The sequence below is a fragment of the Paenibacillus sp. J22R160 genome (assembly GCF_059692135.1).
In genome coordinates, this window is sequence record NZ_JCAUAU010000008.1 from 115343 (window position 1) to 213050 (window position 97708).

Consider the following 97708-nt stretch of genomic DNA (forward strand, 5'->3'; position numbering starts at 1 on the left):
ACAGCTTTCGTTCAAAGTGCACAGGGAACAGTAGATTTCTATGCGGGTATTCTGGGATTACGTTTGGTCAAAAAAACAATCAACTTCGACGCACCGGAAGTGTACCATCTGTACTTCGGCGATGAGCACGGAAGTCCTGGAACAATCATCACCTTCTTCCCATGGGCCGGTTCCCGCAAAGGACGTATCGGCGGCGGCCAAGTCGGTATCACTACGTATGCAGTGCCTACAGGCAGTCTTGCCTTCTGGGAAGCGCGTCTGACTAAATTCGGTGTATCCTTTGAGAAAACAGAAAGATTCCATGAGACTTATCTGCAATTTGATGATCACGATGGCTTGAAACTGGAAATCGTTGAGCGTGAGCAAGGAGCTCTTAGCACATGGTCATTTGGCGGCATCCCTGCCGATAAAGCAATCAAAGGCTTCGGTGGTGCGATTCTCTACAGCACGGCTCCGGACAAAACATCCCAGCTGCTTGAGCAGGTGATGGGACTTCAAAAAGTTGGGCAAGAAGGAGCTTTCGCCAGGTTCAAATCCTTTGGCGATATTGGGAACATCATCGACATTAACATGACGCCGATGGCGTATGGGGCAGGCGGAGCGGGTACGGTTCACCACATCGCATGGCGGGCCAAAGATGATGCTGAGCATGAGGTATGGAGAAATCATGTGCAGAACAGCGGGTACCATCCAACGCCAATTGTGGACCGTCAATATTTTAACGCGATCTACTTCCGAGAAGAAGGCGGCATTCTGTTCGAAATCGCGACTGATCCTCCAGGTTTCGCTAGAGACGAGGCTCCAGAGGCGCTTGGTGAGAAAATCATGCTGCCAGATTGGTTCGAAGCGAACCGTGCTCAAATCGAGCGTAATCTGCCACCGATCGCGGTGCGTGAATTGGAGGGAGAAGGACAATGAAACACATCTTCCAACAAGGAACGGACGTAACGGCCCCGGTGCTCGTGCTCTTGCACGGGACCGGCGGCACCGAGCGCGATCTTCTGCCGCTAGCTCAAGCGATCTCCCCAGCGTCATCCGTATTAAGCATCAGAGGCAATGTGCTTGAAAATGGGATGCCGCGGTTCTTCCGCCGACTCGCGGAAGGTATCTTCGATGAGGAGGATCTCATCTTCCGCACCAAAGAGCTGAACGACTTCTTGGATGAAGCTGCCGTAGAGCATGGCTTTGACCGCCAGAACGTGGTGGCCGTCGGCTACTCCAATGGCGCCAATATTGCGGGCAGCCTGTTGTTCCACTACCCTAGCGCGCTCCGCGGTGCGATCCTGCATCATCCGATGGTGCCGCGGCGCGGCATCCAGCTTCCGGACTTAACCGATACCCCGATATTTATTGGGGCGGGACGCAATGATCCGATCTGCTCGCCGGAAGAGACCGAAGAGCTGCAGAAGCTGTTAGGCGAAGCGGGGGCTGAGATCGAAGTCCATTGGGAGAATGCTGGTCACCAATTGACACGCTCAGAAGTTGACGCAGCGGCGACTTGGTTCCAGGCAAATTTAGCTTAAAATAACAAGTAAAGGGGTGATGTCTGTGATTGCCATCGACCCTTCGAATCAAACCGAACGGGAGAATTATAAGCTGCTGATCGGCAGCATTATTCCTAGACCTATCGCGTTTGTAACGACCCTCTCGGCAGAGGACGTGCTTAATGCTGCACCGTTCAGCTACTTCACGATTGTAACGGCGGATCCGCCGATGATTGCAGTGTCGGTACAGCGGCGACAAGGCGAACGTAAAGATACATCGCGTAATGCCATCGCAAAAGGGGAGTTCGTTGTTCATATCTCTGACGAATCCTATATCGACCAAATTAATCAAACGGCTGCTGCACTGCCGGCTGAAGAAAGTGAAGTGGTATTAGCCGGCCTGACGCCTGTCCCAAGTGTGAAGATAGCTGTACCAGGGATCGCGGAGGCAAACATTCGGATGGAATGTGTTCTTGAACAAGCTATACCGCTCGGGGGGACGGAAGGCGTTCCTTCTGCAGATTTGTTAATCGGCAGAGTGGTACATTTTCATATCGCTGATGATTTGTACGATAAGGGACATATTGATGCGCAGAAACTCAGACCGGTTAGCCGGCTGGCGGGCAACTCCTATGCGAAATTGGGAGATCAGTTTGAGATCGAGCGTCCTATCTGACTCTTAGGAAGAGATAAGCCGTTTGTACCTGCTATTGGCAGGGTGCAAATGGCTTTTTCTATTCATTTTATACACCTGAGACCCGATAAATTTAGTATACTTACTAGAGTTACGCAGGGCGGAGGAATGATGGTGAAACGGAAAAATGGGAATAAGCTGCGAAGGATTGGCGCAGTTCTATTGGTTGCGCTGTTGGTTAACTTGTACCAGCCTGCAGCATATGCACTTACGACAGTAGGACAAGTGATAACAGGCCCGTCTTCGTCCAATTATGGCGATTCGGTGCAATTTACTTCGGTTGTGTCAGATCATGCAGCGGACGGTGCGACACCAACAGGGAGCGTTACGTTTTACGATGGGAGCACGCTGATCGGAGGACCGCAGGAGCTCATTGCTGCAGAACCGAAGGTTATTTATAAGAGCTCGGGACTTGCTCCAGCACAAAGCGGCAAAAAATTCACATGCGCGAACTGTCCTGTTATTGAGTGGGGCGGGCTGAGTTATTGGGCGTACAGCGATACGGATAATAATTTCTATGTTTATTTGTATGGATTTGACGCGAATAACAATTTGGTAAAGTCTTGGCGGCTTTCGGGGAATCGTTACGTTACAGATATCACAGTAGATAATAGTAATAAAACAGTTACACTAGTCGGACAAGACAATGCACTTACAACACGAACTTGGGGCCAGCTTGAAAATTTCAACGCCAACACTTCCATGTCCTTTTCCGGCCTAGGAGTCGGCGCACATACGATAACGGCTAGTTATTCAAGCAGCGACGGTATACATAATTCACAGACGTCTACCTTTGTACATACGGTTGATAAAATTCAAACCAATACCAACCTAACCTCGAATGCGGGATTCATTTACGTTGGCGAGCCGATCACCTTCACGGCGACAGTCGCCAACACGAATAGCAGTCCAGTCATGCCGGGGGGAACGGTCACCTTCCGAGAAGGCAGCAATGTACTGGGAACCATGAGCGTCAACGGAAGTGGCGTCGCTAGCCTCACGACGACGTCGCTGCCGGTAAGCGGTTATTCGGTCACTGCGACTTATGAGGGCGATGGTCAGCATCACGCCAGTACATCAAGCAGTTTGTCGCAATCTGTGCTAGGCATACCGACCGTAGTGGCGGTTAGTGCTAGCCCCGGAAGCACGACATACGGGAATTCTGTGACGTTGACGGCAACCGTAACGAATGGCACGGCAAGCATTTTTGGACCGACCGGTACCGTGACATTCAAGGAGGGCTCGACCGTACTTGGCACAGGGACGTTGAGTTCGGGAACAGCAACATGGACAGCTCCCGCTTTAGACGTGGGAACCCATTCGATTACTGCACATTACGGCGGAAGTCTTACACATACGGCTAATAGTTCAAGCTCCATTCCAGTGATAATTAATCTGATCCCTACGTCTTCAACTTTGACGGTTACAGGGGCGACGGGTGCAGCTTCCCCCTACGGGACTTCATTGACGTTAACAGCATCCGTAGCGAATACCAATGGCAGCTCGATTACACCAGGTGGTACCGTTACTTTCAAAGATGGTTTAACCACATTGGGCACGTCCACATTAAATTCTGGGTTAGCCGAATGGACGGTGCCGGAAAGTTTAGCAGCAGGGTCACACTCATTTAAAGCAGAATACGGCGGAGACGTTAACCATGCGGTTAGCCCATCAGCTGCTGCCTTGCATACCGTCGATAAAGCAAGTACGTCAACAACCTTAGCGTCATCGGGCGGGATTTCTGTCGGTGAAACGACGACTTTAACGGCGCAGGTAACAAATACATCGAATTCTAGCATCAAACCTACAGGTACAGTTACTTTTAAAAATAACGGTGTCGACTTGCAAACGCCAGTTCCACTAGATAGCAATGGCACTTCGGTGCTTACCACTCATGATCTGCCGGTTGGCGATCTCGTCATTACAGCGGAATATAGCGGCGATGGCAACCATATCACGAGTGCATCACAGCCAATCACCCAGCCGGTATCCAAAGCGCTGGTAACGGTTCATCTGTCTGTGGCACCGCAATCAGGAGAAAGCATCTACGGACACACGGTGAGCGTAACCGTGCAGGTAGTTAATGCAGGCAGCGGTGGGTCCGTTCCAACAGGGACGGTAACACTTTCGGGTACGGGCGGCTTCAGTAGTTGGCCGGGTGCTTTAACGCTGACGAATGGGACTGCGACTTGGGAGACCGAGCAGCTCGCTGTTGGCGCGCATACCATCGTCGCCAGCTACTTAGGGGATAACGAGCACCTCGAAGGGGTGTCAACCAGCAGCAGTCTGCAGATTAAACCGATCCCAGTTACCGTTGTGGTTACCGCTTCAGTAACGGAGGCTGTTTATTATGGAACTCCCATTACATTTACCGCACATGTGAGCAATACGAATGGAGAGCCGCAGATCCCTGCTGGCCATATTCTTTTTAGTGGCGGCAATTTACTGGACTTTCCAATAAATCTTGACTCGGCAGGAATTGCTTCTATCACGTCAGCAGCGCTGCTGCCTGGAACGCACTCCATTCAGGCCGCATACGCTCCTGACCTGGTGCACGAGGAGCGGATTTCAACCCCGATCACCCAAGTCGTTAAACCGAATACTCAGGGAACCGTGCTCATTTTGAATCATCCGACTGGCACTTTTCAGCTTGGAGAGCCTATTCAATTCTCCGTATCCGTAGGAAACTTAATCGGTGACCTGACTCAGCCGGGGTACATTTCGTTGAGAGAAAACGGCACGGAGCGAGCGAGGGTGACGACCGATGTATACGGGAAAGCGGAAATTACCCTAACAGATGTCAGCTCCGGCTCGCACCGATTCACTGCGCTGTACGAAAGAAGTGGCATCACTGACGGCACGGAGTCCCAAGCAGTGACAGTTGTTGTGCAGCCTGCCTTGGCGCAGCTTGTGCTCATGGGTGATGACCATGGCAAAATATTGCTAACGTCTACACCGTGGATCGCAGCTGTTGTTCATGGCGCTAGCCCTGCATTTATTTTTCATGCAGCTTCTTTGGAAGCGGCTGCTCACACCGAACTGAAGCGGGTGGATCCGCAGACAGGCGAGTTAGGCGCAGCCATCGAAATGATAAACGGACAGAGTGAACCAGTTTCATTCGTGGAAGGCCTGAACCGATTCCAAGTAAAAGTAATCAGCTTGGACGGTACAGCTTCGACCGAACATATCGTGTCCCTTTTTTATCAAAAAGGGGAGAAACTGTGGGATATCACCAATGTTCTTGCTGTGTCACCATTGAGTTATGATATGGACGGTAATAGAACGTTCGATAAAGCCGACGTCATCGAGCTATTGAAGCTGATTGAGCCGGTTTCGGCGGAAACGCAGCGGCCTTAATACAGTGCTAGCATGCGAACAAGGCATACCCTTAGTAGTAAACTACTTGTGGGTATGCCTTGTTTGTTGTTTGCCTATCGTCGGAGGAACTGGAGTCCGCTATTCTAGTAAAAGCGGCATAAACCGTTGTGTTGGCGGAACTACAGTGCCTTATTTGCCTGCTAGAGCCAGCAACTCAGCGAAAAACAGCGAAATAGCGTATCGTAGTTCTTTTTGCCGAGCTAATTAGCTGTATTTGGGCCAAATAGCGTACCGTAGTTCCCTTTGCTTGTTCGCCTATAGCCAATGGGAATTGGAGTCCGCTATTTGAGGGTCAAGCTTGTCCTATGAGTTATCCCGCCAACTTCTGCACGCCTTGGTTAACGCTGGCGCGCTTCTCCTTCCGCTCCAGCCCATAGCTGACGAAACCAATCAGCAGCCCCAGAACAGGCAGCAAAGCCCCCGCCCAGGGCAGATAGGTCAACCCCATATGGGTGATGACCCACCCGCCGATAAAGGCGCCGCTGGCATTGCCCAGATTATTCGCCGAGTGGTTCGAGGTGGAAGCCAGCATGGGCGCGTCCTTCGCCATCGTCATGATGCGAAGCTGCAATCCCGGCAGGATGCCGAACGCAGCCGCTCCCCAGACGAAAATGGTGATCACCGCGGTAACCGGTAGATGAACAGTGAAATTAAAGATGACAAGAATGAGGGCCAAAGCCGCATAATTACCAAGCAAAGCCGGCATGAGCTTCCAATCGGCAAGCTTGCCGCCAACGATATTGCCGAAGGTGACGCCGAAGCCGAAAAGAACGAGAATCCACGCAACGCGATGCTCCGAGAAGCCCGTCACTTGTTCCAGCAGCGGTGTGATATACGTGAAAACCGTGAACAAGCTTCCGCTCCCCAGCGCGCCCATGAGCAGCATCAACAGCAGCCTTGGCTGGGTTAAAGCGCGAAACTGCTGAACAATGCCGGCGCTTTTCTCCTGCTGCACGCGCGGGATTAAGAACAAAATACCAATGAGCGAGACGATGCCCATTAGAACAATAGCGCCAAAGGAGGCACGCCAGCCGAGCTGCTGCCCGATGAAGGTGCCGAATGGGACCCCCATAATATTAGCGATCGTAAGCCCAGCCATCATAATGGAGATGGCCGCAGCCCTTCGATCCGGCCGAACAAGATGCACGGCGATAACGCCGCCAACGCCGAAGAACGTCCCGTGGGCTAGCGCTGTCACAATGCGAGCACCCATCAGGATGGCGTAGTTGGGGGCGATGACACTGATGGCGTTGCCCAAGATGAACACGCCCATTAACAGGCATAACAGCAGCTTTTGCGGCAGTTTATTTGTGAATAAAGCAAGAATCGGAGCCCCGATCGCTACACCCATGGCATAGCTCGTGATGAGCTGACCGGCTTGTGAGATTGTGACATGCAAGTCTTGTGCAACATTGGGAAGAAGACCCATGATCACAAACTCCGTCATGCCTATGGCAAAGGCGCCAGCGGTTAATGAAAGCAGGGAAATCGGAAACCGACCTTTGGGGGCATCGTTTCCTAGTACGGTTTGATGACTCATTTTTCTGTCCAACCTCTCCGGTAAAGTCTAGTTCTCTATATCTATCTCTCTACCATGTTGCGCCATAGTGCTAAACAGGTCAAGATAATAGTCAAAAAAGTCAAAATAACAGGATAACGATGGACCTCTCTTTCTTTATAATGAAAGATATATAGCTTGTAAATGGTAAGATCCAGGAAGTCTGCTTGGACGGAAGGCCAGCCGCCTTCACATGACATGGGAAAGTGGGTCGAATTACGGTGAATGTATCTGTAGACAACTTGAACTTGGAAAAGGTAAAAGCAGCACTGCTAGCTGCACCAAATCATCTTTCTCAGCTGCTGTTTCCAGCAGAAACGCCCTTGCAAGTGAAGACGCGCTTGCTGCAAGGCAGCGAGAGCAAACAGCTGATCAAGGAGGTTCGAGAAGAAGGGGACAAGCTTCTGCAGGAGTCGATGCCGGAGCTGACGTATTCCTTGTTCCGTCTATTTTCCACAACAGGCTCTCGTAGGGAATATGAGCTCGTATACTTCCGACGTCGTAATCGATTGACGACATTTGGTTTGCTAGCTTGGTTAGACGGGGCAGACAGCCCTTATTTGGATGCGCTTTCTGATACAATTGCATCCATTTTGGATGAGTATACATGGTGTTTGCCTGCGCACATATTGCATGGCCCAGAGATGAGGTCCGCCGCTGAGGAGCAATACGCGGCGGAGGGGCTCGTGAACCGCTCCGCGGAGTCGTTCACGATTGATCTCTTCGCGGCGGAGACAGCCTTCGCGCTCAGCGAAATCAGCGCGTTGCTCGGCGCCGCGCTGCCGCAGCTTCTCCGCGTACGCATCCGCGAAGAAGTGCTGCGCCGCATTCTGCGGCCCTTTGTGACGCAGGCTCCCAGCCACTGGGAGACCGCGACGCACAACTGGGCCTCCGTCTGCGGAGGCTCCATTGCCGCTGCAGCGATCTACACGCTGCAGGACGAGAACGAGCTCGCCGCGGTGCTGGTCCGAGCTTTCCCCGCGCTCGCTTCGTACCTAAGCGGCTTCGAAGAAGACGGGGCATGTACCGAAGGGTACATGTATTGGCAGTACGGCTTCGGCTACTTCACGTATGCCGCAGATCTGATCTTGCGGCGTACGGGCGGCGCCGTCAATTGGTTCCAAGCGGACAAGGTGCGGCAGGTGGCCTTGTTCCAGCAGAAGAGCTTCCTCCACGGGAGGAAGGTTGTGAATTTCTCCGACTCGCAAGGGGAGGCGGGTATTTTTATGGGATTAAGCGGCTATTTGAAGCGGCTTTATCCTGAGATTGAGCATCCCGAGGTATCGCTTCGCGCAGGTTTCCGTGATGACCACTGCAGCAGATGGGCTCCTGCGTTAAGGAATTTGCTCTGGTCGGTAGAGGACATCGAGGGAAGCGCTTGGCAAACAGCGGCTTATTATTTGCCGGATGCGCAGTGGCTGGTGTCCAGACAGCTTCAAGAGCAGGGAGCTTATGTTTTTGCGGCCAAAGGCGGGCACAATAATGAACCGCATAATCATAATGACGTCGGACATTTCATCCTGTACGCGCAAGGCGAAACGCTGCTTCCGGATCTAGGGAGCGGGCAATATTCGCGGAAATATTTTGGACCGGAGCGCTATGACATTTTGTGCAACGGCTCGCAAAGTCACTCAGTTCCGATCATTGACGGCTTGTATCAGCAAGCTGGAGCGGAGCATCGGGCGGATGTGTTGAGGTATACCAGCAATGATGAGCAGGATGATTTCGCATTAGAAATATCCAGCGCCTATGGCACTGATAAGCTTAATGAGCTTGTACGGCGATTCACTTGGCGCAAAACGGAGCCGCCGACACTTGAAGTGACGGACAGCTACGAGTTCGCACAAGCACCAACGGCACTTGTGGAGCGGTTCATGGCATGGCATCATCCGTTGGAAGCGGAGGATGGGCGGATTTTAATAGCGGCAACACCGGAAGCGAAGGTCTTCCTTTCTTATGATCATGAACTGTTTGATTGGGAAGTAGAGGCGCTTGATCATGTGAATCATTCGGACCAACCGCAAACGTGTTATGCGTTAGATTTTAAATTGAAGCCTGGTGTGCTATCTGAATCGAACCTGAAAGTACATGCCGCGTTTAGATTTGCGTTCCAATAAAATGAACTAAGGATGTGAACATATGAGTACTTCATTAGATTGGGCTCAGGAAGCTTGGGACAAGACGGTTTACAAAGTAGCGAGAACTAGCCAAAGAATCGGAGACCGCTTCCCGCATGCCAGCGTGAAGGGTGAGTACCAGCTGGAACCTGTCTCTTGGTGGACGGCTGGCTTCTGGCCGGGACTGCTGTGGCTGCTGTACCGCGACACACAAGACGAGCAGCTGAAGCTGCTGGCGGAGTCCTGTGAGGGGCAGCTCGATCAAGTCATCGCGGATTATTACCGCTTAGATCATGATATCGGCTTCATGTGGACACTGACGAGCGTTGCGCGCTATAAGCTGCTGGGCGCAGAGGACTCCAAACGCCGCGGCTTGCTGGCGGCGAACTTGCTCGCTGCACGCTTCAACGTGCAGGGCAACTATATTCGCGCCTGGAACCCGTGGCGCGAAGGGGAAGACAATGCCGGCTGGGCCATCATCGATTGCATGATGAACCTGCCGCTGCTGCACTGGGCCTCCCGGACGACCGGAGATCCGCGGTACTCGCATATCGCCATCCGGCATGCCGATATGGCGCTAGAGCACTTCATACGCCCGGATGGTTCAGTGAACCATATCGTGATCTTCGATCCGCACACGGGCGAGAAGCTCGAAGTGAAAGGCGGACAGGGCTTCGCACCTGACTCCGGCTGGTCGCGCGGCACGGCGTGGGCGATATACGGCATGGCGCTCAGTCATCTCCATACGGGAGATGCGCGGTATCTGGATGCCGCCAAGCGCGCAGCGCACTTTTTCATGGCCAACCTGCCGGAGGATCATGTGCCGCACTGGGACTTCCGTTTGCCGGAGGGGATCACGGCTTATCGCGATACATCGGCAGGTGCTTGTGCGGCCTGCGGCTTGCTTTTGATCGCAGAGCAGGTTAACGGTCAAGAAAGCAGCCTGTACCGTCAAGCGGGTGAGCGTATCCTGCATTCGCTCTACACGAACTATGGCGATTGGGATTCCGATACGGAGGAAGGACTCGTCCTTCATGGGACGAGCCATTATCCGGAGGGCAAGAACGTGGATGTGCCGCTGATTTACGGCGATTATTACTTTGTGGAAGGCTTGTCCCGGCTGTTAGGGCATGGGGAATTGTTCTGGTAGGAAGTCGAATATGCTGTCTGAGGTCAGAAATGACTTTGGACAGTTTTTTGTTTTTCATATGTAGACACTGTATATATAGGAGTTTTATATATAGACACGACATATATCAGTATGATATATTAACAATCGAAATATAAAATTAAAGCATTAGTGGAGGAGAGCTCACCTTGAACAGTCAGGACGTCATTTTAGGCACATTAATGGATCGTTCATTAACTGGCTATGAAATTAAACGACTATTCGAAACTTTATATTCCTATTTCTATAGCTCAAGTTACGGAACGATTTATCCCATGCTTCACCGAATGGAGAAGGAGGAGCTGCTGACGAAGGAAAGCATCCTTCAGGAAGGGAAGCCGAATAAGAATGTTTACACCATCACAGAGAAAGGGAGAAAACAGTTCAACGAATACTTATACAGCCCGGTAGAAGCGGAGAATGTGAAATCAGATTTCCTGATGAGACTATTTTTTGGCGAGCATGTAGGTACTAACAAGGTCATCGAGTGGCTGGAGAAGGCGCAGACTGACACCATGGAACGGTTATATCAATTGAAAGACATGTGTTCGTTGTACAAAGATGAGATGCAGCCTTCGCAAGTCATCTGTATTGAAATTGGTATGAAGAATTATGAGTCTAAGTTGGAGAGGATTACGGAGGCTCTGGTTCAACTTAGAAATTCAGCGCAAGGAGAGAGGGATTAACATGAATGGTTCTGGTTCAAATAAGAAGCTGATTATTTTGGCCATGGCGTTAGGCCTATTGATGTCATCGTTGGATAACACGATCGTGGCTTCCTGCATTACTAAGCTAAGCGAGGATTTCAACGTGTTTGATAAAATTAGCTGGGTGTTTACCGCGTATATGCTGGCGGCGACGAGTACCATGCTAGTGTTTGGAAAAATGTCGGATTTATTCGGCAGAAAAATGTTTTATCTGATCGGGATCGGCCTGTTTCTGATTGGTTCAGCCTTATGCGGGATGGCACAGAGCGTTGATCAGCTGATTTTATTCCGGGTCATTCAAGGAATCGGCTCTGGCGCGCTGTTACCAATTAGTTTCACGATCATCTATACGATCTTTAACGATCCTAAGGATGCTGCGAAAATGTCTGGGGTTTTCGGGGCGATTTTCGGACTTTCTTCTGTAGCCGGTCCACAACTGGGAAGTTTTATTGCCGAGCATCTGGGTTGGAGATGGAATTTCTACATTAATGTTCCTATTGGCTTGGCCTCTATGCTTGTTCTGATCATTGCGTTGAAAGAGACACGTTCGGAACACAAACCGAAAATTGATTATCTCGGCACCGTATTTCTCATTATCACAACCGTTTCGCTCATGCTGGCACTGGAATGGGGCGGTAAAAATTACGCTTGGAGCTCCTGGCAAGAAATTGGCTTGTTCGCTGTATCGGTGATTTTCGCCGTCTTATTTATCTTGGTTGAAAAGCGGGCTGCCGAGCCGGTTCTTCCACTCAGCATTTTTAAGAATAAAATGGTGCTCGGAACCAGCATCATCGTCTTCTGCCAAGGTGTGCTGATGTTCTCTGCGATCACGTATCTGCCTATTTTCTCCGTCGCGGTGCTGGGTCACACCAACTCTAATGGCGTGTTGACGCCGATGATGGCCTCCCTCATTTGCGGTGCAGTTCTTTTCGGCTTTTTACAATCCAAATTCGCCTTCCGTCCGCTGCTGCTGGTCAGTATGTCAATGACGATTGTTGTTGCGTTACTGCTGACCAAGGTAGGCCCGACCGCTTCTAGCGGGTATATGATTGCTCTTATGATTCTGCTTGGATTTGGAGCCGTCGGACCGTTGATGAGCGTTGCGCAAAGTGCGATCGCCGCAAATGTCGACCCCAAATACATGGGAGTCAGCTCCTCGGTCGTTGGCTTCTGGCGCAGCATTGGGGGAATCATGGGCGCGTCGATTATGTCCACAATTGTCAATAATAATTTGAGTCACCTCATTGCAGACGGCGCGGCTAAAGCAGGCATTCCCTCTGATAAAATCAGCACCCTGGCGAATCCAGAGCTGCTTATGCATGCAGGCGGAACGATTCCGCCGGAAATCCGTCAGTTCCTGCAAGGCGCGTTGGCAACCGCAATTAATCACGGGTTCATCCTCAGCATTTGCGTAGGTATTATTGGCTTCATTACCGCGATGTTCGTGGGTTCAAGCAGACTTGAAGCTGCGAAGAGGCAGGAAACCAGCCCTGTTCATGTGTAAAAGACCTTCCTCACCCGCAAGATTCTTTATCGGTGGGTGATAAGTCCAAAAGCTGTCAGCTTGAAGCAGAGATTCTGCTTGGGCTGGCAGCTTTATTTATTGTTCGACGGCGTCGTTAGCGCCCGAGGCGGCCTTGTTTGACTTATATTGCATTTTACAAAAAGCGGTTTCAACCGTATGATGAGAGAGCGGTGTAATATTTCTTTCCGTATAAGGGAACTTTATTTGATCTGCAACGTACTACAACAGTGACAACAAATCAGATCCGACACGATGTGGAGAGAAGGAGTTCTAAACTGAATGAAGCATGATGATAAAAACGGATGGCGTTCTGACATCGCACCCTACGAAAGGCCGCATATGAGGCACAGCGTTTGGCAAATTATTAATACGGTACTTCCCTTTTTTGCACTATGGTATTTCGCATATTTAAGCCTTTCCGTCTCGATCTGGCTTACGCTCGTGATCGACATTATCGCCTCTGGGTTTTTGGTGCGCATCTTTATCATCTTCCACGATTGCTGTCATAAATCATTTTTCAAAAATAAGTGGGCTAATGAAATTGTCGGTACATTGACAGGTATTCTGACATTCGTCCCTTACCATCAGTGGCGTTACACGCACTCCATTCATCACGCATCCAGCGGTAATTTGGACCGTAGAGGTGTTGGTGACATTTGGACGCTTACCGTTGATGAATATCAAAAATCCTCCTGGAAAAAAAGACTCACATACCGACTTTACCGCAATCCGCTGATCATGTTCATCGTTGGACCGGTCTTCATTTTTCTTATAGATTATCGTTTTAACCGCAAGCGTGCGGGCATGAAAGAACGTATGAATACGTATATCACGAATGTTGGCATCGTGGGAAGTTTAGCTTTACTGTGCTGGGCAATTGGTTGGCAGTCTGTTCTTCTTATTCAAGGTCCGATGTTTTTTGTCTCGGGAATGATGGGGATTTGGCTGTTTTATGTGCAGCATAACTACGAAGAGACTTATTTTGAAAATGAACCCGAATGGGATTATGTCAAAGCGGCGATGCATGGCAGTTCTTTTTACAAGTTGCCTAAAGTGCTGCATTGGATCACGGGTAATATCGGCTTTCACCATATTCATCACCTGAGCCCGCGAGTTCCGAACTATTATTTGGAAAAGGTTCATAACAAAAGCGCTGTGCTCCGCAACGTTCAGACCATTACGCTGATCACGAGCTTAGAATCCCTGAAGTTCCGTATTTGGTGTGAGGATACGAAAAAGTTCATCCGATTCAAGGATTTGAAGCCTATAAAATTGAAAAGAAGCCTCGTCAAAACGTTGGAAATCGACTAGGTTATAAGGCCAGAGCTGGCAGTTAAAGTAGAAATTCTACTTTGGCTGTTGGCTTTTTTATTTGTTTTTGGGGCTGGTGTGGTGGGTGAGTGGGGGCAAGCGAGTCCATCGTAAGTGAGTGGGTGGATCCTCATTGGATGGAATCCAATATAGGAGCAATTAGGGGCGCTTTTGCTCGCGGTTCGTTGGACTAAATCCAACGGGGTGCTTGATTTGGCGCCATTATGAGGCGATTCTGCTGCGACTGGTTGGAATTCATCCAATGAAACTGAGGATTTATGTCGATAAAACGTATTTTCATTGGAACTCATCCAATGAAACGTCGAAGCGATGAGGGAGTAGATGTGGAAGAGGGTGTGTTTACCTCGAGCCCCTCCACTTCACCACTAGTCTACGTTGCATTTTCTACAACATAGAAGCGGCATACGCAGCACAAACCTTACTCTCATTGCACAAAGTACAATCATTTTAGCTAAATCGCCGCTAGAGTAGTCCTTTATTAGCAAAATCGTTGCACAAAGTGCAACATAGGGTGGTGTAGGTGCCCGCAATTAGCTTTTTTGTTGCACAAAGTGCAACATAGAGTGGTGTGGGTGCTCGTGATCAGTTTTTTAGGGAGGGTTATCTCGAGCCCCTCCACTTCACCACTAGTCTACGTTGCATTTTCTGCAGCATAGAAGCGGCATACGCAGCACAAACCTTACTCTCCTTGCACAAAGTACAATCATTTTAGCTAAATAGCCGCTGGAGTAGTCCTTTTTAGCAAAATCGTTGTACAAAGTGCAACATAGGGTGGTGTAGGTGCCCGCAATTAGCTTTTTTGTTGCACAAAGTGCAACATAGGGTGGTGTAGGTGACCGGAATCAGCTTTTTGTTGTGCAAAGTGCAACATAGAGTGGTGTGGGTGTATTTAGTTTTTGGGGTGTTGGTGTGGGGGTAAGTGGGTGCTGCGTCCCTGAGCTCATATGTGAGCGAATCCCTATTGGATGAAATCCAATGAAGGGGCGATTTGGCGTGCTTCTGAGCACGGTTCGTTGGACTAAATCCAACGAGGTTCTCGAATTCGCGCCATTATAAGGCGATTTCACTGCGACTGGTTGGAATTCATCCAATGAAACCGAGGATTTGTGTCGAGAAAGCGTAGTTTCATTGGAGTTCATCCAACGAAACGTCGAGCGACGGGGAGTAGATGTGGAAGAGGGTCTGTTTACCGCGAGCCCCTCCACTCCACGACTAGTCTACGTTGCACTTTCTACAACATAGAAGCGGCATATACAGCACAAACCTTACTCTCATTGCACAAAGTACAATCATTTTAGCAAAATCGCCCCAGGAGTAGTCCTTTTTTAGCAAAATCGTTGCACAAAGTGCAACATAGCGCGGTGTAGGTGGTGTAGGTGCGCATAATCCGCTTTTTTGTTGCACAAAGTGCAACATAGAGTGGTGTAGGTGCCCGCCAGCCCTTCTATTACACAAAGTGCAGCTACAGCAAATCCTGTCGCCTGAGCTGTCGATCAGCACATTTTCAGCCAAAATGTGCTTAATTCCCACCTTTTCCGACCAAAAAGATACCGCAAAGTCCTCCCACACGCGGCGGCCCTCTTCCCCAAACCTAAAAAAAACACAAGTCGGTGAAAAGACATTCCATTGTTGCAAGCGCTTTAGCAGGGTACCATAGGGGTATAACATCGACGAAGAAATAGTGAGGGGGGCTAGATGATGGCGGTAGGCGCGCAAGCAGTAGAACAGATGAATAAGCGTGTGCAGACGAAAAAGGGCAAGTCCTTTCTGCGAACGTTTTGGAAATATAGGGCGCTGTATCTGATATCATTACCGGGGATTTTATATTTTATTATTTTCAAATATGTACCGCTGCTGGGTTCAGTCATTGCTTTTCAGGATTACAACATTTTTGACGGCTTCACCGGCAGCAAATGGGTAGGTTTCGAGCATTTTGCACGGATGTTTGCCCATTATGACTTTATCAAAATTCTGAAAAATACAGTTCTAATCGGTATCTACGATTTAGTGCTAGCATTCCCTGCGCCAATCATCCTCGCTCTCTTGCTTAACGAACTGCGCGTTGTGTTGTACAAGCGGGTTTTGCAAACGGTCGTTTACATGCCTCACTTCCTGTCATGGGTTATCGTGAGCGGGATTGCTATCGGCATTCTTTCTCCCTCGACTGGTGCAGTGAACCATTTTATTACTTGGCTTGGTTTCGAACCGATCTATTTCTTGGGTGAGGAATCCTGGATCCGCACGGTTTTGATCTCGTCAGGGATTTGGCGGGATTCGGGTTACGGCACGATTATTTATTTGGCCGCGCTTGCGGGAATTAACCCAGATCTATATGAAGCTTCGGAAGTGGACGGGGCAAACCGCTGGAGACAGACAATTTCGATAACGCTTCCATCGCTGCTGCCAACCATTATGATTTTGTTCCTGCTGCACATTGGTAAATTCTTAGATTTCGGCTTCGAGCGCGTGTATGTGTTCTTGAATCCGCTGAATAAAGAAAATGGTGAAATTCTGGATACCTACATTTACACCGCAGGATTGTTAGGCCAACAATTCAGCTATACGACAGCAATCGGCCTTTTCAAAGCCTTAGTAGGTGTCATCTTTATTGTAACGGGTAACGTTTTAAGCAAAAAAACAACGGGTGAAAGCTTGTATTAAGACGGAGGTGACCGCTATATGAATCGTAAGCCGACAGCCGGCTGGCAAGTTTTTAACATTTTTAACGTCGTATTTCTAACGCTCCTATCATTGGCGATGCTCCTGCCGTTCTTAAACGTGCTGGCACAATCGTTCAGTTCATCTCAAGCTATCGTGAATGGCAAGGTTTTGTTCCTCCCTGTGCAGTTCACGGCAATCAACTATCAGTACGTATTTAGCGACGCGGCCATCTGGCGTTCATTCGGAGTAACCGTGTATATTACGATAGTGGGCACACTCATCAACTTGATTGCGACAGCTTCACTGGCTTATCCTGTGTCACGCCCTGAGTATGCCGGACGAAACGCAGTCGTCATTATGGTTCTGATTACGATGGTATTTACAGCTCCGCTGATTCCTAACTTTATTTTGATGAAAAACTTGCATCTGACGAACTCGCTATGGGCACTTATGATTCCAGGTGCGATCAGCGCCTTTAACTTTTTCGTGATGAGGTCATTCTTCCTGCAAATTCCGAGCGAATTGATTGATTCCGGCCGCATCGACGGCTGTTCGGAGCTAAGAATGATCTGGAACATTGTGCTTCCTCTATCCAAGCCGGTAATGGCTTCCCTTGGGATTTTCTACGCCGTTGGGCATTGGAATACGTACCAAAGCGCGCTCTACTATATTAATAAACCAGCGTTATGGCCGCTTCAAGTGAAGCTGCGTCAGCTCATTGTATCCGAAGATATCAGCATCGATCCGAACTCATCACAATTTAGCGGACTGGCTCATATGGATCCAGAGGGCATCAAAATGGCGACGATTATTATCGCGACGATCCCGATTATCCTGATTTACCCGTTCTTGCAGCGCCATTTCGTCAAAGGGATGATGGTAGGCTCCGTCAAATCATAAATGATCATTTGTGAAATCATGTATGAGATGTCGAGTTTTGACAACATTCTAAAAAAAAGACAATTCGAACTAAAGGCAGCCCATATCGACAAATTGTAAACGCTTTTACAATGAGTGTGTAAAAGGTCATATTTTAGCGAATGAAAAGAGGGGTATGAAATGAAAAAATGGATTCCCACGACAATGGCTGCAGTTCTCTTGGCCAGTACGTTGGCAGCTTGTTCTTCTAAGCCAGCAGAACAACCGACATCCAGCTCAGCAGCTAACGGGGCTAGTGCAAAGCCGGCAGAAAAGACGAAGTTCTCCATCTCCTTGCGTACACTGGCATTTGGGCATGTGGAGAAGTCGCCTGATATCAATCAAGATAAATGGGTGAAGAAACTAGAAGAATTAACGAATTCCGATATGAATATCGTGCTTGTTCCGCACAAAGAATATGAGCAAAAAATGATTCAAATGTTTGCGACCAACGACATTCCTGATGTTGTCCAAGGCAGCGGCGGTGTGAACGGGAAAGAGATGGCAGGTTCCGTCAAAGCAGGCGTATTCATGCCGCTGGACGACTTGCTGAAACAATACGGTCCGAACTTGCTGAAAAAAGTGCCGAAAGACGCTTGGGATAACGTAACGTACAACGGTAAAATCTATGCGATCCCAGAGTACTTGTCCAACCCGTCCCGCCGTGCGATCTTCGTTCGTAAGGATTTGCTGGATAAAGCCGGTCTAGGCGTGCCGAAAACGGTTGATGAGTACATGGCTGTACTTCGCAAGTTCAAAGAAATGGGCGTTGAGAACCCTTACATGGGTCGTGAGAACTTCAAATATGCGGATTCATTCTTCGGAGCCTATGACGTATATCCATACCTCTCCATGTTTGAGAAATCCGGCGATCAAATTTTGCCGAAATTTTTCGACACAGAGAATATGACCAAAGCCCTGCAAACGTACAAAACGATGTTTGACGAAGGTTTGATCAACAAGGAATTCGCAACCATCAACGCAACGGTATTCAAAAACACGATCCTTGCTGGTAAAGCAGGTATGTGGTCCATGAATGCCAATGAAATGCTGCAATGGGAAACACAACTGAAAACGACGGTGCCTACAGGCGATATCGAAATCATCGCATCCCCGACAGGACCAGATGGCAAAGGCGGTCACTACTTGTACGGACCTGCGCCGCGTGCCTACTTCATTAACAAGAATGTGAAAAATGCGGCACAGATCATCAAATTCTACGATTGGATGATGTCTGACGAAGCTGAGAAATTCTTCACATTCGGTATCGAAGGCGACACGTACAAAACGGTAGACGGCAAAGTCGACTACAAAGCGCCAACAGATACGGCTGGTGTTGATGAGGAACGTTACCGTCAATCCTTCTTGTGGTTAGTTCAAGATACAACTTATAATAAAGGCACACTTAGTATGACAGAAGATGGCAAGAAATTGATGAATGTGTATGATACGACTTTGAAAAATGAAGGACGCGATGGCATTAACTTTGAGCCGCGCTTGGAGTCCTTAATGAAAAACCCTGACATTTCACCGCTGTCCGACCAAGCACCTCCTGTTATTCTTTCGCACATGGTCAAAATGGTGTACGGCAAAGAGCCGATCTCCGATTGGCCGAAGGTTCTGGAGGAGTGGAAGTCCAAAGGCGGCAACGATGTGATCAAGGAAGCCACAGAGAAATTCAATAGTAAAGATTCCGGTACGACTGTGTCGATGCCGCGTAAATAAGCTCAAGCATTTGAGCACGACCGACTCCTCACGAGCACACCAGCGCGTGGGGAGCGGGCATTTCAGAAGGGTAAGAAGGGAGCTGCCGCCTCATGTACCGCATCCTCATTGTCGATGACGAACCGATGATACGTAAAGGATTACAAAAACTAGTCGAACAATCGGAGCTGCCGATCGAAAGCCTGCGAACGGCTGAGAATGGTGTTGTCGCGCTGCAGCGGATTCAAGAGGATCGACCGGACTTCCTGTTTACCGATATTCGTATGCCCAAAATGGACGGCTTGGAGCTGTGTGCCCGCGTTGCCGAAATGGATGCGGACATCCAAGTTGTCGTCATTTCTGGCTATAGCGATTTTGAATATGCGCAGAAATGTGTTTCTTATGGTGTCAAAGAGTATTTGCTGAAGCCTGTGAATATCAAAGGTTTTCAGAATGTATTAGAGAAGCTGATCCGTACCAAGTCCAAAGTAAGCTCCGAGTCTTTCGTTGCTGTAACGAAGCTGGAACAATGGGCCAGCCGCATGGAGCATGCGGTCTGGATGCTGCATCAAGCGGAATTAGACAGTTTGCTTGAAGAAGTTTACACAGAGCTTAAAGATTATAAGCTGAAGCTTAACCGGCTTCTCGATATTTTGCAGGAAATTCATACGCTGCTGCACCAGCGTTTGAACGTGCGCGATGTTTATCTCATGCAGGGTGAGCTTGCCTTAACCGGCGCTGCCAGTGAAGAGGAAGCTTGGCTCCGATTCACCCATGCGGTTTTCGGCCATTTGGATGAGCTGAGGCATAAGCGGAAAGGGAAGCTGAAAGACCCTGTGGAGGTAGCAAAGCAATACATTGAGACGCACCTCGCAGAGGAGGTTTCCTTAGAGGAAGTGGCAGAATTCATCGGACTCAACCCGTCGTATTTTAGCCAATTGTTCAAGCAAAACACATCGGAGACGTTCGTACAATACCGCACACGCAGACGCATGGAAAAGGCCAAGAAGCTGCTGGAGCAGCCGCAATGGCGCATCACGGATATTTCGGGAGAGGTCGGATACGCTGACCACCCGCATTTTACGAAAACGTTCAAGAAGTATGAAGGTTGCCTGCCATCCGAGTATCGTCAGCAGATGGGGATTCGTACATGAGAGGCAAGACGCTGTCACGGCAAATTTTTTCCAACTTTCTGATCGTCATTGTGCTCTCCCTCGTATCTGTCGGAGCGTTCTCCTATGTACAGTCTTCCAAGGCGCTGGATGGCCAGGTGAAGCAGTATATGGAGCAAATGATCGATAGCGCCAACTATCAGACGGATAGCTATTTGCAGGCCTATGAGCTTTTGAGCAACGCGTTTTCCTCCAATTCGGATGTGCGGGCATTTATGGAAATCAAACCGGATGATTCGTACGAGTACTATGCATACAGCGAAAAAATCAAGGAATTTGCACGGATTTCGGTAGTTTCCGTTGTTACGTTGTATAAACAATTGAATATGATCTATGCGGTTGGTCAGCATGGGCGCTCGGTTATCTATGAAAATCAGAATTTGCTGAACTTCGATCCCGTGCTGGTGAAAGAAAAGTATGATTATTTGATGAAAATGACGCCGGTTGACGGCAAAATCTCATTACTCAATATGAGCATTCGCGAAGTTGATCAGGGCTCCGTTGTGACGATGGCACGTAAAGTAAGAGGGCCTTCTTACGGGGATGCGAACCGTGGGGTCGTCGCGATCGAGATCAAGCTGGATGAGCTGGCGAAGACATGGGATCGCGTGAGCCTGGGGAAAAAAGGTTTCTTCTTCATCATAGACGATGCTGGAAACTACATCTACCCTCGTTCCATGAGCGAGCGCAAGCCTCAGGACGATTTGGCCTCTCACGTGCTGGCAAGCGGCAACCAGACCTTCCTCTACAAGTATAACGGTGAGGAGCGCATGTTTGTATCGCGCAAATCTGGTTATTCCGACTGGAATCTGGTTGCTTCTATGCCCGTTGATGAGCTCCGGCGTCCTGCTGATACGATTCGTACAACAACGATCAGCGTGGGATTGATTACACTGGCCATTGCGTTATGGCTGGCATCCCGTTTTGGGCGTTCAATTATTGCGCCAATCCGTTGGCTAAAGGATAGTATGAGAGAAACGGAAAAAGGAAACTGGCAGTACATCGATGAATCCGGCCGTACGGACGAGATCGGCGGACTTATTCACAGTTACAACCTCATGGTGACGCGCCTTTCCGATATGATTGAGCGGGTCTATGAGGCGGAGCTGGAGCAACAGAAGAACGCATTGGAGCTAGGGGAGACGAAGCTGGAGCGTCAGCGGGCTGAATACCAGTCGCTGCAGCTGCAAATTAACCCTCACTTTTTATATAACACGCTCGAAACGATTAACTGTTATGCCATTGTTCAGGACTCGACGGAAATAACCGAAATGGTAGAAGCCATGGCGTTCATGCTCCGTTACTCGGTTCAGACCAATTTGGAAGAAATCACAGTAGCCAATGAGTTGAACCATGTTCGCAACTACATGATTGTTTTGCAGCATCGAACGGGTAAAGAGTTTGAAATTGATGTGGCGATCCCGCCATTCCTGCTGCTGGAGAAAATGGTTCGGCTAACGTTGCAACCGCTGATTGAAAATATTTTTCAGCATGCTTTTCCGGATGGCGTCGAGCCGCATCACTTTATTCGTATCAATGCCAAGAAGGAAAACGGCTTATTCCAAGTTTTTGTAGAGGACAATGGCATCGGTATGAAGCCGGATCGACTTGATGAACTGCGGAAGAAACTGGAGCAGAACCGTCTTGCGGAGCCAGAAGAGAACGGCTCGCCTCGGCGTGGCGGCATTGGGCTCATGAACGTGCATCGGCGGATTCAGATGGTGTTCGGCGAGGCTTACGGGCTGTCGATCGACAGCGAGTGGGGGAGCGGAACGTGCCTGACGATGACGATGCCGGAGACGGCTCGGCCGAGGATGCGGAGCTGAGTGAGGGGGCGCGGGCATGGCGGAGCACAGGAGGAGAACGGGCACGAGGACGTTTACGGAGACAAGGCATAAGTGACCGCGCGGACAACCGCGAGCGCCTCGTGAACGCCTTGCGAACGCTAAGGGAAACGACAAAGGTCTGTGGGAACCTCGGCCTTCTGGAAATCGCGACCCGAACCCCGGGGAACGCCGGAACTTGCGGCTCCTGGAACCTCAGAACCCGGAGCCCTTCATTTGGCGAAATAGGAGTCTATAACGTCTCTTATTACGCCATAAATAGCGGGTCGGGTGAGAATAGAAGTCTTTAAAGACTCTTATTCTCCCGAAAACACGCTGAAATCGCTATGCTGATGAGAATAGCAGACTCTAAAGACTCTTATTTCATGCAACTAATTGGTAAAAGGGGGAATAGAAGCCTCCAAAGGCTCTTATTCTCCCATTCAAATATATCTTAAACAACACATGGGAGGAATTCATATGAACATCAATTTAACGGGGAAAATTGCACTGGTAACAGGATCAAACGCGGGGATTGGACGCGCAATCGCACTGGCTTTGGCTAGCAATGGAGCAAAAGTTGGCGTGAACTGCCTGAACAACGTGGCACAAGGGCAAGAAGTTGTCGCAGCGATTCAAGCGGCAGGCGGCGAAGCTGTGTTAGTGCAAGCCGATGTGACTAATTTAGAGCAGATCGACAGACTCGTTAGTGAAGTGGAGCAGGCGCTTGGTGGCACAATTGATATCTTAGTCAACAATGCCGGCCATCTGGTGCAGCGCGTACCGAATTCCGAAATGTTCGAAGAGATGTACGACCGCATCATGGATGTTAACTTGAAAAGCACAGTGTTCATGTGCAAAAGAGTGCTTGCCGGCATGAAAGCCAAAGGCTACGGCCGCATCATCAACATGACATCTGTTGCTGCGCATAACGGCGGCGGACCAGGGTCTAGCGTGTATGCGGCAAGCAAAGCCGCTGTACTTACGTATTCCAAAGGCTTGGCTAAAGAAGTTGCGGCAAGCGGAATTACCGTGAACAACGTATCTCCTGGCTTTATCGGGAACACAATGTTCCACGCGACATTTACAACTGACGCAGCTCGTACTGCGACCATTAACGGCATTCCGCTTCAGCGTGAAGGAACACCTGATGATGTAGCTGGCGCCGTGCTGTACCTTGCTTCCGATTTGGCTGCCTATGTAACAGGTGAAACGATTGAAATCAACGGCGGGATGATGATGCGATGAGTACCGCGCTGAGAACGGACCGAATAGCACATTTATTAAAAGAGGAAATAGACAGGCTGCAGCAAGCAGGCAGCCTGTCTATTCCTAAAGAACCTGGTGGCTGGTGGCACCAGTATGTATGTCCACACCATCACGCCGAACTGGTGTTCGATGATAAGCAAGTAGATGCATCCGAGTTCGCGTGCCCGCACGGCTGCAACATCGAAGGCGAAGCCTATCGCGGCGCTTGGCTCGTATTTAAACATCAATCGCTGGCGCGCGTCGCCTTGCAGGCAGCGGCTGTCTACGCAGCACTGGGAGAGGTTTCCTACGCCCAGCTTAGCAAAAGACTTCTCGTCGAATACGCCGAGCAGTTCCCGCTCTACCCCGTGCATCCAGAAGCGCAAAGCTGGATGCTGAAAGGGCGCGCTTTCCATCAAGCGCTCACGGAGGCAATCTGGTCCACAACCCTGATTCGCGCTTACTTGTTATTGCGCGATAAAGGCGTTGTGTTCGAGGCGAAGGAGCAGGCGGCTATCGACGTCTTCCTAGGCTTGCTTGCCGGGAGTATGGAAGAGTACCGGCACATTCTCATCCATGAGCGGAACAATGCGGAGAACAATTACACCGCTTGGCTGAACGCGTCATTATCTTGCGTCTACGCCGCGCGCGGCGAACAAGCGGCGCTGGAAGCGCTAATTGAAGGCCAAGGCGGCTTCAAGCATCATCTGTCGATCGGCGTGAAACCCGATCAGTTTGAATTCGAAGGAAGCACGTATTACCACGTATTCGTGCTTCGGGCGTATTTGATCGCTGCAGAGATGGCGCAGCGCTTCGGTATTGACCTCTACGCCGTCACAGTCGCAGACGGCCAATCCATGCGCGGCATGCTGGAGGCGCTCGCCGAGCTGGCCGACGACCAGGGCGCGCTGCCTGCCCTGCATGACGGGCCGCTCGCGCGGGCCCCTTATGCCCGCGAGATCGCTGAGATTGCGGAGCAGGGGCTCGCGATCTACGGCATTGCCGGCCTCGCGCCGGTATTGCGCGAAGCCTACCGGCAGCTGGGCGCTGCCGGCGGCGAGCAGCTCGAGGCGCTGCTCTACGGCACTGATGCCCGCACGCTAGCTCTAGCGGCTCCGCGTGCTTCAAGACTGTGGCCGGATGCCGGCTTCGTCATCGGCCGTGTGGCGGGGAACCCGCTGTCGTTCCTCGCCGATTTCGGCGAGCATGGTGGTTCCCACGGCCACTACGACAAGCTGCATCTGACTTTGATGCACCCTGCGCAAACGCTTACTCCCGATTTTGGCATGGTGCCTTACGGCTCGCATATGCGGAAATCGTGGTTTGCCGAAACCGCCAGCCACAACACAGTATCGCTGGACGGCATGTCGCAAGCGCCGCATGAAGGGCGCTGTGTGAGCTATGAGGCATCGAATGAGGGGAAGTCCGTCTACGCCTGGCTGCAATCCACGGGAGCCTATGAAGGCTGTACGATGAATCGTCATCTGCTGCTAACAGCTGAGTGGCTGCTGGATTGGTTCCAGGTTGAGCTAGCCACTGAAGAGCATCGAAGCATCGAGTGGTGGATGCATCCTGCCGTTCAGCCTCTAACAGGAACGCTTGAAGAACGGAATGAGGTCTACACTCTTCGTATTCAAGAGAAGGATGCCTCCGCGATATCTGAGCAGAAGCTGCCGATTATTGGCGGACTGGCGCCGGATGCAGGTCAGCTGCAGTTGTCTTATGCGCTCGGGGATGACTCATTCGTGTACCATGCAGCATTAGCTGAGCAAGGCGATGAAGTACTGGCTGTACATACACCAGGAGACTCTGTCGACCCAAGTCAGCCACTTACGGCAGTCTTGCACCGTCGCAATGATCGCAGAGCTGATTTCATCCATGTGTACCGAGCTGGCGGCAGAGCCGAGCTTACCCGCATTTCCGCACAGGTAATCGAGGTTTCGGTGCCTGGTCAAGCGGGAAGCGCAGTACGTGTCCAATTAACGCAAGATAAAGGCTTAATTTTGATATAGATGAAGGGAGAATCGTTATGACAACTCTGTCGCCATTATACGAACCGCAGAGCGGTGTATTAACCGTACAATACGAACCGAATGAGCAAACTAAACTGTTGGAAAACCCGCCGCGGTTCACGTGGATTCCAGCCCAACTGGAGAATGACCGTTATGTGCTGCAGATTTCGCAGTCGGACGTATTTTCCGAGGCAGACACGCAAACGATCAAGCCGATTCCCTATAATTTATATACACCGGACGATGCATTCCAAGTAGGAACTTACTTCTGGCGCTACGCGCTGATCCAAGAGAATGGCGAACAAACGGCTTGGAGTAAGGTGAGAAGCTTTGAGGTAGGAACGGACCTGCCGGAAACTCCGCTGCCTAGCCGGGAACGCCGTTATGCAGAAGCCTCTCTGCAGCACCCTCGTTTGTGGCTCCAGTCCGCTGAGGTTGAAGCTTTCCGAAGCGAATTGGAAGCGGATCCGACTTATTGCGGCTTTGATGTATTTTACGAGAAGTCTGTGAAGCCGTGGATGGATCGCGAACTCATCGCTGAGCCGCTGCCGTATCCGGGCAACAAACGCGTCGCCAAGCTGTGGCGTCAAATGTACATGGACACCCAAGAAGTCCTATATGCGATCCGTCATTTGGCGGTGGCTGGAACGATTTTGGCCGACGAAGAACTGCTGAACCGCGCCAAAACTTGGCTGCTGCATGTCTGCAACTGGGATGTCAACGGCACAACAAGCCGCGATTACAACGATGAGGCCTCCTTCCGGATGACGGGAGCTATCGCATGGGGCTATGACTGGCTGTATGGACAGTTAACGGAGCTTGAGCGGAAGCTTGTACGAGAGATTTTGCTTGCTCGCGCACGGCAAATTGCTACGCATGTTATTGATCACTCCAAAATTCATCATGTGCCATTTGACAGTCACGCGGTACGTTCACTTTCCAGTGTGCTGGTACCGAGCTGCATTGCCTTATTAGAAGAAGAGCCGGAAGCGCGCGAATGGCTGGATTATACCCTTGAATATTATGCATGCATCTATTCCCCATGGGGCGGGCCGGATGGAGGCTGGGCGGAAGGTCCGATGTATTGGACGACCGGGATGGCCTTTGTTACCGAAGCGATGAACTTGCTGAAAAAATATACAGGCATTAACTTCTATAAAAGGCCGTTTTTTACGAAAACGGGTGATTTCCCGCTGTACGCATTCAGCCCGGATACGCTTCGCGCAAGCTTTGGCGACCAATCCACGCTGGGAGATCCCGTTAGCTTGAAAACAGGCTTCAACATCCGCCAGTTCGCTGGTGTGACTGGGAATGGCTTGTATCAGTGGTATTTTGAGCGTGTGCGTGAGACAGATACCGATTCCGAAATGAAGTTTTACAACTACGGCTGGTGGGATTTCCGCTTTGACGAAATGGTATTCCGTCACGACTATCCGCAGGTGGAAGCTGTCGTTCCAACGGATGCGAATATCGAGCAGGTCAAATGGTTCCGCGACATCGGTTGGGTCGCCTTCCACTCCAATATGGCCGATCCGGAGCGCCACATCATGCTGCTCACCAAGAGCAGCAAATATGGCTCTGTCAGCCATAGCCATGGCGACCAAAACGGTTTCCTGCTGCACGCCTATGGCGAGCCGCTGGCTATTGAGAGCGGCTACTACGTGGCGTTTAGCTCCACGATGCACATGAACTGGCGCAGGCAGACGCGGTCGACGAACAACATTTTGATCGACGGCCTTGGTCAATACGCGGAGAAGAACAAAGTGCTGAATATGGCGGCGAGCGGGGTCGTTGAAGTGGCTGAGCAGCGCAAAGGCTATGGATACTCTCGCAGCAATGCCACAGCAGCGTATAAGGAGTACGTTCCTTATCTGGACCGCTACGTACGCGAGTTGTACTTCTTTGGGACGTATGTCGTCGTTGTGGATCACATTGATTTGGCGCAGACGGGCTCCGTAGATTGGCTGTTCCAGACCTTGTACGAAATGAAGCTGAACGGACAAACCTTCAAAGTCCAAGGCCGCAAAGCCGATATGGACGGCCGCTTCGTCTATTGCTCCTCTGGCGAGCTAGAGCTTACACAGCATGAAGGCTTCACGGATGTAGATTTGAGCGAGATCGAAGGCTTGCCGCTGCACTGGCATCTCAAGGCAACGACGAAGCCGGCGCGCAGCCACCGGATTGCCACGCTCCTTGTGCCGATTAAGCATGGCGAGCCGAAGTATGTGTCCTATTTCATGGACGATCAAGGGTTTGACACGCATATTTACTTTACGGAAGATGGCGTGACTCATCGTGTTGAGGTCCCTAAGGCTTACTAGGTTTGTGCACTTATTTATTAGATCGACTCTCCTTTGCCGGCTTGGCGGGAGGGTCTTTTTTTTATTTAGTGGGAACTAGGATCCTCTATTTCTAAGAAATCAGCATTTTGGCTGGTGGAGGGGAACTATGGTCCTCTATTTCGTCAATTTTGGCGTGGAGACAGCATTTTTAGGCGAAATAAGACCCTGTAGTTCCGCTTATCCATGAAATCGCCGTATTTTTGATAAATAGCGGCCTGTAGTTCCCATTTTCAGAGGTTTGCTGTGACAGGCTCATCAATAGAATTCCATCTCACAGCATCCTTGTTACACCCGCCCCGCAGTCCAATAACGCCTCAACACTCCGCCCTTTATCGCTGCCATCATCCCCACATCTTACCGACGTCCGCACCTAACTCTAATCCAAAAGCCGGGGTATCCTACTGAATACCTGTACCTATCGCAGGGCCTTCCCCAAGCCCTCGAAGAAAACGGTGTGTGTGTGTGCTAACTTAATCCTATAAAAAGTAAACATATATCCTAAAGTTCACACATTGTAAGGGTTGCCAATTTCGAGCGATAATAAGGGCATCAAGATCACCAAACAAACGAGGGGGATTCACATTGATTAAAAAATATAAAGGTCTTCAATTAACAGCAGCAGGCTTACTGGCTATCTCGTTAACAGCATGTGGTGCAGGCGGCAGCACAACGACACCGGCACCGGGCGCGAGCGCAACAACAGCACCTAGCGGTGGAAGCACAACGAAAGAAAATGTAACCATCACGTTCCAAAACATATATCCCGATCCGACAGATCCGAAAAACGGCATGTTGAAAAAGATCGTGAACGACTACCAAACGAAAAACCCGAACATCAAAATCGAGCTTGATTCCCTTAACACGGATCAACAAAAGCTGAAGCTCAAAACGCAAGCAGCTTCCAAAGAAGTTCCGGATATCACAATCGTGAATCCATCCGCTCAAATGAAACCTTTCGTAGACGCAGGATTGTTCGCGCCGCTGAACGATATGGTCGAGCAAAACGGTCTGAAAGGCACGTTCCAAGAAGGTATTTTGAACTGGTACACATTCAACAACAACATTTACGCATTGCCTGATGGTAACAACATCGGTCTCGTTTACTACAACAAAGACTTGTTCAAACAAGCTGGCGTTGAAGTGCCGAAAACATTCGAAGAAATGGTTACAGCTGTAAAAACACTCAAAGGCAAAGGCATTCAGCCAATGGCTATCGGTGAAAAAGATTCCTGGACAGGTTCCTTCTTGTTCATGAACGTGCTGCTTCGCACAAATGGCGGCCCTGGCTTCTTGCAAGCTGTTGTTGACGGCAAGAAAACATTCGCAGACCCAGCATTCACGGACGCAGTAAGCAGCTTCCAAGACTTGGTTCAGGCTGGCGCATTCCAAGAAGGCGCAACTTCTTTTGACTACAACGCAGGTGAAAACTTGTTCAAAACAGGTAAAGCAGCTATGTACTACATGGGTTCATGGGCAACAGGCGGTATCGAGACTTCTTCCGTTAACGGCAAAGTTGGCGTATTCAAGTTCCCAACAGTTAAAGGCAAAGGTAACCCTGACGAGTTCATGCTTGCACCAGGAAGCGCGTTCGCGGTATCTGCAAACAGCAAACATTTGAAAGAAACCAAAGATTTCTTGAACTACTTCATGCTGAACTTCCCGAAAGAAGCATTCGCGGTTAAAGGCGCAGTTGGTATCGCTCAAAAAGTAGACGGCGACTTCAAAGCTGCTGGATACTCCGATATGGCGATGGAAGTACTGGGTATGTTCAAACAAGTTAAAGGCGGCGACCTTGCGTTCGATAACACGATGAACCCAGGAACAGCACAAGGCCACTTAACAAGCATCCAGAACCTCTTCGTACAGAAGAAAGATCCTGCTGAAGTTGGCAAAGAGCACCAAACAGCTTACGATACGAACAAAAAATAAATAATCATTTAGCAGCCAACTCGGAATTTATCCTAAGCGCCGCAAGGGTGTAGAGGGTGAATTCCGATTGGTATATCTCATGAAGGAGGCGAGCCAAGTGAATGTGTTAAGAGTCTCCAAGTGGACGATTGCCATGTTTGTACTGCCATGTTTGTTGATTTATGTCTGTCTCGTTTTTGTACCCATTCTAGTCTCGTTATATAGCGGACTGCTGGATTGGAACGGGATCAGCGGTGCAAAATTCGTTGGTTTGGATAATTTCCGTAACTTGTTATTTCATGACCCTGTGTTTTGGCCATCTGTGAAACGGACCTTAATGTTTGCCGTATTTTCAATGATTGAAATTCCAATTGCCTTAGGCGTAGCTATTCTCTTGAACCGATTTGTCAAAAAGCCGAATTTCCTTGTTTCCGCGTACTTCTTGCCGGTTATCTTGTCTGTCGTTATCGTCGGACAACTGTGGAAAACGATTTATAACCCTGCCGCAATGGGCGGTATGCTTAATCAAGTATTGGACATGTTGAATTTACATAGCTGGTCGAGATCCTGGCTAACCGACCCGAAGATTGCTATGTATTCCCTTTATTTCGTGGCCTTGTGGCAGTACTTGGGGTACCACACTTTGATCCAGTTCACCGGTATTCAGAACATCCCTGCCGATATTTATGAAGCGGCGCGAATTGATGGAGCGGAGGGCCTTAAAGCCGACTGGTATATCACTTTCCCTATGAATATTCCGATTTTCAAAATATCGATCGTCCTTGCCTTTATCGGCTCGTTACAAGCGTTTGACATGGTCATGGTTATGACCGCAGGTGGTCCTGCCCATGCCACAGATGTAATTTCTACGCATATGTACAATATGTCGTTCCTATCCATGAAGTATGGGTATGGCAGTGCGATTGCCGCCTTCTTAGTTGGCTTATGTCTGATTGCAACTGTGATCATCAATGGTATTTTTAATCGATTAGAAAGAAGATTTACTTAAGGAAGGGGAGTGTCACCATGGAAAACGTCAGGAAGGCAGCCTTGGCTGCACCTGCAATGATTCGGAGACGCAAAAGCTTCTCTATCCTGAAAGTTCTTGTCATTGCACTTTTGTCATTGCTCGTAGTTACACAAGTATATCCGCTGCTTTGGCTGTTCATTTATTCGTTAAAAACCAATGAGGAAATCTTGTCCGGGCGGTTTTTCGCACTGCCGCAGGTGCTTCAATGGAAGAACTTCTCCGCCGCTGTAGAGGCCGGTCATTATTTTCAGTATTTGAAAAACAGTCTATTCGTCACATCCGTCACCATGGCCTGCGTCATCTTCCTTAGCTCCTTGGCGTCCTTCGCCATTACGAGATTTAAGTGGAAATACGGCCAAGTCGTCATGATCATCTTCCTGATCGGGATGATGGTACCGATGCAAGCGACGTTGCTGCCGCTGATGATTATTTTCAAAAACTTGCATGCCTTGAACACGCATCTCTCGATCATCTTGCCTTACATCGCTTTTCAGACGCCGATTGCGGTCTTTATTCTCAGCGGCTTCATGAAATCCATCCCGGCTGAGATCGAAGAGTCTGCTGTCGTAGACGGCGCCGGGGTTTTTCGAATCTTCGGAAGCATTATTCTTCCGATTTCGATTCCCCCAATGATGACGGTATGTATCCTAACATTCATCAATATATGGAACGAGTACATCCTTGCGGCGACGTTCATTTCGTCCGAGCGGCTCAAAACGCTGCCTTTCGGAGTGAATAGCTTCGTCAGTCAGTATTCGGTTAATTACGGGGCAATTGGGGCGTTTCTCGTATTAGGCGCGCTGCCTGTCATTATCATTTATTTCTTATTGGCTGATAAAATTACAAAAGGTATGGTAGCGGGAGCGGTGAAGGGTTAACTTCACCCCTCGCTTTTTGCTGTTTAGGAAGCAGCCTGTGATATGATAGCCTGTAACGACGAACGAAAGGGGACCGATTTCGAGGTGACACGGGGCTTTCATTCTATTCATAGCCGGCTGTTCTTGCTCTTTATTTCCTGCATGCTGGTTCTCTTAACCTTGGTAAGTGTGCTTTATTACAAGAAAACAACGGACATTATTCATAGCAAAATCAGTGATTTGGCGGAGAAAAATATTTCCCAAACTGTAGGCTTGTTTGATTTGCTGCTTCAGGGTTATGACAGCATTACAAAATCGCTCAACAGTAATTATGAGATGCTAAGATTAATCCATGACCGTGATATGAGCAAAGATGAAGCGGTCAATATTATTAATGAGCGCACCATTACGAATATTTTGGGAGCAGCTTACTACTCGAGGGATGATATTGTCGGGATTCATATCATTACGAATGCAGGCAAAAACTATAATTATGAACGCGGCTTCGATAGCGTCATTAATGCCGACTATGCCAGCACAGCCTGGTATCACAAGCTGCAGGACTCTTCGGGCGAAATGGTTTGGCTCGGTCTCTCCAAAGGCTCCATCATCAACCGGTTCCAGCAAGATTCCGTTTTCGTATTTGGACGCAAGCTATACGATTTAACCGACCATCGATTAATTGGAGTTCTGGTGATTGAAACGAACCCGCAGCCGATTCTGGCGGCGCTTTCGAACGTGAGGATCTCCCCGAACAGCCAAGTGTATATCGTTGACCGGGAAGATCATATGATTGCCTCTACCGCGGGGGAGAAGAGCAGTCCGCCTTCTTTCGGAGGGCTGCCGCGTCCGCAAAGCAATGAAATTATCGTGGACGACCGAACGGAACAGCTGATTGTCTCTGCCAAAGCGAAGATGTCCGATTGGACGGTATTCGGTTTAACCCCCAAAGGTGATATTAACTCAGAGGTTGTGAAAACGAGAGAGTACCTGTACCTCGTGATTCTGGCGCTAGTTTTCCTATCCTTGGTGCTTGCGAGTATTATTTCCCAGAACATTTCCTCACCGCTTAAGCTTTTAATCCGGGAGATGAAGCAGGTGGAGATGGGGAATTTCAAAGGTTCAGTGACGGTCAAGTCGTTCGAAGAAATCAACTCGCTCGTGTCTTCCTTTAACCGTATGGTGTATCGGATGGATGAGCTTATTGAACGCATCACGCTCGCCACCGTGAGTGAGAAGAATGCGGAGCTGCAGGCGCTGCAATCTCAAGTCAATCCTCATTTTCTCTATAATACGCTGGATATGATTTATTGGATGTTGGATGAGCGGGAGAACGACCGTTTGGGTAAAGTTATCTTAGCCTTATCCCATATGTTTCGCTATAGCAGCGACTGGCAGGAAGCCTCGAAGACAACCCTTCGCCAAGAGCTGGATCAAATGCGTCATTATATGACGATCATTGAGAGCCGGTTAGAAGGCAGAGTCAGCACCGTACTGGACGTCGCGCCGGAGTGTCTGGACGTTGTCCTGCCGAAAATGACCCTTCAGCCGATCATTGAGAATGCTGTTAAATATGGGCTGGAGCCACTCGCTCGGCCTGGTGTGCTTCGGGTCTACACGGAGATCAGAGAGCATGAGCTGCGGATTGTGATTGCGGATAACGGTGTCGGTATTGAGGAGAACACCCTCCAGTGCATCCAGGACCAGCTCATCAAGGACGCTTCGGACATCGACGGGGCCATGGCTTCATTGCGAGCTCCACAGACGTCCGACGCATCTGGTCAAACAAGACGAGGCATAGGGATTACCAACGTGCATCGCCGCATCGTTCTTATGTTCGGAGATAGTTATGGACTCCGTATTCATAGTAAGCAGGGGGAAGGAACGACCGTCATCATTGCGATGCCGCTTCCTCGGAAAGGAGAGTAAAACCATGGACATTCTCATCGTAGATGATGAAACGGTGATTCGGGAGGGCATCCAGCGCACACTGCTCAACCGTTTCCCGGAACATCAGGTTCATCTCGCGGCGAATGCGGAGCAGGCGATCGCTTTGCTGCGGAGCCACCGCATTCAAATCGTCCTCACCGACATTCTCATGCCGGGCATGACAGGGCTGGAGCTCATGAATATATCCCGGAGTCGGCACCCGCATGTGAAATGGGTCGTCATATCGGCCTATTCGGAATTTTCGTATGCGCAGGAGGCTGTGCGGCTTGGGGCGAAGGATTATTTGCTGAAGCCAATCGGCAAAGAAGTGCTCAGCGATATGATCCGGAAGCTCGGCGAGGAAATCGCTCGTGAAACCGAGCTGAACGAGGAATCTGAGCTCTTGAAGGCGAACCGCAAGTACTTGCAGGAAGCTGTCTTTCAGCGCTTTGCACAAGGGCTGGATACCGGGCGTATCGATATGAAGCCCTTCATGGAGCAGCACCCGCATTTCCACCTCATCATGGTGAAAATGGAGAGCGACAAGGCCGTTTTCCTCGAAAACTTCATTATCGAGAACGTCCTTCAAGAGTTGATCGAGCGCTATGGCAAAGGCTTCGTGACGGTGCACGACAGCAAAAGCCTGCTAGGCATCGCCACACTGCCGAGTGCCGCTCTTCTGTCGGCACTCGTCGATGAGCTGCGCAACCACCTCGTGAAATATTTGAAGGTGCCCTTTCAGATTATGAGCTCCGAGCAGATCTGCCGCTTCGAGGCTGTGCCAGCGGAAGTGCAGCGCATGCGTCAAGCCTCGACGACGCAAGTCTACGAGCATCATGCGAGCGGCAGCGACCGCTCTATCGATGTGGCTTTGCAATATATTCGCACGCATTATCATGACGACCTGTCGCTGGAGAAGGTCGCAGCGATCGTTTACTTGAATCCGGTTTATTTCAGTCAGCTGTTCAAACAGAAGATAGGCCAGGGATTCAAGGAATATGTCACGCATCTCCGTTTGGAACAGGCGAAGCAGCTTCTGATGAATCCTAAGCTGAAGCTGGCGGACGTCGCGGATCGGATCGGCTATCAAGACATGCGCCATTTCTCACAGGTATTTCGCAAGAAGTACGGCGTGACCCCTTCTGAGTATCGACATGATCAGACGTCGAGTTCGGTGTAACCAATTTGTCAATGAAAATTGAAAGAGAAAATTCTCATTGAATTCTAATAAAAGAGCTTTAAGCTAGACGCCGCTTGGATATCCTCAGTGACTGGTAAATACCGGTCTTTTTATGTGTGATATGGTGGATTCAGGGCCATACAAGCCCATCACCACGATCCATGAAGGAGGATATCCAATCATGTTACTAGTGAATAAGAGCCGCCTTAATAAATCGTTAGTGGGGATCAGCCTGACACTTTCCTTATTAACATCCGGAACGATGCTCTTTGGGTCTCACTCAGCTTTTGCTGCAAACGATTCCACGGCAAATACTGCTTATAGCGCAACGAGCACAAGCAAGGCAAGCGGCGTCGTACGCACGGCACGATCCTATGTCGGTGATGTGCGTTACAAATTTGGCGTTAGAGATACGGCACGCCTGATTCTGGACTGCTCTTCTTTTACACAGTTGGTTTTCAAGAAGAACGGCATCACGATCCCATGGAGCTCGACGGAGCAAGCTAAGCTGGGGACGGCAGTTAAGAAGAAAGCAAACCTGCGCGAAGGTGACCTCGTCTTTTTCAGTACGACCAAGCCTGGCCGCGTCAATCATGTGGGCATCTATGTCGGGAATGGCAAATTCATCAGCAACACGACGAGCTCCGGTGTCGTCATACTAAGTATGAATGATAGTTATTGGAAGGATCGTTATCTCACAGGCCGTCGGTTGTAATTGACCGACGGCTCCCTTTAGTGGTATATAAAAGAAAACCTACATAAAGGGAGCAGGGAAACCACAATGAATTTGAAAGATGCATTTGATGATGTGAAAAAGTTCCACCAAACCTTCGAGCACCCGGTAGGCACGACTCCACAGCGTCTGTCGGAGAGCCGGAAAGCAGCCCGCTTGGCTTGGATGCAAGAAGAGCTGGATGAGTTCAAAGAAGCAGCGACGCTGGAAGACGAAGTGGATGCGATGATTGATGAGCTATACTTCGTGTTGGGTACCCTAGTGGAAATGGGGGTCGAGCCAGGGCCGATTTTTGACATCGTGCATCACGCCAACATGTCCAAAGTGTGGCCCGACGGTCTAGTCCATAAGAACGAATTTGGCAAAACGATTAAGCCCCCGGATTGGCAGGACCCATTCGACAAAATTAGAGCAGAAATTCGCAGACAGATGAGTAAGGAATAAGCTTTCAGTGGAGGAGGAAGAGGCATGTTATTTCATACTAGGCTGAAAGAGCTGAGACAACAGCAAAATCTAACGCTGCGCAAGCTTGGCGAGAAAGCAGGCGTCAGTTATTCCATCCTAAATGCTATCGAAAATGGTCGAATACAACCGTCGAAAGATGTCGTAATTGCACTAACAATTGCCTTGAAAATAGAGGATAAAGAAGAACTTTTAACCTTAGTAAGAAATGCCTCTGAAGGGTAATTGCATTAGCCAAATATGTGTGGTACAGTAATAATAGTCTTTGGGGTAAAACCTGAATTGCTTATTGCAAAGGGTTATCATTTTACTCTGTGAAACCTTTTCCAATGTGTAATTTTTTTGTTCGAAACAAGAAAAAAGACATGTTAATTAAAACTTTGGAGGTATTACCCATGGCAGTAGGAACAGTTAAATGGTTTAACGCAGAAAAAGGATTTGGCTTTATCGAAGTAGAAGGCGGCAACGATGTATTCGTACACTTCTCCGCAATCCAAGGCGAAGGCTTCAAAACTTTAGACGAAGGTCAACAAGTTGAGTTCAACGTTGTTCAAGGCAACCGCGGACCACAAGCTGAGAACGTTGTAAAGCTGTAAGCTTTTGCTTGCATAGATAGCAGTTCGGAGAACAACTCTTAACGTCATGTTAAGGGTTGTTCTTTTTTTGCGTTGGGAACTGCAGGTTCCTATCCTTCCCTAAATGGCAGACATCTAAGCAGCAATGCAAAAATAGGTCTCCAGGCCGTTCAGGGCCGTGCCAGACCCGCAGCGGCTCGCAAATGGTAACGTTCTCAGGCACAAGCTCGCACGAGCTGTCTACAGCCGCGCTACGAGGCGCTGAAGATTACTCTTTGCGGAGGGATAAAACATCCAATATTATCATTGACGCGTAGTCAAGGTACCTTCTATAATTAGCAATGATAATCATTATCAAAAAATGTCCGAAATATTTTACATAAAAGAAGGTTAAAGAAATGCCGAAAAAGCGGCTTATTCGTTTTATTGCCCTTCTGATGGTGATGTGCTCGCTGTATTTGACTTGGCGATGGTTCAATTCAGAGGAATGGCTGCAGGATGTCGGACTGCTTCTCCAGAGGCCTCGGTGGTTCATCTTCATGACGGGTGTTTATTTGATTTCTTTCCTATTAAAGGCGGCGGCCTGGCGGTTGTATGCAGGAACCGGGGTGCGGATCAGCGTTTATTTCCATGCCATTAGCTACAGTTTGTTGATTAACCATGTGCTTCCGATCAAAGCGGGGGACGGTGTACGCGCAGGTTTGTTCATGAAGCATGGGAAAGCCACCTGGGATGAGGCGCTACATTCGGTCGCGGTTATGCGGTTGATCGATATGCTCGTCTTAGCGGCGATAGGTGGAATCGGCATTATACGACTGGGCCTGCCATCTTCGTGGATATGGGTGACGGTTATGGCCGGTGGAGCCCTCCTCCTAGCGTCAGCCCATTTCCTGCCTGCTATCCGCCGAATGCCATTTGTGGCGAAACACGCGGCTTATTTTAATCTTCAAATCCTCTCGCTTAAAGGGATCTTCATCATCGCACTCATCACATTAAGTTGGGTCCTGGAGGCAGGTGTGATCTACGCAGTTGCTCGTATGATGGGCCTACAGCCAGGGGCTATTTCCCTCGTTTGGGCGAATAGCATGACGATCGCCGGTCAAATTTTTCATATTACCCCAGGCGGTATTGGTACTTACGAAAGCACAATGAGCGGTTCACTAGTGCTGCTGGGCATAGATGGAAGAGACGCTTATCGGGCGGCGCTTGTCTCGCATACATTTAAGTTTCTTTTTGCATTTACCTTAGGTGCTTACTCCCTTGTACGAATGCCGCTACATTGGCATGAAATGAGGAATTGGATTAAAAGACTTAAGCCAGCTATTCCAACAACAAGACATGCTTTTCTACGGAAGGATGACAACGTATGAAGAAAGCTTCATCATTTGAAATTGTAGCAGCGAGGTGCTGGAACCTTCTTAACGAAGGCAAACCGTTTACTCCGATTTTCGTTGTAGGGGTTTTCCTGCTCTATCACATCGCCCAGTGGTCCGATCCCGGCTTCTGGTCAGCTTGCGGTCTGGGTCTTCTTGTGACCCTCCCTCTTTTTGTCCTGTATTATTGCTTCGATTTTCCGCTTTTTTTACGCAATTACTTGTGGCTGCCCCTTATAGCCGCCATACTAGTTTGGGAATCGTCTGAATTTTTCCTTTATTTATTAGCGATCGGACTGTTTTTATTTTTCACCATCTACTTCTGGGGAACTTTTTATTATCATCTGAGAATTGGGACAACTTGGTGGAACTTTACCCGCTTTTGGAAGCTTGTTTTGAAGAACAGCGATTCGACTAGCGGTAATGCACAGGAGCAGATGCCTAAGTTCTTGCTGCTGCTGTTTGTGTGGAACCATTATTATCGTCAATTTGAAAATGGCACCTCCTCCGACGTGGGTACAGGTCTGCTTTTTGCAGGAGGCTTGCTGCTGTACAGCTTTATTCTTCATCGGTACTTATTTGACTGGAAGCCTGCGGAAATTCCGACCTATACGCGTGATTCCAGCAAGGTTCAAGCTGGGGGCGAAGCACTTAATAAGAAGGTTATCGTCATCGTGGTAGACGGCATGCGCAAAGAGCGCTTCGAAGAAGCGGACGCGCCATTCATGAAGAAGCTGCGCTCGGAAGGTACGGAGTACGCCCAGATGGAGACCGTGTATCCCGCACGCACCGTTGTCTGCTTCTCCTCCATGTTCACGGGGACGTACCCACGAGAGCATGGCATCCGCTCCAATATGGTGTGGAGACTGGGGATCCGGGTTGAGAGCATTTTTGATTCGCTGCGGAAAGTGGGTAAGAAAGGGCGTCTTCTCGGCATCGCTCACTTAATTGACTCTATGGGCGACGATGTGGAGAGCGTAACGGCCGTCATGCATAATGACGTTGCCGACCGCAATATTATTGAACGGGCTAAGAAGATTATGGCGGAGCAAAATCCCGATTTGCTGGTTGCACAGCTCATCGGTGTTGATCAAACAGGACACAGTCGTGGCGTGTTATATGACGACTACACACAGAAAATTGCAGAAGCCGACAAGCTGATCGAGGAGTTCGCGGGCTGGCTGGAGGAACAGGGAATGATGGAGAACACGACGCTCATTATTTGCGCGGATCACGGCCAAGCAGACGGCATCGGCGGTCATGGCCACCTAGATGAGGGAGAGCGCTATGTGCCTTTCTTCCTGCATGGTCCGATGATCAAGCAAGGCTACCGCATTGATGAGAAGCATTCCCTCGTATCTATGGCACCGACGCTCGCCTATCTGCTTGGCGCGCCGTTTCCAAGCCACAGTCGCGGACCTGTACTAACGGAGGCTATCGACCAACATGACTAAGAAGAAAATTATCGTTTTCATGCCGGCACATAACGAAGAAGAGAATATCAGCGGGGTTATTGCCCGCGTACCGAGATTCTTCCACCCCGACTACGAGGTGGAAGTGCTGGTGATCAACGACGGCTCCAAGGACCGTACGGTCGCCGTCGCCAAGGCAGCGGGAGCCGACCACATGGTGTCGTTTCCGCACAATAAAGGGCTCGGCGCTGCCGTCCGCGAAGGGCTGAAGCAATGCTGCCTGCTAGGCGCCGACATTGGCATCATGATCGATGCGGATAATGAGTATCCGCCGGAACAAATTCCTGACGTCCTGGCGCCTATCATCGCTGGACATGCGGAGTACACCTTTGGCTCACGCTTCAAAGGGAACATCAAGGGCATGAAGCTGCACCGGAGACTTGGCAACTATACGTTCACTCTGCTGCAGGCGATCCTTCTGCGCAGATGGATTTACGACGGCCAATCGGGGATGCGCGGTTTCTCGCGCGACGCCATGGAGAATGCCGTCATTATTCATGATTACAACTACGCCCAGGTGCTAACGATTAATCTGGTCCGTCAAGGCTACAGGCTGGAGGAGATTCCGATTTCCTACCAGGTAAGGACGAAAGGCCAATCCTTCATCAAGTTCAGACAGTACGTTTCCTCTGTTATTCCGGCAATCTATAAAGAAATGAGACGTCCAGTCTCCAAGAAACGCCAAGCAAGCCTTCGATTGAAGCGGGATGAAGCGCGTGTATGAAGCACACTGCAATGAATAGGCTGTTGATGCTGCTGGTCGTTGCTGTTAGTGGAACAGTGACGTATCTTAGCATCTTCTACGCAAGTCCCTATGTGCGAACATGGGATGAAGTGGATTTCACACTTGCTTTAAATCGGTATGATCTTCTTGCTATGCAGCCTCATTTTCCGGGATATCCTTACTTTATTTTAGGTGGATGGGTGATTAACCTATGGATAAATAATGGATTGAAAGCGCTAACCATCTTTAATGCCTTAGCCGCACTAAGCGCCGTACTGCCGATTTGTTGGCTGGCGCGTCGTTTAAGCGGCAGCGGGGCGATAAGCTTTTTGCTCCCGGCTCTCGTTCTAAGCAGCCCTTATCTATGGCTGATGTCCTCGCGTCCCATGTCGGAATGTGCGGGAATGGCTTTGCTTTGGTGGTTTCTCTGGAGTGTACGTTATGCTATGGACCGCCAAAATTCGCTGTTTCGACATGGTTTGTCACTCATGGTGCTTGGTTTTCTAATGGGTACACGATTATCGTTCTTTCCCTTCGCTTTTGCGATTGTACCTCTATGGCACAGCTTATGGAAAGGACCAGGCAGATGGCGCAAGTTGGGGTTAGCTGCTCTGGCAGCCTCGCTGTTTCAGCTTCTATGGGTAGCCGGCTTGGTTATGTCCGAAGGTACATTAGCAGGCTTCTGGAAGCTGTCAGTAGCCTTCGTTGAAGGCCACTTTTCTGAATGGGGCGGTGGGGTTGTCTCAACTCCCATGCCAATTGGGGAGCGAATAACGCAGTTATTTGTCAGGAATTTAGCGGGATCTGCCTTAACTGGGGGTTCAACGCTTATCGCTGTGGGTTTTGTCCTGCTTGTCGTCACGGCAGGGATAGGCCGATTGCTCATCGGAAATGAAGAGCAGAGCAGGGAGAATCGCCATTTCATATATGGATTTACCGGCTGTGCCATTCTATACGCGCTTTGGGCGTTGTTAGGCCAAAATATTGAGAAGCCACGCCACATTGTACCGCTGCTTGCGCCTATATTCCTGCTGCTTTTCGTGCTAACCGTCCGAATAGCGGAGCGGTTAAAGTCAGCCAAGCAGCCGCTTGTACGCGCCATGCGTGCCGTGCTGTACAGTTTGCTTGTTGGTCTTCTCATCGTGCAAACAATCTACGGTTCCGAGCTTCAGAAGCGTCAAGCCGTGGAAGAGCCTGCTGTTTATCAGCTGCATGACTATGCGCGTCAGATACAAGAGCCTTTCGTGCTTTTCACTTGGGAAGAGACGCGGGTGCTGCACTATTTGGGAGCGGACTATGACCATGAGCGGATTTACACATACGCTTATTTTCAAGCACTGGCAGAAGTGGATCCGAAGCGGCGTGTTCTGCTAACCGACCATGTCGTTCAAGGTTTTATTCAGCAGGGCATGCCTGTAGAGGGGCACTTGAAACAAATTGCTGAATTCACGTCGGAAGCTCTGTTTGACCCGGCTTATCACCGTATTATTTTGTACGAGTGGGTTAAATAAAAAGGGGCTGGAGGCAATAAAAAATACTTGTTGACACATTTATTGATATTAATTATCATTATCAACGTGTAATAGTCTCGGAAGAAAAAATATTCAAAATTTTTAAATTAATTGTCTGGGGGTGAAAATTTGAAAAGACAATTTTTAGCCGGTCTGATGGCCGTTCTTACGGCACTAATCATCTTACCGGTCTCAGCTCTAGCCTATTCCTACGGGGATGCCAATACAGAAGATGTAGCTGAAACGTTCAAGTTGGTGCAATCCAGCATTGGTAACGGGGGAAGCGATTGGAATGCGGCAGAGAGCGCCTATCAAGAGAGAAGGGCGGAAATCGTATCGCACTTTGGCGAAGCGGTCGGCAGCACGCTGGATGCTAATTTTAAGGCTAAAGACAGCAAAGCGGTTATCGCCAATTTCAAAGGTGTGCTAGTCATGAATTTGGATCGGCGATTTACCTATGCCATACAGGGGATTGACGATTACGCAGCATCCAAGTTGTTACTTGCTAAGGCCAAAGCGACCTATGACACTCTGCAGCCTTATATGAGTTCAGGCACAGCGGATATCGAGAAAGCTTTTGATGAGGCGCTCGATGCCTTAGGGAATCCAGGATTGTTCGGTGTTGGGAAGAAGCCGGTACAACCTGACGTTTTTAAGGAGAAGGTTGGCTTCATCTACGGTAAAGTGAAGCCGGTATTCCCTTACCAAGCGTCTGCAGCGCCTGCTGCGCCAAGTGAGCCGACGCCTGTCGTTCAACCGACAGCGACGCCTAAGTCGGAGCCGACTCCTAAGCAAGAACAACCTGTTGCTGTGGTGAAAGAGGCCAAACCGGTAGAGACGAAAGCGCCGGATGTGGCAGCAGCCGTGGAGACGAAGGCACCCGAGCCGTCTGCGTCTGCATCGGCTAGTCCTAGTCCAAGCCCAAGTCCAACGCCGACAGCAGAAGCCGCTTCGAGTACGCCAGCAGCATCCGCAGCAGCAACAGCAACAGCAACAGCGCCTGCTAAAGCAGCTGACATAGCAAGCACAACTGTGAAGCAAGCTGAGCCGGTGAAAGAAGCATCCGCACATGCACCTATGCAGCGCAAGGACAAAACGAACCCGATTATCAGCATAGTTGTTATCGGCGGTGTCGTTGTTTTACTAGGTGGGGGCGTATGGTTTGCCCGCAAGAGAAAGTGGATTTAACCGTAAGACCAGCCAATAAATTGAATGATTAGGGGAGAATGTCATGCGTAAATTTCTAGCTGTAGTACTAAGTGCATCCATTGCTTTATCCAGTGTTGTTACAGTATCATCCGTTGCTTTTGCAGAAACTAAATTTCAAATCAAAGAAGACCAAACAATTTCTGATAAACTTAAAGCCTTCACGGACATCAAAGCACTTTTTACAGATAAAACCGTTCTTGCTGATGTTAAGAAATTGTACGTAGATAAATTCCAAACGGATGTAAAACGCCTTGATGTGAACATCAAAGCCGATGATCCTAAAATGGATGCAAACATCTTGCTTGTATTGGACGCAGCAATTAAAGGAGATTTGCAAGTTGGCCAAGCCAAAGAAGCTATCGACAAAGGCTTGCAATGGTACTTCTTCTTCTTCCTTCGTGATATGATGAGCAACCAAGTTCGTCCTGCGTTGACCAAAGGCGACGTTGCTGGAGCGACTGCTGCCTTCGATAAAGTTGTTCAAGTCTATGAAGGTGCCTTGCTGCCGAATGTTACGAAACGTGATACCAAGTTCAGCTTGAACATGGTTCCTCTTTTGAAAACAACGATTGAACTGATCCAAAAAGACATCAAAGATAACAACTTGAATGACTTCAACTTCCACCGTCAAATTCTTGACAAAACGTTGATTAAGAACTACGCATTAGCCGCTTATACATATGCTGAAAACGTTGGATTGGCTGCACCGGCTGATCAACCGAAAGCTATTACTGAAGGCTACTTCCTCTTCATGCCAGTCTATACATACCTTAAAGGCGGAAGCCCAGCTGATGCTGATTTCGTGAAAAATGCATTCGCTTCAGGCGATGCTAGCAAAATCAAAAAAGATGAAATCGGTGACGCTCTTCAACGCACAATGATCGGTAAAGTATCCGAGTACATCAACCAAATATTTGTTAAACAAGATGCTGGTGACTTGCAAGGCGCTCGTGGTTATGTGGCAGAAGGTACAATGTTCCTAGCTAGCCAAGAAGTTTTCCTAGGTAAAGAGAAATATGCAGCTGCAAGTGTTGCGGCTACGAAATTAACAGAAGCTGTTGATAAATCCGATGTCGCTGTTACAAGAGAAGCTGGTTTCGAAATCTTGAAGTACATCGTTGACAAAGACGGTTCTAGCTTGAAAGTTGGCGACAAGGCTTATAAAGTAAATGGCGCTCCTTTCACAGCTGAAAACGCACCGTTCGTCAATCAAGAAAGCGGCCGTACGTTAGTGCCGGTTCGTCTTATTGCTCAAGCGATTAACGCCCAAGTTGAGTGGGTAGAAGCAACGAAAACAATCGTTATCACGAAAGATGGTAAGAAAACAGAAATCGTAGCAGGTTCCGATCAAGTTGTTGAGAATGGTAAAGTGAATGAGAAAGTCAAATTGGATCAACCTGTTGTTCTTGAAAATGGCAGCTCCTTCATTCCTCTGCGCGCAGTAGCTGAATTGTTCGGTTATGGCGTATTCTACCAAAATGGTGACATCATTATCCTTCGTTAATCTTTTCGCTCATAGAAAGACACTTGTGCCGCTTACGCGCAAGTGTCTTTCCGTATGAAGGGATGATAGAGGACAGGGGGCAAACTATGGATTTACAGGCTTTTCTCATTACATTTCGCGAAGCGCTTGAAGCTATTCTTATTGTTGGTGTCATTCTAACTTATTTAACCCGCATCGATGCAATTAAGTGGCATAAATGGGTATGGGTTGGCGTGGTACTGGCGTTAGTCGTTAGTTATGGCTTGGCCCTAGCTTTCCAAGTGCTGTTAACGGGATTTGCGAGTATGGGCAGTCAGAATTACATGAAAATCGGGATTATGCTTATCTCATCTGGTCTTTTAACGCATATGATCATGTTTATGGGCAAGCAAAGCAGTGAGCTGCAAGGAAAGGTACAGAGTAAGGTAGCACATATTCTCACCATTGGCGGCGCTATCAATATGGTTGTACATTCCTTCCTGGTTGTTGTGCGTGAAGGGGTAGAAACGGTTTTCTTCTTCGCAGCAATTACCGGCGGCAACATCCAGAAAGCGCTTGAAAGCTGGGGAGCACTGTTCGGACTAGTGCTGGCCATTGTGGTTGGTCTTCTTTTTTTCAAAGGAACGAAAAAGATCCGTTTAGGAACATTTTTCCGGATAACCGCTGTATTTCTGATGATGATTTCTGCGGGACTATTCGTTCAAGCGATTGGGATTATGCAAGATTTAGGGATTATGGGTAGTTTATATCGAACAGCAGGTCACCAAATAGGTGAAATCTATAATATAACGGCATTCATGCCGGAGCATCCTATCGATGGTGTGCAGTATCTTCGTGATTATGGGAAAGAGCCGCTGCTCAGCGGTCAAGTTGGGATTTTCTTTAAAGCGTTCCTAGGCTATACGCAGAATCCTTCGTTGGAGGAATTCGCTCTATATTGGGGATATTATTTCTTAGTCTTCATCCTGCTGGGTGTACAGAAAAAGCGCCATGAGCGGGAGCAAGCAAAGGAAAATCAGGTTGCAGCGTAGCAGCATCTGGCGGTTGTAAACAGCGAATGACAAGGGGCGAGGGTATATGACGAAAATTGGTATTGTGGGCTACGGGCATGTGGGAAAAGCGATTCACGCGCTATTTCCGATTGCCTCAGTGTATGATGCGCCTATGGAAATAGGCAGCAAATCGGAGGTAAATGCTTGCGAGGTAGCTTTTATTTGTGTGCCAACTCCCTCGCTTCCAGGCGGTCAATGCGATACCTCTATCGTTGAGGAAGTCATCGCATGGCTGACCGCCACAGTGATTGTGATTCGGTCAACTGTCCCTGTCGGTTTCACAGATGCGATGAAGGAACGAACGGGGAAGAGAATCGTGTTTCAACCCGAATATTATGGGGAAACCGTCGATCATCATTTCTCGGATCTTCGGCACCGGACATGGCTTACGTTCGGAGGGCAGTCCGCTGACATCGGCTTGGTCATTCGCGCCTACCAACAAGTGTACAATGCAGAGGTTCGAATTCGGCAGACCGATGCTCGTACCGCAGAGCTGGCGAAGTATATGGAGAACTGCTTTCTTGCGCTTAAAGTCTCTTTCTGCAACGAGTTCTATGATATTGCCGGAGCCCATGGCATTGATTACAATGAGCTGCGCGAGGTTTGGCTGGAGGACCCAAGAATAGGACGAAGCCATACCTTCGTATATGAGGACAATCGCGGCTACGGCGGCAAATGCTTGCCGAAAGACGTCGGTGCATTGATTCATATGGCCGATGAACATGCGACTAACGCTGATCTAATGAAAGCTGTTCAGCGCAAAAATACCACCCTTCGCTCAAGCAGCGAGGGTTAATACCAATAAGCCTCCAAGCCCACATCCTGTGGGTTTAGGGGCTTATTTGTTATCTGTGATCTTGAATGACGGTGATTGAGCTTTCATTGCCAACATAAATCCGGTTGCTTCGCTTATTCAAAGCCATGCTCCCTGCTGACTGCCCAGTTCGCAGCTTGACCAGCAGCCTATTCGTTAGTCCGCTGTACACGAACAAATCTCGGTTGTCTGAATTTCCGACATAGTAACGGTTTGTCAACGGATTGACAAGGAGTGAAGAGAACGTGGGAATGGATAAAGTGGTCTTGATTGTATTCGTCAGCCCGTTAATAACGAAAAGTTCGCCTTTTCCCTCCTGCTGAGCGCTCGATAAATAGATGCGATTCGTTAGAACGTTTACGGCTAGCTCGCTTTGGCGTCTTCCGAGTTGAATAGGCGTGCTTCTTCCAAGTGTTGTACCTGATATCACAGAAGCAAAGCGGCTTAGGTTATTGGCTACGTAGATCTGATTCGTCTCAGGGATGATAGCTGGTGTAATAATTGGATTTTTACCTACTTTAATCGTTTTGATCACGTTTAGCGTAGAACCGTTAATAACATGAACGGAGTCTTTGCCTACATTCGTGACATAGATCCGATTGGATTGTTCATCAATTGCGATAAGGGCTGGTGATCCGCCGACTCTTATGGTTTTGAGGACACGGTTGGTACCGCCGTCGAAGACGCTGATCGTTCCGCTCATACTGGCGACATAAATGCGATTGCTTCCGCGATGAATGGCAAGGCCAAAAGGGCGCTCGCCGACAGAGACGTTGGTGATTGCTTTGTTCGATTTTCCGTTAATGACAGTGACGCTGGCAGCTCGAAAGTTCGTAGAATAAATTCGGTTGGTGCGCTTGTTCACAGCTAGGAATGTTGCGCCATCCCCCGTCTGAACACGACCGATCACTTTATTAGTGTTACCGTCCAGTACGCCTATTAAATGATCACCAAAGACATAGTAGACTCGGCTCGTAGAAGAATTAGTTTGAATATCTCCGACTTGGCCAGCTACGGGTACAATTTTGATAACTTTAGGGTAATGGGTGTGTCTGATCTTGCTGGACAGTTCGGTCAGACCTGCCTGACCCGCATTTACTTCGACCTTGGGTTGTAGAAGGGGCTTTGAGAAGTGGATCATAGGAGTCCCGCCTTCCCTGATTTAATGAATGCAATAGTATATGGCAGAAATAGAGATCGGAAACTTGTTTACACTAGCCGCAGAGGACGAATGCTAGCCGCAACATGTAAAAACTACATCAAATACAGGAGAATTCACCTGCAGGTAGGCAATTCATGTAAAAACGGCAGCAAAATCAGCGGAATCGCGCCATTGTTGCCATATTCCCTGAATTTGATGTATAAAATGCACGATTATCTGAGAGAATCAAGAAAAAGTAAAAGTTTGCTGTACTTTTTACAACTACTCGCATAGGAATCGGCGGGAAAATGATAAAAAGCCAGCCATCCACCGGCATCTGAGTACCGGTAGAAGGCTGGCTTTTGCTGACTAGCGCAGATTAGCGCGCTTCAACAGCCGCTGAATCGAGCGGTTTGCCTCAGGCAGGACGATATCCTTATCGATCGTCCGTATGAGGCGGTTTTCCATCACGATCCGACCATTGATGATCGTTGTCTCCACATCAGCGCGTGTCGCGGAGTACACGATGCGCGAGATCGGATCTACGTCGAAGGACGGATACGTGTGGAAATTGATCAGATCGAGGATCGCCAAGTCGGCTTTCTTGCCGACCTCGAGACTGCCGATCTCCTTCTCCATACCGACCGCACGCGCGCCGCCGATGGTCGCCATGCGGAAGACCGTCTGCGCGTTCATCGCCGTCGGTCCGTGCACGGGCTTCTGGATCAGCGCAGCCAAACGCATCTCGTTGAACATATCGAGATTGTTGTTGCACGGTGCGCCATCAGCACCTAGCGAGACGGAGATGTCGAGCTTCAGCATATCGGGCGTCTCGGCGATCCCCGAAGCGAGCTTCAGGTTTGAGCCTGGGCAGTGGCTCACGTGGACGCCACGCTCATGGATGATGCGCTTCTCCTCCTCATCAAGCCAAATGCAGTGCGCCAGTATGAGGCGCTCATTCGCTAAGCCCAGATGGTCGAGATAAACGACATTGCGCATGCCGGTCTCGGCCTGCACAATCTCGATCTCGCCTAGATTCTCGGATGCGTGCGTATGCACTTTCACGTGGTACTGCTCGGATAAGCTGCGAACTTCACGCAGCAGCTCCTCCGTGCACGAGATGACGAATCGCGGCGAGAACGCGTACTGGATGCGGCCGTCGTCGTGGCCGTTCCATTTCTCGAGCAAATCGACGCTTTGCTGAAGCGATTCGGACGTCTTTTCCTGCAGCGGGAATGGCACCTCATCGCCCTTGTCCATCATCACTTTGCCGGACAAAGCGCGAATCCCGCTCGATGCAATGGCTTGAAAGGCAAAGTCGGTATGATGCACCGTCTCCATATCGACGATGGTCGTTGTACCGCTTTGAATCAACTCGCCGATCCCAAGCAAGGCGGAATAATAGATGGATTCCTCGTCATGCGAGGCTTCCAACGGCCAAATCCGCTGTTTTAGCCAATCCATCAGCTCCAGATCGTCCCCTTTGCCTCGGAACAACGTTTGACACAGATGAATATGTGTCTGCACGAAGCCTGGAATGACCGTTCGGTTCGTAGCGTTAATCACTTTGTCCACATGCGCGGGGTCCACAGGCAAGTCAGGTCCAATTGCCTTGATCCTGTCGTCTTCAATAAGGATATCTCCGACGAAAATATCCCCGTCGCGGTTCATTGTTACTATTTCAGCCTGTTTAATAAGAATAGTCGCCATGGGCATAAACCTCCTACTTCTGTTTATTGTATGACGTCAGGAACACAAAAAAACTAGCCGCGAAAAATATGCAAATGCGCACATTCTTCGTAGCTAGAAATTTACGGTTTCTAAGTAGAGACCCTTAATCCGATTATTAAGGTTATACGAAAGAGATTATTCAGTTCGTGTTGTTCCTGCTTTCCTATAGCGTAAACTCATGCCGGCTAATTGTCAACGGAATGTTATGAATACTAACACAAACCCTACATCCCCTCCCTCTTTTTACTCGGGATGATTTGGCGTTCCGCTGCCCACGGAATAAGGGGTTGTCACGCCTTCGTACATCAGATGCATCGACATGCCTGCGGCGGCATGCACGAGATTATGGCAATGATCCATCCATAACCCTGGATTATTGGCTTCAAAGGCGACTTCATACGTTTCTCCCGGCAGCACGTTCAGCGTATCTGACCACCAAGGGCTGCCTGTTGAAGGCTTGCCATTGCGCGATAGGACGAGCATGTGATGTCCATGCAAATGCATGGGATGATCGACATTCCCGCGGTTCATGAAGGTCGTTTTGACGATATCCCCTTCTTTCACCATAAACATCGGCGCATTCGGGAATACTTCGCCATTCAATGTGTAGAGGAAATCAAAGTTACGGTTAAAAATACCGAGCTTGTTATCCAGAATTAAGGTAAATTCTCTGTCGAAGCGGCTATTCGCATCAAAAGCGGTTGCCGCAGGGCTGCCATAAGAAAGAGGATCGAAAGCCACGGTAGGCGGAGTCTCAGGGATGTTTCCGCTGCCATCGGAGGACATGAGAATGCCTCCATTCCGATTCCCTCCTACATTTAAATAGACTGGACGCTCAGGCATGATGAACGTGATATCATACCGGCCGCCTGTAGGCACAATTACGCGGGTATTGGTTAACACATCCGGCTTATTCAGTTCTGTTCCATCTATGGCCGCTACCTCAAAGTGTGTGCCAACGAGCGTGTAGTTCTGATTCACCCAATCGTCTGTGTTAATCAGCCGCATTCGGACAGGCGTTCCTGGAGCGATCGCCATGCGTTCGAGTTGATCCGAGGCGCCAATCGCAATCGAAGCGCCTTTCCAGAGATGCGTCATCACGGTAATATCTTTGACTGGCTGCAAAGGTTCCGTTTTCGGCTCCACGATTAACGCTCCGAAGAGTCCCATGCTGACGGCTTCGCGGGAGTCTTGATGGGAGTGATACCAGAAGGTGCCGACCTGTTCGGCGCGGAAGCGGTACGTATACGTTTCGCCCGGCATGACAGCATTTTGCGTGGCGCCGGCAACGCCATCTTCGGCATTCGGCACATCCAGACCATGCCAGTGTGCAGTAACGCCTTGCTCAATATCTTGATTAAGGAGCGTAACCTCGATCAACTCTCCCTCTTTCATGCGGAGTTCCGGTCCCGGGATTTGCCCATTGTAGGTCCAGGCATCGACGGTTTTGCCAGAGCTGAGCGTGATCGTTTTTTTCTGAGCATTTAGTGTAAAACGACGATCCGGCGTCCCCTCGCGCGGGCCAGTCAGGTCGGCGACAGAGATCATTTTGCCCGAATTGCTGTTCATTGCGGCCATTCCGCTCTGGTGATTATGCAGACTCATGTCGGCTGGCCTCACACCGCCGTAATCATGCGTCCCGCTTGCCATATCGATTTCCGCAGGCAGCTCACTTTTATCCATGGCATAGTTAAAGAGATAATAACCAGATGTTCCCAGCACGGCGAGTACACTGAGCATAACCAAGCTGCGTTTCCAAAAGGCAGGGGCTGTATAAGTTTCCATTTTACGAACCCCCCCATAACGTATCTGGTGCCTCCACCAAAGTCCTGCCGTTGCCAGCACGAAGACAGCCAGCGGTATAGAAATATCAAGCCATTGGAACGGCACAGGCGGCACTAGCGCGAAATAAAAGGAAGTTAATGCGGCGAGTGCAGTCATTTGAAAAGGAATGATGAGGCCTGGAGCGGCTGCTCTCATGTGTGCTGTCGAATCAACAGGCGCTGCCTGCCCGGGCTCACCTAAAGCTTGCTTCGTGATTGCACGAAGCTTGAGCAGTTTAGGCACGGCTACGAACCAGATGGTTAGAAGCGGCAGAAGGATCAGCGGTGCTTGGATCAGCGCGTGATCGATCCAAAAGGTAGTGAGCAGTGTCTGCTGCATCCAGACGATAGCTCCAAGAATCGCGGCAGTTGGGATGATTGGGAACCATGCCCAGAACAGCAGCTTGCGCGTTTTGAGGTGCATGCGTTCAATTGTGCGGCTATAGAGCAGTCGAGAAGCTTTAACGCTCCCGATCCAAGTGAATATCACGAATAGCAACGAGGCTAACAATATGGTTCCAATGCTTATGCTGTACAAAATGATGACCCTCCTAAGTGTTTACGATACCTCCAGTATAGAGTCCCTTCTTTAAGCGGCAAACGGTCCAGGGACCAAGTGCTTACCTAGACTAAAGTTGGGGGAGCTCTCCTCCTTTGTTCGTTTGGAAGGTCAGGGTAAGCGGTTACATTAGCATGTAAGATTTGGAAATAGTTTGCGTTTTCAAATTTGATGTGTTATGATAAATCCAATCGACAAAAAGAACCTGAATTCACATATTGTAAAGGGTTTTCATTTTTGTTAGTGAACCTTTTGCAATGTGTGAATTTTTTCTCTTTGAAGAATAAAAAACATGTTAATAATTTTTGGAGGTATTTCTCATGGCTACTGGTACAGTAAAATGGTTTAACGCAGAAAAAGGTTTCGGTTTTATCGAAGTTGAAGGCGGCAACGATGTATTCGTTCACTTCTCCGCAATCCAAGGCGAAGGCTTCAAAACTTTGGATGAAGGCCAACAAGTTGAGTTCAGCGTTGTTCAAGGCAACCGCGGACCACAAGCAGAAAACGTTGTAAAACTGTAATATAATTTAAAAGACTGCCTTTACTTTGTAATGGCAGTCTTTTTCAATTTAGCTATTGAAGTTTACTTACGTAAAACGCTGAGGAGGTTCATCATGTATTCCAGAAAAAAGTCATTTGAAGAGATGCCTCTAGAAAATGTGACGATATGGTCTTGTGAACAAGAAGGCTGTAAAGGCTGGATGCGAGATAATTTTACATTCGATCACGTTCCGACTTGCCACTTGTGTCAGTCCACCATGGTTCGAAGCGTCAAGTTACTTCCTTTAGTTAATAACACAAGCAGTGATCAGAAAGCGCTCAAAAAAGGCGTTCAAATTTAATATAATAGAAACCCGGAGACCGTGCTGTCTTCGGGTTTTTTATGTTATTATGGACACGTATTGGAAGAAAATAGCCCATCGCCAGCGAGGGAGGAATAGATGCTGTGAAATCAAAAAAACGCCGGCAATGGCCGCTATTGGTAGGCGCTTGTGTGCTCGCGGCCTGTGTCGTCATCGTAGTAGGCAAATCGCCATTTGGCCCCATCTCTTCCTGGAATGCTGCCGTGAAGGAAATTCCCGCCGCAGCAACACCGGTGCCGACGCCTCCGCCTAGAGAGGCTCTGGAGTTCCGCATGGTCGATCTAGACCATGGCTGGGTGAAATACGCCGATGGAACAGTAGCGACTGAAGATGGCGGCGGCTTGTGGCTGCCCGCAGCGGGAGATGCGGCTGCTGCGGAAACAGCGGTCGATGGTTCGCTAGCTGAGCTTTTAAGCTTAGAAGAAGCTGGGGCAACAAGCTCAGTTGGTTCTAGCCCTAGCCCGCTGACGGTTACGTTAGGCGCGGCTGCATTTCCGGTGAAGCAGACGCAGTTCCTGACGCCGCGTATTGGTTGGGCGCTGCCCGCCAGCAGCAAGGATACGAAGAATCCGCTGCTAATAACCGCTGACGGCGGGCAGACTTGGGTGGATGGCATGACCGCGGAGGTCAAAGAGGCCATCCTCAAGGAGAAGAGCCACTTGCAGCAGCTGGCCAAGGAGAAAGCGCTTTACGCAACGCAGGAAGCAGCGAAAGGGATCATGAGCGCCAAGTGGAAGCTCGTGCCTGAGAGCGCGGCACCTGGAGATGCGGTGCTTGTTCGTCACGATGAGCCAGGGACGATCACCTGGCTGAACAAAACCTACACGCTCCAGCCATACGGAGCGGGATATTTCACTTATTTGCCGATTTCGATGAGTGCGAAACCCGGCAAATACCCGATCGGCGACCAGACGCTCACCGTCGTGCCGAAGAAGTTCGAGACGCAGTATCTCAAAGTCACGTCTGAGATGGAGAGCATGAAGCAGGATACGGCGCGCATCAATGCCGATCAGAAGAAAATCGATCTGGCGCGAAGCAAGTCCGAGCCAGAGTTTCTGTTCAGCGGGCCATTCGTGAAGCCCATTGAGGGGATTTTGACAACGCCATATGGCTATACCCGTTACGTTAACGGGAAGTACGATAGCGCACATATGGCCGTTGACTTGGCCGCGAAGGAGGGCACCCCGATCAAAGCGACCAATGACGGGATCGTGGCGCTGGCCGAGAGCCTGTATTTGACCGGCAATTCCATCTATCTCGATCATGGGATGGGGCTTTTTTCGCAGTACGCGCATCTCTCCGAACTGCGGGTGAAAACAGGCGATCGGGTGAAACAAGGCGACATCATTGGGCTTGTCGGCACGACCGGCTTCTCGACAGGGCCGCATTTGCACTTTACATTTTGGGCGCATAATGTACAGGTCAATCCGGATTTATTTTGGAATACGACACCGTTTCGTTGGGTTCAGCCGGTTCAGGCTAAGCCTAAGGGGTGAACATAAGGATAAATAAAGGACACCATTCTTCTCGCAACGCGGAGAGGTCGGTGTCCTATTTGTGCTATTTTAGCTTAGAAAGGCGTTCGTATGTTTCCGAATCACAGATGACGAAGAGCTGCGCATCCTCGGGAATGAGCTGGTCTAACTTCTGGTTAATATTCAGTTGATCGCGGTCGGAGATCAGGGTCGCCCCCTCAAGGAGCAGCTGCTCAAACGCGTCGCGGTACGTGCGCCAAGAGCTCTTTTTACCAAGCACCTGAAGGTTGCTGCTGGACTGTCTGGTCAAGAGCTGCGACACAATCCGTGACGATCCCGGTGAAAAAGCCGAACGAACGGCAAGCTGCGAAATGGTCTCGGAGCCGAGGATAAATTCATTCACGTTAACATGCTGGAAGTTTTGCATATTTTCGCTGTTTTTGATCTCGACGATGGAGTGGACATTGCGGTAATTGCGCTCGATGGTGGTGGCGACCAGCAGCGTTTTGCCATCGACAAAGGAGGGGTCGCGCAGCATCGCCTGGTCCTCTGTGATTTCATTGGCGAAGATGAAGACGGAGCGGGCTCTTTCCATATTCGCCATTTCCAAAGTTTCCATATGTGTAGGATTGCCTCTAATATAATGGACCCTATTATGTACGATCGGTGTTTTCTCGAGGGTATCGATCAGCACAACCTCTGTTGATGTGTCGGTGTTCAAAATTTCTTGGATCGCCAGCTCGGCGTTTTTGCTCCAATCAATGATCACGAAATGCTGTTCGCCTTGATATCTCAATTTGCCCTCTTCCTTTCGCTGTCTGTATACGAATAATGAATCAATGACTTTGCTGATCGTGACGGAGATGAGGCCAATTCCGAAAATATATAGAAAAATGCCTAGGCATTTGCCGGCTACGGTTTTTGGCGCATAGTCTCCATACCCCGTGGTGGTTACGGTTGTCATTACCCACCAAAGTCCGTTGAAGATGCTGCCGAAAGTTTCTTTTTCCAACATATAAGCGCTGATGGCTGATAGAAGGATAAAAAGAAAGGCTAGACTATAGATGAACTTATTATTCATTCGCAACAGTTTAAGGAAGATCTTACTGAAATAGAACATGGGGGCTCCTTTCCTGAAAAAGTAGATATTTGGTCTGTCAGCATGCTACAATAAAGAACAAATGTTCTAGAACGGAGAAGGACGAATGGCTGAAACGATCAACATTTCCGTGCGCTCTCTGGTCGAATACGTGTTTCGCAGGGGGAGTATTGAGTCCGGCTTCCGGACAAGCGCTGCGCTGGTTGAAGGCACGAAGGCACATCAAAAACTGCAGAAACAATACGGCGAATCAGATCAGCATGAAGTGTATGTTTCCGCTGAGATTGCCTGCCAGGAGCTCCTTTTCGTCATTGACGGGCGGTGCGACGGTCTTCTTCAAGATGTGGACGGTGGCCCCTTGACGGTGGATGAGATCAAATCTACCTCCTCGGACATTGGCGAGATCGAAGAGGATTCGTATCCCGTGCATTGGGCGCAAGCGATGTGCTATGCCTATATGGTAGCCAAAGATCGCGAGCTTCATCATATGCGCATACAACTTACTTATATGCAGGTGGAGACGGAAGATACGCGCCGATTCGTGAAGGAAGCTTCGTTCAGCGAGCTGGAGCAGTTCGTGCATGATGTGGTGCAGCGGTATTACCCCTATGCACAGGCGATTTATGAGCATGAGCAGCGGAGGAATCGCAGCATCAAAGAGCTGGCATTCCCGTTTCCAGCGTATCGTGAGGGACAGCGCAAGCTGGCTGGAGCGGTCTACAAAACGATCAGCGAAGGACGCAAGCTGTTCGCCAAAGCGCCGACGGGCATCGGGAAGACGATGTCGACCTTATTTCCGTCGGTGAAAGCGATTGGAGAAGGGCTGCTGCAGCGGATTTTTTATTTGACGGCGAAGACAATCACGCGCACAGCCGCAGAGGAAGCGTATGGACTGCTTCAGGCACAAGGACTTCAGCTCCATGTCGTGACCATCACGGCGAAGGAGAAGGTGTGTTTGAAGGACGAAGTCCGCTGCACCAAGGAGCACTGCGAATTCGCGGATGGTTATTACGACCGCATTAACGGCGCAGTGCTCGATCTTCTTGGATCGGAGACGATCATGACGCGCACGGTGATTGAATCGTATGCACGGAAGCATCGCGTCTGTCCGTTTGAGTTTTCACTGGATGTCGCGTATGCGGCAGACGCGGTCATTTGCGATTACAACTATATATTTGACCCTCGCGTCAATTTAAAAAGGCTGTTCGAGGAACAGAGGCGGCACACGACTTTGCTCGTAGACGAAGCGCACAATTTGATTGACCGTGCGCGGGAGATGTACAGCAGCACTTTGGCTAAATCCGGCTTTCTTGCGCTGCAGCGGGAGTTTAAAGGCGTTCGCGCTGATTTGCACGATGCAGCCAAGGCCATCAATCAATATTTCATTACGCTGCGCAAAAGAATCGGAGACCGCCCGATGCTGGTGGAACCGGAGCTGCCGGATGCGCTCTTGGCACTGCTCGATGTTTTCCTTGCCGGCGCTGAAAAGGAACTGGCTGCAAGCGGCGGGAGCCCCGCGAGCCCGCTGCTGCTCGAGACTTACTTCGAAGCTCACAATTTCGTTCGTATTGCTAAGCTGTACGATGAACGCTATATGACGTTGTTCACGTCGGATCGCAACGAAGTCAGCGTGAAGCTCTTCTGCCTGGACCCCTCTCATCTGCTTCGGCAGATGGGGAAAGGCTATCGCTCGCATGTGTTCTTCTCGGCGACGCTTTCACCGCTATCCTTCTTCATGGACACACTGGGGGCGGGCGAGGAGGACTACTCCGTGAGCGTGCCTTCGCCTTTCGCCAAGGAACAGCTGGAGGTTTTCGTCCAGCCGCTGTCGACCCGCTACCAGGATCGCGAGCGAAGCCGGGAGGCGATTGCCCGCTCGATTCATCACATGGTGACCAGTCGTTCAGGCAACCATTTGGTGTTCTTCCCTTCGTATGCGTACATGAGCAGTGTGTATGAAGCTTTTACGGATCTTGTTGGTGAGCAGGGAGAGAATAGCCAACTGCGCGTGCTAGTTCAGACGGTCCAGATGCCAGAAGAGGTGCGGGAGCAGTACTTGGCCGAGTTCCAGGCGGGCCGTGACGGGACGCTAGTTGGTTTCGCCGTGATGGGCGGTATCTTCTCGGAAGGCATCGATTTGGTCGGCGAGCGGCTGACTGGCGTGGCCGTTGTTGGCGTAGGGTTGCCGCAGCTCGGGCCTGAACGCAATCTGATCAAGGCCTACCTCGAGGACACGGGCAAAAACGGCTACGAGTACGCCTATGTCTTCCCTGGCATGAACAAAGTGCAGCAGGCTGGCGGCCGGCTGATCCGCTCCGAAACGGATCGGGGCGTGCTGCTGCTGATTGACGACCGTTACCTGCAGCCGCTTTATCAGCGATTGCTGCCGGAGGAGTGGCGTGATTATACGGTACTGCGGTAGCCAATGGCGCGAAGCGCGAAGCATGAAGACTTAAGAGGCTACGCGAGGGGAACTACGGTCCCCTATTTGCTCCCAAAACCACCATATCACAGATTAGGGAGAACTATAATCCCTTATTTCCACAATTTGGGTGGAAAGTTGGTCGTGAGGGGACAAATAAGACCCTGTAGTTCCCTATCGACGCAGATAATTGCGGGTTCGGCATAAATAGCGGCCTGTAGTTCCCTTTGCTGGGAGAATGGGTGGGCCGGCGGCTTGGTCATAACAAAAAGGGCTATCCTCAAGCAGATGAATCTGCTCAAGGATAGCTCCTTGTTATAGGGACATGCGGTAAATGTTAACGACATCCTCGCGTGTCAACTTCTTGAAGTTCCCGAAATCGCCGTATACCATGGCTTTGTCGGCCATCAGCTCGATCGTGGAATCGTCGATGTCATAATCCGCGAGACGCCTTGGCGCCCCGATGGAACTAAGGAAATCGCGAAGCTCCGCGATGCCTTCTTCCGCTACCTGACGGTCCGTTTTGTCAGTGGTCGTAACGTCAAAGACGCGCTGCGCGAACTGCTTGTACCGCGCTACATTGGCATCAAGCGTGTAGGTCATCCAGTTCGGGAATAGAATCGCAAGGCCTCCGCCGTGCGGGATATCATGAACGGCTGATACCGCATGCTCTAGATTATGCGTCGCCCAATCGCCGCGAACTCCCATGCTAAGCGTTCCGTTCAGCGCCATAGTGCCGCTATACAGAATCGTTGCACGGTTCTCCAGATCCGTGAGATCCTGCAGTAAACGAGGCGCCGTATCAATCACGGTGCGTAAAATTGTTTCACAAAAACCATCTTGAAGCGGCGTGTTATTCACATGATGGAAATATTGTTCAAATACGTGTGACATGATATCGACCATACCGTATACGGTTTGATTTTCAGGCAAGGAGGTTGTGTGAGCGGGATCTAGAATTGAAAATTTCGGGAAGGAGAACGGGCTGCCCCAACCGAGCTTCTCTTTAGTCTCCCAATTCGTAATAACGGAGCCGGCGTTCATTTCCGAACCCGTTGCGGCAATCGTGAGCACGGTGCCCAGCGGCAATGCGCCAGTAGCGGACGCTTTTCGCGTAACGATATCCCAGAAGTCGCCTTCATACTTGGCGCCGACAGCTATCGCTTTGGCACAGTCGATCACGCTGCCTCCGCCTACAGCGAGGATCAAGTCGATGTTCTGAGTCCGGCACATTTCAACACCGCGGTGGACCGTTGTGAGTCTTGGGTTAGGCTCAACACCGCTCAGCTCGAAAATAGAAGCATCGATGTTCTTCAGCAGGTGAACAACTTTGGTGTAGATGCCGTTCAGTTTAATGCTTCCGCCGCCATAGACGAGCAGCACATTCTTACCGTATTTGGGTACCTCTGCAGTTAATTTCTCGAGTGTCCCCTCTCCGAAATGCAGCGTGGTTGGATTATAATAAGTAAACGTATTCATCGAATTACCTCCTCGAAATCATCTATATCAAGTCTTACCCCTATATTGTATAGAAAGAAACAGCAAAAAACAAAATTAGTGGGACGATGGCGCAGAGCCAATCCCTTAAGAAAGGCACCGTCTAACATGCTAGAAGAAGGAGTTCATAGGACGGCGGGGCTCGTGGCAGCCGCGGATACGCTGTACTATACAGCTAAGGAACAGGGCAGAGACCGCATAGTGTGGGGTTAGCTTGAAACCAACTCAATCAATAGGAGGAATGATCATGGCAACGTTAACACCGTATTTTTATAGCAGAAATGCAAGAGAGCAGTCGGATTTTTATATGAAAGCGCTTGGTGGCGAGATCGTCAGCCTGCGTACGTTCGCAGATATGCCGGGGGCCGATGAATCCATGAAGGATCGCGTGATGCATTTGGAGATGCATGCGCTTGGCTTACGGTTTTTTATGGCGGATGCAGGCATGGAATCAGTGGATAGAGGCAATGGCATGGATTTGACGTTAGATTTTAAAGGTGAAGACGAAGCAAGGCGTATTTTCGAAGCGCTGTCTCAGGGTGGAACGGTGATAATGCCCTTTGAACGCATGTTTTGGGGCACGATGTTCGGTCGACTGAAAGATCCGTTCGGCGTGATTTGGCAGATTTCAACGGAGGCATAGTGAGGATGAGCCCCTCTACGTCCATGGACCGATTCGCTCCTGTTTATATTCCGTTTAAAATACGGGTGTATGATTCTTTTAGCAAAGAGATACTGAAGAGATCATTCACATGACGGATGTACATTCATTCGATCGGGTAAAGGAGTAGAGATACATGGCTTTTACAAGGAAAGAAGCGCCTAAGAGCGCAAGCAACTGGCGGGGATTCATCCGCTTGATCATGCAGGCGAATCCGCCCAAGCTTCTTCTAAGCATAGCATTAGGATTAAGCATTATTTCAACATTGGCAGGGCTAGTCATCCCGTTATTTACGAAAAATGTGGTCGACAGCTTCTCAATCGATAACTTGAACTGGATGCAGATTAGCGGCATGGCGATCGCTTTCGTCGGCTCAGCGGTTGCTTCGGGTGTCTCGGTTTATTTATTGAATCATGCAGGACAGAGCGTTGTGGCTGGTATTCGTGAGCGGCTATGGAAAAAGCTGCTCGTGCTGCCGGTTAGCTATTACGATAACAACCAGACGGGCGATACGATTTCCCGGATGACGAATGATACATCTGTCATTAAAGGGTTAATCGCCGAGCATATGTCGGGATTCGTGACTGGTATTATTTCGATTATTGGTTCGATTGCAGTTCTCTTGTATATGGATTGGAAAATGACGCTCATTATGTTCAGCGTATTCCCGCTAGCCTTCCTCCTCCTATTTCCGCTGGGGCGGCAAATGTTCAAAATCTCCAAAGGCATGCAGGCTGAGACAGCAAGCTTCACTTCAGTGCTCAATCGTGTCCTTTCCGAGATCCGCCTGGTGAAAGCGGCCAATGCAGAGCCCGTGGAGTATCAGGAAGGCAGCTCTGGGATTCAAAGACTTTTTAAATTCGGACTGCGTGAAGGTAGGATTCAAGCCTTAATGGCGCCGCTTGTTACATTTGTTATGCTGATGCTGTTTGTTGTCCTGTTCGGTTACGGCGGTATGCGGGTAGCTTCAGGCGCGATATCAGCGGGTCAATTAGTAGCCTTCATGCTCTATTTATTCCAAATTGTCATGCCGATTACGCAAATTACACAGTTTTTTAATCAGGCGCAGAAAGCAATGGGAGCAACCGATACGATTCTCAAAGTGCTGGATTATGAAGAGGAAGACCCGCATGCAGGCGTGCCTGTTGCGAATGCTTCCCAGTCAATTCGTTTCGATCAAGTGACCTATGGTTACAAAGCCGGGGAGTCCGTCCTGAAAAATGTCAGCTTCACGATGGAAGCCGGCAAAGTGACGGCAATCGTAGGACCGAGCGGAAGCGGGAAGACGACAACGTTCTCCCTGCTCGAGAGATTCTATACGCCGCAGAGGGGCTCCGTTACTTTAGGGGCCGATCCGATTGATCAGTTCTCGCTTATTTCTTGGCGCAGCCAGATCGGTTATGTTTCACAGGAAAGTCCGCTTATTGCAGGCACGATCCGGGATAATATTTGTTATGGCTTGCAGCGTGAAGTGACGCTGGAAGAGCTGAAGCGGGCTTCGCAGATGGCTTATGCGGATACGTTTATTGAGGAGCTGCCGCACAAATATGAGACGGAAGTCGGCGAACGCGGCATCAAGCTGTCTGGCGGGCAGCGGCAGCGGATTGCGATTGCGCGAGCTTTGCTGCGCGATCCGAAGATCTTGATGCTGGACGAAGCGACATCCAGCTTAGACAGCAAGTCCGAGGTTGTGGTGCAGCAGGCGCTGCAAAACCTCATGCAGGGAAGGACGACGCTGGTCATCGCCCATCGTCTATCAACGGTGGTGGATGCCGACCAGATCATCTTCCTGGATAAAGGTGTGGTGACAGGAAGCGGCACGCATCAGGAGCTGCTGGAATCACATGAGATGTACCGCGAGTTTGCTACGCAGCAGCTCCAGCTGCAGGAGCAGCTTTCCGCGGATTCCGGTTTGGTGCCGGAGGCGGCGCTGATTCCCGCGGAGGCTCCTTCGCATAGATAACCTGCTACGTATTCGGCAAATATCAAAAAGGGTTGGACAGATGACATCTGTTCAACCCTTTTCCTTATCTACGCGGCGAAGTTCAAGGTTCTCTTTCATCAGGGCAGCGATATTCCGTTCATTCTCCCTATTTAAAGCCTCTAACCTTTGGATGACGAGCTCTTGGCGCTGAGCGGGATGGTTTTGGCTTAACTTAGCTTTGCCTTCCATACTGGTTATGTGGATTTTGAAGCCTTGAATGCCTTTGCTTAATCCGGCCAAGTAGGCGGAATCTACAGATCCTAACTCATAGGGGCTACTCGGCTCCTCATATTTTGCAATCAAACTCTGCATGGAGGTCATCACTTCCTGCTCATCGTTGATGAGCTCGGTTTGCCCATAGACATGAACAGCGACATAATTCCATGTCGGAACGGAATCGCTAGTTTCGTACCAGGAGGGGGAAATATAGCTGTGCGGCCCCTGGAAAATAACCAAGATCTCCTGCTTCTCAAGATCCCTCCATTGCGGATTGGGACGCGCGATATGTCCATACAAGCATTTATTGTTGCGATCTAGCGTAAGAGGCAAGTGGGTAGCGAAAGGGCGGTTACCATGCTGAGAAATCAGGGTGGCAAAGCCATTTTGTTCGATAATAGCGTACATAAGCTCGTCATCTTTTATTTCAAAATGGGAAGGGATGTACATGTTTGCTTCTCACCAGCCTTATTAGGTATAACGACATTATATCAATGGAGATGGTCTATACACAGTGCCAATTTTGCTGAGAAATGGTGTGCCACTAGGCGGGTTCGCTCTGTTTCAAGCTCACGGAGCGATCATAGTTCACAATACCTGGTATCTCGCAGAGGAGGAAAGGTGTAGTTGTCGAATAAGTAAAGTAGAATTCAAACGATAATCTGGAGGGGATGCGTTAATGGATAAAGTGCGGTGGGGAATTATTGGTTGTGGGGATGTAACTGAAGTGAAAAGCGGTCCAGCCCTTCAAAAGGTGGCAGGCTCTGAGCTCGTTGCTGTCATGCGGCGCAATGGCGTGTTGGCGGAAGATTACGCGAGAAGACACGGCGTGGCCAAATGGTATGATGACGCGAATGCGCTTATTCATGACCCGAATGTCAATGCCATTTATGTCGCAACGCCACCTGGTTTTCACCATGAATACACGTTGATGGCGGCTAAGGCAGGAAAGCCCGTTTATGTGGAGAAGCCAATGGCGAGGAATCACGGGGAGTGTCTGGAGATGATTGCGGCATGCGAAGAGGCAGGGGTACCGCTATTCGTTGCATATTATCGCCGAGGTTTGCCGAAGTTTGTTCAGATTAAAGAGCTGCTGGACAGCGGCGTTTTGGGGGAAATCCGGTTCGTTCATACGACTTATCTGCAATTGCTCAGAGAGAATCAGGGTCTGGATCTACCGTGGCGCTTGCAGCCTGAGCTTTCGGGAGGCGGGCTTTTCGTGGATTTGGCTAGTCATACACTAGATATTCTGGATTATTTGCTGGGGCCAATTGGCGAGGTCAAAGCCTTTGCTCGCAATCAGAGCGAACAGCTTCAAGTCGAGGATATCGTGACAACGGCTTATGCGTTTGAATCAGGCGTGATGGGGACAGGAGTTTGGAGCTTTAACAGCTACAAGCGCAGCGATGTGAACGAGATTGTCGGGAGTCTGGGCAAAGTAACGTTCTCAACATTTGGCGGGGATCTTTGCGTGGAGACGGCGGATGGTCAGGTGCAGGAATTTACGATTCCGAATCCGGCACATGTTCAGCAGCCTCTGATCGGGATGGTTGTGGATGAGCTTAGAGGAGTGGGGAAAAGTCCTAGTACAGGACGGACTGCCGCAAGGACAAATCGGGTCATGGATGAGATGCTTCGCGACTTTTATCGGCAGTATCAGCTCTAATCGCGACCCTGTATGAACAGAATAGATAAAACGATTGACGGAAACACGCGAGCCAATTAAACTATGGTAAATTAGAACTACAGCTTGGATGCCAAACAGCGCCTCCGCACTTTGCCGAGCAAAAGCGTTAAAGTGGTGAGCGGGCAATGGGTTCAAGTTAACCAAAAGGGAAAAAAGAGAGGGGTAATTAGGTTGAAAAAGAAAGCACTTGCATCACTTGTATTATCAGCAGCTCTTATGGTCGTAGCCGGTTGTGGTCAAAAGGCAGAAACAACGCCTGCAGCAGGCGGCGCATCAACAGCTCCAGCAGCAACGGCAGCTGCGGCAAAGACGTACAAAATCGCGATTTCGCAAATCGTGGAACATCCTTCTTTGGATGCAACGCGTCAGGGCTTTTTGGCAGCGCTTAAAGACGCTGGAATCGTAGAAGGCACGAACCTGAAGGTTGACTACAACAATGCGCAAGGGGATCAAACGAACAATTTATCCATCGCGCAAAAAATTGCTTCCTCCGATAGTGACCTAGTGCTAGGTATTGCAACACCATCCGCTCAAGCAGTCGTACAGCAAGTGAAAAAAGCGCCTGTTTTATTCGCGGCAGTTACGGACCCGCTTGCAGCTAAAATCGTAACGAATGTAGATAAACCGGGTGGTACAGTTTCCGGAGCATCAGATACAAACCCAATGGCGGTAGCTCAGTTAATGGATTTCGTTGCTGCTAACATGCCTAAAGTGAAAACAGTCGGCCTTGTTATCAACGAAGGTGAGCCAAACGCGGTTATTATGGCGAAAAATGCGGAGCAAGCTTTGGCAAAAAACAACATCAAGCTTGTAAAAGCGCCAGTAACGAATACATCGGAAGTGAAGCAAGCAGCACAATCCCTTGTTGGACGCGCAGACGCTTTCTTGATTACACTCGACAACACAGTTGTTAGCGGTGTAGACGGCATCATTCAAATTGCTAACGAAAAGCACATTCCGTTCTTCTCCAGTGACCGCGATACCGTGGAAAAAGGAGCATTTGCAACGGTTGGCTTCAAATACTACGATCATGGTTATCAAGTGGGTCAAATGGCTGTTGATATTTTGAAGAACGGAAAGAAACCAGCGGACATGAAAGTAACTGTTCCTGATAAGCTGGATCTGATCTTGAACCTGAAAGCAGCGAAGGCGCAAGGCGTTGAAGTGACAGATGCTATGAAAAATGCTGTAAAAGACAAAGAGAAAAACATCATTCAGTAAGGTTTTTTGGGGATACAAAAGGGGTGGACGTCACTTTCGTTCACCTCTTTTTTTCTCCCGTCTGACCTGAGGGATGGGGATTGTTTATTTTTAAACTAGGAGGTTGTTACAACATGATGGATTCCATGAACGGTGCTGTTGAGCTGGGGCTACTCTATGCCCTGATGGCACTTGGTGTCTATATCACTTTTCGGATACTCGATTTCCCTGACTTGACGGTGGACGGGAGTTTTACGACTGGCGGTGCGATTGCGGCTATTATGATTTCGCATGGTTACTCCCCAGTGCTCGCTTGTTTGGCTGCTTTTGCAGGGGGACTAGCTGCTGGGGCTTGTACGGGATTGCTTCATACGAAGGGGAAAATTAACGGGCTTTTGTCGGGGATCTTGATGATGATTGCCTTGTATTCGATTAATATGCGGATTATGGGAAGGCCGAACATTTCGCTGCTTGGTGCGGATACCATGTTCACGTCTATATCTCCGATTGCGGTAGGGTTCATTGTTGTGATTTTGTTCAAACTGCTGTTGGACGGGTTCCTGCATACCGACTTGGGGCTGTCGCTCCGTGCAACGGGCGATAATGCCCGCATGATTCGCAGCTTTGGATCAAATACAGATAATACTACGATTCTAGGCGTCAGCTTATCGAATGGATTAGTAGCGCTTTCCGGTGCGATGATCGCTCAGCAATCCGGGTTTGCCGATATCTCCATGGGAATCGGGATGATCGTTATTGGCTTGGCTTCCGTTATTATCGGGGAAGCGATTTTTGGCTCCCAGAGCGTGTTCCGCGCGACACTTGCAGCTGTTCTTGGCTCCATTGTGTACCGCATCGTTGTCGCTTTGGCGCTGCGCGTTGAGTGGCTCAATGCCTCTGACTTGAAATTGATTACAGCGATTATCGTAATCATCGCGCTTGTACTGCCATCCGTGCAGCGGTCTATCCGGCAAAAAGCAATGGCCAAACGCCGCTCTGCTGAGCTCATCGCCCGCGCCGTGCAAATGAATAAGGGAGGTGGCCGCTGATGCTTAAGCTCTCGAATGTTTCCAAGCTTTTCAACCCTGGTTCAGCCGATGAGAAAATTGCGCTGATCGGCATTAATCTAACCCTGAAGCCCGGCGACTTCGTTACGGTCATCGGCAGTAACGGCGCCGGCAAATCGACGCTGATGAACATCATCTCCGGCGTAATGACGCCAGATGCCGGCGAGGTGGCGATCAGTGGTGAGACGATTCACCACTTGCCTGAATACGAGCGCAGCCGCTGGATCGGCCGCGTCTTTCAAGATCCCATGGCGGGGACGGCTCCTCGAATGACCATCGAGGAGAATCTCGCCATGGCGTATACCCGCGGCAAGAAGCGCGGGCTTAGCTTCGGCACCAACGCGCGTAGACGCGCGTTGTTCCTGGAACAGCTGCAGCGCCTGGGCATCGGCCTGGAGGGCCGTCTGCGCGCGAAGGTGGGGCTGCTCTCCGGCGGAGAGCGCCAAGCCCTCAGCTTGCTGATGGCGACCTTCACCCAGCCGCAGATTCTGCTGCTGGATGAGCATACCGCCGCGCTTGACCCTGCGCGCGCGGAGCTGATCACACGATTGACCGAGGAAATCGTGCGGGAAATGAAGCTGACCACGCTCATGGTCACGCATAACATGGAGCAGGCGATTCGTCTGGGCAATCGCCTGATCATGATGGATAAGGGCCGCATCATCCTCGATGTGAGCGAGGAGCGGAAGAAGGACCTCACCGTGGAGCAGCTGCTCGGTGAGTTCGAGCAGATCAGCGGCAGCAAGCTGTCGGATGACCGCGTTGTGTTGGGTTAATAAGAGAAGCCTTCAGTCTAGGGATTTTTCCTTGGCTGAAGGCTTTTTTGTGTTTGCGAGATGGCGTTAGGGTGCTTGCTGATGAGGGATGGGCTACTCCAAGTGACAAAGACGCAGCAAGAGGGCTTGTTAGCGAGAATGGCGCGATAAGAGGAAGTTAAAATGAATCGGTGCTGAGCCACCGATGTGGGATGGGCTACTCCAAGTGACAAAGACGCAGCAAGTGGGCTTGTTAGAGAATGGCGTGAGAAGAGGAACTTAAACAAGTTAAAATGGAATCGGTGCTGAGCCACCGATATAGGTATTAGCTACTCCAAGTGATAAAGACGCAGCAAGGGTGCTTGTTAGCGAGAATGGTGCGAGAAGAGGAAGTTAATAAGTTAGAATGAATCGGTGCTGAGCCACCGATATAGGTATTAGCTACTCCAAGTGATAAAGACGCAGCAAGGGTGCTTGTTAGCGAGAATGGTGCGAGAAGAGGAAGTTAACAAGTTAGAATGAATCGGTGCTGAGCCACGATGTGGAATGGGCCACTCCACTAGAACAAGTTGCTCGTTTCGCAAATGCGTGCCGTCCCTTGATTGCACGTTGTACAATTAAATGCGCCTAATTATACTGCGGCAGCATGCTATGTTGCATTTGATACAACCATGTGCTATTTAAAGTTGGCTATGCGGCCCATTTTGGTGAAATTGTTGTATTTTGTACAATGAAGGGTGGCTCCAGCTCATAAAAAGTTATCAAATCGTTGTATAAAGTACAACGTAGCCCCACATCCAAGAACTGAGAAAGCCGAAAAGGCTGTCTCGCGAAGAAATCTCGCGACTCCACCCACATCCAAGAACTGAGAAAGCCGAAAAGGCCGTCTCAGCACCAGAAACGAGCCAGATGGCAGCTGAGAAAGCCGAAAAGGCTGTTTCGCGAAGAAATCCCGCGACTCCACCCACATCCAAGAACTGAGAAAGCCGAAAAGGCCGTCTCAGCACCAGAAACGAGCCAGATGGCAGCTGAGAAAGCCTAAAAGGCTGTCTCGCGAAGAAATCCCGCGACTCCACCCACATCCAAGAACTGAGAAAGCCGAAAAGGCCGTCTCAGCACCAGAAGCAACCCAGATGGCAGCTAAATAAGAAAAATCCCTACCCCACTGTTCTGATACACAGCAAGAGTAGGGAATTTTTAATTATTTAGCAGTTCCAGGCTTGATTACCGCAGCAGCAATCGCAGCAGGAGATTCCTTCTCGATCGGACGTTTGCCGACGAACAAGCAGAGTGGCAGTGCAACTAGCACGATGAACGTAGCAAGTAGATACACGTCGTTCACACTCATTGTAAAGGCATGCATGCCGATAACGCCTTTATCTGTGATTCCGCTGACAGCGAGATCCTTAGAATGAGTCGCGGTTTGGGACGCCAGAACGGAAGTGAAAAGAGCGATAGCGAAAGAACCAAAAACGTTACGCACCCAGTTGCTCATAGATGTTGCATGACCGGACAGCGTGCGCGGAATTTGCTCCATACCGGCGTTGCTTGCTGGCATCGTTGCAAAGGCGATCCCCACGTTACGTACGATCATCCAGAAAACGATATAGCCGCGGGAAACGTCGACACTTAACCAGCTAAGTGTTAGTGTCCCTATTGCAATCAAGGAAATACCGGCAAACAGCAGGATGCGTGGACCCAGAATGCTGTATAGTTTACCTACAAGCGGCATACAGAGCGCCATAGCCAGGGAAGCTGGCAGCAGGATCAAGCCAGTATCGAGCGGCGTTACATGCTGAATGTTTTGCAGGAAAATTGGTGTCAAGAAAGTTCCCGAGTACAAGCTGATGGTAACAATACTAGAAATGATAAGCGTCAAAGAGTAACGCGCATTAGCCAAGACGCGAACATTCAGCAAAGGAGAATCTGCTTTCAGCTCCCTCCAGATGAAGAGACCAAGCATAATGATACCTCCTGCGAACAAACCGATGACACGACCCGATGTCCAGCCCCAAGAATGACCTTGCGAGAAAGCAACGAGCAAAGAGAGACTTCCAAGGACGACGGTGACCAAACCGATCGCATCGAACCTTTTTGGTACAGAAAGACGGTAGAATGGAATTAGCTTGAGAACGAGAAAAATAGCAATAAGTCCAACGGGCACATTGAGAAGGAATAACCAGTGCCAGCTCCAATTCTGCAAAAGCCAACCGCTCAAAGTCGGCCCGATAGCAGGAGCCATCATAGCGGATAAGGACCATAGGGAAATCGCAATAGGCTGCTTGTCACGAGGAATAACCTGGTACACGATCGTCATCGTTGCCGGCATAATGAGACCGCTGAAAGCCCCTTGGATAATACGGAACGCAATAAGGGAAGAAGCATCCCATGCAATCGCACATAACAATGAAAAGACGGTAAAGCCGACAAGAGCCAAAGCGTACAGACGCTTATAACTGAATCTCTCACCTAAATAACCAGTTATTGGGGCAATCGTACCGCTTGCGAGCATAAATCCTGTGATCGTCCATTGGATTTTACTCAAATCTGCATGAAAATGTTCACTCAAAATCGGTATAGCAATATTAATTGTACTCATACTCAAGATCGAAACGAAAGACCCGAAGAAGATTGCAATCATGATCGGCCAGAAACGAACCTGCTGTAAATCATCCTTACTCACTTGATACCTCCACTCTCCATTGATCTTACTCGCCGGATTCTCTATAATTTGAATGAAAATCATCATACTACCAAAGTGGATATATGTCAATTGTGACATAACAAGGAGTTCCTATGAATACCCTTTCTTATGGTTTGCTCAGCCTACTATCTAAAGATTCCCGAACGGGTTATGAGCTTATGCAGCACATTCAGCCTTTTTGGCCAGCAAAGCACAGTCAAATATACCCACTCCTTGCTCAGCTAGAGCAGAAGGGGTACGTTGAATTTGTACATGTTCTACAGTCCGATAAACCGGATAAAAAAGTATATTCGTTAACACCTATTGGATTAAAAGCACTTCAGGAGTGGATCGGGCTGCCTACAGACCCGCCGGTAACTCGTGACGAATTTGCACTGAAAGTATACTGCATTGGCCTTGTAAACAAAGATGAGGCAATGAAAATGCTGCTTGATCGAGAGAGTTATTATAAAGGGAAGAAAGAGCGCTATACAGAGAGCTTTGAGAAGGTGAAAGGACAAAGTGAGAAGCCGCTGGAGGAATTAGAGATCCATGACCCCATGTTCGGTAATTATGTCCTAATAAGGAAAGCTACGCTCAAAGTAGATGCAGACCTGCTCTGGTGCGAGTGGATGAAGTCGAAGCTGAAATAAGTCGGTTAAGCTTTAGATTTATTTAAGGATTTATTTAGAAGGCATTTAGATGAAGGAGTTACACTAACTGAGGAGTGATGATTAGATCAGTAACGGAGGCTGAATGGTGGGTAAAAAGCTGGGGATCTTCGCGATCCTTCTTATTTTGGGCGTCGCTATTGCCGCTGTGTTTCCTTATGTGACATTAAATCCAGCCAATAGCCGCGTTGAGCTGAACCAGGACTTTCCCTATTTTTATCCGGTGCTTGTTCTGCATATTGGAACTGCACTGCTTGCCCTTATTAGCGGCTTGTTTCAATTCAGCGAGCGGTTTCGGACTCGTTTCCCGGCTAGGCATTGGGCTTTAGGACGTATTTATGTCGTTAGCGTGTTAGTGAGCGGGTGCTTAGGGCTTGTCCTTACGGTGTACATCGATAATTTCACGAAATCCATGGCTTTTCTAGCATTAAGCTTCCTGTGGCTGTTTACAACCTGGAAAGGCTTCAGGTACGCTGTCTCCAAGCAATTCCCCGAACATCGCATTTGGATGATTCGCAGCTATGCCATAACCTTGGTCGCCACTTCCGCCAGATTGGTTGTGCCTCTCTGTATTCTGCTGTATACAGCTATGCGGGGATTCCATCTTCCAGAAGGCGGTATCGAGAAAATGGTTACCGACATTCTGGAAGTGAACATTTGGATCGGTCTGCTCATCAATTTCTGCGTCGTGGAATGGTGTCTGCTCAAGCCGCGGAAAGCCCGATAACGGGCTTTATTTTTTTTCCAGTCGTAATGTTTAAATGCAAAGTCCTTCAGTGACCAAGCTCTTGAATGACGGTTTGAATCTTCTGAAGGCGGATATACTCCGATTTTTCCAGCTGGGGACGGAAATAAGCGTATAGGTACGCGGCGTCATGGAAGTCCAGGCCGGGGTAGCACACGACCTCCTGAACCACCTGCGGGTTATCCATGATGACCTGCCACTCTCCAGTGCGCTCCTTCGGAGTGATGGTCGATAGGACATGCTTTTTCGCGGTCAAGGTAGCCTCAAGCTCGACCCAAACGCGTTCCCACGAGGGGCTGAATTGGACTGGCTCGGGAAATAGGCGGCCGGCTTTTGCGAGTGCCAGCTCTAGGCTAGGGATGTCCGCATCTCCAGCAGCTTTGATTGCCTCGGTTAAGCCGTCCAGCAGGCGGCGAAAGCCAGCGTAACCCTCAGAGATCACCTCTTGCTGATAAGCAGCTTCGGCTTCGGCACTTTGGAGCATGGAAAACTCGGTATACGTGTTCGTTATCATGCGGTGAGATCCCCCCAAAAGAGATACTTTCTTCAAAATGTATCACAAATTTTTTGCCAAAAAAAGCCCTTACATCGTAATGGGCCTTCATTGGTTTAAATTCAGTTTATAAAAGTGCTCTATGCTAAAATAAATTAAAATTAGACCTAACATGAAGCGAGGCTGGATATACTATGGCTCCAATCCTGATCGTAGATGATGATCCTTATATTCGTGAGCTGGTCCGCGTATTTATGCTGAACGAAGGCTTCGATGTGGTTGAAGCTTCGGACGGCGCGGAAGCGCTCAAACTGCTGGAAACTGTCCAAGTCGACATGGTCATTATGGATATCATGATGCCGAATATGGACGGATGGGAGCTCTGCAAGGAGCTGCGGGAGCACTATGATATCCCGCTGCTCATGCTCACTGCCAAAGGCGAGACCTCGCAGAAGGTCAAAGGCTTCGAGCTGGGCACTGATGACTATCTCGTTAAGCCCTTCGAGCCTGTGGAGCTTGCGATGCGGGTCAAAGCGCTGTTGAAGCGCTATAAAATTGCTTCGTCCCAAACGGTTCAAGTTGGCGATCTCAGCATGAACAAAAAAACCTATGAGGTAACCGTCGGCTCCGAGAGCTTAACGCTGCCGCTCAAAGAATTTGAGCTGCTCTACAAGCTGGCAAGTTATCCGGGAAAAACATTTTCGCGCGACCAGCTGATCGAGCAGATCTGGGGCTTCGATTATGAAGGCAACGAGCGGACCATCGATGTGCATATCAATAGGCTCCGAGAACGGTTTCCAGAGGAGCGGCACGCTTTTCGCATTGCGACGATTCGGGGGTTAGGCTACCGGATGGAGGTCCTGCAATCATGAAAAGGAAAGCGCGGAGGAAGGACCTCAGAAGTCGTGGCCAGCGAGTACGCGGCACCTTGTTCGCCTTAGGTGTTTTTCTGCTCATTATTCTGTATTGGCTGGCTGCCTTTTACGGTACAGAGTGGCTATACACCTATATCGATAAGCGCCCAAGTGAAGTGATCGTTCAGCTTATTAACTGTATCAGCGGCATGTTTTTTTGGGGCCTGACCATGACTTTCTTGGGCAGGTTCTTCCGTAGTGAGCAGATGAAATTTTTTAAAACCATGATTGCCGCGATCCAAAGCATGTCCAGAGGGGACTTCAATGTGTCTGTTGACAATAACCCGCACAATGGCCCCTTTGTAGAGCTGGTTGATTCCATCAACAACATGGCAGTGGAGCTGGGTCAATTGGAAAAAATGAGACAGGAATTCATCTCTAATGTGTCTCATGAAATTCAATCCCCGCTCACTTCCATCAGCGGCTTCTCGCGAGCGCTCCAAAACGAGACTATCACACTAGAAGAGCGGAAGCATTATTTGGAAATTATCGAGGCCGAAAGCACGCGTCTGTCCAAGCTAAGCGATAACTTGCTCAAATTATCGTCGCTAGAGTCACAGCATCACCCTTTTGAACCGAAAAGTTACCGGCTAGATAAGCAAATCCGCAATCATATTCTTGCCTGTGAACCGCAATGGATAGAGAAAAACATCGAAATGGACATTGATCTAGAACCAGTTACCCTATCGGCCGATGAAGACCTGCTGAGCCAGGTGTGGACAAATTTAATTCATAATGCGGTCAAATTCACGCCTGTTGGCGGTACGATAGGTGTCCACGTTGAAAGCACCCGAAAAGAAGCGATCATCCGAATATCCAATAATGGCGCTAATATTTCTGAGGAAGACTTGCCGCATATATTTGAACGCTTCTACAAAGCGGATAAATCGCGAAATCGAACCTATGGGGGCAACGGATTGGGACTATCAATCGTGAAAAAAATTATTGATATGCATGCCGGTACGATATCCGTAGAGAGTAAGCCAGGGAAGAAGACATCATTTATCGTTCGACTGTCGTTGCAGGAGTCTTAGAAGGGGCACAAATAGAGACCCCCGCTTATCACTGATAACCGGAGGTCTCTAAGTTTCACACATGGTATTCAATTGTCCCTACACACACTCCAATCAAACCAACTTCCGTTGAAATTACGACTTTACCTGTTACGGATCCTTTCCTCGAATAAACGCTGTTCACATTTACCGCCTCTGGATTCCCACATGCCCGATGAACGTAACTCGTTCCCGCACCTTTTCTTCCGTCGTTTGAAGGAAAAGTGGGCATGTTTCGCTAACATTGTCCATTGGACTATCCCCTTCCTAAGTTGAGAATATCCTGGCTACTCTTGGGGGTCCTTACCAGCTGTAAGGCTTGTCCTTCAAGTGAGCCTAAACCAACTATAGTCCATTATTGAAATATTGTAAATATTCAGAATATTTGCTAAAAAGCGATTATTACCGACTATTTTAGTGTTTCCTTTGATTTTCTTCGAATTGCGTAGTTTTTGTAAAGGATGTGAAATTCTATTTGGTTTGGATCAATTGAAGCAGTTTTTTGGGAGCTGTTCGGGCATACCCCTCCGTGATTAAGTCGGTTATTTCCGACCAGGGAACTAGATCCATCTCGCGAATCGACACCCAACCATGCTGACCGATATAGGCCGTTCTATGATAGGGCGTACCCTCCTGCTGGAGGAGAAATTCTTGTGTTGTCATATTGGTTTTGATCGCTGTGGATGGTTGTCCATCTGTTTCTCCCATCATGACGAACGGTTTGTCCTTCACACGAAAGGTGACATGGCCAAAGCCGTCAATCTTTTCCACGACTTCAGGCAATTGTTCGCAGAAAGCTCTTACTTTGGCAACACCTTCCAGACCTTTGGCTGTTACAAATTGATGATGTGTCATGGGTAGAACACTCCTTATGCTTGAAAAGATAACTGGCGAGAAAATCCTTTGAATCTAGTTCCTTGATAAGACAGTATGCCCTGATCTCCCTCAACGATATAACCAAACTGATCTCGGCCGACGCGCAATTCTAGTCTTTGGCGATTCTCAAATTCAAAAGTGGCATAATAGCTCGTATTCGCATTCGAATCCCCGGACCCTCCGCTAACCTGCATTCTTTTGGCTACAACCTTACAGGTTAGATTATGGATGGGGGAAGAGTTATTGGAAGACCATGAGATGTATCCTTTGATGGCTACAATCACGAGAAAACAAACGGCAAGAATAAAGATAATTGCAACAATAAAAAAGATACTTGTAATCATGGTGTTGCCACTTGTGAAAGTACCTGTGTTAAAACCTGTTGACATAACAATCACTCCTCCAAGTTTCGTAGTAAGTTCTCGGACTTTGTTAGAGGAATCTTTTGACGAATCGATACCCGGTTTCATGAAAACCAAGAGGTAGTTTCGCTTTCCGGCTGTCCTCATTATTCTCGGAGCCTGTGATCCACCACATCCCGGAGCAAGCGTGCTCTTGGGTCAGCTGCTCGGCATAGCTCTTGAGCTTATCGGCTGCTGCTTGGCTGCTGTTCGTTTCCTCCATGGAAATGACGGAGATTTCGCTAAACTTCACAACAGCATCGTCCGCTTGGCGAATTCGAAAACCTAGTGTGCCTAGAATTTGGTTCTCTTCTTCGTATACATAGAGGGATTCATCGGGATTGTCACGTATAAAATGCAGCCTATTTTCAATATGCAAAGGAGAAATCCTCTTGCCTGTCCGTCTGGAAACAAAATTGCTGATTTCTTTCGTATCTTGGGGTTTAGCTTCGCGAATGATATACGTCATTACGTGCCTTCTTTCTATGATCCTATGATTCTGCTAATTATACCATATATTGGAACATGAGTTCTACATTTGCATAAAAAAAACCCGCCGAGGGGCGGGTTGATAGTTACGAATCACGTTTTACGCTTGCGCATGGATCGTGTTCAATGTTGTCCGGTCGCTCGCTTGCACGAGCTTGATGAGCAGCTCTTTGGCTGCCGCATAGTCATCCACGTGAAGAATCGACGCGGAAGTATGGATATAACGCGCGCAGACACCGATCACGGCAGAAGGAATGCCGGTACCTTGCACATGCACGAGTCCGGCGTCCGTACCACCCGCCGATATGAAATATTGATACGGGATCTTATGCGTCTCTGCCGTATCCAGAATGAACTCGACCATCCCGCGATGGGTAATCATCGTGGGGTCAAAAATACGCAGCAGCGCTCCGCGCCCCAGCTGCCCAAAAGCATTGCGGTCGCCGGTCATATCCCCGGCGGCACTGGCATCCAGCGCGTAGAACAAGTCCGGCTGGATGAGATTCGCTGCCGTGCGTCCGCCGCGCACGCCAACCTCTTCCTGTACGGTTGCGCCCGCGTACAGGACATTCGGGAGCTTCGGCCCGCCGTGAAGCTCCTTCAGCAGTTCAATCGCCAGGCCTACGCCGTAGCGATTGTCCCAAGCTTTGGCCATAATCCGCTTCGGATTGGCCAGGGGTGTGAACGGGCAGATGGGTACAATCTGCTGCCCGAGCTTGATGCCGATGGCGAGAGCATCGGCTTTATCTTCTGCGCCGATGTCGATGTACATCGTCTTGATGTCTGCGGGCTTGCTGCGTGCCGCTTCGTCCAGCAAGTGCACGGGCACGGAGCCGATCACGCCGATGATCGGCCCCTGCTCGGTCATGATCTGCACGCGCTGGGCGGGCAGTACTTGACTGAACCAGCCGCCGAGGGGCTGGAATTTGATGGTGCCGTGCTCGGTAATGCCGCTAACCATGAAGCCAACCTCGTCGAAATGGCCGGCAACCATGATTCTGGGGCCATCTTCATCGCCACGCAGGATGCCGAACAAGCTGCCGAGGCCGTCTTGGACGAACTCATCCGTATATTTCTCCATTTCACCGCGGACGAACTTGCGGATGTCTCGTTCGAAACCAGGAGCTGCCTGGAGTTCAGTCAATGTACGGAAAAGCTCTAAAGTTTCAGTGTTCATTGGAAATCCTCACTTTTTTGCAAGATTGGGTCGTGCGATGAACTTTATTTTACCATAACAGAAAAATAAAAGAGATTTAGGCGAAAGGCATCTTTACAAAACTAATGATCTTAGTTATTATACTAATATAAATAAAACACGGGAGGCGTTCAGAATGAAAGTAACGAAAATGGGTTCTTTGTATCAGGTGGCTTTTATGCCGAGATTTTTTCCGGTGAATTGTTATTTGGTGGAGGAAGAAAATGAGTTGACGCTAGTTGATACAGCTTTGCCATTCAGTGTAAAAGGGATTCTTCAGGCTGCAGCGAGTATCGGTAAACCCATTACCCGCATCGTGCTAACTCATGCTCACGGCGATCATATTGGGGCGTTAGATGGCTTGAAAAAAGTCCTGCCGCAGGCAAAGGTTTATATTTCGCGAAGAGATGCCAAGCTGCTGGCGGGCAGCAAGGAACTAGAAACCGGTGAACCGAATTCACCGATTAAAGGAGACGTTCCGAAGGCGGTGCAGACGAAGCCGGATGTGTTGTTAAAAGATGGCCATCTCGTAGGCTCGCTGCAAGCTATTGCCTCTCCAGGACACACGCCGGGATCGATGGCTTTCCTCGATGTACGCAGTCGTGCGTTAATTGCTGGCGATGCTTTTCAAGTTCGCGGCGGGGTAGCGGTTTCCGGGTTGATGAAGTTTTGGTTCCCGTTCCCGGCTATGGCAACATGGAATAAAGAAGTATCGCTGGAGAGCGCGCGCAAATTGAGGCAGCTATCTCCAAGTGTTCTTGCTGTCGGACACGGCGTGATGATTGAAAAGCCGTTAGCGGTGATCGACCGCGCGATCGCGGAAGCAGCTCACAAATTTCAGATGACAGCAGCGAATATTTAGATATAAGGGACGGGACATCCATGGCGCAACGACAAGGACTAGACGCAGAGAATGTGCTGCAAGCAGCTGTGGACATGGCGGATACACAAGGTGTCGAGGGCCTGACATTAGCCGCATTAGCAGCCAAACTGAACGTAAAAACGCCGTCGCTTTATAACCATATTAAAGGCTTGCCAGACCTTCGGATGCAGCTTTCTCGGCGTGGACTGATGCTTATCAAAGCCGCCATGGTCGATGCGGTAATTGGCAAAGCCAAAGACGACGCTTTGTTAGCCGTAGGCTTTGCTTACGTCGAATTTGCCAGAAAACATCCTGGCCTTTATGAGGCTATATCTATCTTGCCTGATTATGAGGATCCGGAGTTGAAGGAGGCGGGCAACGAGGTTGTGCTCTTTCTGCTGCGGATTCTTGCGCCGTATGGACTCAGCGAGGAAGATGCGCTGCATGTGGTGCGGGGTTTTCGGAGTATGGTACATGGATTCGCGTCGCTTGAACAGAGGAACGGGTTCCGTTTGGGGCTCGAACGCGATGAGAGTCTGCGACGATTGCTTCAGACGTATTTACTGGGATTGCGGGCGTCGGTGGAATGATGCTTGAAGGTGGTGTTCTTACACCCTGCCATTCCGCACTTCATTGCACAAAGTGCAGCATAGAAGGCGACAATCGGTGAACTGAGGACATCATGTTGCACAAAGTGCAATCATTTAGCCCGAATGGCGCGAAAATCGCGTAGATCTATCCGAAATGTTGTACAAAGTACAACATAGAAAGCAACATTGGCTGAATTGAGGACATCATGTTGCACAAAGTGCAACAAAGAGAAGGCAGAGGTCTTTGGGAGTTGGTATTGGATGAATCCAACGACAAGGCGATCCTGCACCATCCTATCAGGCTATCCACCATACAAACATCTACCACCTCACCCGCCAATAACAAATTTCAAAAAGCCTTAGCGAGAAGAACGCTAAGGCTTTGCTCGTGTAGCGTTTGCTACTTTATAACCCCCACCAACCCCATCACGCTATTCACTGTACAGCAAACTTCCACTTAACCAGCAAATAACAAATTAATCAATACCTAGCGAGAATTCCGCTAAGGTTTACTGAAGGAAACTAGAGTCTTTTATTAGGAGGAGGACGAGGGGGATCCTCTTTGAGCGGAACTGGCAAAATAGAGGACTCTCGTTACCTAGGGCCCGCTATTTCGTGATTCTGGTACAGAATTGGCAAGAATCAGTTGGGATAAGTTTGCGGTTTTGATGGTTGGTGTTGGTGTGTACATTGGACGAAATCCAATGTACACAGTGATTAGAAGGCTAGATAAGAGATTCTATTGGATGAAATCCAACGTGATCGGTTAATCGTGCCTTTATAGCACCGGATATTGCAGTTACATTGGATTTCGTCCAATGAAATGAGCCATATAGGTGCGTTGTTGGTGTTTTCATTGGAAATCGTCCAATGAGGCTGCACGGCTTCTACCTCCGTAACGCTGCATCCATTACGTGAGCGACTCGTCTGCCCAGTCTTCACGTCTCTTCCGCAGTGATCGTCGATTCCAGACACGCTTCCACCGGAAGCCCAGAATCCACGAAGCCCATATCGACGGAACGCCATAAATAGAGCGATGCGAAGCTCCGGTAAGGCGCCCACGCCGGGGCGATTTGCCCCAAATAGTTGCCGTCCTTGCGCTCCTCCAATTGGTGCAGCCAGCGGGCTGCGCGCTGGAGACCGGCATCGCCGACGGACATGACATCCTGCCGGCCCAAAGCAAAAATCATAAACATTTCCGCTGTCCATACACCAATGCCTTTGACACTTGTTAGCTGCTTTAGAAGCTCCTCGTTATCGAGCTCATGCAGGGCGTCCAAACGCAGGTCTCCGGCTATGACTTTCGTGCTAAGATCGCGAATGTAACGGATCTTGGGAAAGGAGACTCCGCACTGCCGGATGGCAGCTTCATCTGCGGCGAGCACGAGCTCTGGTGTGAATTCTGGCACCACAAGCTTCACTCTGGCCTTGATGGTACCTGCTGCTTTGGCCGATAGCTGCTGGGAAATAATTGACATCGCCAGCGACTCGAAGGGGGAGGAGCTCGGTGTCAAAGTCAGCTCGCCAACCAGGCGGATGAGGCTGGCTAAGCGGTCGTCTGCTTCAGAAAGCGCAAGGATAGCAGGGTGTTCTTTATGTAGCAGGATGGTTGTAAGCGGTGAGACGGGCGGATCTTGTTCATTAGAGTGTGCGATATCCAACATAGCAGCTTACCTCCTTAAAAGTCTTAAAAGCTAAACGGGTAAATGTACGCAGATGCACTTCTAGTATAAAGAATTCATAGGTGTCCGTTCTTCAAGTATAATAGGGAGACAAAGCCTGGTAAATAGAAGGAGCAGAGCACTTCAATGACCAACGAAATAGGCAAGGATCAACCAGTTCCGCGAAGGAACGTGGGGATTTTCGCACACGTAGACGCGGGCAAAACGACGACAACCGAGCATTTGCTTTATCATAGCGGCCGAATCCGCGCCCTAGGCAGTGTGGATAGCGGTACCGCTCAAACGGATTCTATGGATGTGGAGCGGGAACGCGGCATTTCGGTGCGCAGTGCGACGACCACTTTTACATGGAAAGAAACGTCTATTAACCTGGTGGACACGCCCGGGCATGTCGATTTCCTATCCGAGGTGGAGCGTTCATTGCGAGTGATGGATGGGGCAATTCTGATTGTTTCTGCCGTTGAAGGCGTGCAGTCGCAGACCGAGATGATCTGGCATGCGCTGCAGACGCTCCGAATTCCAACGCTGCTATATGTGAACAAAATGGACCGCGTCGGCGCGGACGCGGCCAAGGTGCTGCAGGGCATAGAGAAGCAGCTCACGGGCATGGCGGTGCCGATCTATGCACCGCTCGGCGCTGAAGACACGTTCCGCGGCGCGGAGAACGTGCTGGTCGAGGGCGCGTCCGGCGCGCCCGGCTTCGACCTTGCGGCAGCGGTCGAAAAGCTGTCCGAGCTCGATGAGCAGCTGCTCACGAGCTACATCGAAGGCGTGCCCATCCCGGCACGCGAAGTAAAAGCAGCCCTGCAGCGATATACGCAGCAGGGGCAGGCCTTTCCATTGCTCGTCGGCGCATCGAGCAAAGGATTAGGCATCGAGGAGCTGATGGAAGCCATCCTCGATTATTTGCCCGGGCCGAGCGGCAGCGCAGAGCAGCCGCTTTCGGCCGTGGTCTTCAAGGTCGAGCGGGACAAGACCATGGGGAGAATGGCGTACGTCCGCCTCTACGAGGGGACGATCCGCAACAGGGACACCGTGCTTAATGCCACGCGGGGCGTGGAGGAGAAGGTGACCCAGATTCGCAAAATCGACGGCCGCCGAGCCGAAGATATCGGTTATGTCGCAGCCGGCGACATCGCGGCTGTCTGCGGCTTGACGCAGGTGCGCATCGGCGATGTGCTAGGTCGTCCAGACGCTGTACCGCCGGCTCCACGGCTCGCAGTGCCGCTGTTGACGGTGCAGGTGCATGCGGAAAGCGACGCGCAGTACCCGGCGCTCGTCGCCGCGCTGCAGGAGCTAACAGACGAAGATCCCCTGCTTGATTTGCAGTGGCTCCAAGAGGAGCGCGAGCTGCACGTGAAGGTGATGGGCGCCATCCAGCTTGAGATTCTGACGAGTCTGCTGGCTTCGCGTTTTGGGCTGCACGCAAGGTTCGATCAGCCCTCCGTGATCTACAAAGAAACGCCTTCTCAGCCAGGTGAAGGCTTCATTGCTTATACAATGCCCAAGCCGTGCTGGGCCATTCTGCGCTTTCGCATCGAGCCTGGGGCGCCAGGCAGTGGGCTCGTTTACTCGTCACAGGTACGCGCTGACCAGCTGTTGGCGCAGTACCAGAGCGAAGTGGAGCGCCGAGTACCGGAAGCGCTGCAGCAGGGGCTGCTCGGTTGGGAGGTTACCGATCTTAAGGTAACGCTCGTGGAGGGCGAGCATCATGTATGGCATACCCATCCGCTTGATTTTGCTGTTGCAACACCGATGGGGCTCATGCAGGGCTTGGTGCAAACGGGGACTACACTGCTTGAACCAATGCTGCAAGTGCGCATCACGGTTCCAGAGGTTTATGGAGGCAAGGTGCTGAGTGATTTGGTGCAGATGCGAGCAATCTTTGATCCGCCGCAGCTGAGCGGTGACCGTTTTGTTGTAGAGGGCCGCTTACCTGTTGCCACTTCCTTGGACTACCCCGTGAAACTTAGCGCGATGTCGGGAGGCAGAGGTGTTATTACCTCGTCATTCGGGGGTTATCAACCGAGTCCGCCGGATGTGCATGCGGAGCGGAAGCGGCGGGGCGTGAATCCGCTCGAACAATCCAAATACATTTTAGCTGTACGCAAGGCGCTCTCAACGTGACATAGTGAATGGGCGGCTGTTCGCATTGACAGATGGGGCAGGTCTAAGTACAATGGGAAGTAAGTTAATAACATGTGACGGAGAACAGGAGACTCACAGAGGATTGCCATTTATATATGAATTGGCACATCTTTTGGTGAGTTTTTTTGTTGTCATCCCCCAAGGGGCATGCACAGGATCGAGTGAACGGAGATGATGAGCTTGTCATTGCAGGAGCAACGGATTTTACCGGCTATTCGCAAAATGAAGGATTTAGAGAAGCTGCTAAAAACTTCTTATACCTATATTGTGCTACTGGACAGCCATATCGGACAGCTGAAAAGCATTGTGGATCTGGGCCGGGCAAACGGCAAGAAGCTGCTGCTGCACGCGGATTTGATTGAAGGGTTGAAAAACGACGAGTATGCGGCTGAATTTCTGTGCCAAAGCATTCGTCCTGCCGGAATCATTTCTACTCGGGGAACGGTCATCACGAAGACGAAACAGAATGGGCTCATCGCCATTCAGCGGCTTTTTCTCCTGGACAGCAGTGCGCTTGAAAAAAGCTACACGCTTCTGGAACGTACGCAGCCAGATTACATCGAGGTCCTTCCTGGCATTATTCCGCACATTATTAAGGAAGTGAAGGAGCGTTCGGGTATTCCTATTTTTGCAGGAGGACTCATTCGTTCCGTAGGAGATGTAGAGCAGGCGTTAGGAGCTGGAGCGACAGCGGTCACAACGTCGAATACAGAGCTGTGGCAGCAGTTTCATCAACGATCCTAACTATTGGAGGTAGAACAATGGCAGAAGCCACTTCCTATATTCTTTCGCTGGATCAGGGAACGACAAGTTCCAGAGCGATTCTATTTAATCAAAAAGGCAGCATCGTACACACGTCTCAGCAGGAATTTAAGCAGCATTTTCCGAAGCCGGGCTGGGTGGAGCATGATGCGAATGAAATATGGCTATCGATTCAAGGCGTCATAGTGGCAGTTTTGTCGGAATCCGGCGTGCAGCCAGCGGAAATCGCAGGCATTGGCATCACGAACCAGCGTGAAACGGCAGTTGTCTGGGATCGGCATACGGGAATGCCCGTGTATCATGCCATCGTATGGCAGTCTCGCCAGACAACCGATATTTGTGAATCACTTAAGGCCCAAGGGCTTAACGACATTTTTCGGGAACGCACGGGACTTTTAATTGATGCTTATTTCTCAGGGACCAAGATCAAATGGATTCTGGATCACGTGGATGGCGCAAGAGAGAAAGCGGAGCGTGGAGATTTACTGTTTGGCACGATGGACACTTGGCTGATCTGGAAGCTGACCGGCGGCAAAGCGCACGTAACGGACTATTCCAACGCTTCGCGGACGCTGCTCTATAATATACATGAGCTGAAGTGGGATGAAGATCTGCTAGGCTATCTAGGCATCCCGGCATCCATGCTGCCAGAGGTGCGTTCTTCTTCTGAGGTGTATGGGCATACGCAGGAAAACCTCTTTTTCGGCTCGGCGATCCCGATTGCGGGTGCGGCGGGTGATCAGCAGGCGGCCTTGTTCGGGCAGGCTTGTTTTGAAAAAGGCATGGCCAAGAACACCTATGGCACTGGCTGTTTTATGCTGATGAATACAGGCAATCATGCGATTCCTTCGCGCAGCGGGCTTTTGACCACGATTGCTTGGGGGCTGAACGGGAAAGTTGAGTATGCGCTGGAAGGCAGTATTTTCGTAGCGGGATCGGCGATTCAGTGGCTGCGTGACGGGCTGCGGATGATCAAAATGGCGCAGGACACCGAGGCGTATGCACAGCGTGTAGAGTCGACAGACGGCGTGTATGTCGTTCCGGCTTTTGTCGGTCTGGGTACGCCATACTGGGATAGCGATGTTCGAGGTGCGATTTTCGGATTGACGCGCGGGACGTCAAAGGAGCATTTTATCCGGGCAACACTCGAATCCCTTGCTTATCAAACGAAAGATGTGCTGCAGGCGATGGAAGACGATTCCGGCATTGAACTGACAAAGCTGCGGGTCGATGGCGGCGCAGTGAAAAACAACTTCCTGATGCAGTTCCAGAGCGACATGCTAGGCGTAACGGTGGAGCGTCCGGTTATTAGTGAAACGACTGCGCTTGGCGCAGCTTATCTGGCTGGGCTGGCTGTAGGCTTTTGGAAAGATCAAGCGGAGATTGCAGCGCTGTGGCAGGTGGATAAGGCTTTCGAGCCTGTGATGGAAGTGGAACGTCAAGAGCAATTGTACAGCGGTTGGAAAAAAGCAGTTAGTGCCGCGATGGCTTTTAAATAAATTGGGCAATGATATGGTATACTTATAACAAGTTAATAATTGGTTGGAGACAAGGGAGAAGCCACAGCGGCCTGCACGTGATAGCGTGTTAGGTTTGTTGCGGCTTTTTATTTTTCATATGCGAGAGGAGATTTTGGAGATGACTGTGATGACGGAGATGACACATAGCTTTAGCGGCTTAAAAAGAAAAGAAAGGCTGCAAGCTATGTCGGAGAACACATTTGATTTAATCGTAATCGGCGGGGGAATTACAGGAGCAGGTATCGCGCTAGATGCCCAGAGCAGAGGGCTGCGCACGGCGCTAATTGATATGCAGGACTTTGCTGCGGGAACGTCGAGCCGGTCGACGAAGCTTGTGCATGGAGGGCTGCGGTATTTGAAGCAGCTGGATGTGAAGGTTGTTGCCGAAGTGGGCAAAGAGCGCGCGATTGTGTACGAAAATGGTCCGCATGTCACGACGCCTGAGTGGATGCTGCTGCCCTTTTACAAAGGGGGCACGTTTGGCAAGCTCTCTACGTCCCTTGGTTTAAGGGTCTATGATTTCTTAGCGGGAGTCAAACGAGTGGAACGTCGTAAAATGTTTCGTCCGCAAGAAACGCTGGGGCACGAGCCGCTTTTGAAAAAGAAAGATCTGAGAGGCGGCGGCTATTATGTGGAATATCGCACGGATGATGCCCGTCTGACGATCGAAGTGATGAAAAAAGCTGTGGAGCTTGGCGCTCAGGTTGTCAATTATGCCAAAGTGGAAGAGCTGCTTGTGAAAAATGGCAAGGTAGTTGGCGTTCGAGTGGCGGATCAGCTGGGTGGTAACGGCGGTAGGTCGTCTTACTCGCTATACGCGAGCAAGATTGTGAATGCAGCAGGACCTTGGGTAGATACGCTGCGCGAAATGGACCACTCCAAGAAGGGCAAAACGCTCCATCTGACCAAAGGGGTACATCTGGTGTTCGATCAGAGCAAATTCCCGCTGCGGCAGGCGATTTATTTCGATACGCCGGATGGGCGCATGCTGTTCGCTATTCCGCGCGACGGCAAAACCTACGTCGGGACGACGGATACGAATTATCAAGGGGATATCGTGAATCCCCGAATTACGGTGGCGGACCGCGCCTATGTGCTGCGCGCCGCAAACGAGATGTTCCCGACCCTCAGCTTGACGGAAGCGGACGTGGAGTCGAGCTGGACGGGGCTGCGCCCGCTGATCCATCAAGAGGGCAAAGATCCATCCGAGATTTCGCGCCGCGACGAAATCTTCGTCTCGGACTCCGGCCTTATCTCGATGGCCGGGGGCAAGCTGACCGGCTACCGCAAAATGGCGGAGACGGTCGTGGACAAAATCGCCGCCATGCTGGTGGCGGAGGGAGTGGTTTCGGCGACTGCGTTGTCGCCGAGCCGTACCCGCACGCTGCCGATATCCGGCGGCGATGTTGGCGGCTCCGCGATGCTGGAGCCGTTCTTGCAGAGCAAAGTCAGCCAAGGCCAGCGGCTGGGGCTGACTCGCGCTGAGGCTGCGCTGCTGGCGCGGCGATACGGCTCCAATGTGGATGCCGTGTATGACTTGCTGGCGCAGTACAAGGATGAGGCCGAGTGCCAAGGGATGCCGGCCTCTGTGCTCGCTTCGCTCGTGTACGCGATCGAGAGCGAGATGGCTGTGAAGCCGGTGGATTTCTTCATCCGCCGCACGGGAGCCCTCTTCTTCGATATCGCGTGGGCAAGGCAGTGGAAGGCGCCTGTGGTCGCCTTCATGGCGGGGCGCTTCGGCTGGGACGAAGCGCAGCAGGCGGCTTACACCGCCGAGTTGGAGCAGCTGCTCCATGAGGCGGTGAACCCGCTCGAGGCGTGAGCTCGCTGGCGTAGTAGGGTGCAGTGATGTCAATTCACACGACATGGTTGTGAATCATGTAAAAAGTACATCAAACTTATGCTTACTGCTCCGATTTGGACTAAATCGTGTAAAAAGTGCATCAAATATAGCGTTATGTAGCTTTATTGGGCTCTATCGAGTTAATTTGTTGTACGAAATACATCATAATCTCCGAAAATCACGAATTAACGGGAATGAACTGTACTTTTTACATGAAAACCACTGAACGATGAAAGCCCCCAACCAACACCAATAAGGTTGAGGGTTTTTCGTTTTGTCTCACCGCTTGCTTATCTTCCCAATAACGTGCTGCAGTCTCGCAAAATATGCTATCATGCCTATAGACGGCGGAGCTTCCGCCATTCATTATTGCAAGCAAAGTAGGTGTGTCCCCGATGGGATTGACAGAGCTTCTGTCTTATTTGACGGAAGAGAATTTGGCCATGCTGGTCGATAAATACCGATCGCTGGGCCCGTTGCCCGGTCTTCTTCTACCTTTTATGAAATCGTTCATTCCGCCTCTGCCGACGCTCGTCATTATTAGCGTGAATGCGGCTGTATACGGGCTATTGCTCGGCTTTTTGTACTCATGGATTGGGATCGTAGGCGGATGCTTAGTGACGTTCGCGATTGTGAAAAAAGTGGCAGGCCATCCCTATTTAGTGCGGTGGTCGCAGAAACCGAAGGTGCAGAAAAGTCTGGTCTGGGCTCGCCGGCAGGCTTTTAATTATGTGTTCTTGCTTAGTCTCTTTCCCGTGGGACCGTTCGTCGTCATCAATATGGCGGCAGGGTTAGTTGGGATGAGGTTCCGCTCATTTCTGGTTGCTGTGCTCGCCGGCAAAGCAGTTATGGTGATGTCGGTTTCTTTTATCGGCTATGACATTCACCGATTTATTGAGAATCCGCTCAGACTTATCTACGTCGTTTTATTTGTAGGGGCTTCAATGATAATTAGTAAAAAAATCGAGAAGCGTTTTAGTCATTAACAGCAGGGGTTGCTGATTTAATTAGTCGCTTAACACCTGCAGCTTTAGTTTCGGATAGAGCTCTGCAAGATCGGCAGCATGTTTGATCAAGACAGGGAGCTCGAAGCTTGTGTTAAAAATATCCCGATCCGGCAGGAACGTTACACGAGTCCCTGTCTCTTTGGTGATTCCGACGGTCTGTAGCTCGCTTTGCGGAATGCCATGCTTGTAGTGCTGCTCGAACACTTTGCCATCACGGCGAATCTCGACCGTTAGCCCGCGAGACAATGCGTTGACGATGGGCATGCTGATGCCCTTTTCACCGCCTGGCGCCAAGAAAGAAGCACTTGCGCTTAAGCGGCTCATGTCCGTAAGCACCTTCTGAACGCGAGGCTGTTGATCGGGCAGTGCATGCACGGGAATACCCCGGCCGTTATCAGCAACCGTCACGCTGCCGTTCCGGTGCAGGAAGAGCTGAACTTCTGTGCAGGTGCCATGTGTATGCTCCAAAATACAGTTCTCCATAACGGCCCACAGCAGATTATGCGGATCGAAGGTTTCGCTATTACCGGCAGCCGGACCTAGGTAGGAACGAGCATCGCTGCGAGCCTCAAACATGTCCAAATAGTCGCTGGTATCCATGAAGTCCGAAGTGGCCGCAAGCAGCAGCAGTAATGGAAGGACGCGATGACCCGGAATGGCGTATTTGCCGCCTCTTTCCTCTTGCACAAGGAGGTCGGCTCCTGCGAGGGCTTTCAAGTGATGATAAAGCTGCCCCGTTGTACCCATGTTCAATCGTTCGACGAGCTCAGGTCCCGTAAGCGGCTCCTGCAGAACGGTTCTTAAAATATCCAGCCTCATCTCATGGCCCAAAGCGCCCAGGATTTTGGCAGCTTTATCGCCGTCCAGCTCCAGAAGCTGATCTACGCTTCTTTCCTGGGGTTCCCACCGATAATAGGATTGCCCGTTATGAAACTGCCCCGAGTAATAAACGCCGCCGCGACCTTCCTCGGAGTGTTGTTCTTGTTCCTTCTGTACGTAAGGCTTCGCGATTACCCCACTGCCTAAAACACCTTTTGTAGTTGTGATACTCTCCATCAGCTGTTGCAGTTTGTTTAGTTGAACCTGCATCGCGTCTAATTCGGCTCCATAATCCCTTGCTCCAGTCAAAAGAATCACCTCTTATTAATTATTTAAATACGTAATTACGTAAAACAATAATAACATGCTTATTGGAAAAAGTATATAACTATTTCTTGCTTTGAAATACAAAAAAACGAACGCTCCTAGGAAGGAGTCCGTTCGTTGTGTACGGTCGTATCGGCTTCTGTGTATACGCGTATTTGATCTTGATCATCGATGGTGGCCAGCACGACATCCTCTAAGTCAACATCTGTGGCATGAATCTGGGCCTCTAGCCACATCCTGTTCTTTCCTTGCTGGGTCAGCTGCTTCACATTCGTCGTACCTTCGACCATGATCGGTTTTACGAGCGAGAAAGAAGAGGTCGGGATGTACATGTCTTTGGGGGTAACCGGTTGGTACTGCGGCTCAAGGAATACGGAAATCGTTCCCCCGGGCTCCCATAGGGCAAGGGCGACTTTATCAATATCCTCAATCTGCTGCTTCCGCAGCTCAGAGAAGAGATGGTCTACAGAGATGCGGGCTCTGCGCAAACTTTTCATTATCATGTTCCCGTTCTTGATTAGCGTCAGAGGAGCTGGGTCCAGAAAATGCTTAAGCACATTCCACTTCAGACTTAACCATGATGTCAGGATGTACAAGACTACAAGCACGGTGGTGGAAATCATAGAACCAGTTAACGACAAATGCTCATCAGAAAGCGGATGGGCGATAATGTTTCCCAAAATAAGTGCAATGATGAAATCCAGGAATCTAAGCTGAGAAATGGAACGTTGTCCGAGCAATTTAGCGGCAATCAGCAGGAAAAAATAGCCGACAACAGCTCTCATCGCCCATTCGGCCGCAGTAAGGGATTCCTGACTATGAAAGAAGTCCAATCGAAGTCACACTCCGCGCATCAGAATTGTAAACTTCGATTATTCTCCCCTTATTTTCCAGAATTTACTCCAACTTCTCGCTCGCTCCATGCCCAGAACCGCTCCGCGAATTCATCATCTTGGGCCTTTTCGGAAATAGGAGCAATCTTCTTCTTATAGAAATATTCACCGTTAACTGAGCTCACATCCGGGCTGGAAGCCAAATAAATGGCTGTCTCCGCGCCCTGCGCCGGCGTTAGGAAAAAAGGCCGCAGCAAGCGGTGAATGGCCTTGCCAAATCCGGTGTCCCGATCGACACCGATATTCGTACCGACCGCGCCGGGATGCAGCGCGTTCACGGTCACTGCTGTGCCAGCAAGCCGCTTGGCCAGCTCCCGTGTAAACCAAATATTCGCGATCTTGGATTGCGAATATCCTCTCCAGACACTATACCCTCGGGTCAGGTAAGGGTTGTTGAAGTCGAAGCGCCCGATTTTGTGGGCGCCTGAGGATACATTGACGATCCGCCCCTGCGGGGCGCGAATCAGGGCCTCGAGCAGCAGCTGGGTCAGCAGAAAGTGGCCCAGATGGTTAACGCCGGTCATCGCTTCGAAGCCGTCGGACGTTGTTTGCCGTTTCACAGCGACAACGCCTGCGTTGTTCACAAGCACGTCCAGCACTTGATGCTTGGCGAGGAAGCTGCCAGCGAATGCGCGAATGCTGGCGAGTGAGCCTAGATCGCAAATCATAAGCTCGATGCGCTCCGACCCGCTCTGTCGGCGTGCTTCGGCAAGCGCGAGCTCGCCTCTTTGCTGACTGCGGCACAGCATGATCACATGGGCGCCCTTGCGGGCGAGCTCCACGGTTGTTGCGAGCCCCATTCCGGAATTAGCGCCGGTAACGATAACGGTTTGGTTGTGCAAGTGAGACCACTCCTTGGGCTTTTCTTCCATTATAGCTCATGGAGGGTCGAGACTCGAACTGTCAATTAAACTAGCGGCTGCATGCCTCTTTCCAACCAATCTTCGCGAGTAGGCCCGTAAATATCCGGAACGCGTAGGCCGGCTTGACGCATCAAGACGATCATTTCACCACGGTGGTGAATTTCATGTGAGATCAGCATGCGCAGCGTTGTTGCATTCAACCACATTTCGCCGTACATATCAGTGGATTCCGTAAGCTTGGCATCTGTCCACTGGGACTGGATGGCACTAGTTAATGCAGATGATGTGGTGCGGTAGGCATCGGCTATGACTTTTGCCGAGGAAGGAGCATGCTCATCGCCTTCAGGCGCTTCAAAAGTGAGGCCTACGCGAGAAAGCATTTCGTGGATGGTCGTGGTGATATGCCAAGCCAGTTGACCAAGCGCGCGGAAATCTGGTGCGATTTGTTGCGTTAGGGATGCATCTGTAAGCGTGTCGAGTACGCGCTGAGTTGCTGTGGATTCATTGTTCCATTCGTTCACGAAATCTTGAATTGTTCTAAACATTAGGAATGCCTCCTTAGATTGGATATGCCTTAAGTATAGACAACCATGACTGACAGCATTGTGTCAGTGTTAGGAATAGAGATGAACAATTCTTTCAGCTTTTTCTTTGATGGCAGCCGCCAGATGGGCAGGTTCGAGAATCCGCACATTAGGCCCATAACCAAGCAGCATGCTGTGCAGCCAGGGCTCGTCCGGTTGTTTGGCGGTAATGATCATGGATCCGTCAGTTTGATAAGCAATCTGCTTTGGCTGAAAATAATCCTCAATCTGAGCCTGGATGCTTTGCTGCGCATGCAAAACCATCGTGATCAGCGTGGAAGGATCCCTATGGCCCCAGCTAAGTTGGAGCGGCTCTTTCGTTTCTATCCGGCGTTCGAACGTCTCCGAAAGCACTTTAATTTCCTTCATGCGGTTTAGGCGAAAAATCCGAAAATCCTGACGAAGCAGGCAGTAGCCGTACAAGTACCAGCCAAAACCCTTGGCTACGATGCTCATAGGCTCCGCTGAGCGAACGGACTGCTCGCTTTGCGAAGAGATATATTGGAAAGAGATCTGCCTCGAATCCTTAATCGCGCACCGCAGCGTGTTTAGCTTTTCTTTATCCTCGCCGCCTCGTCGCCATGGATTCATATCAATGATGAGCTGATCGTCCAACCTGGCAGCCGTGTTTTGCTCCGACTTTGCTACGAGTGCGCCGACTTTATCGAGCAGGTTGCCGATTTCCTGGTCACCGACCGTGGAACGTATCCCTTTTAGCCCGACGATGATAGATTGCAGCTCTTCCAGGGACAGGAATTGGCGCTCCAATCGGTACTGATCCATAATTTCATACCCGCCGCTTAAACCGGCAAATGACACGACAGGAATACCCGCTTGGTTAATGGCTTCTACGTCCCGGTATACGGTTCGCAGAGACACTTCAAAACGCTCCGAGAGCTCCTTCGCGCTTATTCTTCTACGATTCAACAGCAGCATGGTGATCGCTAGCAAACGGTCGATTTTCAAAAAAACACCTCACTGATTCTAATACGTTCCTTTAGTCCTATCTTGTCCGGTTAAAAGGTTTACCGCATGCTCAAGAATGATTCTATCGCGTAAAAGCATAAATTTGGCCGAATAACGCTGACATTTGTGCAGGGAGGCAGTCATCACGTCCAATGCTTCGCTGAGCGTCATCCAGGCAACCGACATCCCCAGCCTCAATTCATTTTCCGTTAGTGCAGGAGCGCTCGAATGGTGGTGCGCTTTGGCAATGTAGCAGTAGGAAAGCTGCATAAAGCTATTGCGGTTCTTGTGCTCCTCGATAATGCCTAATTCATGCGTAATTTCAGCCTCATAGCCGGTTTCTTCCTTGATTTCTCGTAAAAAAGCAGCCTCCGGTTGCTCGTTATCTTCAATTCCGCCGCCAGGCAGCTTGTACAGATCAGATTCTGACAAGTACATCATCGCAATGTTCATCAAGCCATCAATGACAATGCCTCGGGATGAATAGCGGGAAACGCGGTCTATATATACAGGATCGCCGCCCAACATATCGCTGTCTGTTATTCGTTTGATCATATGCACGAGGATCACCTGCCTTATTTGAAGAGCGGAAAATAACCGCTGGAATGCATTCCAAAAATACCCACACCAAGAGTATAGTATAACTTAGGTAGTCATGTCTCGAAACTTACAGGAGGCGATCAAATTTGTCTGAAAAACCAGAGGACTGGATTGTAGAAGCGGATATCACAACGTTGCAAAAAGCCATGGAAGCGGGTGAAATCCGTGCTGTTGAGTTGGTTGCTTTTTATGTAAAAAGAATTGAAAAGTTGAACAAGCGCATTCATGCAGTTCTGGAAATTAATCCGGACGCGCTCCTAATCGCGCAAGCGCTTGATGATGAACGTCAAAAGCAAGGAGGCCGAGGCCCTCTGCATGGCATTCCGATTCTGCTTAAAGATAATATAGATACAGCTGACCGCATGCATACCAGCGCAGGCTCTTTGGCCTTAGAGCAATCACTGGCAGCTGAGGATGCTTTCATCGCCGCCAAGCTGCGGGAGTCTGGCGCCGTGTTGTTAGGGAAAGTGAATATGACCGAATGGGCCAATTTCATGTCCGGACCGATGCCATCAGGTTATAGTTCAAGAGGCGGACAAGTCCTGAACCCTTACGGTCCGGGACAGTTCGAGGTTGGCGGGTCCAGCTCAGGTTCTGGGGCTGCGACCGCAGCCAGCTTCGCAGCAGCGGCAATCGGGACGGAAACGTCCGGTTCCATCGTGAACCCTGCGCATCATAACAGCTTGGTCGGCCTGAAGCCGACTGTGGGACTACTCAGCCGTACTGGCATCATTCCCATCTCTCACTCGCAGGATACGCCGGGGCCGATGACACGGACTGTCACGGATGCTGCGCTGCTGCTGGGAGCGCTGACTGGTGTGGATGCACGTGACCCTCTGAGTCTGGCCAGCGAAGGGAACAGTGACAGGGAGCGTGACTATATAAGCTTTCTGGATGCAAATAGCCTTCAAGGGGCTAGAATTGGTATTCCTCGAAGGTTCTACAAGGATTTGAAGGATGAGGCTCGTCGTATTGCCGAGAACGCCATCCAGGTGCTGCGCGAGCAGGGCGCAGTTGTCATTGACCCTGTATCCCTTCCATGTGAGCAGGCGGAGTGGACTTCGGAAGTGTTGAGATACGAATTCAAAAAAGATCTTAACGATTATTTATCCAAGCTCGATGCCTCAGTCCCCGTACATACCTTGCAGGAGGTTATTGCGTTCAATAACGAACATGCGGAGAAGGCGCTGGTCTATGGGCAAAATACACTGATTTGGTCGGATGAAACCAGCGGTACTCTCACGGAGGACGTATATCTCCGCAGTTTAGCCAATTATCAGGAGCTAACTCGTTCTCGCGGCATTGATCATGTGCTTGAGGAGCATCAGCTGGATGCGCTGCTTTTTCCTGGCGATGAAGGTTATGACATTGCTGCTCGTGCCGGCTATCCGCTGCTGAACGTGCCTGCCGGTTATACAGCTGAAGGGCCTATGGGCGTCATGTTTTCCGCCGGGGCATTCAGCGAAGGGAAGCTGCTGGCTTTAGGGTATGCCTTTGAGCAGGCAACGAACTATCGACGGCCTCCTATTCTGTAAAGCGGTCAGATCCCCGCATACAACTTGGAAAAATTTGAAATAATAAGCCGAATTCAAATCCAAGTAGGGGGAGTCTGATGAGTCACATGTTTCAAAAAAGCGCTAAATTAGCGCTGCAAACAGCGGTAATCGGCATGCTTCTGGGCTGCCTATCCTTTGCTGGACAGAGCGCGGCCCAGGCCCAAGCGGCCAACAACGAAGAGCTTCCAGCGCCTCTACCGTCTGTGCAGCAGCCCGGACAGCCCGGACAAGGGCAGCTCATCCAGATACGTGAAATCGACGTGACCGGCGATGGCGTGCTGGATCAGGTGGCTCTTGTCGGCACGAAGATGGACATGAACAGTCCGTACTATGACAAGCTGCTCATTGTTGTAACGAGTCCAGGGCAAACGCAAGTCGTCATCCCTCTGCAAGGCGGATATAATCCGAACATGGAGTTCTGCGATTTTATCGGTGAGAAGCTGCCTCAGATTTATGTTTCCGCGGAGAATGGGGGAAGCGGCGGATTATCGACCTTTTATCTTTATTCGCTGAAAAATAATGTGCCGACCGCAATCCCGCTGCCTGCACCGCTCCGCGTCTATGCCACTTTTAAGAATAACTATGTGGTGCAAATGAAAATCCAAGAGACCGGTAAATCGTTCAAAATCGATATCAAAGACCGGAAAGACGATTACGAACAGTTCGGCGTGTACAAAGACGGCAAGGTTGTTAAGCCGATTATTGTGAATGTGGATGCATACAGCCTCTTGAAGCCTATTGATAAAAGTGGGAACGGAAAGTGCGAGCTTCGGGGAGTTCAGCGTATTACCGGCATTGCGAACGCCGATACGCTTGGTTACGCCAGCTCTCTCTGGCAGTGGAAGAAAGGCAGATGGATATTGAAAGAGTCCGCTGTCGTTAAGAACTACCAGAACCGTCTAGACCATTGAATGAAGACCGCCAGGTTAAGGGGCATATGCTCCTGATTTGGCGGTCTTCTTGTTAAGTGGGGATGACTTGTTGTTCTTTGTTCTTACACCCAGTTGCCATTGCGGAACAAAGGCTCGCGAGTTCCATCTTCCGATAGGCCATCAATTGCCATGTCGGCTGAGCCAATCATGAAATCGACGTGGATTAAGCTTTTATTAAAACCATTCTGGTTTAGTTCTTCAAGACTCATTGTCGTTCCGCCTTCAATCGTGAAAGGATACGAATTACCTAACGCGATATGGCAGGATGCATTTTCATCGAATAGTGTATTGTAGTAGATCAATCCGGAGTTTGAAATCGGCGAATCATACGGCACGAGTGCCACTTCTCCCAAATAGCGGGCGCCTTCATCCATATCCAGCATTTTGTTCAGTACTTCTTGCCCTACTTCGGCGGTTGCTTTCACCACTTTGCCGTTCTCGAAAGTGAGCGTGAAGCCATCGATGAGAGAGCCTTGATAGCTCAGAGGCAGTGTGCTGCGCACAGTTCCGTTCGTGCCTGTTTTGGCAGGCATGGTGAAGACTTCCTCCGTTGGAATGTTCGGAATGAAGAATACACCTTTCTCCGTTTCGCTTCCTGCAGCAACCCATTGGTGCTTAGGCGCAAGCTCTATGTACAGATCTGTGCCTTCTGATTTGAAATGGAGCTGTTTATATTTCTTGCTGTTCAGCATGTTCTGTTTTCCCGTCAAGGTCTCAATGTGCTGATTCCATGCAGCGACAGGATCTTCTTTATCCACGCGAGTAAGCTTGAAAATTTGCTCCCAAAGCTTCTGAACACGCTCAGCTTCGCTCAAATTCGGGAATACCTTAGCGGACCATTCGGCCGTCGGGTAGGAGACCATCAACCAACTGACTTGATTGTTGCGCATATAGTTGAGGAAGCCCTCGCGCGCTGTAGCTGCGGTTTTGCTAGAAATGGCTACACGCTCAGGGTCTACATCTTTAAGTAAGTCGGAGTTCGGTGCGTAAATTTGTAGAAAGGCAGCGTCGTTCTTCGCCATTTCTTCGAGGCCATTCGCGCGCCACATTGGGTATTCACGAAGTGTTGACTCTGGCGCATGCTTAAGGCGCAACGCCTTAACTTCATCGTCATCCCAATCAATAACGACGTCCTTGGCGCCTGCATCATAGGCTTTCTTAGTCAGCTTGCGCACGAATTCCGCACAAGAAATTGGCGTCATGATGACGACTGTTTGATCCTTCTGTACGTTTAATCCTACACGAATTGCGAGTTCTGCGTATTTATCCAGATAATGCTCGAATGTTTCCATTGCTCGGGCTCCTTTATATTTAAGTAACTTTTAGTGTATGATAGAAAATAAAACTTTAACCATTGGGAGAAAGGCTGGCGCAATATGGAAACGAAGACTCCAACGAGCACCCCGTCCAATTTCATTAAGAATATTGTAATCGAAGATTTGAATTCAGGCAAAGTCAGCCAGATCGTAACCCGTTTTCCCCCAGAGCCGAACGGATACCTTCATATAGGACATGCGAAGTCAATTGTTCTTAATTTTGAGTTAGCGGACGAGTTCAAAGGGTTGACGAACCTCCGCTTTGATGATACGAATCCCGTTAAGGAAGATACAGAGTATGTAGAATCCATTAAAGCTGATGTCGAGTGGCTCGGATTTAAATGGGATGGTCTCTTCTTTGCTTCGAATTATTTCGAGGAAATGTACAACCGCGCTGTGGTTTTGATTCGCAAAGGATTGGCCTACGTAGATGATCAAACAGCGGATCAAATTCGTGAAAGCCGCGGCACATTGACCGCGCCTGGTACGAACAGCCCGCACCGCGACCGCAGTATGGAAGAGAATCTCAGCTTGTTCGAGCGTATGCGCGCAGGGGAATTCAAAGACGGAGAACGCGTGCTTAGAGCGAAGATCGACATGTCCTCGCCGAACATCAACTTCCGTGATCCGGTGATCTACCGTGTGGTGCATGCCCACCACCACAATACGGGAGATGCTTGGTGCATCTACCCGATGTATGCTTACGCGCATCCTATTGAGGACGCGATCGAAGGAGTTACACATTCCATCTGTACCCTGGAGTTCGAAGATCAACGCCCCTTCTACGACTGGGTCATTCGTGAGTGCGAGATGCCGAATGTGCCGAGACAATATGAATTTGCACGCCTCAACCTGACCAATACCGTGATGAGCAAAAGAAAGCTGAAACAGCTCGTAGACGAGAAGGCCGTTGACGGTTGGGACGATCCGCGGATGCCGACCATATCTGGGCTGCGACGCAGAGGTTTTACACCAGAGGCGATTCGCACCTTTGCCCGTGAAATCGGCGTTGCCCGCAGTAACAGCACCGTTGATGCGAAAATGCTGGATCATTTTATCCGTGAGGATTTGAAATTGAAGGCTCTGCGCACGATGGGTATTCTCAATCCGCTGAAAGTCATCATCACCAACTATCCAGAGGATAGTGTTGAGATGCTGGATGCCGAGAATAACTCGGAGAACCCGGAAATGGGCAATCGCCTAATTCCATTCTCCCGTGAGATCTACATCGAGCAAGAAGACTTCATGGAAAATCCGCCGAACAAATATTTCCGCTTATTTCCCGGCAATGAAGTGCGACTGAAGAATGCTTATTTCATCAAATGCAACGATTTCGTCAAAGACGACAGCGGCAAAGTGGTTGAGCTTCACTGTACGTACGACGTCGAAACGAAAAGCGGCAGCGGCTTTACAGGCCGTAAAGTCAAAGGCACGATCCACTGGGTCGACGCGAAAAGCGCGGTACCGGCGGAGTTCCGCTTGTATGAGCCGCTCATTCTGGATGACCAAGAGGACGAGAATGCTTCCTTCTTAGAAAACTTGAACCCGAACTCGCTGCAAATCGTGCAAGGATTCGTGGAAGCGGGTATGAAAGAAGCGAAGCCGCTTGATAAGTTCCAATTCTTCCGCCACGGCTATTTCAACGTGGATCCGAAGTATACAACTAGCGACAAACTGGTGTTCAACCTGATTGTTTCGTTGAAAAGCTCTTTTGAGGTGTAATTTTAAAAATCCTAGCTTAGGCTAGGATTTTTTTGATTTAACGATGGAAGACATCGTTAATGCTGGGAAACAAGCTTAGTGTCCGGCGAAATGTCACAAGAGCCGCTCGCCGTCTGCTGAAACGTTGAAAAACATCGCTAACGTGTATGCAGCGCGCCAAAAGTGTGCGTTAACGCTGAAAAACAAGCTTAACGTCCGACGAAATGTCACAAGAGCCGCTCGCCGTCTGCTGAAACGTCGAAAAACATCGCTAACGTGTATGCAGCGCGCCAAAAGTGAGTGTTAACGCTGAAAAACAAGCTTAGCGTCCGGCGAAATGTCACAAGAGCCGCTCGCCGTCTGCTGAAACGTTGAAAAACATCGCTAACGTGTGTCCAGCGCGCCGAAAGTGTGCGTTAACGCTGAAAAACAAGCTTAGCGTCCGGCGAAATGTCACAAGAGCCGCTCGCCGTCTGCTGAAACGTTGAAAAACATCGCTAACGTGTATGCAGCGCGCCAAGAGTGAGTGTTAACGCTGAAAAACAAGCTTAGCGTCCGGCGAAATGTCTCAAGAGCCGCTCGCCGTCTGCTGAAACGTTGAAAAACATCGCTAACGTGTGTCCAGCGCGCCGAAAGTGTGCGTTAATAGCTACCGAGAGATCCGAAAAGGCCGTCTCGGCGCCGAGAAGGTGGCAATAGTGAAGCGAGAGGACCCAAAAGGCCGTCTCGAATGAGAAAGCCATACGTGAAGGCTGGATGTTGGCGTGAGAGTTCCGAAAAGGCTGTCTCAGCGCCGAGAAGGTGGCAATAGTGAAGCGAGAGGACCCAAAAGGCCGTCTCGAATGAGAAAGCCATACGTGAAGGCTGGATGTTGGCGTGAGAG

The 97708-nt window shown here is 49.8% G+C and carries 80 protein-coding genes and 1 riboswitch (1 of these 81 only partly in view); of the genes, 58 read left to right on the forward strand and 22 right to left on the reverse strand.

Annotated elements, in window-relative coordinates; translation table 11 throughout:
- The 4 genes from AC58UW_RS18705 to AC58UW_RS18720 form a co-directional block, all read left to right on the forward strand.
- A protein-coding gene (locus AC58UW_RS18705) for a ring-cleaving dioxygenase (RefSeq protein WP_497422124.1) crosses the window boundary here: on the forward strand, nucleotides 1–918 show its 3' portion. 36 nt of this gene lie to the left of the window's left edge; only the last 918 of its 954 coding nucleotides appear in the window; its start codon lies off the left edge, out of view; its stop codon occupies nucleotides 916–918.
- Entirely contained in the window at nucleotides 915–1523 is a 609-nt protein-coding gene (locus AC58UW_RS18710) for an alpha/beta hydrolase (protein WP_497422125.1), read from the forward strand. The genes AC58UW_RS18705 and AC58UW_RS18710 overlap by 4 nt, the downstream gene beginning before the upstream one ends.
- Nucleotides 1524–1542: 19 nt before the next feature.
- Nucleotides 1543–2160, forward strand: a complete 618-nt coding sequence (locus AC58UW_RS18715) for a flavin reductase family protein (RefSeq protein WP_497422126.1) — start codon at nucleotides 1543–1545, stop codon at nucleotides 2158–2160.
- Nucleotides 2161–2292: 132 nt separating this feature from the next.
- Entirely contained in the window at nucleotides 2293–5535 is a 3243-nt protein-coding gene (locus tag AC58UW_RS18720; protein WP_497422127.1) for an Ig-like domain repeat protein, read from the forward strand.
- 331 nt (nucleotides 5536–5866) lie between these two features.
- Here AC58UW_RS18720 and AC58UW_RS18725 read toward each other — a convergent pair whose 3' ends face one another.
- Nucleotides 5867–7096, reverse strand: a complete 1230-nt coding sequence (locus AC58UW_RS18725; protein WP_497422128.1) for an MFS transporter — start codon at nucleotides 7094–7096, stop codon at nucleotides 5867–5869.
- Nucleotides 7097–7320: 224 nt separating this feature from the next.
- Here AC58UW_RS18725 and AC58UW_RS18730 point away from each other — a divergent pair, with 224 nt between their 5' ends.
- From AC58UW_RS18730 to AC58UW_RS18875, 30 genes are all read left to right on the forward strand, one after another.
- Entirely contained in the window at nucleotides 7321–9231 is a 1911-nt protein-coding gene (locus AC58UW_RS18730; protein ID WP_497422129.1) for a heparinase II/III domain-containing protein, read from the forward strand.
- A gap of 22 nt (nucleotides 9232–9253) precedes the next feature.
- Nucleotides 9254–10381: a glycoside hydrolase family 88 protein gene (locus AC58UW_RS18735; RefSeq protein ID WP_497422130.1), complete on the forward strand. Its 1128-nt coding sequence runs from the start codon at nucleotides 9254–9256 to the stop codon at nucleotides 10379–10381.
- A 167-nt stretch (nucleotides 10382–10548) separates the two neighbouring features.
- Complete coding sequence (locus AC58UW_RS18740; protein ID WP_497422131.1) at nucleotides 10549–11085, forward strand: PadR family transcriptional regulator; 537 nt, start codon at nucleotides 10549–10551, stop codon at nucleotides 11083–11085.
- A gap of 1 nt (nucleotide 11086) precedes the next feature.
- Nucleotides 11087–12610 carry a DHA2 family efflux MFS transporter permease subunit gene (locus AC58UW_RS18745; protein ID WP_497422132.1) on the forward strand — a complete coding sequence of 508 codons (1524 nt, stop codon included), beginning with the start codon at nucleotides 11087–11089 and terminating at the stop codon, nucleotides 12608–12610.
- A 300-nt stretch (nucleotides 12611–12910) separates the two neighbouring features.
- Nucleotides 12911–13942: a Delta(5) desaturase DesA gene (gene desA, locus AC58UW_RS18750; RefSeq protein WP_497422133.1), complete on the forward strand. Its 1032-nt coding sequence runs from the start codon at nucleotides 12911–12913 to the stop codon at nucleotides 13940–13942.
- Nucleotides 13943–15691: 1749 nt separating this feature from the next.
- Nucleotides 15692–16624 (forward strand): ABC transporter permease, encoded by a 933-nt coding sequence (locus AC58UW_RS18755; RefSeq protein ID WP_497422197.1) that lies wholly within the window; start codon nucleotides 15692–15694, stop codon nucleotides 16622–16624.
- An 18-nt stretch (nucleotides 16625–16642) separates the two neighbouring features.
- On the forward strand, nucleotides 16643–17524 hold the full coding sequence (locus AC58UW_RS18760; RefSeq protein WP_497422134.1) for a carbohydrate ABC transporter permease: 882 nt from the start codon (nucleotides 16643–16645) through the stop codon (nucleotides 17522–17524).
- A 159-nt stretch (nucleotides 17525–17683) separates the two neighbouring features.
- Nucleotides 17684–19267, forward strand: a complete 1584-nt coding sequence (locus AC58UW_RS18765) for an extracellular solute-binding protein (protein ID WP_497422135.1) — start codon at nucleotides 17684–17686, stop codon at nucleotides 19265–19267.
- Between the two features lie 92 nt (nucleotides 19268–19359).
- Complete coding sequence (locus AC58UW_RS18770) at nucleotides 19360–20400, forward strand: response regulator transcription factor (protein WP_497422136.1); 1041 nt, start codon at nucleotides 19360–19362, stop codon at nucleotides 20398–20400.
- Nucleotides 20397–22244 (forward strand): cache domain-containing sensor histidine kinase, encoded by a 1848-nt coding sequence (locus AC58UW_RS18775; protein WP_497422137.1) that lies wholly within the window; start codon nucleotides 20397–20399, stop codon nucleotides 22242–22244. Before AC58UW_RS18770 ends, AC58UW_RS18775 begins: the two co-directional genes overlap by 4 nt.
- 477 nt (nucleotides 22245–22721) lie before the next feature.
- Nucleotides 22722–23489, forward strand: coding sequence for an SDR family NAD(P)-dependent oxidoreductase (locus tag AC58UW_RS18780; protein WP_497422138.1), 768 nt, complete (start codon nucleotides 22722–22724; stop codon nucleotides 23487–23489).
- A complete protein-coding gene (locus AC58UW_RS18785) occupies nucleotides 23486–25501 on the forward strand; it encodes a heparinase II/III domain-containing protein (RefSeq protein ID WP_497422139.1) in 2016 nt (671 codons plus the stop codon). Before AC58UW_RS18780 ends, AC58UW_RS18785 begins: the two co-directional genes overlap by 4 nt.
- A gap of 17 nt (nucleotides 25502–25518) precedes the next feature.
- Nucleotides 25519–27822, forward strand: coding sequence for a DUF4962 domain-containing protein (locus AC58UW_RS18790; protein ID WP_497422140.1), 2304 nt, complete (start codon nucleotides 25519–25521; stop codon nucleotides 27820–27822).
- Between the two features lie 603 nt (nucleotides 27823–28425).
- The gene (locus AC58UW_RS18795) at nucleotides 28426–29772 is read left to right on the forward strand and encodes an extracellular solute-binding protein (protein ID WP_497422141.1); all 1347 of its coding nucleotides are present in this window, start codon (nucleotides 28426–28428) and stop codon (nucleotides 29770–29772) included.
- A 97-nt stretch (nucleotides 29773–29869) separates the two neighbouring features.
- A complete protein-coding gene (locus AC58UW_RS18800; protein ID WP_497422142.1) occupies nucleotides 29870–30760 on the forward strand; it encodes a carbohydrate ABC transporter permease in 891 nt (296 codons plus the stop codon).
- Nucleotides 30761–30816: 56 nt separating this feature from the next.
- On the forward strand, nucleotides 30817–31659 hold the full coding sequence (locus AC58UW_RS18805) for a carbohydrate ABC transporter permease (RefSeq protein ID WP_497422198.1): 843 nt from the start codon (nucleotides 30817–30819) through the stop codon (nucleotides 31657–31659).
- A 141-nt stretch (nucleotides 31660–31800) separates the two neighbouring features.
- A complete protein-coding gene (locus AC58UW_RS18810) occupies nucleotides 31801–33567 on the forward strand; it encodes a sensor histidine kinase (RefSeq protein ID WP_497422143.1) in 1767 nt (588 codons plus the stop codon).
- A gap of 4 nt (nucleotides 33568–33571) precedes the next feature.
- Nucleotides 33572–34747, forward strand: a complete 1176-nt coding sequence (locus tag AC58UW_RS18815; RefSeq protein WP_497422144.1) for a response regulator — start codon at nucleotides 33572–33574, stop codon at nucleotides 34745–34747.
- A gap of 181 nt (nucleotides 34748–34928) precedes the next feature.
- Nucleotides 34929–35462, forward strand: coding sequence for a C40 family peptidase (locus tag AC58UW_RS18820; RefSeq protein ID WP_497422145.1), 534 nt, complete (start codon nucleotides 34929–34931; stop codon nucleotides 35460–35462).
- Nucleotides 35463–35528: 66 nt separating this feature from the next.
- The gene (locus tag AC58UW_RS18825) at nucleotides 35529–35924 is read left to right on the forward strand and encodes a pyrophosphohydrolase domain-containing protein (RefSeq protein ID WP_497422146.1); all 396 of its coding nucleotides are present in this window, start codon (nucleotides 35529–35531) and stop codon (nucleotides 35922–35924) included.
- Nucleotides 35925–35948: 24 nt separating this feature from the next.
- Entirely contained in the window at nucleotides 35949–36167 is a 219-nt protein-coding gene (locus tag AC58UW_RS18830; RefSeq protein ID WP_497422147.1) for a helix-turn-helix domain-containing protein, read from the forward strand.
- Between the two features lie 170 nt (nucleotides 36168–36337).
- Nucleotides 36338–36538: a cold-shock protein gene (locus AC58UW_RS18835; protein WP_126140957.1), complete on the forward strand. Its 201-nt coding sequence runs from the start codon at nucleotides 36338–36340 to the stop codon at nucleotides 36536–36538.
- Nucleotides 36539–36915: 377 nt separating this feature from the next.
- A complete protein-coding gene (locus AC58UW_RS18840) occupies nucleotides 36916–37887 on the forward strand; it encodes a lysylphosphatidylglycerol synthase transmembrane domain-containing protein (RefSeq protein ID WP_497422148.1) in 972 nt (323 codons plus the stop codon).
- On the forward strand, nucleotides 37884–39344 hold the full coding sequence (locus AC58UW_RS18845) for an alkaline phosphatase family protein (RefSeq protein ID WP_497422149.1): 1461 nt from the start codon (nucleotides 37884–37886) through the stop codon (nucleotides 39342–39344). Before AC58UW_RS18840 ends, AC58UW_RS18845 begins: the two co-directional genes overlap by 4 nt.
- Nucleotides 39337–40086 (forward strand): glycosyltransferase family 2 protein, encoded by a 750-nt coding sequence (locus AC58UW_RS18850; RefSeq protein ID WP_497422150.1) that lies wholly within the window; start codon nucleotides 39337–39339, stop codon nucleotides 40084–40086. The genes AC58UW_RS18845 and AC58UW_RS18850 overlap by 8 nt, the downstream gene beginning before the upstream one ends.
- Nucleotides 40083–41597, forward strand: a complete 1515-nt coding sequence (locus AC58UW_RS18855) for a glycosyltransferase family protein (RefSeq protein WP_497422151.1) — start codon at nucleotides 40083–40085, stop codon at nucleotides 41595–41597. The genes AC58UW_RS18850 and AC58UW_RS18855 overlap by 4 nt, the downstream gene beginning before the upstream one ends.
- A gap of 129 nt (nucleotides 41598–41726) precedes the next feature.
- Nucleotides 41727–42785 (forward strand): hypothetical protein, encoded by a 1059-nt coding sequence (locus AC58UW_RS18860; protein WP_497422152.1) that lies wholly within the window; start codon nucleotides 41727–41729, stop codon nucleotides 42783–42785.
- Nucleotides 42786–42828: 43 nt separating this feature from the next.
- Complete coding sequence (locus tag AC58UW_RS18865) at nucleotides 42829–44310, forward strand: copper amine oxidase N-terminal domain-containing protein (RefSeq protein ID WP_497422153.1); 1482 nt, start codon at nucleotides 42829–42831, stop codon at nucleotides 44308–44310.
- Nucleotides 44311–44396: 86 nt separating this feature from the next.
- Nucleotides 44397–45320: an FTR1 family iron permease gene (locus tag AC58UW_RS18870; RefSeq protein WP_497422154.1), complete on the forward strand. Its 924-nt coding sequence runs from the start codon at nucleotides 44397–44399 to the stop codon at nucleotides 45318–45320.
- 46 nt (nucleotides 45321–45366) lie between these two features.
- Nucleotides 45367–46137: a Rossmann-fold NAD(P)-binding domain-containing protein gene (locus tag AC58UW_RS18875; RefSeq protein WP_497422155.1), complete on the forward strand. Its 771-nt coding sequence runs from the start codon at nucleotides 45367–45369 to the stop codon at nucleotides 46135–46137.
- Nucleotides 46138–46186: 49 nt separating this feature from the next.
- Here AC58UW_RS18875 and AC58UW_RS18880 read toward each other — a convergent pair whose 3' ends face one another.
- From AC58UW_RS18880 to AC58UW_RS18890, 3 genes are all read right to left on the reverse strand, one after another.
- A complete protein-coding gene (locus tag AC58UW_RS18880) occupies nucleotides 46187–47296 on the reverse strand; it encodes a YncE family protein (protein ID WP_497422156.1) in 1110 nt (369 codons plus the stop codon).
- A 369-nt stretch (nucleotides 47297–47665) separates the two neighbouring features.
- Nucleotides 47666–49006, reverse strand: a complete 1341-nt coding sequence (locus AC58UW_RS18885; RefSeq protein WP_497422157.1) for a 5'-deoxyadenosine deaminase — start codon at nucleotides 49004–49006, stop codon at nucleotides 47666–47668.
- 70 nt (nucleotides 49007–49076) lie between these two features.
- Nucleotides 49077–49176, reverse strand: a riboswitch (purine riboswitch).
- Between the two features lie 94 nt (nucleotides 49177–49270).
- The gene (locus tag AC58UW_RS18890; RefSeq protein WP_497422158.1) at nucleotides 49271–51388 is read right to left on the reverse strand and encodes a multicopper oxidase family protein; all 2118 of its coding nucleotides are present in this window, start codon (nucleotides 51386–51388) and stop codon (nucleotides 49271–49273) included.
- A gap of 341 nt (nucleotides 51389–51729) precedes the next feature.
- Between AC58UW_RS18890 and AC58UW_RS18895 the strand changes: the two genes are divergently transcribed.
- From AC58UW_RS18895 to AC58UW_RS18905, 3 genes are all read left to right on the forward strand, one after another.
- On the forward strand, nucleotides 51730–51930 hold the full coding sequence (locus AC58UW_RS18895) for a cold-shock protein (RefSeq protein ID WP_127453854.1): 201 nt from the start codon (nucleotides 51730–51732) through the stop codon (nucleotides 51928–51930).
- 93 nt (nucleotides 51931–52023) lie between these two features.
- Nucleotides 52024–52251, forward strand: coding sequence for a cold-shock protein (locus AC58UW_RS18900; RefSeq protein WP_145665171.1), 228 nt, complete (start codon nucleotides 52024–52026; stop codon nucleotides 52249–52251).
- Nucleotides 52252–52355: 104 nt separating this feature from the next.
- On the forward strand, nucleotides 52356–53768 hold the full coding sequence (locus AC58UW_RS18905) for a M23 family metallopeptidase (RefSeq protein WP_497422159.1): 1413 nt from the start codon (nucleotides 52356–52358) through the stop codon (nucleotides 53766–53768).
- A 64-nt stretch (nucleotides 53769–53832) separates the two neighbouring features.
- Here AC58UW_RS18905 and AC58UW_RS18910 read toward each other — a convergent pair whose 3' ends face one another.
- Complete coding sequence (locus tag AC58UW_RS18910; protein ID WP_497422160.1) at nucleotides 53833–54828, reverse strand: ion channel; 996 nt, start codon at nucleotides 54826–54828, stop codon at nucleotides 53833–53835.
- Between the two features lie 124 nt (nucleotides 54829–54952).
- Between AC58UW_RS18910 and AC58UW_RS18915 the strand changes: the two genes are divergently transcribed.
- On the forward strand, nucleotides 54953–57268 hold the full coding sequence (locus tag AC58UW_RS18915) for an ATP-dependent DNA helicase (RefSeq protein ID WP_497422161.1): 2316 nt from the start codon (nucleotides 54953–54955) through the stop codon (nucleotides 57266–57268).
- Between the two features lie 315 nt (nucleotides 57269–57583).
- Here the strand turns inward: AC58UW_RS18915 and AC58UW_RS18920 are convergent, their stop codons facing one another.
- A complete protein-coding gene (locus AC58UW_RS18920; RefSeq protein ID WP_497422162.1) occupies nucleotides 57584–58747 on the reverse strand; it encodes an iron-containing alcohol dehydrogenase in 1164 nt (387 codons plus the stop codon).
- A gap of 265 nt (nucleotides 58748–59012) precedes the next feature.
- On the opposite strand from AC58UW_RS18920, the gene AC58UW_RS18925 reads away from it, so the two are divergent.
- Both AC58UW_RS18925 and AC58UW_RS18930 read left to right on the forward strand, forming a co-directional pair.
- On the forward strand, nucleotides 59013–59408 hold the full coding sequence (locus AC58UW_RS18925) for a VOC family protein (RefSeq protein ID WP_497422163.1): 396 nt from the start codon (nucleotides 59013–59015) through the stop codon (nucleotides 59406–59408).
- Nucleotides 59409–59562: 154 nt separating this feature from the next.
- The gene (locus tag AC58UW_RS18930; protein WP_497422164.1) at nucleotides 59563–61389 is read left to right on the forward strand and encodes an ABC transporter ATP-binding protein; all 1827 of its coding nucleotides are present in this window, start codon (nucleotides 59563–59565) and stop codon (nucleotides 61387–61389) included.
- A 51-nt stretch (nucleotides 61390–61440) separates the two neighbouring features.
- On the opposite strand, the gene AC58UW_RS18935 is transcribed toward AC58UW_RS18930, so the two are convergent.
- The gene (locus AC58UW_RS18935; RefSeq protein WP_497422165.1) at nucleotides 61441–62076 is read right to left on the reverse strand and encodes an FMN-binding negative transcriptional regulator; all 636 of its coding nucleotides are present in this window, start codon (nucleotides 62074–62076) and stop codon (nucleotides 61441–61443) included.
- Between the two features lie 229 nt (nucleotides 62077–62305).
- Between AC58UW_RS18935 and AC58UW_RS18940 the strand changes: the two genes are divergently transcribed.
- The 4 genes from AC58UW_RS18940 to AC58UW_RS18955 all read left to right on the forward strand — a co-directional run bounded on the left by AC58UW_RS18940 (nucleotide 62306) and on the right by AC58UW_RS18955 (nucleotide 66356).
- On the forward strand, nucleotides 62306–63292 hold the full coding sequence (locus AC58UW_RS18940) for a Gfo/Idh/MocA family protein (protein ID WP_497422166.1): 987 nt from the start codon (nucleotides 62306–62308) through the stop codon (nucleotides 63290–63292).
- Nucleotides 63293–63484: 192 nt separating this feature from the next.
- Nucleotides 63485–64534, forward strand: a complete 1050-nt coding sequence (locus AC58UW_RS18945; protein ID WP_161407010.1) for an ABC transporter substrate-binding protein — start codon at nucleotides 63485–63487, stop codon at nucleotides 64532–64534.
- A 113-nt stretch (nucleotides 64535–64647) separates the two neighbouring features.
- The gene (locus AC58UW_RS18950; protein WP_497422167.1) at nucleotides 64648–65562 is read left to right on the forward strand and encodes an ABC transporter permease; all 915 of its coding nucleotides are present in this window, start codon (nucleotides 64648–64650) and stop codon (nucleotides 65560–65562) included.
- Nucleotides 65562–66356: an ABC transporter ATP-binding protein gene (locus AC58UW_RS18955; RefSeq protein WP_497422168.1), complete on the forward strand. Its 795-nt coding sequence runs from the start codon at nucleotides 65562–65564 to the stop codon at nucleotides 66354–66356. Before AC58UW_RS18950 ends, AC58UW_RS18955 begins: the two co-directional genes overlap by 1 nt.
- A 740-nt stretch (nucleotides 66357–67096) precedes the next feature.
- Here the strand turns inward: AC58UW_RS18955 and AC58UW_RS18960 are convergent.
- On the reverse strand, nucleotides 67097–67417 hold the full coding sequence (locus AC58UW_RS18960; protein WP_497422169.1) for a hypothetical protein: 321 nt from the start codon (nucleotides 67415–67417) through the stop codon (nucleotides 67097–67099).
- Nucleotides 67418–67536: 119 nt separating this feature from the next.
- A complete protein-coding gene (locus AC58UW_RS18965) occupies nucleotides 67537–68976 on the reverse strand; it encodes a DHA2 family efflux MFS transporter permease subunit (protein WP_497422199.1) in 1440 nt (479 codons plus the stop codon).
- A 155-nt stretch (nucleotides 68977–69131) separates the two neighbouring features.
- Here AC58UW_RS18965 and AC58UW_RS18970 point away from each other — a divergent pair, with 155 nt between their 5' ends.
- Both AC58UW_RS18970 and AC58UW_RS18975 read left to right on the forward strand, forming a co-directional pair.
- Nucleotides 69132–69671, forward strand: coding sequence for a PadR family transcriptional regulator (locus AC58UW_RS18970; RefSeq protein WP_497422170.1), 540 nt, complete (start codon nucleotides 69132–69134; stop codon nucleotides 69669–69671).
- Between the two features lie 106 nt (nucleotides 69672–69777).
- Nucleotides 69778–70416: a DUF2306 domain-containing protein gene (locus tag AC58UW_RS18975; RefSeq protein WP_497422171.1), complete on the forward strand. Its 639-nt coding sequence runs from the start codon at nucleotides 69778–69780 to the stop codon at nucleotides 70414–70416.
- Nucleotides 70417–70462: 46 nt separating this feature from the next.
- On the opposite strand, the gene AC58UW_RS18980 is transcribed toward AC58UW_RS18975, so the two are convergent.
- On the reverse strand, nucleotides 70463–70966 hold the full coding sequence (locus AC58UW_RS18980; RefSeq protein WP_497422172.1) for a hypothetical protein: 504 nt from the start codon (nucleotides 70964–70966) through the stop codon (nucleotides 70463–70465).
- A 155-nt stretch (nucleotides 70967–71121) separates the two neighbouring features.
- Here AC58UW_RS18980 and AC58UW_RS18985 point away from each other — a divergent pair, with 155 nt between their 5' ends.
- The gene (locus AC58UW_RS18985; protein ID WP_497373595.1) at nucleotides 71122–71799 is read left to right on the forward strand and encodes a response regulator transcription factor; all 678 of its coding nucleotides are present in this window, start codon (nucleotides 71122–71124) and stop codon (nucleotides 71797–71799) included.
- A complete protein-coding gene (locus AC58UW_RS18990; protein WP_497422173.1) occupies nucleotides 71796–72875 on the forward strand; it encodes a sensor histidine kinase in 1080 nt (359 codons plus the stop codon). The genes AC58UW_RS18985 and AC58UW_RS18990 overlap by 4 nt, the downstream gene beginning before the upstream one ends.
- Nucleotides 72876–73364: 489 nt before the next feature.
- Here AC58UW_RS18990 and AC58UW_RS18995 read toward each other — a convergent pair whose 3' ends face one another.
- From AC58UW_RS18995 to AC58UW_RS19010, 4 genes are all read right to left on the reverse strand, one after another.
- The gene (locus AC58UW_RS18995; protein WP_497422174.1) at nucleotides 73365–73748 is read right to left on the reverse strand and encodes an MmcQ/YjbR family DNA-binding protein; all 384 of its coding nucleotides are present in this window, start codon (nucleotides 73746–73748) and stop codon (nucleotides 73365–73367) included.
- Nucleotides 73749–73762: 14 nt separating this feature from the next.
- On the reverse strand, nucleotides 73763–74158 hold the full coding sequence (locus AC58UW_RS19000) for a DUF2500 domain-containing protein (protein WP_497422175.1): 396 nt from the start codon (nucleotides 74156–74158) through the stop codon (nucleotides 73763–73765).
- 43 nt (nucleotides 74159–74201) lie between these two features.
- Entirely contained in the window at nucleotides 74202–74639 is a 438-nt protein-coding gene (locus AC58UW_RS19005) for a GNAT family N-acetyltransferase (RefSeq protein WP_497422176.1), read from the reverse strand.
- 120 nt (nucleotides 74640–74759) lie between these two features.
- A complete protein-coding gene (locus AC58UW_RS19010) occupies nucleotides 74760–75836 on the reverse strand; it encodes a M42 family metallopeptidase (protein ID WP_497422177.1) in 1077 nt (358 codons plus the stop codon).
- A 154-nt stretch (nucleotides 75837–75990) separates the two neighbouring features.
- Here AC58UW_RS19010 and AC58UW_RS19015 point away from each other — a divergent pair, with 154 nt between their 5' ends.
- On the forward strand, nucleotides 75991–76716 hold the full coding sequence (locus AC58UW_RS19015; protein WP_497422178.1) for an MBL fold metallo-hydrolase: 726 nt from the start codon (nucleotides 75991–75993) through the stop codon (nucleotides 76714–76716).
- 20 nt (nucleotides 76717–76736) lie between these two features.
- Nucleotides 76737–77306, forward strand: coding sequence for a TetR/AcrR family transcriptional regulator (locus AC58UW_RS19020; RefSeq protein WP_497422179.1), 570 nt, complete (start codon nucleotides 76737–76739; stop codon nucleotides 77304–77306).
- Between the two features lie 938 nt (nucleotides 77307–78244).
- Here the strand turns inward: AC58UW_RS19020 and AC58UW_RS19025 are convergent.
- The gene (locus AC58UW_RS19025) at nucleotides 78245–78970 is read right to left on the reverse strand and encodes a DNA-3-methyladenine glycosylase family protein (protein WP_497422180.1); all 726 of its coding nucleotides are present in this window, start codon (nucleotides 78968–78970) and stop codon (nucleotides 78245–78247) included.
- Between the two features lie 144 nt (nucleotides 78971–79114).
- Here AC58UW_RS19025 and AC58UW_RS19030 point away from each other — a divergent pair, with 144 nt between their 5' ends.
- The 5 genes from AC58UW_RS19030 to AC58UW_RS19050 all read left to right on the forward strand — a co-directional run bounded on the left by AC58UW_RS19030 (nucleotide 79115) and on the right by AC58UW_RS19050 (nucleotide 86247).
- Nucleotides 79115–81115: a GTP-binding protein gene (locus tag AC58UW_RS19030; protein ID WP_497422181.1), complete on the forward strand. Its 2001-nt coding sequence runs from the start codon at nucleotides 79115–79117 to the stop codon at nucleotides 81113–81115.
- 201 nt (nucleotides 81116–81316) lie between these two features.
- A complete protein-coding gene (locus AC58UW_RS19035; protein ID WP_497422200.1) occupies nucleotides 81317–81880 on the forward strand; it encodes a glycerol-3-phosphate responsive antiterminator in 564 nt (187 codons plus the stop codon).
- 17 nt (nucleotides 81881–81897) lie between these two features.
- Nucleotides 81898–83397, forward strand: a complete 1500-nt coding sequence (glpK, locus tag AC58UW_RS19040; protein WP_497422182.1) for a glycerol kinase GlpK — start codon at nucleotides 81898–81900, stop codon at nucleotides 83395–83397.
- Between the two features lie 157 nt (nucleotides 83398–83554).
- Nucleotides 83555–85240, forward strand: a complete 1686-nt coding sequence (locus tag AC58UW_RS19045) for a glycerol-3-phosphate dehydrogenase/oxidase (protein WP_497422201.1) — start codon at nucleotides 83555–83557, stop codon at nucleotides 85238–85240.
- Nucleotides 85241–85656: 416 nt separating this feature from the next.
- Nucleotides 85657–86247 (forward strand): TVP38/TMEM64 family protein, encoded by a 591-nt coding sequence (locus AC58UW_RS19050; RefSeq protein WP_497422183.1) that lies wholly within the window; start codon nucleotides 85657–85659, stop codon nucleotides 86245–86247.
- 21 nt (nucleotides 86248–86268) lie between these two features.
- Here the strand turns inward: AC58UW_RS19050 and AC58UW_RS19055 are convergent, their stop codons facing one another.
- The 6 genes from AC58UW_RS19055 to AC58UW_RS19080 all read right to left on the reverse strand — a co-directional run bounded on the left by AC58UW_RS19055 (nucleotide 86269) and on the right by AC58UW_RS19080 (nucleotide 91275).
- Nucleotides 86269–87396: an ATP-binding protein gene (locus tag AC58UW_RS19055; RefSeq protein WP_497422184.1), complete on the reverse strand. Its 1128-nt coding sequence runs from the start codon at nucleotides 87394–87396 to the stop codon at nucleotides 86269–86271.
- Between the two features lie 116 nt (nucleotides 87397–87512).
- A complete protein-coding gene (locus AC58UW_RS19060; protein WP_497422185.1) occupies nucleotides 87513–88247 on the reverse strand; it encodes a DUF421 domain-containing protein in 735 nt (244 codons plus the stop codon).
- A 50-nt stretch (nucleotides 88248–88297) separates the two neighbouring features.
- On the reverse strand, nucleotides 88298–89149 hold the full coding sequence (locus AC58UW_RS19065; protein ID WP_497422186.1) for an SDR family oxidoreductase: 852 nt from the start codon (nucleotides 89147–89149) through the stop codon (nucleotides 88298–88300).
- Between the two features lie 65 nt (nucleotides 89150–89214).
- Nucleotides 89215–89715 (reverse strand): DinB family protein, encoded by a 501-nt coding sequence (locus AC58UW_RS19070; protein ID WP_497422187.1) that lies wholly within the window; start codon nucleotides 89713–89715, stop codon nucleotides 89215–89217.
- Between the two features lie 69 nt (nucleotides 89716–89784).
- A complete protein-coding gene (locus AC58UW_RS19075; RefSeq protein WP_497422188.1) occupies nucleotides 89785–90720 on the reverse strand; it encodes a helix-turn-helix transcriptional regulator in 936 nt (311 codons plus the stop codon).
- Between the two features lie 18 nt (nucleotides 90721–90738).
- On the reverse strand, nucleotides 90739–91275 hold the full coding sequence (locus tag AC58UW_RS19080) for an NUDIX hydrolase (protein ID WP_497422189.1): 537 nt from the start codon (nucleotides 91273–91275) through the stop codon (nucleotides 90739–90741).
- 131 nt (nucleotides 91276–91406) lie between these two features.
- On the opposite strand from AC58UW_RS19080, the gene AC58UW_RS19085 reads away from it, so the two are divergent.
- Complete coding sequence (locus AC58UW_RS19085; protein ID WP_497422190.1) at nucleotides 91407–92855, forward strand: amidase family protein; 1449 nt, start codon at nucleotides 91407–91409, stop codon at nucleotides 92853–92855.
- 77 nt (nucleotides 92856–92932) lie between these two features.
- Nucleotides 92933–93787 carry a YybI family spore inner coat protein gene (locus AC58UW_RS19090; RefSeq protein WP_497422191.1) on the forward strand — a complete coding sequence of 285 codons (855 nt, stop codon included), beginning with the start codon at nucleotides 92933–92935 and terminating at the stop codon, nucleotides 93785–93787.
- Nucleotides 93788–93870: 83 nt separating this feature from the next.
- Here the strand turns inward: AC58UW_RS19090 and AC58UW_RS19095 are convergent, their stop codons facing one another.
- Nucleotides 93871–95100: an aminopeptidase gene (locus tag AC58UW_RS19095; protein ID WP_497422192.1), complete on the reverse strand. Its 1230-nt coding sequence runs from the start codon at nucleotides 95098–95100 to the stop codon at nucleotides 93871–93873.
- Between the two features lie 84 nt (nucleotides 95101–95184).
- Between AC58UW_RS19095 and AC58UW_RS19100 the strand changes: the two genes are divergently transcribed.
- The gene (locus AC58UW_RS19100) at nucleotides 95185–96846 is read left to right on the forward strand and encodes a glutamine--tRNA ligase/YqeY domain fusion protein (RefSeq protein ID WP_497422193.1); all 1662 of its coding nucleotides are present in this window, start codon (nucleotides 95185–95187) and stop codon (nucleotides 96844–96846) included.
- Nucleotides 96847–97708: the final 862 nt, after the last annotated feature.

Excerpts from the sequence above, each read along its gene's own strand:
- AC58UW_RS18780 (WP_497422138.1), top strand. The coding sequence starts at position 22,722 with ATGAACATCAATTTAACGGGGAAAATTGCACTGGTAACAGGATCAAAC.
- AC58UW_RS18775 (WP_497422137.1), top strand. The coding sequence starts at position 20,397 with ATGAGAGGCAAGACGCTGTCACGGCAAATTTTTTCCAACTTTCTGATC.
- AC58UW_RS18865 (WP_497422153.1), top strand. The coding sequence starts at position 42,829 with ATGCGTAAATTTCTAGCTGTAGTACTAAGTGCATCCATTGCTTTATCC.
- AC58UW_RS18920 (WP_497422162.1), bottom strand. The coding sequence starts at position 58,747 with ATGAATACGTTTACTTATTATAATCCAACCACGCTGCATTTCGGAGAG.
- AC58UW_RS18940 (WP_497422166.1), top strand. The coding sequence starts at position 62,306 with ATGGATAAAGTGCGGTGGGGAATTATTGGTTGTGGGGATGTAACTGAA.
- AC58UW_RS18885 (WP_497422157.1), bottom strand. The coding sequence starts at position 49,006 with ATGGCGACTATTCTTATTAAACAGGCTGAAATAGTAACAATGAACCGC.
- AC58UW_RS18770 (WP_497422136.1), top strand. The coding sequence starts at position 19,360 with ATGTACCGCATCCTCATTGTCGATGACGAACCGATGATACGTAAAGGA.
- AC58UW_RS18970 (WP_497422170.1), top strand. The coding sequence starts at position 69,132 with ATGAATACCCTTTCTTATGGTTTGCTCAGCCTACTATCTAAAGATTCC.
- AC58UW_RS19095 (WP_497422192.1), bottom strand. The coding sequence starts at position 95,100 with ATGGAAACATTCGAGCATTATCTGGATAAATACGCAGAACTCGCAATT.
- AC58UW_RS18765 (WP_497422135.1), top strand. The coding sequence starts at position 17,684 with ATGAAAAAATGGATTCCCACGACAATGGCTGCAGTTCTCTTGGCCAGT.
- AC58UW_RS18875 (WP_497422155.1), top strand. The coding sequence starts at position 45,367 with ATGACGAAAATTGGTATTGTGGGCTACGGGCATGTGGGAAAAGCGATT.
- AC58UW_RS18805 (WP_497422198.1), top strand. The coding sequence starts at position 30,817 with ATGATTCGGAGACGCAAAAGCTTCTCTATCCTGAAAGTTCTTGTCATT.
- AC58UW_RS18880 (WP_497422156.1), bottom strand. The coding sequence starts at position 47,296 with ATGATCCACTTCTCAAAGCCCCTTCTACAACCCAAGGTCGAAGTAAAT.
- AC58UW_RS19010 (WP_497422177.1), bottom strand. The coding sequence starts at position 75,836 with ATGAACACTGAAACTTTAGAGCTTTTCCGTACATTGACTGAACTCCAG.
- AC58UW_RS18850 (WP_497422150.1), top strand. The coding sequence starts at position 39,337 with ATGACTAAGAAGAAAATTATCGTTTTCATGCCGGCACATAACGAAGAA.
- AC58UW_RS19020 (WP_497422179.1), top strand. The coding sequence starts at position 76,737 with ATGGCGCAACGACAAGGACTAGACGCAGAGAATGTGCTGCAAGCAGCT.
- AC58UW_RS19000 (WP_497422175.1), bottom strand. The coding sequence starts at position 74,158 with ATGTCAACAGGTTTTAACACAGGTACTTTCACAAGTGGCAACACCATG.
- AC58UW_RS18910 (WP_497422160.1), bottom strand. The coding sequence starts at position 54,828 with ATGAATAATAAGTTCATCTATAGTCTAGCCTTTCTTTTTATCCTTCTA.
- AC58UW_RS19100 (WP_497422193.1), top strand. The coding sequence starts at position 95,185 with ATGGAAACGAAGACTCCAACGAGCACCCCGTCCAATTTCATTAAGAAT.
- AC58UW_RS18810 (WP_497422143.1), top strand. The coding sequence starts at position 31,801 with ATGCTGGTTCTCTTAACCTTGGTAAGTGTGCTTTATTACAAGAAAACA.
- AC58UW_RS19025 (WP_497422180.1), bottom strand. The coding sequence starts at position 78,970 with ATGTTGGATATCGCACACTCTAATGAACAAGATCCGCCCGTCTCACCG.
- AC58UW_RS18830 (WP_497422147.1), top strand. The coding sequence starts at position 35,949 with ATGTTATTTCATACTAGGCTGAAAGAGCTGAGACAACAGCAAAATCTA.
- AC58UW_RS18725 (WP_497422128.1), bottom strand. The coding sequence starts at position 7,096 with ATGAGTCATCAAACCGTACTAGGAAACGATGCCCCCAAAGGTCGGTTT.
- AC58UW_RS18710 (WP_497422125.1), top strand. The coding sequence starts at position 915 with ATGAAACACATCTTCCAACAAGGAACGGACGTAACGGCCCCGGTGCTC.
- AC58UW_RS18950 (WP_497422167.1), top strand. The coding sequence starts at position 64,648 with ATGATGGATTCCATGAACGGTGCTGTTGAGCTGGGGCTACTCTATGCC.
- AC58UW_RS18815 (WP_497422144.1), top strand. The coding sequence starts at position 33,572 with ATGGACATTCTCATCGTAGATGATGAAACGGTGATTCGGGAGGGCATC.
- desA (WP_497422133.1), top strand. The coding sequence starts at position 12,911 with ATGAAGCATGATGATAAAAACGGATGGCGTTCTGACATCGCACCCTAC.
- AC58UW_RS18925 (WP_497422163.1), top strand. The coding sequence starts at position 59,013 with ATGGCAACGTTAACACCGTATTTTTATAGCAGAAATGCAAGAGAGCAG.
- AC58UW_RS18960 (WP_497422169.1), bottom strand. The coding sequence starts at position 67,417 with ATGTGGGTGGAGTCGCGGGATTTCTTCGCGAGACAGCCTTTTAGGCTT.
- AC58UW_RS18895 (WP_127453854.1), top strand. The coding sequence starts at position 51,730 with ATGGCTACTGGTACAGTAAAATGGTTTAACGCAGAAAAAGGTTTCGGT.
- AC58UW_RS18845 (WP_497422149.1), top strand. The coding sequence starts at position 37,884 with ATGAAGAAAGCTTCATCATTTGAAATTGTAGCAGCGAGGTGCTGGAAC.
- AC58UW_RS18965 (WP_497422199.1), bottom strand. The coding sequence starts at position 68,976 with ATGATTGCAATCTTCTTCGGGTCTTTCGTTTCGATCTTGAGTATGAGT.
- AC58UW_RS18990 (WP_497422173.1), top strand. The coding sequence starts at position 71,796 with ATGAAAAGGAAAGCGCGGAGGAAGGACCTCAGAAGTCGTGGCCAGCGA.
- AC58UW_RS18840 (WP_497422148.1), top strand. The coding sequence starts at position 36,916 with ATGCCGAAAAAGCGGCTTATTCGTTTTATTGCCCTTCTGATGGTGATG.
- AC58UW_RS18835 (WP_126140957.1), top strand. The coding sequence starts at position 36,338 with ATGGCAGTAGGAACAGTTAAATGGTTTAACGCAGAAAAAGGATTTGGC.
- AC58UW_RS18995 (WP_497422174.1), bottom strand. The coding sequence starts at position 73,748 with ATGACACATCATCAATTTGTAACAGCCAAAGGTCTGGAAGGTGTTGCC.
- AC58UW_RS19070 (WP_497422187.1), bottom strand. The coding sequence starts at position 89,715 with ATGTTTAGAACAATTCAAGATTTCGTGAACGAATGGAACAATGAATCC.
- AC58UW_RS19090 (WP_497422191.1), top strand. The coding sequence starts at position 92,933 with ATGAGTCACATGTTTCAAAAAAGCGCTAAATTAGCGCTGCAAACAGCG.
- AC58UW_RS19015 (WP_497422178.1), top strand. The coding sequence starts at position 75,991 with ATGAAAGTAACGAAAATGGGTTCTTTGTATCAGGTGGCTTTTATGCCG.
- AC58UW_RS19045 (WP_497422201.1), top strand. The coding sequence starts at position 83,555 with ATGACACATAGCTTTAGCGGCTTAAAAAGAAAAGAAAGGCTGCAAGCT.
- AC58UW_RS18935 (WP_497422165.1), bottom strand. The coding sequence starts at position 62,076 with ATGTACATCCCTTCCCATTTTGAAATAAAAGATGACGAGCTTATGTAC.
- AC58UW_RS18915 (WP_497422161.1), top strand. The coding sequence starts at position 54,953 with ATGGCTGAAACGATCAACATTTCCGTGCGCTCTCTGGTCGAATACGTG.
- AC58UW_RS18755 (WP_497422197.1), top strand. The coding sequence starts at position 15,692 with ATGAATAAGCGTGTGCAGACGAAAAAGGGCAAGTCCTTTCTGCGAACG.
- AC58UW_RS19030 (WP_497422181.1), top strand. The coding sequence starts at position 79,115 with ATGACCAACGAAATAGGCAAGGATCAACCAGTTCCGCGAAGGAACGTG.
- AC58UW_RS19050 (WP_497422183.1), top strand. The coding sequence starts at position 85,657 with ATGGGATTGACAGAGCTTCTGTCTTATTTGACGGAAGAGAATTTGGCC.
- AC58UW_RS18790 (WP_497422140.1), top strand. The coding sequence starts at position 25,519 with ATGACAACTCTGTCGCCATTATACGAACCGCAGAGCGGTGTATTAACC.
- AC58UW_RS18825 (WP_497422146.1), top strand. The coding sequence starts at position 35,529 with ATGAATTTGAAAGATGCATTTGATGATGTGAAAAAGTTCCACCAAACC.
- AC58UW_RS19080 (WP_497422189.1), bottom strand. The coding sequence starts at position 91,275 with ATGATCAAACGAATAACAGACAGCGATATGTTGGGCGGCGATCCTGTA.
- AC58UW_RS18735 (WP_497422130.1), top strand. The coding sequence starts at position 9,254 with ATGAGTACTTCATTAGATTGGGCTCAGGAAGCTTGGGACAAGACGGTT.
- AC58UW_RS18955 (WP_497422168.1), top strand. The coding sequence starts at position 65,562 with ATGCTTAAGCTCTCGAATGTTTCCAAGCTTTTCAACCCTGGTTCAGCC.
- AC58UW_RS18985 (WP_497373595.1), top strand. The coding sequence starts at position 71,122 with ATGGCTCCAATCCTGATCGTAGATGATGATCCTTATATTCGTGAGCTG.
- AC58UW_RS18785 (WP_497422139.1), top strand. The coding sequence starts at position 23,486 with ATGAGTACCGCGCTGAGAACGGACCGAATAGCACATTTATTAAAAGAG.
- AC58UW_RS18855 (WP_497422151.1), top strand. The coding sequence starts at position 40,083 with ATGAAGCACACTGCAATGAATAGGCTGTTGATGCTGCTGGTCGTTGCT.
- glpK (WP_497422182.1), top strand. The coding sequence starts at position 81,898 with ATGGCAGAAGCCACTTCCTATATTCTTTCGCTGGATCAGGGAACGACA.
- AC58UW_RS18760 (WP_497422134.1), top strand. The coding sequence starts at position 16,643 with ATGAATCGTAAGCCGACAGCCGGCTGGCAAGTTTTTAACATTTTTAAC.
- AC58UW_RS18930 (WP_497422164.1), top strand. The coding sequence starts at position 59,563 with ATGGCTTTTACAAGGAAAGAAGCGCCTAAGAGCGCAAGCAACTGGCGG.
- AC58UW_RS18820 (WP_497422145.1), top strand. The coding sequence starts at position 34,929 with ATGTTACTAGTGAATAAGAGCCGCCTTAATAAATCGTTAGTGGGGATC.
- AC58UW_RS18870 (WP_497422154.1), top strand. The coding sequence starts at position 44,397 with ATGGATTTACAGGCTTTTCTCATTACATTTCGCGAAGCGCTTGAAGCT.
- AC58UW_RS18745 (WP_497422132.1), top strand. The coding sequence starts at position 11,087 with ATGAATGGTTCTGGTTCAAATAAGAAGCTGATTATTTTGGCCATGGCG.
- AC58UW_RS18715 (WP_497422126.1), top strand. The coding sequence starts at position 1,543 with ATGTCTGTGATTGCCATCGACCCTTCGAATCAAACCGAACGGGAGAAT.
- AC58UW_RS19005 (WP_497422176.1), bottom strand. The coding sequence starts at position 74,639 with ATGACGTATATCATTCGCGAAGCTAAACCCCAAGATACGAAAGAAATC.
- AC58UW_RS18900 (WP_145665171.1), top strand. The coding sequence starts at position 52,024 with ATGTATTCCAGAAAAAAGTCATTTGAAGAGATGCCTCTAGAAAATGTG.